Genomic DNA, 115,050 nt, shown 5'->3' with positions numbered 1-115,050 from the left:
CAACGGTTCCAGCTTCGGGCCCCGACGAGGAACTGACGCACCAGCAGCAGAAGTCACACAACTACTAACGATCAACTACTGGCGCAGGACACTAGCAGCTTTCACGATCGTTTCAGCCGAACAACTTCCATTACCCGTGTCGGTAACAGTGAAGGTGGTTCTGTGGGATTAGGCGCAGTCGCTGCCACACGCTTCCAGTCCCGCAGCCTGCGCCAGCAAGTCATCCCCGAGCCGAAGCCCAGCTCCCGGGGGAGGTACTCCTACTGGACGCCGGTGTGCACCATGTACAGGATGCCGCACAACACCTCTCGGTCCGCCAGCGGCTTGTGGCCCGGATACCGATACCGCCGTTCACGCTGTGGCAGCAGCGGCTCCAGACGCTCCCACAGCTCATCCGACACGATCCACGGCGACGTTCCCACACCCGGACGGAACGCTCAACTCCCGCCTCAGACACGGCAACCAGGACCGATTCACCTCATTGTGTTACTGACTTTTACATGGGGCCTCAGACGGCGGCCGTACGACCTACGGCCGTCGGCCACGCGGCCACGCGTTTACAGCCTCCTCAGGCTGATGCCGCTGCAGGGTGCCCGCGCATGTGAGTTCTGACCATGCCCCGGGGTGCTAGTACCCGATCAGGACGCCTCCATCGCTCCGCGCGCCGCTTCGACGAACCGCCCCAGGCACCGCAGGTAAGCCGCCTGCACCTCGTTGAAGTGAGCGTGCGCGTCCGCGTCGTCACCGCAGGTGATGCGCCACAGGCACCGGTTACCGTTCAGCGCTGCGTTCAGGACGGCCTGGGCTGCTTCGGCGGTGGCTGGCGGCCCTTCCAAGACGACGACACGGACGCTGTGCATGAGAGGGTCGTACGCCTCGCGCAGCTCCGAACGCAGTTCCTCGAAGCGCGTCAGCCGCTGGTCTCGTTCGGTGATCTGGAGGAACGCGTCCAGGACCCTCCTGTACAACTCACCGATGATGTGGGCGTGTTCCATCAGCTCCAGATAAGCGGTCCGCCGCAACTCCCGCACCCGTCCCCGATGCTGGGACTGCGCTGAGGCTTCGGCTTGGACCCGTGCGGCGCGCACGTTTCCCAGGTTGGTGACCCAGCTCGCGAACACGGCCGTACCGCCGGTGAAAGCCGCGACCCAAACCGCGCTGTCCCCCATGCCGATCAGTGTTAGCGAAGTGCCGGCCTCTGTCGAGGGCGGCTTGCGACACCCGCTTTAGGAGTTCGGTCGGGCGGCCTACGTGGAGCCTTGGCGCTCGTGTTGGTCCAGTGTTCGCGGTTGCTCAAAGCCGCCTGCGTCCGCTGTCGTTGATGTCACCTGGTGATGTCAGGTTGGATGGCGTGATGGAGCGCGTTGAGGCAGGTGGAGGCGCGCGAGCATGGCGACCTGGCCGATGCCCGGGGCTCCGCCGGCCTTCTCCTGGCGGGCCTCGACGCCCTGCTGAAGCGTTACGCGGATGCGCTGCAAGAGCACGAGATTCCGCGGCCGTACTGAGCGAATGGACACTCAGCTGGGCAGCGACGGCACTTGCGCCGCGACGGCTATTGACCTCCGCCCCCTGTCGGGGCCCGACCTTCCCCGTGCTAGGTTGCGCTCCTTGATCGTGAAGGTTAGGTGGGGGCCTTTCATGAAGCTGGCGCGATTCTCGCCGCCAACCGCCGCAGCGCTGCTCCTGGGACTGACGACTGTCATCGGTCCCGGCGCGCTCGACTCGTACGCGGCGTCGGCCGTACCGTTGCCGATCGCGCACTTCGCGCACATGGTCGTGGACGCTCCGCACGGACACCTGTTCATCAGCGGCGGCGCCGGTACCGACGGCATTCTCGTCACCGACCTCGACGGCGGGAACCCGACGATGATCAGTGGTGAGCCGGGTGCTACCGGTCTCGCCCTCTCCGACGATGGATCCGCGCTGTACGCGGCTCTCCCGGACCAGGACGCGATCGCGGCGATCAGTACGGAGAACCTGACCGAGTCGACTCGTTACGCCACGGGCGCGGGCACCCATCCGGACTCGCTGGCCGTCGCAGGGGGCACTCTCTGGTTCGGGTACGGCACGGCAGGCGCTGGCGGCATCGGAGCCGTCGACGGGTCCGGTAAGGTCACTTTGCCGCAGGATTCCGGCACTTGGGCAGCACCGCCTGCGCTGGCGACGACCCCGACGCCCTCCGGCGTACTCGCGGCGGCCGTGCAGACGGGCGACACCTCCGCCTTCGTCACGTACCAGGCCGAGGGCGATGCGCTGACCCGGCAGGCCGCGAAGACGCTGCCCGTCCCCGACCTGAGCGACTTCGCGGTCACGGCGGACGGGCTGCACCTGGCGGTCTCGTCCCCGGCGTACCCGAGGGACGATCGGTACCGCACCTCGGATCTGGCGGCGGATGGGCGATTCGCCATGCCGGTGGGCCCCGGTGCTGTCGCCGTAGCCCCGGACGGCACCGTAGCCGACGGCGAGGGCAACTACGGGTTCGAGGCATTTCCGGAAACGGGCGAGGGCTACTACAACGAGTACGACTACGGGTATCCGCTGCGCCTGGCCGCGCACGGTCTTGCCTGGGCACCGGACGGGAGCCGACTCTACGCCGTGGACGTGGACGGCTCCGGGGGAACACCGACGCTCCGGACAGCTCGTAATCCGGAAACCGCGTGGGTCCGTCTCAACGGACGATCGACCACCACTCCACTCGCCCCCGGCGAGGCTTATTCGTTCCAGGCGGGCTTCGATTCGCCTCTCAGCCTCGGTGCCGGAGAATCCATGATTCCGGGCACTGTACGGGTCACGCGCTACGACGACGCCGATCCGGACGGCGTGCTCATCCCGAACACGACAACCACCCCGGCACGCGTACCGGTCGACTTCTTCGGCTCCTATCACGTCTCCGGCACCGCTCCCCGCAGCGGTCCACTGAGCTTCCGTGTCGACTACTCCGGAAGCGGCCACTACGGCCCGGCCGGCCAGACCTTCGACGTCCCCGTCGCGAAGTACGCGCCCACTATGACGCTGACAGCTCCCTCCGCCGGCGACCGTGCCGCACCGATGACCGTCACCGGGCAACTCACCTGGCCGCATGCGCATGTGACGACCGGAGCCGTTCACGTCGTCAAGACCGATCTGGCGCACGCCTCCGGCTACTCAGTGGGTACCGTGCCCGTCGCCGCCGATGGCAGCTTCGCCTTCCACGACACCCCGCAGGTCGGCGGCGCGAACTCCTACGCCTTCACCTACGACGGTGGCACGTCCTACCTTCCGGTCACGGCGTCGGCGAAGGTGCAGGTGTCCCGGGCCACTCCGAGCCTGAGCGTGACGACCGACGCGAAGTCGTACCACTCCGGCGCGACCGTCGAGGTCACCGCACACCTGGGGACCACGTACAACTCCCGTCTCGTGACGCTGTACGACCAGCCCGCGGGCAAGCCGCGGACGCAGCTCAAGAGCGGCAAGGTCGACGCGCACGGGAACCTCGTCGCGTACTTCAAGGTCGATCGCAACACCGTCTTCAGCGCGGCCTTCGCGGGTGACTACCACTACGCGCCGCGTACGGCGACCACCAGCGCGACCCTCACGCCGACGGTCCGGACGGCGATGCAATGGCCGCTTACGACCACCCGCATCGGATCCACCACCTACCAGGTCTTCTACAAGTCCGAAGTCAACATGGGGTTCAACCTCCAGATCACCCCCCATCAGTCCGGCGGCTGCACAACGGTGTACCTCGAGCACTACTACTCGGGGGCCTGGCATCAGGTCACCTCGCAGAGTTGCGTGCCCCTGTACTCCGACGGCTGGTACGGCTACGGCCGGGATCTGAAGCTCTTCGCGAGCAACGACCACTACCGGATCCGCGGCCACTACACGCCACCGGCCCAGGGCGCACAGACCGCCAGCGTGTGGAGCCACTGGACCTACCTCACTGTCCGCCCCGGCAGGCCCTCGTGAGGCCGAAGCCCTCGGGGCCGCCCCGCACCCACAGCTGAACCGACACGAGTCGGGGCGCCACCCGGCCTCTTCAAGAACCCACAGCCCGTCGGCCGTGCGTGCGGTGTGTCATGTGCTCGCTGCACCGCGTCACCCGCATCGTCCAGTCCGCCGGCCGCCGCGGCACCGTCAAAGGCCCCGGACCATGATCGGTCCTGGGCCTTTGCCCTTGTGCCCCCGGCAGGATTCGAACCTGCGACACCCGCTTTAGGGGAGCGGCTGGGGCGTCTTGCGGGTGACCTGCAACTCTGTTGGTGGAGCTAGCGGGCACGGGCGTGCCCGTTAGGCACCCGTGTTGACCGTGGCTGGCCCCTGCATCTGGCACGGCTGTGGCACGAGGCCGCCCTCCGGACGCAGACACTCACCACCGCTGCTCCTCCTGTTGAGCCGCCTCGGTCGGCCCGGGAACGGCCCGGCGTCAGGAAGGCCGCCGGCATTACGATTCCTTGATCAGCCGCTCACCGTGGATCTTGGCAGCTCGCCTCCAATCGCAAGCCGAGCAACGTTCGAGATACGAGTAGGGGGATGCGTCCATTGCGTCGACCTCCCGCATGCGCTTGAAGTTACGGCGGTTGTGCACGCGTCCGCACGGCCGGTCTGCGGAGTGGTAGATAGTCAGTTCGGGTCCTGGGGTGATGCGCACGAGGCAGGGGAGCTTGGCGCTAGCGTCTCCTAGCGCCGCGATCTCTCTGTCGATCTTCATGAGCTCAATATCGAGACCACGCTCTAACTGCTGCGTCTTCTTGCGGTGGTCATCGAGAATCTTGAGCTTGCGGAGTCGGAGCGCTTGGACTTGGTCAGCGAAGGACACGGGCTTTGACTCTCCTACGAAGTGCTAGTCGGAATGAACACTTCTTAAGGCCTCAGCCCTTGGTCGCTGCCTCATCCCTAGCTCGTTCGTGGGTAGTTCTGCTTGTATCTGCATGCCGCCGCTGCTCGTCGCGGTAGAGGCGCGGCGAGTCGCCACATCCCCAGCTGGCGTGTGGCCCGGTCCGCAGATCCGTGGCCCGCTGGCAGAACGCACGACCCGGTGCGAGGCACCGCGAGCCTCGGAGGCTGGGCCCGTCCGTGCGGGAGGTGCTGAAGCGGCTGATTCCCTGAGCGCCCGCGTGTTCACCGGTGGTGCGACGACTTTCGCGAAACCGTGAACTTTTTGGATCTCAGCGGGGAACAGCAGGTGACACGCACTCACCGATGAGTCAGGGGAAGCATTGTGAGCGGACCACCGCCGTCTGTGGCACGGGCGGAGGACGAGGCGGAGATAGTCGCGCAGTCGTTGGAGCAGCCGGAGCTGTTCGCCCTGCTCTACGACCGTTACGCCCCCGACATCCACCGCTACGCGGCCCGTCGCCTGGGCGACAGTGCCGCAGACGACATCACCGCCGACACCTTCCTGGTGGCTTTCCGGATCCGGTCCCGTTACGACCGTACGCGCGCCAACGCGCGTCCCTGGCTGTACGGCATCGCCGGGAACCTCATCGGCAAGCAGCGCCGCGCTGAGGTGCGGGCGCTCAGGGCGTTCGCCCGCACCAGCCACGACCCGCTCGCCGCGTCCGGGGGCGAGTTCTGGCTCGAGGACACCGACAGCCGGATCGCGGCGCAGGGCCCGCTGGCCGGCGCCCTCGCAGGGCTGTCGGCGCCGGACCGGCACGTCCTGCTGCTCGTCGCCTGGGCCGAACTCACCTACCAGGAGGTCGCGGAGGCGTTGGGCATACCGGTCGGCACGGTTCGCTCGCGGCTCAACCGGGCGCGACGCAAGGTACGTACGGCGCTCGGTGCCGATCCTGCATTCGTAATCGACGCGGCGGAGGTGGCGTAGCTATGGACGAGATGACCGAAGTGCGCGAGCTGCGCGCCCACGTGCCGGTGCCTGACCGGGCCCGGCTCGCACCGGGACGGGGCCGGCTCACCGAAGCCGCGCGGGCCGGGCAGTCGCGCCGCGCGTTGTGGCAACGGCGGGAGTTCGTGATCGTCGCGGTCGTGGCGGCGGTGACCGCCGTCGCCATCACCGCCACCCTGCTGGTGGGCGGCAAGGGTACGGGACTCAAGGTGCAGCCCGCGGCCACACCGAGCGTGCGCTACAAGGGGGTGAGCGCGGCCGAGTTCCTGCGACAGGCCGCTGACGCGGTCCAGGCACAGCCGGACGGTGCCGTTCCGACGGCGAAGCAGTGGATCTATACCAAGTCGGCGCATGAGCCTTCGGACAAGTCCCGTTTTCTGGGCGTTCAGGAGAACTGGATCCGCTACGACGGCTCCGCCAGCGCCTCCCGGATGCGGGAGAACGAGCCGCTCCACATCACCAAGATGAACGTGGAGAACGGAGGCCAGGGCGACGACCGTTCGGCGCGCGAGATGTACCGGGTCCTCCTCACCCTGCCGACCGACGGCAAGGGGACGATGAAGGCGCTCCGCGAGCAGAACGCCACCGCCGATTCCAAGGAACTCTCACAAGCACGCAACGACTACTTCGAGATCCGCGTCCTGCTGTCGGCCGACGTGATGCCGGCCAAGGGCCTGGCCTCTCTCTACCGCGCCCTCGCACTCGTACCGGGCGGAAAGGTCACCGGCCACCTGGTCGACACCGCCGCCGGACGCCGGGTGATCGCCCTCAACTACAGCCGCGGGGAGAACGCCAAGACCAGTGAATCGATGGACGACCAGTGGCTGATCGACCCGCAGACCTACCGGATCGTCGGCATGCGGCTGGTATCAGGCGACGGCAAGGTACTCGCCGGCAAGTCGCTCGTCACGACGGCCGTGGTGGACAAGGCGGGCGACCGCGGCTGACCGACCACGATCGGCCCGCACCACGGGGGCGGGCCGCCCCTCTGTCGAGACCCGCCGGGCGCTCCGCAAGCCCGGCGAGGGGCATGGCGGTTGCTGCACTTCACTGCTGTACGCACGACAGAGGCCCATTCGCGATCACGCGAATGGGCCTCTGACCTGTGTCGGGGTGGCGGGATTTGAACCCACGACCTCTTCGTCCCGAAGCAACTTAGGTAGGCGCTTGACCTATGGCTCGTGCACCTTTCACCTGCTGCGACGGTCCGCAGGCGTCCGCATTCGTCCGCCGCTGTCCGTCGGCATTGTCACGCAGTTAGACACTCACCCGAGGTTGGCGGCCGGGACGGTACCGCAGCGTGGTCCGCTAGGGACCGAGAACGCCCAGCGCGCCGAGTACGAGGCACACCGTGCCGAAGAGGAAGAAGCACCCCAGGGCAATAAGGACTGCGCCGAGCCTGACTGCGCCGGCACTCCTGCCCTCTTGAACCATCAGGAAGCCTACGGCCTTCTGCCTGAAGTCGAGGTACGCAGGCAGCCGCCCAGTCCGCCGCCAACATCCGTCCCATGCTGACGAGTGCCACGCCAAAGATCAGACTGAGGAGGCTTGTCTGGAGCTGGTAGCCGGGGTCGTGCCCGCCCGTAGCTGCGATGATCACTGAACGCCCCCATGGCATGCAGGACAGCACACCTGCCCGGCGGAAAGAAACACCCCATCTTGCCCGACGGCTACCCCTGAGGGGAAAGCCGTATGGTCGGGGGTCGCTGACCTGGGGTTTCACTGTTGGGGGCTGTAGCTCGACTGTCACTGACGGTCGTCGTTGGTCGACCTTGGGGGGCGTCGGACGGCCCAGAGACGGCCCGGCCGTGAAGCTCACAGCCGACGTCAAACAGCGGAGGCAGCCCGCCACTGCGGCCTGATGCGTGCCAGCCCGTGCGGTCGCCGCCACGGTCGTACGGGCACAGGATGGAGATGATGGCTGGCAAGCGGGTTGGCCATTCGCAACGCCGGGACGCGGAAGTCGGAAGGAGGCGCGACGCCATGCCCCAGTTCATGGACGTCCACCACGGGATGAAGGACATCACGACCGACCAGCTGAGGGAGGCCTACCAGGCTAACGTCGCCATCGAAGGGGAAGAAGGCGTCCACTTCGAGAGGGCCTGGGCGGACCCGGAGTCCGGCACGGTCTACTGTCTCTCCGAGGCTCCCTCGGCCGAAGCGGTCAAACGCATTCACGAACGCACAGGTCACCTGGCCGACGAGATCCACCCTGTCCCCCTCACCGTGTGAACAAAGCCCCCACCCGCGGAGAACCGCAGTCGGGAACGTACTTCCCTAACCCACCACTCAGCCCAGCTCCCATCCCGTCGGCGGCAGGAGCGCGTGCGGTGTCCTTCCCCGCCGAGCTGGTCGACGAGATCAGGCACCACCTTGCGCAGTACTCCGGGCCGGGCCAGGAAGGGCATGTCTTCGTGGGGCCGCAGGGCGGGCAGCTTCGGCGGAGCAACTTCCGGGACGACTGGATCAAGGCAAGGAAGGCGGCGGGCGTCGCGGCCGAGCTGCACTTTCACGACCTGCGGCACACCGGCAACACACTGGCCTCCACGGCCGGGGCCAGTACGCGGGAGCTGATGACGCGGATGGGCCACAGCAGCTCAGGGGCCGCGCTGATCTATCAGCACATGACCAGCGACCGTGACCGAGCCATCGCCGACCGGCTCGGTTCCATGATCCGCGGCGGTGGGGGAGCGGCCTCGGGCTCCCCCGAGGAGGCCTCGGCGGACACGTAGGGCGCGCGTGTGGCACGGCGCCTGAAACGGCTAAGGGTCAGCCCGGGAGGAAACCCCTCCTGAGCTGGCCCTTAGTTCTGTGCCTCGGCAGGATTCGAACCTGCGACACCCGCCTTAGGAGTTCGATCAGCTGAACCTCGTGCTTGGGCACCGAGCCTGCGACAGAGCATGGTGAGTTCTCCGTGAGGCGCCCAGACCGATCCAGTCTGGTCACGTTGATGTCAGAGTCTGCCGTCACGACCTCTTCGTCCCGAACGCGATCAGTAGCCTGCTTGACCTCCCCAACCGTTTCGCTGGCCGGAGAGTTGGTCGTGGGCAGCGTCTATTGGCGTCTCGAATCTGCGGCCAGCCGCGACCACGGCTTAATCGGCACCACGGCGACGACCGCAGCCTGATGACGGTTTCGCCGCCAGGGCCAGATGTATGCCGGCGTGTCGCCGAACGGGATCCACCACGTCCAGCGGTGGCCACCGAGCTACGCAGACGATCATGAATAGGACGTGATGAAAATTACCATTCAGCTATTTGGGCTGTTGCATGGCGCCATTCCGAACCTAGCCTGTGGCAACTCCTTAACGCACCGCTGACACCGTGAGGCCGCCCCATGGCATCTGTCGACCAGCTTGCCCCACCAAGCACCGGCCAGCACCACAGCTCCCTCCGACGGAACGTCGGACTGATCGGACTGCTCTGGGCGTCCGCCGGCTCGATCATCGGATCCGGCTGGCTGTACGGCGCGAAGAACGCCGTCGTCGCCGCCGGCCCGGCGGCTCTGATTTCCTGGGGTATCGGCGCGGTCGCGATCGTGCTGCTGGCGTTCGTTCATGCCGAGCTGGGTGGAATGTTCCCCGTCGCCGGCGGTACCGCCCGTTACCCGCACTACGCCTTCGGTGGCCTGGCAGGCATGTCCTTTGGCTGGTTCGCCTGGTTGCAAGCGGCAACCGTGGCGCCGATCGAGGTCGAGGCCATGATCGGCTACGCCGGTCACTGGCACTTCGCCAAGGGCTTCCTCAATGACAACGGCACCCTGACGACGAGCGGCTTCATCGTCGCGGTGATCCTCATGGGCGTCTTCGTCGCCGTGAACTTCCTCGGTGTCACGGTGCTGGCCCGGACCAACAGCGCTGCCACCTGGCTGAAGATCTTCGTGCCGCTGCTCGCCATCTTCGCGCTCGCTGTGACCCACTTCCACAGCAGCAACTTCACCTCGCACGGCTTCGCGCCGTTCGGCTCCAAGGGCGTGCTCGCCGCGATCAGCACCAGCGGAATCGTCTTCGCCCTCCTCGGTTTCGAGCAGGCGATCCAGCTGGCGGGCGAGAGCCGCAACCCCAAGCGCGACATCCCTCGCGCGGTACTCGGCTCAGTGGCCATCGGCACGCTGATCTACGTCCTGCTGCAGGTCGTCTTCATCGGCGCACTGCCCGGCAGCAGCTTCGCCAAGGGCTGGGACAAGCTCGACTTCGTCGGTATCAGTGGCCCCTTCGCGGGTCTGGCCACCCTTGTCGGTCTGGGCTGGCTGACCGTGGTGCTGTACTTCGACGCCATCGTCTCCCCGGGCGGCACCGGTCTGATCTACACGACCTCCACGTCCCGTATCTCCTACGGTCTGAGCAAGAACGGCTACGCGCCGCGCGTCTTCGAGCGCACGGACTCACGCGGGGTCCCGGTGTACGGCCTGATCATGTCCTTCGTCACCGGCGTGGTCTGCTTCCTGCCGTTTCCGAGTTGGCAGCAGCTGGTCGGCTTCATCACCTCCGCCAGCGTGCTGATGTACGCGGGCGCTCCACTGGCCTTCGGCGCGCTGCGCCGGCGCCTGCCGAACCGTGAGCGCAGCTACCGGCTGCCATTGGGCGGTGTGCTCTCCCCGCTGGCGTTCATCGTCGCGAGCCTGATCATCTACTGGAGCGGCTGGCAGACCCTGGAGAAGCTGGGCGAAGCGATCGTCCTGGGCTACATCCTGCTCGGCGGCTACGCCCTCTACGCGACCAAGAAGGGCCTGCCGAACGCTCCGCGGATCAGTTGGAAGTCCGCCCAGTGGCTGCCGGTCTACCTGCTCGGCATCGGTGTGACTTCCTGGCAGGGCACCTTCGGTAACGGCCAGGGCAACCTGCCGATGTGGACGGACATCGCCGTCGTGGCCGTGTTCTCCCTGGCGATCTACCACTGGGCGATCCGCGTGGCCCTGCCGACCGACGCGATCGAGCAGAACATCGAGGACGTCGAGGTCGTCGACGCGGGCGGTCACTAACCCGTCCGCACTCCCTGATACCGGGGCGGTGGGGGAGCGGCCTCAGGCTCCTCCGAGGAGGCCCCTGCGGACACGTAGTGGCACGCGTGTGGCACGGCGCCGGAAACGGCGAAGGGCCAGCCCGGGAGGAAAACCCTCCTGAGCTGGCCCTTCTTGCTGTGCCCCCGGCAGGATTCGAACCTGCGACACCCGCTTTAGGAGTTCGATCCACCTGGCCTCAGGGACCTCAGACGCTCGGGGTGTGAGGCCGCCACGGGTTGCCCAAGGCTCCTGCTGTCTGTCGCCGTTGATGTCAGTTGTGGATGTCAGGAAGGGGGATCGCCGGGGTTTCAGAGATCTGTCGCGCCAACTCATCGATCACCTGCGGGACGACACGCTGAGCGTCCTCGTCTTGCAGCGCTTCGACAAGCGCCTGATGGACTGCCGCATAGGGTTGCCCGGCGTGCGAGGCTCGGGTCCGGTCGACCGCCCGCTCGATCTTCGCCATGTGGGCTGCCACGATCGGCATCGCCTTCTCGTACTCGCTGGGGTCCGTGGCCATGGATTCAGCCGATCAGGCCGGGCCGATGAGGTCAAGGCCGACGGTGCGCCATCAGCTTGGGAAACTGCGATCATTTGCGGCTGATTCAGGCGCTGACGTGGGCCAATGGCTGGACTGGCGCCTCGCCGGGCGGGCCCGCTTTCACCGTGATTCCCCCCTGTTCCCCGCTCGGTCTGGTGCGCTTGTGGTGCGGAAGCCACCTCGGACGGCACTGTCAGTTGTCGTATTGATCAATCAGGGCACGCAGCGAACCTAGGACCTCCTCCCTCTGGGAAGGGGTGAGGTTGCGCAAGTTCGCGTCCAACCGATGGACATGGGCCTTCATCTTGGCGGCGGCCCGCTCCTGATAGGGGAGTGCCGCTGCCAGCACCTCACTTTGCGCCTTCCTGACTAGATTCGTCAGCCCGGCGTCGGTGTAGTCCAGGACGTCGGGGTACGGCGGCTCGTCCCACCACCTGGGGGGACCGTAATGCCGACGCTCCAGGCTCTTCCTCCATTGCTCTGGAGCGCGGTCCCTCTTGCTCGCGTTGCAGGAGCGGCAGGCAGGGACAAGATTTGTGATGTCGTCGGCGCCTCCCTGCTCAAGAGGCACGACGTGGTCGACTACCTCGGCGCGGACTCCCATGCTCCCGCAGTAGGTGCACCATCCGCCGGCAGACGTCAGCACGGCTTCGCGTAGCCAGGAGGGGAGAGGACCGCGCGGTGTTGGGATACGTAGCAGCACTCGGCCAGGCTCGCGGAGCGCAGGTCCTCCGTACATGCGTTTGTTTGAGTGTGTCTCACGCACCACTGATGCGTGGTAGGTGATGACGAAGGGGGGACCACACCGAGGAATCGTGCCTGTCTAGACGTCGTTTCTTATGGTGCGGGTGAGGGCTGGGTGGCCTGGGGAAAGCCCAACTGGTCAAGCAGCGAGCTGAAGAGGTCTTCTGCGAAGGTGTCGTGTGAGCGAAGCAGCTCTTCGATTCTGGATCTCTGTGTCGTAACCGGGATGCCGGCGGCTGCGGCCCAAGCAATGGCACCCTCGGCATCGGTGGGAATCTCGGCATCGAGCTCCGCACGCTTATGTCTGACGGCGTCGTGGAACTCCGGCGTGTCCAGCCACAAGAGTTGGTCATCGAGGTCCTCGGGCTCTTTGACGAGGAGCCTGGCGGCGATGTCCAGGTTGAGCCATGCCTGCCAATGCTGTCCGGTGGTGTCCAGCCCGGTCACGAGAGCGAGGGAACTGTCGGAGACGTCGGCGACGCAGGCTGGTGCCCTGCTCCACTCAACCAGGGCGGGCAGGTGCGCGTCGTCCCACATCCCGTGATCGAACTGGAGCGACTGCCAGCCGCCAGGTCGTGACTCCCATGTGTGCACGGTGGCCTTGAGCTCTTCGCCGATGCTGTCGAATACGGTGGCTTCCAGCAGAGGTCGGTTGCTGCGAGCAAAGACCAGGTGACCCGAAAATCCCACGGAAGTTCCTCCTTCGAGACGTTGGGCGCACCTTATGGGCTGCCGCTGACAACGCAGGGATGGTCGGCATCTGCTCGTCGTCAGTCCGGCTCATCTACTGAGACGGCGATACCCGATCAGAGCTGCGGCGATGGCAACGAACGCGAGAAAGTGCTCGGCTTTGCGTTCATAGCGGCGGTGCAGACGTCGGCAGCCGGCCAGCCAGGACACAGTTCTCTCGACCACCCAGCGGTGGCGGCCCAGCCGCTGGGAGGATTCGCGACCCCTGCGAGCGATGCGGTGGCGGATACCGCGTTGGCGAAGCCATCGGCGCAGGTGGTCGTAGTCATAACCCTTGTCCGCGTGCAGCTTGGTGGGCCGTCGGCGCCGAGGACCGCGGCGGGACCGGATGGGCGGGATGCCGCGCACGAGTGGCTCAAGGCCCTGGCTGTCGTGCATGTTCGCGCCGGAGACGCCCAGGGATAGGGGCAGTCCGTTGCGGGTGGTGATCAGGTGTATTTTCGATCCGCTCTTGCCGCGGTCGGTCGGATTCGGTCCGGTCAGTGGCCCCCTTTTGCCGCCCGCACGCTGACCGAGTCGATGGTGCACCGCGACCAGTCCAGCTCACCGCGCGCGCCGAGTTCGTCGAGGACGACTCGGTGGAGCCTGGCCCACACCCTGGCCCGGCTCCACTGAGCGAAGCGCCGGTAAACCGTGGGCCAGGCCGGGGCGAACACCGGCGGCAGCTGCCGCCACGTGCAGCCCGAGGTTGCCACGAAAATGATCGCTGCCAGCGTCTCACGGTCACAGGCCCGTCGTCGGCCCCCGCCCTGCGGGCGCTTCACCTCTGTCGGCGGCACCACTCGCCGGAACAGCATCCATAACTCGTCCGGTACCAACCGCTCAACGAGATCCGTCATGTACTGCTCAACGAATGATCACACCAAAGGAAAGGGTGTCTTAGGCGAGGTGTGCGCAGGTGTTACCTGCGCACACGGCTCCGGAGTGATTGCGCTGTTCAAGGCCGATATAGCCTTTGACCTGCAACGGAAAGCTACCGAGGTTGTACGGTGGCCCTGGTTGTGTCGCAGGTGTGTCGCATGACGGCTGAGCGGCCCCTGGACACCCCGACCGTCGCCGAGCCCACCCTGACCGCGAGACGGCGATCCGAACGGCTTTCGCGCTCCTGGAATGGGGCTGGCCTGAAGGCCCGGAGCCCGAGACCCTTTGGCCCGCACGGCCGACCGTGGACAGCGGGTCATTGCTAGTGGCTAATGGCTGGTCATCAATCCAGAGACGGGGACGCGGGAACCCGAACGGCGGCCTGAAGGCAGTGAACGACCCGCCGATGGGTGTCCCCGACCTGGTCCGTGGCATCCACCTGGATCAGGAGCTCCTCGATCTCGGCCATGGCCCGACGGGTGAAGAGGGCGAGTATCCCTTGCTTCTGACTGGAGTTGGACAGCGGAAACGACGGCCCGAGCACGCGCAGCGAGTAGTCCTCCCCGTGCACCAGCCCCGCCTCGCCAAGTACGGAGACGGCGTCGTCCCGGGACATCCAGGCGGACGCGGCCACCCGGGCACCCTGCTGCCGGTCGCCCCGAAGGACGACCCGGTACTTCGGATCGTGAAACTGCGCCGCCGCCCCCGCCCCGTTGACCAGCCGGACCATCCAGGCGAGTGGTTCGGAGAGCTCGGACACCTCAACGACGTATCCCACCCAGCCGATCATCGGCCGTACGGCGGAAGCGTATTGGGCCCGCGCGAAGATGAGCCCGGCAGTGACGGTGGTGGCGGTGGTGGCGGACTGGACATCGAGCAGTTCGAGCTTCCAGGGCCAGGAGTCCCGAGCCGAAGCCGGCACGTTGATCCGCACGACGCTCCACACGAGCACCAACGCGGCCAGACCAAGAAGGGTGACCGGAACCTTGAAGAGAGCCGTGTTCCGAAGCACCCGCCGCTGCGGCTCATTGTCCATGCCTCTCCTGCCCCCGGGGAGATCACTGACGCGAGCGTCGATGGTAGGGGGCGGGGGGTGGGTGCGAAAGGGGGCGATTGCGGGTGGGGGAGCCCGTATGTCATGCCAAGGAACTGGTCGTCCGCGCGGACGCGCTGGCCGCGCACCGCCGCGCGCCCGCAGGGCGCGATCACGGCCTCGTAAGGGTGGCAGTCAGGTACGGGCCTGGCACTCAGGTCACTCCAGCTATGGAGGGCCCGCAGGTCACCGGCCCATCTCGACCGAGGTGAACCGGTGTTGACCGCGACTGACCGCCCTATGTGGCACGGCTATGGCACGCGCCGAGCGACCAGGCGCTTAGAAGGCGCTTTGCGGGTTGAACCCCATCATCCCCTTGACCTGCGCCTATTCCTCAACTGGGTGCTCAGGTAAGCGGTCGTCGACACGGATTCGACAGGCATGCGGTTCTGCACAGACGACCAGTCTTCTGCGATGCCTGAGCCGACAGATTTACCCGCGCAGGAGCCGCCTCGGACCTGCGGTTCGGTTAGCAACAGCGATCGCTGCCCCACGTCTGCCCCGGGCCAAAGTGCCCAGGGCCGGTGTGATCGTCTGTTCGCCCCAGGTCGGGAGCCGTTCCGACCTGGGCTGGGAGGGGAGCGGCGGTCGCGAGCGCTCGCGACCGATAGTGGATGAGACCAGAACTGGGACCAACGGCAGCAACGATCGGCGCTCGCCAGCGGGCGTACTACTCGGGGTGACCCCAGGCGCAGGGGGCACACAGCCGTGACCGCATAATGCGCGGGTGACGATGAGTTCAGTGCCGTACGCGGAGGTCCCCGCTTGCCCCTGGGTGTCCGCCGATGCCAGGCGGTGGGCGGACGCCCGGGTGCCCGCGTGGGCGCGGCCGGTGGGGCCGGCTGTGGTGCTGCTGGTGGCCGTGGTCATGGCGGTGATGTTCTCGCCCGACCCGATGTGCACGGTGGCAGCGCCCTGTGGGGCGGACTGGCTCGATGCGGCCGGATCGATGCTCTTCCTGCCGCACCTGGTGTGGCTGTTTGTGCTACCGGAACTCGCGCTCGTGTCCGCTCCGTTGCTGCTGATCTGGATGAGCAATCCCGATACTTGGCTGGGTGGGCCGGCCGAGAAGATCGCGGATGCCGTCGTTGTGGCGGCGCTGTGCTGGGGCTGGGCGGCCGTCGTGGCGCGGCTGCGGGCGCGCGGCCGCCAACGCTTGCTCGTGCTCGACGCGGCCGGCGGCATCACGGCGCCTTCCCCTGCGACGGACGACGTCCGCCCTTGGCGCCGGGGCCTGGTCCGCGGCATTGCGGGGGCGATCCTGTGCGCGGTGGCCGGTGCCCTGATCACGACCGTCGTCGTGGACGACCGGACAGACGACCGCCTGGCCCGTACGGCCACGTCGGAGAACGCCCGAGTCGTGGCCTACAACACTGACGACTACACCGTCACCGTCCGCCTCTCCGATAACACACGACACAAGTTCGACGCGCAGGGCAGCTATCGGGTCGGCAGTAGCGTGCCGGTGCTGATGCACGGCGATTGGACGCGGCTCGCCACTGAGCCCTACGGCGACCGCACCGGCCGCCAGGCGCTGGCACTCGTCCTCGCCGGGCTCGGCGTCACCGTGCTCGGCTCGGGCCTGCTCTCCCGCCGCCGGGCGGTGGCGCTGCACCGCGCCTCGGTCCCGGTACTGCGCGTCCTGACCCGTCACCATCAGGAGCGTACAGAGATATTCGCCGCCGACGACACCGCCACCCTGCGCCCGGTGCTGAGCTACGAGCCCCACACCCGCACCCGCACGGCACTGCGCCAAGCCCTGCTCTACGGTGCACCTCACGAGGGCGGTGAGTTGATTCTGGCGAGCGCAACGGAGTCCGGGCAGTGGCTCGTTGAGGGGACCGCGTCCCCGATACGGCACGGTTCTCCCGACGGCACGGGCAAGCCCGGGGTACACCGTCCCGGCACAGCACGCACGGCCGCACACCGCCGGGCCGCTGAGGCCCGCGTCCAAGACGCCCTCGCCGCGATGACCCCGGCCACCGGACCGGTCCGGTGGCAGGCAGGTCCGGTGGCGCGCTCCGTCGGAGCGGCGCTCCTCGTCGTGGCCATCATGCTGCTGGGGACGTCCTTCACGGATTCCCCTACGTGGTGGCAGCTGCCCATCTGGTCGCTAGGTGGTTTGTACTGGGTGAGCGTCTGCCTCCGGATGATGATCTGGCGGATCACCGCCGACTCCAATGGACTGCACGTTCGCGGCCTGTGGCGTACTGCCCACCTCCCGTGGACGGATGTCATCCGCGCTGTCTACACCCCCGAAGGTGAGCTGATCGTCCGTTGCCGCACCGATGTCGACGACGCCCCCGTCGGCAGTGTCGGCTTCCCGCCGCTGGAGCGACGGCTGCGCCGCCCAGGCCGTGCTGAGCGTGCCGCCGCCGAGATCACCGCGATGGTCCGCGAGCCGGGCCTGCGGCCGAAAAACGACGCCAGATGCACATGAGCCACCTCCGCTCCGCCCCTGGCACGCTCAGCAGTCCGTCATATCGGCCGCTCGCGGGCTGACGCCAAGCAACTGAAGCTCGCGTGCCGTTGCGGTGGTTGCCGTACTTCGCTGCTGTGGCGCAACGGCTCCGGAGACCGCTGTCCTGCTCAGCGCTCATCAGACCGTCGTACGGTCCGCGGTGGCTTCGGCCCGCCGTCGCATCATCTCCCGCTCCCGCGCTCGTCGCGCGGTGACATCACGGATGACCGCTCCGACGTGCGCGCCGCCGTCGGGGGCGGCCAGCAGCACCACGCTGAACTCGATGGACAGGGTGCTGCCGTCCGCCGCCAGCGCGGGAACCGTCAGGAGGTCGGCCTCCCCGTACTTGGTGGCTCCTCGGTCCATGGCCGTCCGAAAACCGTCCCAATGACGTCGCCTGTGCTTTTCGGGGATGATGACGTCCAGACTGCGCCCGGCCACATCGGCCGCCGAGAACCCGAAGATGCGCTCCGCACCCCGGTTCCAATAGCGGATCAGTCCTTCGCCGTCGATGATCACTATGCCGTCGGGTGCCTGGGCAGCCATTCCCAGCACCACCTCGGGATCCAGATCTTCCATGTCGCCTCCGAGCCGGGGCCATTGGTGGCGACAGTATACAGAATCCAGCGTTTGCACCCCTGTGGTGTGAGAGGGGACGGGCCCGTCAGCGGGCCGTGCGGACGCCGTCGAGGGCGACGGTCAGGACTCGGTCGCGCTGTGCGTCGTCGAGGAAGTTCGTCGCGGTGATGCCCGCGATCATGCGCAGCAGGTCGTCGAAGTCCATGTCCTCGCGCGCTTCGCCGGCCCGCTGGGCGCGTTCGAAGAGCGGGCCGCCCGCCTGGTACATCGAGTCCCGGCAGGCCAGGAAGATCTCCGACTCGTCGTTGAGCGCCTCGCGGACGGCCCGCTTGGTCACGGTGTAGTCCACGAACCGGCGCAGCCACGCGCTCAGCGCCTCCCACGGCTCCAGCTCGGAGACCTCCTGAGCCACCCGGCACAGGTCGTTCACCTCGCCCGCGTAGACGCTCTCGAACAGGTGGCGGCGGGTCGGGAAATTCCGGTAGAGCGTGCCGATGCCCACGCCCGCGCGACGGGCGATGTCCTCCAGAGAGGCCTCCGCGCCCTTCTCCGCGAACGCCTCGCGCGCGGCCTTCAGCAGCGCGTCGTAGTTGCGGGCGGCGTCCTTCCGGTGCGGTCGCCGGGACGCGACGATCTCGCTGACGGGGAACGGCTGAGCCGTCACTGGGGCCTCCCATGGCGGGACGAGGTTGAAGCGGAGGTACTCCTCCGCTACAGTGGAGGGGTACCTCCACTTTACCAGTGCGGGGTGCGCTCGCCGTGGATGCGTGCGGCCGCACGCATCACCGACGCGACAGCACCGCCGTATCGGACGTATCGATCACCGCGGGCCCTGCGCCGACCGCACCGCCCGTCCACCCACACCCTTCCGCGACCGCCTCCCGCGATCGTCGGCGTGCCCCGCGCTGCTCCCGCGGCGCGCCCGCGCCGTACGACCGCGGGGGATGAACTCGGCCGCACCGTGTTCGCCTGTTCGGAGAGGCTCTTCATGCCCCGCACGTCCACACGCCTCACCTTCGCGGTCCTCGCGACCGGTGCCGGCGTGTTCGCCATGCTGCAGTCGCTGATCGCGCCGGCCCTGCCGACCGTTCAGCACGCGCTGCACACCTCGCAGTCCACCGCGACCTGGGTGATGACGGCCTATCTGCTGTCCGCCTCGGTCTTCACCCCGATCCTCGGCCGGGTCGGTGACCTGATCGGCAAGAAACGCACCCTGGTCGCCGTCCTGGTGATCGTGACCATCGGCTGTCTGCTCGCCGCGCTCGCGCCGACCATCGGCGTACTGATCGTCGCCCGGGTCGTCCAGGGCATCGGCGGCGCGCTGTTCCCGCTGTCCTTCGGCATCATCCGGGACGAGTTCGCCCCGTCGGAGGTGAGCGGCAGCATCAGCAACCTGTCCGCAGTGATCGCTGCCGGCGGCGGTGTCGGCATCGTGGCGGCCGGTCCCATCGTGACCGCGCTCGACTACCGCTGGCTCTTCTGGCTCCCCGTCGGCATCGTCGCGGTCACCACACTGATCGCTCTGCGCTACGTCCCCGAGTCGCCCCGCCGGGCCGAGGGGAGTGTCAACTGGCTCGGCGCCGTCCTGCTGTCGGGCTGGCTGGTGGCTCTGCTGTTGCCGCTCAGCCAGGCGAGCCACTGGGGCTGGGGATCGGGCAGGGTGATCGCTCTGTTCGTCGCCGCCATGGCGCTGTTCGCGCTGTGGCTGTTCGTCGAGGCGCGCTCCCACAGCCCGCTGATCGATCTGCGCATCATGCGGCTGCCCGCCGTGTGGACCACGAACGCGGCCGCGCTGCTGTTCGGCGCGGGCATGTACGCGATCTGGTCCTTCCTGCCCGGATTCGTGCAGACGCCCAGCTCGGCCGGTTACGGCTTCGGCGCGAGCGTCACCGCGGCCGGACTGCTCATGCTGCCGATGCTGATCGCGATGTTCTGCTCGGGTGTGCTGAGCGGCCGTCTGGAGCCCGTCCTGGGTGCCAAGAAGCTGCTCATCGCCGGTTCCGCGCTCGGCGCGGTCGCCTGCGGCATTCTCGCCCTCTGGCACGACCAGCAGTGGCAAGTGGCCCTCGCGGCAGGCGTGTTCGGCCTCGGCATCGGACTGGCTTTCGCCTCGATGGCCAATCTGATCGTCGGCAGTGTCCCGGCCGAGCAGACCGGCGCGGCGACCGGCATGAACGCCAACATCCGTACCATCGGCGGGTCCATCGGCGCCGCGGTGACCAGCGTCCTGGTGACCGGCCGCCTCCAGCCCTCGGGCCTGCCGTACGCGTCCGGGTACACCCATGGCTTCAGCCTGCTCGCGCTGCTCTGCCTCGCAGCGGCACTGGCCGCACTGCTCGTCCCGGTCCAGCGCGCGGGTCGCATCTCCGGTACACCCCGCGCTTCCTTCGACTCGTCCCGTACGGAGCCGGAGGCCGTCACGCCCGGGGCGCGGAGCTGACGGGCGCGGCGGCTCCGGATCCGGAGTCCGGCCCCGATCAACACCCTGCGGTGAGTGCGGCGATCTCGTCCAGGAAAGCCGCGGCGTCGGTCACGCAGTCCGTGACCGGCGCCGTCGTGCTCCTTGATGGCAACGTTCCGGGTGCGCTCCGACGCGGGTGCTGTGCCCGTACAGCCGGGCGCCCTCCGCAGACAGCCTGCGCGCGGCCCACCGGGTCGGAGCGGATTCGCGCCCCGGCCCGGTGGGCCGCGCCGTCCGTCAGCTCAGGCCGGCGGAGGACAGCCACGCCTTGGCGACGTCCAGCGGGTCCTTGTTGTCGTTCTGCACCTGGCTGTTGAGCTTGACCAGGGTTTCCGTGTCGAGCTTAGCCGAGATGCCATTGAGTACGGAAACTCCGGCCGACGAGAGGCCGCTCTTGTATGCCAGCGGCGTCACGTTCTCGAAACCGAAGAGATTCTTGGGGTCCTGCAGAACCACAAACTTGTTCTTGCTGATTCCAGGGTCCGTCGTGAAAATATCCGCGGCCTGGATGTTGTTTCCCTTGAGAGCCGCAACAGTCAGCGGACCACCCGCGTCCAGCGCCTTGAAGGACTTGAATTCGAGGCCGTATACGGACTTGAGGCCCTTCAGCCCCTGCTGCCGGGTCTGGAACTCGGGCGAGCCGCCGATGACCAGGTCCTTGGCCGAGTCGGCGAGGTCCGCGATCGTCGACTTGTCCGTCAGGCTGTACTTCTTGGCCGTGGCCTCGTTGACGGCGATCGCGTCCTTGTCCTGGGCCTGGGACGGGCTCAACAGGCTGAGCTTGGCATCGAGTTTGGCCGATATGGCCTTGCTGGTCTCCTCGACGGTCGTCGGTGCCGCCTTGGCGTCGAGATAGGCGAGCAGGGCCCCGTTGTACTCGGGCAGGACCGTGATCGTACCGTTCTTGATCAGGCCGTATGTGGTCTCGCGACTGCCGATGTTCAGCTTGTAACTGACCTTGATGCCCTTGGACTTGAGGGCCTCACCATAAATGTCGGCGAGCAGGATGCTCTCGGGGAAGTTGTTCGAACCGACAACGACCGTACCGCCCTTGGCGGTGTCCCCCTTCAACGGGTCGCTCTTGCCGGAGTCGTCGGAGGAACCGCAGCCCGTCAGTGCGGCCGCGGCCACAACCAGCAGGGAAACAGCGTACGTTGCGGACGTTCTGGTGCTTCTGGCGATGGTCACGTTGGTCATCCAGACTTGGCATCGGGTGGGGCGGTGGTGGCCGGAAGGCGCGGGTGGTGACGGTCCAGACCGATCCAATCTAGCCCTGTCACGGACCGTCAAGACACGAATAGATCACCGATGGGGACCACGTGGCTGCACCCCGTATGCGCAACGCGGCCAATATGCGCGCGAATCCGGCGTCTCCGCATGTCACTTTTTGGTTGATCATGGCCGTACTCTTGCGGCAGCCGCTAATGTTGGCGCGTCGAGGGCCCTGTTCCACTTGTCGGCCTGAGCGCGCTGTCGCGATTGCTGAACCACGCAGCCCGGGCAAGGGGCTTCCACGGGGAACAACGTCGAGGAGGTTGGGTGCCCGCGCACAGAAAGGTCGCCCCGGGGCTGCCGACCACGGCTCCAGGAACAGGCCGAACGCCATCCCTCCTCGACCGTTGGCCCTTCCGCCGGAAACTCAACGTCCTGGTGATCGTGCCGCTCGTGGTCGTCTCCGTGATCCTCTCCTATATCGTCTACGGCCAGGTCGACCGCGCCCGGTCCGCAGCCGACACCGCCCAACTCGTGCGGGACAGCGCGCAGGTCACCCAACTCATCGACGGCGTACAGACCGAGCACCGGCAGGCACTCCTGGTCTCCCTGCGCCACGAGGCCGCACGCTCCGCCGACAGCCCGCCCGACACCTCCGCGTATCTCCAGGCACAGCAGAAGGTCGGCGCCCAGATCGAGGCCGTCCGGTCGGCGTACGGGGACCGGCTGCCCGAAGCCGAGGCCCAGGCGCTCAAGGAGTTGGAGGGCTTGGACAGCCTCCGCAAGTCCGTCGAACAGGGACCGATAGCCGCCGACAACATCGACCCCGCGTACGGATCGGTGATCGAGGGGCTCATCAACGGCCTCGGCCTCGGCCGGTCGGGCAGCGAGTCCTCGTCGTCCGCGGGCAATCTGCTCGATGCGCTGCTGCGTGCCGACACGGCCCACGCGTCGTTCGAGACCAGCGTCTTCGCGGCCCGCACCCGGGACCCCAACGCGCTCATCGAGTTCACCGGAGCGGTCGGCGACTACGACCAGTACACCTACCAGGCCGAGCGGTTCACCCGGTTCGCCACCCAGGAACAGGGCAGCGATCTCGCCGAGATCGAACACAGCCCGTACCAGAGCGTCATCTCCCAGCACTGGGCCTCGCTCCAGGTCGACCCCGGCGCTCTGGTCGCCGCGAGCTCGGCGCAGCTGCGTGCCGCGCTCGACGACGCGCTGACGGCCGACCCCACCTACGAGCGCCAGGCCCAGAACCGGCTGAAGATCGTCCAGGGGCTCATCGACGAGATCGCCGCCGACACCCAGGGCGCCTCGAACAGCGCCTGGTGGCAGGTGGCTTGGCTGATCGCCGGCACCCTGCTCGCCTTCGGCGCCTGGCTGCTGTTCTCGGTGCTGATGCGCCGCTCCGTGGTGCGGACCGTGCGGAGCCTCACCACGGCGGCCCAGCATGTGGCCACCGCGGCTCAGACCGAGCTGGCCCGGGTCGCCGACGACGACGCCGACGACGCGAGCCCGCCGCGCCTCGAAGCCGTGCCCGTGCCGGTGCGCGACGAGATCGGTGAACTGGCCGAAGCCTTCAACCAGGTTCAGGTCACCGCCACCGCCCTGCTGGAGCGCCAGGTCATCAGCCGCCGCAACATCGCCGAGATGTTCGGCAACGTCGGCCGCCGCGTCAGCAACCTGACGGCACGTCAACTCGCGCTGATCGACTCGGTGGAGCGCGGCGAGACCGACCCCGAGGTACTGGACCGGCTCTACCGCATCGACCACATCGCCGTACGTCTGCAGCGCAACGCCGACAGCCTGATGCTGCTCGCCGGGATCAGCGAGACGGGCCTGAACACCGAACCCATGCGGCTCAGCAACATCGTGCGCGCCGCGCTGGGCCAGATCGAGGGCTACCAGCGTGTCACTCCGCATGCCGAGGGCGATGTCACCGTCGCCCCCGACATCGTCGGCGATCTGACGTTGATGCTCGCCGAACTGCTGGAGAACGCGGTGATGTTCTCCCCTGCGACCAGCGGCGTCGAGGTGGTCCTGCGCCCCCGGCACGGATCCGGCGGTGCCCTCGTCGAGATCATCGACCACGGGCTCGGAATGAGCCCGGAGCGGCTGGCGGAGGAGAACGCCCGCCTGATCCGCCGTGAGCGGCTCGACCTGGCGCCGACGGAGGTCCTCGGCCTGTTCGTGGTCGGCGGACTGTCCCGGCGCTGGGGCATCGAAGTCGTACTGTCCCGCACCCCGGGCGGTGGCGTCACCGCCACCGTCGCCGTCCCCTCGGCGCAGCTCCTGCTCACCGATCCGGCACAGTCCGCGGCCCGGGCCCCGCACATCCTGCCGCCCGCCCGTCATTCCGCCGGGAGTGAGCCGCGCCACGCGAGGGTCGAATCCCCGCCCGGGCCCTCGGGCCTGCCCCGCAGGATTCCCGCACGCTCCCGGGGCGAGGATTCCCCCGGCCACGCACGCCGCACGGAGGCCGCGCGGGGCACCGTCGGCGAGGACGTCATGGCCCACCCGGCGGGCGGACCCGGCGGGTCCCGGCCCCGGCAGGGTGGCAACCCGGGAACTTCCGTGCCGAATACGGGCGTCGGGTCGCGTCAGGCAGCCGGGCGCGGTACGGCCCCGGGTACGGCCGACGGGTTCGGTTCGCGGTCCGGTAGCGCCACCGACCCCCGCTCCGGATCGGCTGCTCCCGCGCGACCAGGCGATGCCGGTCCACTGCGGCGCCGGGTGCGCGGCGCGACCCTGTCGGCCACGACCGCGTCGAGCCGGCAGCCCGAACGGACCGTCCCGAACAAACCGCGGCCGCCCGCCTGGCAGCCCACGGATGCGGAGGCGGCCCGATCCGAGATCGACGAATTCGAGGCCGCCGTCCGGCGGGCCCAGCGCGAGAGCGCGACCGAGGGCCGGACCACCGGGCCGACCCGACCGGGGAGCCGGCCCGGCGCCCCGACCGAATCCAGCACAGAGAACACCAGACCCTCATCCCCGGAAGGCATGAGCAAGTGACCATGTGGACAGGCGAGCCGGAGTCCGGAGCCGTGGAACAGGTGACGGACGTGAAGGCGGCCGCTGCCGACTTCAACTGGCTGCTCAATCGATTCGCCACCGAGACGGCCGGGGTCGTCGACGTCATCGGCGTCTCCTCCGACGGACTGCTCATCGCGGTGTCCCAACTGCGCGGACAGGCGGACTCGGAGCGGCTCGCGGCGATCGTCTCCGGCATCACCAGCCTTGCCATGGGTGCGTCCGGCAACTACGGCCTCGGCGCTCTGAACAAGGTCATCATCGACTTGGAGGAGGGACACGTCCTGGTGTCGGCGCTCGGCGCGGGCGCGGTGCTCGGCGTGGTCGCGTCGAAGGAGGCGAAGCTCGGCAACATCGCGTACGAGATGACCCTCTTCGCCAACCGCGCCGGTGCCGTCCTGAGCCCGCAGCTGGTCATGGAGCTCAAGAACACCGTGGGCATCGCCCCGACCGGTTGACGTCCGACGGGGCGTCACATGACCGGTGACGGTCCGCGAAGCGAAGGGGGAGGACGTCATGACGGACGGCGAGCCATCAGCCACCGACGACGCAGGGTGGGGAGTGGAGACCCCCGCGTCCGTCGTCCGGCCCTTCCTGCTGACCGCGGGGAGGATCGCCGGCGGCGACAGTCTCGTACCGCCGATCCCGATCGAGACCCAGGTGGTCACGACCGATCTGGGGCTGGCCGCGCTCGACGCCTTCGTCTTCGAACAGCACCGCGACATCATCACGATCTGCCGCCGGCCGCAGTCGCTGGCGGAGATCGCGGCGAAACTGCGGATGCACTTGAATGTGATCCGGGTGCTCGCCGACGATCTGCGTGCCGACGGTCAACTGGCCTTGTACGCACCGCAGGCCGATTCCGCCCGCGATGCCACCGTATTGCGAAGGGTTATCGATGGTCTCCGAGCTATCCCCGACTCCCGGGGCGCGATCCGTGAGGGCTGACGCCGAGGGGCCGCGGCCGCCGCTGCCGGTGAAGATGGTGATCGCCGGCGGCTTCGGCGTGGGCAAGACCACCACGGTCGGCGCCATATCCGAAATCGAGCCGCTGACCACCGAGGCGTCCATCACCTCGGTCGCGGCGGGCGTCGACGACCTCACGCACACCCCGGAGAAGATGACGACGACCGTCGCCATGGACTTCGGCTGCGTCACCCTCGATCCGACGCTGAAGCTCTATCTGTTCGGGACGCCCGGTCAGGAGCGGTTCGGGTTCATGTGGGACGACCTCGTCGAGGGCGCGCTCGGCGGGCTCGTCATCGTCGACACCCGTCGGCTCGACGACTGCTACGCGGCCGTCGACTACTTCGAGCACCGCGAGATCCCCTTCGCGGTGGCCGTCAACGCCTTCGACGGCAAGGTCGAACACGATCTGGACGACGTACGGTGGGCCCTCGACGTCGCCGACCACGTGCCCCTCACCGTGTTCGACGCGCGCGAACGCGGCTCCGTACGCGACGCACTGCTCGTCGTTCTCGAACACGCCCTGGCCACCGCCGAGCGGTGAAGCGGGGACGGGCCGGGCGCCCGTCCCCCCTCGGCATGCTCGTCAGGCCGCCCGGCGCCTGCGCACACCCGGGGACACTGTCACCCGGGCCACGGCCCAGAAGAGCACCAGGACGAGCAGCGCGAGGACAGCCGTGAGGGTGGCCCCGCCGACCACCTTCTCGTAGTTGCGCTGGTAGAGGCCGTCCACGATGTAGCGGCCGACTCCGCCGAGGCTCACATAGGCCGCGATCGTCGCCGTCGACACGATCTGGATCGCCGCCGAGCGCAGACCGCTGAGGATCAGCGGCAGCGCCGCGGGGACCTCGACCTGGAGCAGGATCTTCCCCTCGGACATGCCCATGCCGCGGGCCGCGTCGACGGGGGAGGGGTCCACATTGCGGATCGCCTCGTAGGAGGTGATGAGGACCGGGGGGATCGCCAGCACCACGAGCGGGATCATCACGGGCAGGATGCCGATGCCGAGCCAGACGAACATCAGCACCAGCAGCCCGAACGTGGGCAGGGCCCGGGCCCCCGCCGACACGAAGGCCAGCGCGTCGCCACCGCGGCCGGTGTGTCCGGTGACCAGACCGATGGGCAGGCCGATGGCCGCGGCGATCGCGAGGGCCTCGGTGGAGTACTGGAGGTGCTCCCAGACGCGCTGCGGGATGCCGTCGTAGCCGTGCCAGTGGGAGCCGTCGCTGAGGAACGACTGGATGTAGTTGAGTACGTTCACGAGACGCTCTCCGGGGTGCGGGCGGGGCCCGCGATCGTGGACGTACGGCGGCGGCCGGCCTTGCGCCCGGAGGGCGGCTGCCAGGGGGTCAGCAGCCGTCGCAGCAGCACAAGCAGGGCGTCGATCAGCACCGCGAGGACGGCGGTGGTGACCACCGAGTTCACCGCGAGGACGGGCCGGTGGTACAGCATCGCGGTGGTCAGCAGATTGCCCAGGGCTCCTTGGTTGCCGATCAGTGCGCCGACGCTGACCAGACTGATGCTGGAGGCGGTGGCCACCCGCAGCCCCGCCATGATCGCCGGTACGGCGATGGGCAGTTGGACCTGGAGGTAGCGGCGTACGTGACCGATGCCCATCGCCGCCGCGGCGGCGTTCGTCTCCTCGGGGACCGAGCGGACGCCGTCGACGACCGCCGGGACGAGGACCACCAGGCTGTACAGGCACAGCGGGATCATCACGGTGAGTCGGCTCAGCCCGGTGTAGTCGATGAGTACCACGAAGAAGGCCAGCGACGGGATCGCGTACAGCACCGTGGTGGTCCAGAGGACCGGCGGGTAGAGCCAGTTGAAGCGGACGCACAGCAGACCGATGGGCAGTGCCAGCAGCAGACCGATCAGCACCGGGATCAGCGCCTCCTGCATGTGCCAGGAGATCAGGCCGAGATAGCTGTTCTGGAGGTCGCTGGGTATGTCGAAGAAGCCGTTCATTTCGCGGCCTTCAACTGGGACGGGCCCTGGGGGGAGTCCGACGTGCCCTGCGGGGAGTCCGCGGCCCGTCGCTGCCGGGCCGCGCGGATCGCCGCGGCGACCGTCTCCTGCCCGGCGATCCCCAGCACCCGCCCCGTGCCGTCCACGGCGACCGCCTGACCGGTCGGCGCCAGCACGGCCCGGTCCAGGGCGACCCGGAGCGAGTCCCGGCCCACCTCGAAGCTCTGCCCGTAGGGTTCCAGAGCCTTGATGTCACCGCCCCACACCGCGAGATCGGCCCAGCCCAGCGGCCTGTCATCGGCGTCGGTCACAAGGACCGGCGCCCGCTCCGCGTCCCGCCCGGCGATCTCCTGCCAGTCGGAGCCGACCGGGAAGACACGGGAGCGGTCGAGTTCGAGGTCGCGGGTGGACAGGAACGAAAGACCGCGGATCCCCCGGTCGGCGCCGAGGAACTCCTCGACGAACGGGTCGGCGGGCGACGACAGCAGCTCGTCGGGGGCGGCGAACTGGGCGAGTTTGCCGCCGGTGCGCATCACGGCGATGCGGTCGCCGATCGTGATGGCCTCGTCCATGTCGTGGGTGACGAACACGATCGCCTTGCCGAGTTCGCCCTGGATGCGGAGCAACTCCTCCTGGAGACCACGGCGGACGACCGGGTCGACCGCGGAGAACGGCTCGTCCATGAGCAGGATCGGCGGGTCCGAGGCCAGTGCGCGGGCGACGCCGACACGCTGCTGCTGGCCGCCGGAGAGCTGGTACGGATAGCGGCGGGCCATGGCCGGGTCGAGGCCGACCCGTTCCATGAGCTCGGCCGCACGGGCCCGGGCCCGCTGCTTGGACCAGCCGAGCAGCCGCGGCACCGTCGCGATGTTGTCGAGAATCGTGCGGTGCTGGAACAGGCCGGCGTTCTGGATGACGTAACCCATGGAGCGGCGCAGGGCGTTGACCGGCTGGCGCAGGATGTCTTCGCCGTCGACCCGGATGGTGCCGCTGCTGGGCTCGACCATGCGGTTGATCATGCGCAGCGTGGTGGTCTTGCCGCAGCCCGAGGGTCCGACGAGAACGGTGATGGAGTGGTTCGGTATCTGCAGAGACAGGCGATCGACGGCCACCGTGCCGTCGGCGTATCGCTTGCTGACCTCTTCGATGGCTATCAAGCGTCGAAACCCTTCGGGAACGGCTTTGCTCGTACGTGGCGCGATCGCGTGCACGAGGGTGCGTAGTCTAGCCAGTTGATGTTCGATCGTGGTTGCCGCAGGTTACGGATCCGAGAGTGGCCCGGTGTCGTGATGCACACGTGAGCCACGGCAGTGGGGAGGATGCGCGGGCGCGGACGAGGACCGGTCGTTCTTGTCACCGTGACTCACGCCTTCTCCGCAAGCAGGCGCGGGAACCACGGTCTCACCGGTGGGCACGAGCGGGGCGGGCAGCGCTCGGACCCATGCGCTCGCCGTGCAGGACGCGGAGGTGCAGCGCGGCCCAGGTGCGGTAGGGCCGCCAGTTCTCGGAAACCTCGGTGAGGCCCCGGCCGGGCCCGTACCGCTCGGTGATCTCCGCCTCCAATCGGCGCTCCTGGGTCGGCAGTGTGTCGGGGTGGTTGGCGCCGCGCAGGACGACGAGCTCGGCGGAGAAGACGCCCAGCCCCTTGACCTGCTGGACCTGCCGCACCGCCGCCGCCGGGCCCAGGGCGCGCAGCCGGGCGCCGTCGAGGAGCCCGTCGAGCGCGGCGTCGGCCACGGAGTGCAGGTACTCGGTTTTGCGCCAGGGCAGTTCGAAGTCCAGGCCGAGCAGCGCCTCGGGGGAGGGGAACGCGCCGCCTGTGCCGTAGCGGGCGACGAGGTCGTCGCGCATGCGCCTGGCCGAGGTCATCCCCGTGCGCTGGGTCAGCACCGCCCAGGTGGCGGCCTCGTAGGGCGAGTGGAAACCGCACGGCCGCAGGCCCGGCCATCTGGCCTGGACGTCGGCGATGACGGGGTCGCGTTCGGCGACCGTCGGCCAGCCGCGGGCGTCGACGTCCAGGGACAGGAAGCGGCGCACCTGCTCGGCGGCGGCGTCCAGATCGCCGTCGCCGACCGCCACGACCCGGGCCGTGCTGCCGTACTGGGTGACCTCCGCGGCGACGCGGCGCCAGTCGGCGTCGGCGTGGAAGACCGTGCGCAACGCCCCGGCGGCACCCGCCGCCGAGGCCGGCGCCAGCGGCGCGAGCTCCTCCCAGAACTCCCGGCTCGTGTCCAGCGACCAAGGGCCGGCCACCTCGAATTCGACCGCGTGCTGCACCATGTCCGACCTTCCGCTCGGGACACCGGCACTCGTGGACGGGCCGAGAGACCCGGCGCCGCTGTCTGTGCACACGACCTTGGCCTCAATACCTGACAGAATCCGTCAAGTATTTTCGCGAGGTCCGCCCCGGACCCCGGATGGGTGACGCCCAGCGGCGCGGCCCCCGCGTTCTGACGGTCAGTCGCGTCGGATCGCTCCCGTCGCGGACCGGTCGTGCCACACGCGCAGGGACCGGGCGCCGTGGAAGGCGGGATGCTCGTCGAGGCGGCGCACATAGGCGCGAAGGCGGCTGTGCCGGGAGAGGGGGTCGGCCGTGTCGAGGTGGTTGAGCGCCACCCAGACGTCCACGTCGGCGGCCGTCAGATCCTCGCCCAACACATAGGCGCGCGTGGCGAGCTGATGGTCCAACAGATCCAGAGTCGCCGAGCGGGCTTCCGGCCGCGCCGTCGAGGTGACGTCGCGGTCGAGGAGTTCGCGCAGGGCGTCGATGTCCGCGGCGAGGGCCGGCGGGTGCAGCAGGGGGATGCATGCTCCGTCATGGCAGGTCAGCAGGCCCGCCAGGTCACGAAGGATGTCGGGGGTGTGATTGCTGACGATGCGTCCGCTCCAGCGGTCGCACAGCGCGGGCGCGGTCAGCGGGCCCTCGTAATGGTGCCAGGTGGCCTCGTAGGCACTGCGGAGCGAGGCGAACGCGTCGGGTGTCTCGGCGGGGTGCGCGAGGATCGTGGTGGCCACCGAGTCCTTGAGGCCGAGCAGATCGAGGGTGATCGAAAGGCGCAGCGAACGCGGACAGCCCTCGGACAGATAGAGCTGATAGCGGTGCGGCGCAGGGTAGAAGCCACCGGCGGCACCGACACCGATGCGGCTGCGGATGCCGTGCGGGCGAGGGGACACGGACGGTCCGGCGCCTGCGGGGCGAGTGCTTGGACCGGACACAACTGGGCCCGGAACGCGCGACGTCGAGGCGCGGGCGACTGCGGTGGGGGCGCACGTGCCCGCGGTTGCGGCGTGCGTGCCGGTGGTGGCTGCGCTGGTGGCGCATGTGCCTGAGGTGGCTGTGTTCGAGGCGCGCGAAACGGTCTCGGGCATGACTCTCCAGGGGAACGACGAAGCCCCGGCCGCATGTTGGGCGGCAGCGGCGGAACGGAGTGACTGCGCTTGTGCACCGGCTCGGAGCGGCCGGACTAGTACGCGCTGGAGACCCGCTGCAAATCGATGTGCAGCCGTCTCGTCAGGTCGCTCCTGGGCATTCCCACCGGTCCCGCCTTCAGGGCCCGCGAGCCGCGAGACCACGCTTGTCCCGCCGCACCGGCGGGACCCGGTCGTCACCCGGGGCACCCCGTCGCGGTGGAAGGGTTGCCTGTCAGCGGGCCGGGGCCGATCACCGCATCGCGCAGGCAAGCCCACGTGACGAGGCGCTGACAATCGTGACCGTCCTCGTCAGTGTCAGTGCGCTCCGTGACGCCGTCAAGAAGGCGTGGACCCGGTCTCACCACGTGGTCATTCGGGCGGGTGGACGTTGACATCGGTTTCCGAGCGTGCCTAACTTACGCCGCAGATCGGTCATGAGTGTCAGCGAAAAGCCCTGGCTCGCTGGCCGGCAACCCTCGCGTCGCGGTGGGGTGCCCCAGGTGACGACCGGACCGGAAGACTTTCGGTAAGCGCGAGCCGCCCACGGGCGGAACAGTGACGGAGACAACGATGAACGCAGCGTCGAAGGTGGCCGCAGAGCGGCCCCGCGGCTGCGTACTGCTGTGCGCGAACCGCTGCGTCGATCTGCTCCGCGTCAACAGTGCCCTGTGTACCGCTTCGGGCTGTGCCCGCTGTCAAGGCTGACGGCGTCCTGAATCTCTGACGCGTACCGCTGCCGCGGTGCGCCCTCTGCCCGCCCAGCCCCCGGTACCGGCGTCTTCCCGTTCTTCGTCCTCCGCAGCCGTCCCCGTTGTGCTGCGGTGCCGTTGCGTATGCCGCGCCCGGGGTGTCCGACTCCGCTGGAGCCCCCTCATGAGTGAACCCCCTGGCGTCGCTGTGTTTCTTGCCGAGGCACCGCCCGCCGACTCCCCGGCGAAGCCGCTCACGGCCCAGCGCGTGCTGCCGCTGCGCCGGCCGGGCCGCTGGATTGCCACAGCCGTCGTCCTGGTCCTGGTCGCCCAGATCATCCACGGCCTGGCCACCAACCCCTTCTACCAGTGGGATCGCTTCCGCTACTGGTTCCTGCGTCCCACGATTCTCGACGGCCTGGTCATCACCCTCGAAGTGGCCGCGCTCAGCGCGGTGTTGGGGCTGCTGGGCGGAGTCCTGCTCGCCCTCGCCAGGCTCTCCGGGAGCCCGGTGCTGCGTGCGGTGAGCTGGGTGTACACGTGGCTGTTCCGCTCCGTACCGCTGATCGTCGTCCTGATCTTCCTCTACAACTTCAGCGCCCTGTACAAGACGTTGAGCCTCGGTGTGCCGTTCGGGCCGGCCTTCGTCACCTTCGACGAGTCCCGGCTCGCCACCGACATGACGGTCGCCGTGATCGGCCTCAGCCTCAACGAGGCGGCGTACGCGGCCGAGGTCGTCCGCGGCGGCATCCTCTCCGTCGACCAGGGCCAGCACGAGGCGGCTGCCGCGCTCGGCCTGCCGAAGACGTACCAGTTCACCCGGATCGTCTTCCCGCAGGCCCTCAGGTCCATCACCCCGAACTACGTCAACCAGCTGATCGGCCTGATCAAGGGCACGTCCCTGGTCTTCTACGTGTCGCTGCTCGACCTGTTCGGCTCGGTGCAGACGATGGGCAGCACCTATCCCGGCGACATCGTGCCGCTGCTGCTGGTCGCCACCGTCTGGTACCTGATCCTCACGAGTGCCGTGTCTATCGCCCAGTTCTACGTCGAGCGGTACTTCGCCCGGGGCGCGACACGCACCCTGCCGCCGACCCCGCTGCAGAAGGCGCGGACCGGCCTGACCGATCTGCTGGCCCGGCTGCGCAAGGAGGCCGCCGTATGACCACCGCCCAGACCCCCGACGCGCGACCCGCCGCGCTTGAAGTCCACGACGTGCACAAGTGGTACGGCGCCCACCGGGTACTCGACGGAGTCGACCTGACAGTGCGGCCCGGCGAGGTCACCGTCATCCTCGGCCCGTCCGGCTCCGGCAAGTCGACGCTGTTGCGGGTGATCAACCACCTGGAGAAGCCGGAAGTCGGATACGTCAGTGTCAACGGCGAGTTGATCGGCGTCAGGCGGCAGGGCGAGAGGCTGAAGGAACTCAGCGAGCGGGCCATCCTGAGCCAGCGCAGCCGGATCGGCTTCGTCTTCCAGAACTTCAACCTCTTCCCGCATCTGACCGTCCTGGACAACGTGGCCGCCGCGCCCGTGGCCACCGGGAGGCTGACCAAGCCCGAGGCCCAGGAGCTGGCACGCGAACTGCTCGGCCGCGTGGGCCTGGGCGAGAAGACCGGCGCCTACCCGCGCCAGTTGTCCGGCGGTCAGCAGCAGCGTGTGGCCATCGCCCGCGCCCTCGCCCTGCGCCCGGGAATCATCCTGTTCGACGAGCCCACCTCGGCACTCGACCCCGAACTCGTCGGCGAGGTCCTGGCCGTCATCAAGGACCTGGCGACCAGCGGCACCACCCTCGTCATCGTCACGCACGAGATCGGCTTCGCCCGCGAGGTCGCCGACCGGATCGTCTTCATCGACGGCGGCCGCATCGTCGAACAGGGCCCGCCCTCAGAGGTGTTGGACCACCCGCGGCACGAACGGACCCGGGACTTCCTCAGCAAGGTGCTCTGACCGGCGCCTCCCTTCTGCCACATCACCGCAGTCACACCCTCACCCAGCGACAAGGACAGCCATGCCTACGCACTTCTCTCGACGCAGCCTGATACGCGGTATCACCGCGGCGACCGCCGTTGCTTCACTGGCCGCCGGGCTCGCGGCCTGCGGAGGCGACAGCGACGCCGCCACCACGACCGACGCCGCGGGCACGGTGACCGTGGGACAGCTGTCCAACGGGGCCGCCCGGCAGACCAGGTTGAAGGTCTCCGAGGTGAAGTCGATCAGCGCCGAGCTGCCCGCGTCGGTGCGCAGGAGCGGCAAGCTGGAGATCGGCGTCGGCGCCCTGCCCGACGGCTTCCCGCCCCTGGCGTACGTCGGCTCCGACCAGAAGACCCTCACCGGCGCGGAACCCGACTTCGGCCGCCTGGTCGCCGCCGTACTCGGCCTGAAGCCGGAGCTGAAGAACTCCACCTGGGAGAACATGTTCGTCGGCATCGACAGTGGCAAGGTCGACGTGGCCTTCGCCAACATCACCGACACCGAGGAGCGCAAGAAGAAGTACGACTTCGCCTCCTACCGGAAGGACAACGTCGGCTTCGAGGTGCTCAAGAAGAGCACGTGGAACTTCGACGACGACTACGAGAACCTCGCCGGCAAGACCGTCGCCGTCGACAACGGCACCAACCAGGAGAAGATCCTCCTCGAGTGGCAGACGAAGCTCGAGAAGGAGGGCAAGCAGCTCACCGTCAAGCACTTCGCGAGCAAGAACAGCACCTACCTGGCGCTGACCGGCGGAAAGATCGACGCGTATTTCGCCGCCAACCCCGGTGTCGCCTACCACGTCACACAGACCGCCAAGTCGCCCAACCCGACGCGCAGCGCGGGTACGTTCTCCGGCGCCGGCGCGTCGCTGCAGGGCTTGATCGCGGCTACCACGAAGAAGGACAGCGGCCTGGCCAAGCCGATCGCCGACGCGGTCAACCATCTGATCAAGAACGGCCAGTACACCAAGTGGCTGTCCGCCTGGAACCTCTCCAACGAGGCCGTCGACACCGCCCAGGTCAACCCGCCCGGGCTGCCGCTCGACAACTCCTGAGCCCTCACATCGTCCTGTTGGATGCTCAGATACGGCCGTCGGCTACGCACGGAGTCGACGGCCGTGAGCCCCCGGCAGTCGCCCCTCCCGGCTACGGAGATCCGACACCCCCATGTCCACCATCACTCGACCCACTTCGCCGCAGAGCCCGGCGACACCGCACATCCTGGACAACGCGGCCTGGGCCGCGCTGACCGGTCCGCATGCCGGGTTCGCCGAGCGCGTCGGAGACGCCGCCCGCTACCGCACGGATGTCTCCCCGTTCACCGCCCTGGCCGACCCCGCCGACCCTCACGCCTGGCAGGACCTGGCCGAACTCGTCGGCCCGGGAACCGTCACCCCGGTGTCCGGGGTCAAGGACGCTCCCGAGGGCTGGGAGACCGTACAGCGCGGCCGGGGCGTACAACTGGTCGGCACCGCGCTGCGCGCCGAGCCCGCCCCGGAGGCGGTGCGGCTCGGGCTCGACGACGTACCCGAGATCCTGGACCTCATCGCCTTGACCGAGCCGGGCCCTTTCCTGCCCCGCACGATCGAAGTCGGCACCTACCTGGGCATCCGGCACCGAGGACGGCTGATCGCCATGGCCGGCGAACGGCTGCGCCCACCGGGCTGGACGGAGATCAGCGCCGTCTGCACTCGCCCGGACCACCGCGGCCGGGGCCTGGCCACCCGGCTGGTACGCGCGGTCGCGGCGGGCATCAGGGAGCGCGGGGACACTCCCTTCCTGCACGCCTCCGCGAGCAACACCGGAGCGATCCGGCTCTACGAGTCGATCGGCTTCACCCTGCGACGCCGCTCGAACTTCCTGCGCGTGCGAACTCCGGGCACGACGCCGGAACAGAAGGCATAGCTGTGCTGTTGTGCTGTGTTGAAGACCTTGACGATGCGCCGGGGCGGCCGCGAACCCGCCCTGCCGGAAGGGCGGAGGTGACGGACGTGGCAGGTGTGTCCGGCCTCCCTGTCATGGACATCGCCCCGCGCCGCCGTGTGCACCTCTACTCGCGGCCGCACATCGACCTGCGGCGCGTCGCCGGCGCGCTCTGTCGCCCCTGACTGTCACCCCCGCCGCCGGATCCTCCCACCGAGGGTCCGGTGATCTCGTACGGTCGATCAGGAAGGCACCCCACCCGTGTCCTCATCATCTTCGTTGCCCTCTTCTCCCTCTTCTCACTCTGCGGCGCTGCACCTCGCCGTCGCGCTCGACGGCGCCGGCTGGCATCCGGCCGCGTGGCGCGAGCCCTTGGCCCGCCCCCGGGAGCTGCTTACCGCCGCCTACTGGAGCGACCTGGTCACCGAGGCCGAGCGCGGGTTGCTCGACTTCGTGACCATCGAGGACGCGCTCGGGCTCCAGTCCTCGCACTTCACCGAACCCGACGGGCGGACGGACCAGGTACGCGGACGCCTCGACGCCGTCCTCATCGCGGCCCGCGTCGCACCCTTGACCAGCCACATAGGGCTGGTGCCGACGGTGGTGGCCACTCACACGGAGCCTTTCCATATCTCCAAGGCGATCGCCACCCTCGACTATGTGAGCACCGGCCGCGCGGGCGTCAGGGTGCAGGTGTCGGCGCGCGCGAACGAGGCCGCGCACTTCGGCCGACGTACCTTCCCTTCGTTCCGTTTCGAGGAACTCGAGAGCCCGGCCATCAGGGAGTTGAGCGTCGAGCTCTTCGACGAGGCGGCCGACTACGTCGAAGTGGTGCGCCGGCTGTGGGACAGCTGGGAGGACGACGCGGAGATCCGGGATGTGGCCACCGGCCGCTTCATCGACCGCGGCAAGCTGCACTACATCGACTTCGAGGGCAGGCACTTCAGCGTCAAGGGCCCCTCGATCACCCCCCGTCCGCCGCAGGGCCAGCCCCTGGTCACCGCGCTGGCCCACGAGACCGGGACGGGTGCGCCGTTCCGGCTGGTGGGGCGTTCCGCCGATCTCGGATACGTCACTCCGCACGACGCCGAGCAGGCACGCGCCGTCGTCGCCGCGGTCCGCGCCGCACAGGACGCGGCCGGGCGCGCCGCGGAGCCGCTGCACCTCTTCGGCGACCTCGTGGTGTTCCTGGACGATGACCCCGCCACCGCGGTGGCACGCCGGGAGCGTCTCGACTCCCTCGCGGGTCACCCGTACACCAGCGACGCGCGGATCTTCACCGGAACGCCCGTCGAACTGGCGGATCTGCTCCAGGACTTGGGGAAGGCAGGGCTGTCCGGCTTCCGGCTGCGCCCCGCCGTCATCGGCCACGACCTCCCGGCCATCACCCGGGGCCTGGTTCCCGAGCTCCAGCGCCGCGGCGCCTTCCGGGAGACGTACGAAGCCGACACCCTGCGCGGGCTGCTGGGACTCGCGCGTCCCGCCAACCGCTATGCCGCCACCACTGTCTGAGCCGGAGGGACCGTACGACCATGAGCAAGCCGCTGAAGCAGATCCATCTGGCCGCCCATTTCCCCGGCGTGAACAACACCACCGTGTGGAGCGACCCGGAGGCCGGCAGCCACATCGAGTTCAGCTCCTTCGCGCACTTCGCGCGGACCGCCGAACGCGCCAAGTTCGACTTCCTGTTCCTCGCCGAGGGACTGCGGCTGCGTGAACAGGGCGGCAGGATCTACGACTTGGACGTCGTGGGACGACCCGACACCTTCACGATCCTCACCGCGCTCGCCGCCGTCACCGAACATCTCGGTCTCACCGGCACCATCAACTCCACGTTCAACGAGCCGTACGAGGTGGCCCGCCAGTTCGCCAGCCTCGACCACCTCTCCGGCGGGCGCGCCGCGTGGAACGTCGTCACTTCCTGGGACGCCTTCACAGGCGAGAACTTCCGCCGCGGGGGCTTCCTCCCGCAGGAGGAGCGGTACTCCCGGGCCAAGGAGTTCCTCACCACCGCGCATGAGCTCTTCGACTCGTGGCACGGCGACGAGATCGCCGCCGACCAGGAGAGTGGCACCTTTCTGCGCGACGCGAAGGCCGGAGCCTTCGTGCACAAGGGACAGCACTTCGACATCGAGGGGCAGTTCAACGTCCCGCGCAGCCCGCAGGGCCGGCCGGTGGTCTTCCAGGCGGGTGACTCCGACGAGGGCCGCGAGTTCGCCGCCTCCCACGCCGATGCGATCTTCAGCCGGTACAGCACGCTCAAGGAAGGCCAGGCGTTCTACACGGACGTCAAGGGCCGCCTGGCCCGCCACGGCCGCAGCCGCGACCAGCTGCTGATCCTGCCCGCCGCGACCTTCGTCCTCGCGGACACCGACGCCGAGGCGCAGGAGCGCGCCCGCGAGGTGCGCCGACAGCAGGTCAGCGGTGCCACGGCCATCAAGCACCTGGAATTCGTCTGGAACCGCGACCTGTCCGGGTACGACCCGGACGGCCCGCTCCCCGACATCGATCCCGACCTCGGCGAGCACACCATCGCGCGCGGCCGCGCCCAGGTGCGCATGTACCGCGACCCGCTGGCCACCGCCCGGGAGTGGCGGGAGCGGGCGGCGGCCAACAACTGGTCGATCCGCGACCTGGTCATCGAGACCGGCAACCGGCAGTCCTTCATCGGCTCCCCGGCCACCGTCGCCGAGACCATCAACTCCTTCGTCCAGGCCGACGCCTCGGACGGTTTCATCCTCGTCCCGCACATCACTCCGGGGGGTCTCGACGCCTTCGCCGACACCGTGGTCCCGCTGCTCCAGGAGCGCGGGGTCTTCCGCACGGAGTACGAGGGCACTACTCTGCGCGATCACCTCGGCCTGACTCATCCCGACGCGAGCGCGCCGGGCGAACGGGTCGCGTCGTGAACCGGCCATGCGGGGCTTCTTGCGAGGGAGGGCGGCATGAGGCGATCGGCCCGGGCTGCCGTGGTGCTCCTCTGTGCCGGGCTGCCGGTGCTGGGAGCCTGCGATGACGGCGGCGACGACACCGGTACCAAGGGGACGAAGACGGCCACGACAAAGGCCACGGCCAACGACTTCGGATGTCTGGCGGGCCAACAGCTCAAGCACTCGGTGACCTTCAAGGACACCGAGGGCAGCGACGTCGACGGCTACGAGACGGGCACCGGCGCCACCGGAATCGTCCTGTCCCACCAGTCGAACAACGACGTCTGCTCCTGGATCCCGTCCGCCGACGAACTCGCTGCGGCCGGTTACCGGGTGCTCGCCGTCAACAGCAACTCCTCCGAAGTCCCGGAGATCGAAGGCGCCGCCGCCCGGCTGCGGAGCCAAGGAGCGCAGAAGATCCTTCTGATGGGTGCCTCGAAGGGAGGCACCGCCTCCCTCGTTGCCGCCTCGAAGATCGAGCCGGCCGTCGCGGCGGTGGTGTCTCTCTCGGGTCCGGGCCTCTACAGTGACATGGACGCCACGAAGGCGGTCCCGGACCTGACCATGCCCGTCTACTTCCTCGCGGCGGCGGGCGACGAGCGGTTCGCCCAGGACGCCAAGGACCTCGACAAACTGGCGAAGAAGTCCCACGGCGAACGGTTGGAGACGGTCTCGGGCGCCGCCCATGGAAGCGACATCCTGCTGCAACAGCCGTCCGTCTGGGACGAGGTCAAGGCCTTCCTCAAGAAGCACGCCTGACCTCGGCCGTGGTGGTCCGGCTCGGCGTCAACAGCAACGGCACGATCTTCGCGCGGGACTTCTTCAGCCCCAGCAATGCCCCGAACCTCGACCAGAACGACACCGCACGGGCGCACGTTCCACCGCTACGACCTCGAGAGCACAGGGACCGTCGGCAGTGTCGGCCCCCGCACGGACACCCACAAGCCGCTGCTCGATCCGCCCGGCGCCGAACCGCGGCTGCCGCCGGGCATCGCGGGCGCGCTCGGCGCCGTCACACGGCCCGAGGGCGGCGCCCAGGTGACGTACGACGGCGCCCCGTTGTACCGGTCCACCACGGACCACATGCCGTCCGAAACCGAAGGAGCCGACCTGCACCGGCACGTGATCAACCCTCGGAACGCGCCGGTACCGGCAGGGACGACGGGCTGACGTAGTCCGCGGGCCTCCGGTCGCCCCGGCTCCACAGCCATGTGATGTCGCGGCCGAACGACCAGACGAGCAGCGTGAGGGCCAGCAGCACGGCCCCGACGGTCACCGCGTGCGGCAGGATCCCGGCGCCCGCGACCAGCAGCACGATGCCCTGCAGGGCCGCCACCGTCTTGCGCGCCATGCTCGGCGGCAGCGCGGCGTTCAGCCAGGGCAGCACGCGCGCGGCGGCCACGAAGGCGTACCGCATCGTGCCGATCAGCAGCACCCACGGGCCGAGCGACATCGCGACGTACACGCTCAGCACCAGGATCAGGAACGCGTCGACCTCCATGTCGAAGCGGGCACCCAGCGCCGAGGACGTTCCGGTGCGGCGGGCGACCTTGCCGTCGACGCCGTCGAGGATCAGGGCGACCGCCGTCAGACCGACCAGCAGGGTGACCGGGGGCGAACTCTGGAAGGAGTCCGCGACCAGGGCGGTGACGCCGCCGACCAGGATCGCCCGGCCCAGCGTCACCCGATTGGCGGGACCGAACGAGCGGGGCTGCGATCGGCGCAGGGCGCGGGTCAGGACCGCCCAGGTGGCGATCGCGAAGGCCAGGCCGGTCAGCCAGCCCGCGGGCCCCATCCCGATCGCCGTGCCCAGCAGAGCCAGCAACAGGAGCTGCACACCCGCTCCCACCGTGGTCTCCTGCGCCAGGAGCCTCGCGTCGTAAGTGTTGTTCAGGGCCACCGCACATCCTCCGGCCATATGACAGAGTCGATCAACGCCGCGTACAGTGCGCGGCTTGTCACCGCTCCGTACGTGAAGATCTGCTGAATCGTTCAGGGGGACGCTCATGGAACTCACAGCTCGCGCCTTCTGGCTCCGGTCGCCCGGGCACGGCGAGATACGGGAAGTCGCCCTTCCGGCACCCGCCGAGGGGGAGGTGCTGGTGCGCACGCTCTGCTCCGGGGTGAGCCGGGGCACCGAGACACTCGTCTTCCGCGGGGGTGTTCCGGAAAGTCAGCATGCTTTGATGCGTGCACCGTTCCAGGACGGGGACTTCCCCGCACCGGTCAAATACGGCTATTTGAGCGTCGGCCGCGTGGAGGAAGGACCCGTGTCGCTGCGCGGGCGGACCGTCTTCTGCCTGTATCCGCACCAGACGCGGTACGTCGTCCCGGCGAGCGCCGTCACGGTCGTACCGGACTCGGTCCCCGCCTCGCGCGCCGTGCTCGCCGGGACCGTCGAGACCGCGGTGAACGCCCTGTGGGACGCCGCCCCGCTGATCGGCGACCGGATCGCCGTGGTGGGCGGCGGCATGGTCGGCTGCTCCGTCGCCGCGCTCCTCGCCCGCTTCCCGGGCGTCCGTGTCCAGCTGGTCGACGCCGACCCGGCACGCGGCGACATCGCCCGGGCCCTCGGCGTCGACTTCGCGCTCCCCGAGGACGCCGCCGGCGAGTGCGACCTCGTCGTGCACGCGAGCGCCACCGAGGCCGGCCTCACCCGGTCGCTGGAACTCCTCCGCCCGGAGGGGACCGTGCTCGAACTGAGCTGGTACGGCGACCGGCGCGTCAGTCTGCCGCTGGGGGAGGCCTTCCACTCCCGGCGCCTTGTCGTGCGCAGCAGCCAGGTGGGTTCCGTTTCCCCGGCACGCCGGGACAGCAGGACGTATGCCGACCGGCTCGCGCTCGCCCTCGAACTCCTCGCCGAACCTGCCTTCGATGCGCTGATCACCGGCGAGTGCGGCTTCGAGGAACTGCCGGACGTGATGGCGAAGCTCGCCTCCGGATCGATACCCGGGTTGTGCCACCGCGTGGTCTACGACGACGTTTGAGCACGGAACAGCCAGCCTGACCTCCAACAACTTCGAAGAAAGGGGAACAGGCGGCTGAACAAGGAGAACGGGGCAGCCGTACTACACGGCGTGCCCCGGCAGGGGATCAGACGCGCCGCACCTGGAGGGTCGTCCGTTGTTCAGCATCACCGTCCGCGATCACCTGATGATCGCCCACAGCTTCCGTGGCGAGGTCTTCGGCCCCGCGCAGCGCCTGCACGGGGCGACGTTCCTGGTGGACGCCACCTTCCGGCGCACCGAGCTGGACGACGACAACATCGTCGTCGACATCGGTCTGGCCACCCAGGAACTCGGCGCCGTCGTGAGCGAGTTGAACTACCGCAATCTCGACAACGAGTCGGACTTCAAGGACACCAACACCTCGACCGAGTTCCTGGCCAAGGTCATCGCCGACCGACTCGCCGACCGTGTCCACGCCGGGGCACTCGGTGAAGGCGCCCACGGCCTGTCCGGCATCACGGTCACGCTGCACGAGTCGCACATCGCCTGGGCGAGTTACGAGCGTGCGCTGTGACCGACACGACCCTGGACCAGGCGTCCCTGAACAGGGGCCACCCCTCCCTGAATTACGTGCCCGTACAGAACGAGGCCCTCAAGAACGCCGAGATCATCCCCATGTCCCTGCGCTCCGTGCACTTCGTGATGCCGGGCGGCGTCGACGACCCGGCCGCGCCGAGCGGCGGCAACGCCTACGACCGGCGACTCTGCCTGGACCTGCCCGGCTTCGGCTGGCAGGTCCACCGGCACGCCGTCGCGGGCAGCTGGCCCAGCCCCGGATCCGCCGCCCGTACGGAACTGGCCCGTACGCTCCGTGACTTGCCGGACGGCACCGTCGTCCTGCTCGACGGACTCGTCGCCTGCGGCGTCCCCGAGATCATCGTCCCCGAGGCCGAACGGCTGTGCCTCGCCGTCCTGGTACATCTGCCGCTCGGCGACGAGACGGGACTCGCACCCACCGTGGCCGCCGACCTGGACGCCCGTGAACGTACGACGCTGCGGGCCGTGTCGGCCATCGTCGCCACCAGCGACTGGGCGGTCCGCCGGCTCGTCGCCCACCACGGGCTCGCCCCCGACCGCGTCCATGTCGCCGCGCCCGGCGCCGACATCGCGCCGCTCGCCTCCGGCACCGACGGCGTCTCGCGACTGCTGTGCGTCGCCGCGGTCACCCCACGCAAGGGACAGCACCGGCTGGTCGAGGCCCTCGCGACCGTCACCGACCTCCCCTGGAGCTGCGTCTGCGTCGGCGGACTCGGCCAGGATCCGGCGTACGTCGCCGGGCTGCGCGCCCTGATCGAGAAGCACGGCCTCGGCGACCGTCTGCACCTCGCCGGACCGCAGGCCGGCGCCGAACTCGACGCGAGCTACGCCGCGGCGGACCTCATGGTCCTCACTTCCTACGCCGAGACGTACGGCATGGCCGTCACCGAGGCCCTCGCGCGCGGGATCCCCGTCCTGGCGACGGACGTCGGCGGCCTTCCCGAGGCGGTCGGGCGGGCACCCGACGGCGGGGTGCCCGGCATCCTCGTACCACCGGAGGATCCGGCGGCCCTGGCCGCGGAGCTGCGCGGCTGGTTCGGCGAGGCCGATGTACGCCGCCGCCTCAAGGCGGCGGCGCGGGGCCGCCGCGCCGCACTGGACGGCTGGGCCACGACGGCCCGCAGCCTGGCCGGCGTGCTGGGCCGACTGCCCCGGGAACCTCGGAGGGCGGCGTGAGTACGGCTACGACTCCTGCGGGGGTACCCGGACACGGTCCGGCGGTGCCCGGCGGCTCCGGGAAGATTGCGAGGACTGGTGTGCCTGGTCAGCGAGTCGGTGCGGCCGAGGCCGACGACGTGCCTCGCTACGCCCCCCAGTGGCTCCAGTTGCGGGAGGGCGCCGACGCCGACGCGCGGGCGCCCGAACTGCTCGACCCGTTGCGCATCCGGCTGACGAACCGGCCGCGGCGCGGCGGCGACCTGGTGATTCACGATCTCGGCTGCGGAACCGGCTCCATGGGCCGCTGGCTCGCGCCTCGTCTGGACGGTGCCCAGCACTGGATCCTGCACGACCGGGACCCGTATCTGCTGCACTTCGCGACGGTGGGGGCGCCCCGGGCGGCCGCCGACGGCAGCCCTGTCACGGTCACCACGCAGCGCGGCGACATCGGCCGGCTGACCGCCGACGCCCTGGCCGGGGCCTCGCTGGTGACCGCCTCCGCGCTGCTCGACGTGCTCACCGGCGAGGAGATCGACCGGCTCGCGGCGGCCTGCGCCGGCGCCGGGGTCCCGGCGCTGCTGACGCTGTCCGTCGTGGGGCGGATCGAACTCGCGCCGGCCGACCCGCTCGACGCCGAGTTCGCCGAGGCGTTCAACGCCCACCAGCGGCGCGGCGAGCTGCTCGGCCCCGACGCCATCACGGTGGCCTGCGAGGCCTTCGGCCGATACGGCGCGACCGTACGGGTGCATCCGAGCCCCTGGCGGCTCGGCCCCGACGACGCCGCGCTCATCGAGGAGTGGCTGCGCGGCTGGGTCGGCGCGGCCTGCGAGCACCGGCCCGACCTCGCAGCGCGTGCGGAGACGTATCTGCGCTCCCGTCTGACGGCGTGCGCCGCGGGCGAGTTGCGGGCGGTGGTCCACCACAGCGATCTGCTGGCGCTGCCCGGGGCGACAGGTGATGCCGCGTGAGCGCGGGGGCGGAAGCGGTGGAGGTGGACGCGAGCGCCGTCCGTACACGCACGAAGGACGCGAGCGCGGTCCCGGCCCGCGGGAACGGTGCCCGGCCGGGCGTGATCCACACCCTCGGCCAGGCGGCCGCCGTCAGGAACCGCGGCGAAGCCGAACTGACCCCGGCACGCTGCACGGTGGGCCAGGATGCCGCGCGCGGTGCGGCGGAGCCGGTCCGGGCCGAGGGCGGGGCGGAGTCGGCCGCCAGCCTCAGCGGAGTGGGTTCGACCCCTGTCCGGGGCGCGGCAGACCAGGCTCCCACTCGCGGTGCGGCGGCCCAGCTCCGGGCCCGGAGCACGGCGGCCGCGATGGGCGTCGGCGACAGCGAGGCGGCCCCGGCCCGAACTCGGACCGCCGCAGGCCTGCGGGCTCGGCTCGGCTCGCGCAAGATCCGTACGCACCTCGGCACCGCCGCCGGTGTCGTCATCCTCGGGGTGCTGCTCTGGCGGCTCGGCACCGGGGTCTTTCTGGACGGGCTGCGGCGGATCGACGGTGTGACGCTGCTGGCGGCGCTCGGGCTCGGGCTGCTCACCACGGTGCTGAGCGCGTGGCGGTGGAGCCTGGTGGCCCGTGGGCTGCACATCCGGCTGCCGTTGGGGTCGGCCGTCGCGGACTACTACCGGGCGCTGTTCCTGAACGCGGCGCTGCCCGGCGGGGTGCTCGGCGATGTGCACCGCGCCGTACGGCACGGACAGAGCGCCGGGGACATGGGGCGTGGAGTGCGCGCGGTGGTGCTCGAACGGACCGCGGGGCAGGCCGTGTTGGTGGCCGTCGGCGCGACCGTGCTGCTCACGCAGCCGTCGCCGGTGCTCGCCGACACCCGGCAGCTCGCGGTGATCCTGGCGAGCGTTTCGGTGTGCGGAGTCGTGACCGTGGGCGCCGTGCGCAGGGGCCGGTCGCCCGGCCGCTCCCAGCGGTACGGAGCCGTGCGCGCCGCGCTCACCGAGGCGCGGGGCGCGCTGCTCGCCCGTGGCAGCTGGCCCGGCGTGCTGCTCTCGTCGGCGCTGGTGCTGGCCGGCCACCTGGCCATGTTCGTGCTCGCCGCCCGGGTCGCCGGATCCACCGCGTCCGCCGCCCAGTTGATGCCGCTGGCGCTGCTGGCCCTGCTCGCCATGGGGCTGCCGCTGAACGTCGGCGGCTGGGGCCCCAGGGAGGGCGTCACCGCCTGGGCGTTCGGCGCCGCGGGGCTCGGCGCGAGCATGGGCCTGACCGTCGCCGTGGTCTACGGAGTGCTCAGCTTCGCGGCGAGCCTGCCCGGCGCCGTTGTCCTGGTCGTCCGGTGGTGCGCGGCGCTCCGGCGCCCTCGCGAGGAGAGCGCAGGAGGGCACGATCAATGCCGACGATCAACGACCGGCGAGGTTCCCGCATCCGAGGCTTGCGAAGGCAGCGTCTCGGCCGTCACCAGGGAGAAATACGCCCCGAAGGAATCGGTCAGCGCCGCCAGCAGCTCCTTCCCCTTCTCGGCGGCAGCCATCGAGGGACGGCCGATGACACCGGACTCGGTATAGCCGGACATGCCGAGGGTGAGCAGATGCCGCCGGTCGTCGGCAAGGAAATCGGAGGTCTCGTAACCGGCTTTGACCAATTCCGGATGGGCATGCAGAAGAATGGAGGTCTCGATTTCTCCCGCATGCATGTCACTGAGCAACGAGGTCTGTACACCGGCTCGTTCACGCGCCGCTTCCCAGTCCTCCATGGCCGGGAAAAGCGCCATACGGGTACCGCTGCCGACGGATTCCTGAACCACATTGCCCAGTACGTAATTTCCGCCGTGCCCGTTGACCAGCACCAGGGTGTCGACGCCCGAGGCGCGCAACGAGTCGGCGATGTCCCGTACCACCGCGTGAAGCGTGACGGCGGAAATGCTGACCGTCCCCGGCCAGCCCGCGTGCTCGTGCGAGCAGGAGATCGTCACCGGAGGAAGGAGATGGACCGGATAGGCGGCGGCAACCTCCCGCGCGATGGCGCACGCGACGAGCGTGTCGGTCGCCAAAGGCAGGAACGGACCGTGCTGTTCGAAGCTGCCGACGGGAAGGACGGCGACCTGACGGGCGACATCGGCCCCCCGCTCCCGTACATCCTCCGTGGTGTCCAACGGCAACAGACCGGATACCGTCGAGCGCGTTCCCGAACTACTCATGTTTTCACGGCCCTTTCGACTCTGCTTAGGAACCAGATCATGACAGATAACTTTGGCGTACTCGGCGGGAATGCCCACCACACAGGTGTCGAACGAGTCGTGATTGCCCCCCTGCCCACCAAGTACGGCAATTTCCACGCCGTCGGCTACCTCGACCACGATCGGGGCGAGGAACAAGTGGCCCTGGTGTACGGGGACTTGGACGCCATTGCGGAAGGCGACGTGCTCACCCGGCTCCATTCGGAATGCCTGACCGGAGACGCCTTCGGGTCCACGCACTGCGAGTGCGGCCCCCAACTCGCCGCCGCACTGCGCGCCATCGTCGCCGAGGGCCGAGGCATCCTCGTCTACCTTCGGGGCCACGAGGGCCGGGGCATCGGCCTGCTCGCCAAGCTGCGCGCGATGAAGCTCCAGGCGGAAGGCCTGGACACCGTCGAAGCGAACCTGGCCCAGGGCCTCCCGGTGGACGCCCGTGACTACGGAGTGGCGGCGGAGATTCTGCACGACCTCGGCGTACGGTCCGTACGGCTGCTGTCGAACAACCCGCGCAAGCGGGAGTCGCTGCTGCGCAACGGCATCAAGGTCGCCGAGCAGGTGCCGCTGCTGATCCCGCCGTGCGAGGAGAACCTCAGCTATCTGCTGACCAAGCGGGAGCGCCTGGACCACTACCTGCCCCACCTGGACGGCGGCGATTGGGCGCAGGCGATCTTTTGCGGATCGTCGAAGACGGTTATCACTGAGGAGTGACCGAAGACTACGTATGCGAGGGACCCGGCGAAGACGCCGTCGGCCCGCTGTACCTCTCGGGTGAGCAGGTCGGGGAGCTGCTGGACACCGACGCGGCGATCGCCTCGCAGCGGGCGGCCTTCACCGCGCTCGGTGACGGCACCGCGGAGCTCCCGGGGAAGATCATGCACCCCAGCCGCTTCGACGACAGCGTCGTCTTCGCGTATCTGGCGCGGCTGTCCGCGGACACCGGGGCGGTCGCCAAGATCGGCAGCGTCAATCCGGGCAACGCGGCGGCCGGGCGGCCCACCATTCACGCGGTGATCAACGCGCTGGACCCGGTCACCGGGCAGCTCGCCGCCGTCATGGACGGCACCGCGGTGACGACCCTGCGCACGGCCGCGGCGAGCGCCGTCGCCTTCGACGCGCTGGCCACCGCCGACAGCACCGAACTCGGTCTCCTCGGCTCCGGCACCCAGGCCCTCGCCCACGCGCGGGCGGTGGCCCGTGTCCGGGAACTGAGATCCGTACGGGTGTGGAGCCCGAACCCGGGACGACGGGCGCACGCGGCGCAGCGCCTCGCCGCCGAACTCGGCGTCGCCGCCAAGGCCGTCGACACGGCCGAGGAAGCCGTGGTCGGCCTTCCGATGGTCGCGGCCTGCACCCTCAGCCCCACGCCCGTGGTGCGTGGCGAGTGGCTGGCGGCGGGCTGCACGGTCGTCAGCGTCGGCTCCTTCGAGCCCACGCGCAGCGAGGTCGACGGGGAGGTGGTACGGCGGGCCGCCGTGGTGGTCGTCGACGATCCGAAGACCGCGGCGGAGCACGCCGGGCCGGTGGTCGACGCCCTGCGAGACGGGCGGCTCGCCCGAGAGGACCTGATCCCGCTCGGCGGCGTGCTCACCGGCCGGCACACGGCTCGTACGCGCCCCGACGACATCGTCTTCTACAACAGCGTCGGTCTCGGGATCCAGGACGCCGCCGCGGCCTGGGCCGTGATCGACGCGGCCCGGGCGCGAGGGGCACACCGATGAACCCGAGCCGGACGGACGCGCCGGTGGACAGGACCGCGCGGGTCGTCGTCATCGGCGGCGGCGTGATGGGCACGAGCATCGCCTACCACCTGGCCCGCGCCGGGGTGCGCGACGTGGTGCTCGTGGAGCGCGACGAACTCGCCTCCGGGTCGACCTCGCGAGCGGCGGGCGGGGTCCGGGCGCAGTTCTCCGACGAGCTCAACATCCAGCTCGGCGCCCGCAGTCTGGAGGCGTTCGCCCGATTCGGCGAGGAACCGGGCCAGGACATCGGGCTGCACCGGGTCGGCTACCTGTTCCTGCTCTCCACGCCCGAGGAGGTCGCCGCGTTCGAGGCCGGGGTGCGGCTGCAGAACGCGCTCGGGGTACCCAGCCGCATGATCGACCCGGCCGAGGCGCGCCGACTGTCACCGCTGATCATCACCGACGGGCTGCTGGCCGCGGCCTTCTCGCCGGACGACGGACACTGCACGCCCGAGTCCGTGGTCCAGGGCTACGCGGCCGGGGCGCGGCGTCATGGCGCGACGGTGCTGCGGCACTGCGAGGTCACCGGCATCGAGACACACGGCGACACCATCACGGCCGTGGTCACCGACCGGGGCCGGATCGCCACCGACACGGTCGTCTGTGCGGCGGGCGCCTGGTCGAGGGCCGTCGGCGCGATGGCCGGCGTGGACCTCCCGGTGCAGCCGCTGCGCCGCCAGGTCGCCGTCACCGAACCCGTCCAGGGAATGCCGCCCGACCTCCCCATGACCATCGACTTCACGACCAGTCTCTACTTCCACCGCGAGGGACCCGGTCTCCTCCTCGGTATGTCCGACCCCGACGAGACCCCGGGCTTCTCCACGCAGACGCACGACCGCTGGATCCCGCACCTCTCCGCGGCGATGGAGCGGCGCGCTCCCGCCCTGCTCGACCTGCGCAGGACGGGCGGCTGGGCGGGCCTGTACGAGATCACCCCGGACCACAACGCGCTGATCGGCGAGGCGAGTTCGTGCTCGCGCTTCCTGTACGCGACCGGTTTCTCGGGCCACGGGTTCCTACAGGGTCCCGCCGTCGGCGAGGTCGTCCGCGATCTGTACCTGGGCCGCGCCCCCTTCGTCGACATCGGCCCCCTGAGCGCGGACCGCTTCGCCGCCGACGCCCCGCGCCCTGAGGTCAACCTTGTGTGACCCGCCGGGTCAGTCGAACACCGCCTCGTGCACGAGCCGCTTGAGTTCGGGAAAGAGCGAGTTGGATGTCGTCGGGCGGACCTGGGTGAAGAACTGCACGGTCAGGTCGCGGCGCGGGTCCACCCAGAACGTCGTACTGGCCACTCCGCTCCAGCCGAACGCGCCCTCGCCGGCGGGGGACCGGGTGATGCCCGGGTCCACCACGACCGAGACGCCGAGGCCGAAGCCGAGGCCCGCGTTGCCGGGTTCCTGGTGGACGGGGGTGCCGAAGGTGCGGCGGTCGGCGTTGCCCGGGAGGTGGTTGGAGACCATCGTGTCGACGGTCTCGGGGGTCAGCAGGCGGGTTCCGTCGAGTTCGCCGCGGCGGCGGAGCATGTCCGTGAAGCGGTGGTAGTCGTGGGCGGTGGCCACCATGCCGCCGCTGCCGGACAGGAAGCGGGGGCGGCCGTGCAGTGGGAGCCCGGCGATCGGGGTGATCCCGCCCTTGTCGTCCTCCCCGTACAGCTCGGCGAGCCGGCCGGCCTGCTCGTCGGTGACACAGAACCCGGCGTCCGCCATCCCCAGCGGGGCGAAGATCCGCTCGCGGAGGAAGTCGTCGAGATCCCGGCCGGACACCACCTCGATGACACGACCGAGGACATTGGTGGCGACCGAATAGTTCCACCGGCTGCCCGGCTCGAACTGGAGCGGTAGGGAGGCGTACACGTCGATGGCCTCGGCCAGGTTCGCGCCCGGCGGCACCGACGACTCCATACCGGCGTCCCGGTAGAGCGCGTCGACGGGGTGGGAGTGGTAGAAGCCGAAGGTCAGGCCCGCGGTGTGCGTCAACAAGTGGCGGAGCAGGATCGGTTGTCCGGCCGGGCGGGTCGTCGGATCGGGGCCGGATCCGCTGACGTAGACCCGCGGGTCGGCGAAGGCGGGAAGGAAGTCGGCCACGGGGTCGTCGAGTCGGAGGCGCCCCTCTTCGAGGAGCATCAGCGCGGCGACCGAGGTGACCGGCTTGGTCATGGAGTAGATGCGCCACAAGGTGTCGCTCTCCACGGGGAGCCGGGCCGCGCGGTCACGGCAGCCGTATGTGGTGAGGTGCGCGACACGGCCGTGCCGGGCCACGGACACGAGGTAGCCGGGCAGCCGGCCGTCGTCCACCAAGTGGGCGAAGTGCTGGTCGAGGCGGGCCAGCGCCTTCGGATCGAGGCCGGCCTCGCGCGGCTCGACCTCCTGTCGCAGGTCTCCCATGAGTCTCCTTCGGGCTGCGGCGCTCCTATCCTCATGGTCTCGTACGGAGGGGTGAAGCGTCCCCCGGGAGACCTTGATCGGCGGTCACGACACCCGCGCGCCCGGGAAGTCTGAGGGCGAGCGGCACACCGATCGCGGACACCGCCGCGAGCGCCGTCAGCGGGGGACCCATCGCGACACCGCTCGTGAGCGTCATCAGCGTCGCCGCCGTCGCGACGCCCAGCGTGGGCCCGACGTTCATCGCCGTCTGCTGGAGTCCGCCCGCCACGCCCGCCACGCCCGCCGACTCCGCCGAGGCGTGCCGTACGACGACCGCCGTCGCGGTGACCATCACCGTGGCGAAGCCGGCGCCCAGCAGCAGGAAGCCGGTGCCGATCGGCACCGCGGTCGACGCCTCGTCGATCCGGGACAACACAATGACGCCCAGCGTGAGGACGCCCACGCCCGCCACGGTCGTCCGGCGCGCGCCGAACCTGCGCAGGAGTACGGCGGAGAGGGGAGCGCCGAGCACCATCATCACGGCCGCGGGCAGTGCCCGCAGGCTGGTCTGCAACGGGTCCAGGCCCAGGGTCTCCTGGAGGAAGTAGCTGCCGACGAACAGTGCGCCCAGCATCGACGCCGACGCGGCCACCAGAATGCCCAGAGCCGCGCCGATGGCTGCCGAGCCGAGGACATCGGACGGGACCAGCGGGCTCGCGGTGCGGCGTTCATGGCGTACGAACGCGGCTCCCGCGGCGGCGACGACGACCAGCCCGAGCACGGTTGCCGCGGTCCAGCCCGCCTCCGGTATCTCGACCAGCGTCTGCACCAGGCCGACCAGGGCCACCGCGAGCAGGCAGGCGCCGGGCAGGTCGAGCCTGCCGGCCGCCGGGGCCCTGTCCCGGGCCGGACCACGGACGGCGAGCGCCAGTGCCCCCATCACGAGTGCGGGCACCACGTTGAGGAAGAAGACCGCCCGCCACCCGAGATGGGTGACCAGCGCGCCGACGACCAGCGGACCGGCCGCGGCCGCGAGACCGATGGCGCTCGTGCGCAGTGCGATGGGCATCCCGAGCCGATCGGGAGGGTACGCGGCGCGCAGCATCCCGAGCGTGGCCGGTTGCAGCAGTGCGCCGAACACGCCCTGCGCGACGCGCAGCGCGATCACCCAGCCGATGCCGGGCGCGAGACCGATCCCCGCCGATGTGGCGCCGAAGCCCAGAATGCCCACGGCGAAGACCACTTGATGGCCGTACCGGTCCCCGAGCCGGCCCGCGAACACCAACAGGCCGGCCACCGCGATGAGATAGCCGGTGCTCGTCCACTGGACCTCTGCGAACGAGGCGTGCAGATCGCGTTGCAGCGTGGGCTGCGCGACGATGAGCACGGTTCCGTCCAGTGCCACGATCACGGCACCGAGCACGCTGCTCGCCAGGGTGAGCCGGCGATGGACCGCCGAGCCGGGTGACTTCACCGCTTCTCCGTCCCGAGATGCGCGTCCAGTGCGGCCAGCAACAGGGGTGTGAAGTCGTCGGCTCCCGTGGCCAGTTGGAGGCTGCCCCAGCCCCAGAGCTGGGCGATGCCGTGCAGGTTCGCCCAGAGTGCGCCCGCGACGACCGGGGCATCGGCCTCGGGCCGCGCCCGGCCGACCAGATCCACGAGGACACCGAACAGCGGAAGGCTCGTCTCGCGCAGCCCCAGTTGTCCGCTCTCCAGCAGATCGTGACGGAACATCAGCTCGTACATTCCGCGCTGGGTGAGCGCGAAGTCCAGGTAGACCCTCCCCAGCGTGACGAGCTGGTCGCGAGGGTCTGCCTCGCCGTCGCCGATGGCCGTCGCGGCGCGGGCGCCCAGGTCGGCGAAGCCACGGCGTGCGATGGCCGACAGCAGGTCCAGGTGGGTCGGGAAATAGCGGCGCGGTGCTCCGTGCGAGACACCGGCGCGCCGGGCGATCTCCCGCAGGGTCAGGACCTGTGCGCCCTCCCTGGTCACCAGGTCGACACCGACCTCGACCAGCCGGTCCCGCAGCCCCTTCTCCGATTCGCTCATAGACACTGTCTACCATCCGCTCGTAGACAGTGTCTACGCGGGAATGGCGGCTGCCTTGCGGAGGTTGGTCGATACATGACTCAGGACGCGACGCAGGACGCACTGCTCAAGCTGCTCTCCGAGTACAAGGGCGGGGTGCTCGTCACCCTCAAGAAGGACGGGCGGCCCCAGTTGTCGAACGTCAGCCACGCCTACGACCCCGACGAGCGGATCGTCCGGGTCTCGCTCACCGATGACCGCGCCAAGACCCGCAATCTGCGCCGGGACCCGCGGGCCTCGTACCACGTGACCAGCGAGGACCGCTGGGCGTACACGGTCGCCGAGGGCACGGCCGAGCTGACACCCGTGGCCGAGGACCCGCACGACGAGACGGTCGAGGAGCTGATCCGGCTCTACCGTGACGTCCTGGGCGAGCACCCCGACTGGGACGACTACCGGGCCACCATGGTCCGCGACCGCCGGCTCGTCCTACGGCTGCACGTGGACCGGGCGTACGGCATTCCCCGGGGACGCTGAGTCGGTGTCGGTGTCGGTGTCGGTGTCGGTGTCGGTGTCGGTGTCGGTGCCGGTGCCGGTGTCCGTGCGCGCCTCGATGGCATGGAGGACCGCGACCATGTCGACCCCGCCGTGTCCCAGCGTCACGGTCTCCGTGAAGAGGGCGTGACAGACGTCCAGCAGGGGTGAGGCCAGGCCGGCCCGCCGGGCGGCCTCGGCGATCAACTCGTTGTTCATCAGGACGTTCTGGGCCGCGGCCTGCACGGCGAAGTCGCGGTCCCGCAGCTTCGGGCTCTTCATCCGGGAGACGGGGCTGGCCATCGGACCGGCGTCCAGGACCTCGAGGAACAGCCGGCGGTCCAGGCCCTGCCGGTCGGCGAAGTGGAACGCCTCGGTGAGGCCGGTCACCAGTGTGATCAGGAACAGATTCACCGAGAGCTTCATCATCAGGGCGTTCGGCACCGGTCCGCAGCCGAACGTCTCCCGGCACATGGGTCCGAGCAGCGGGCGCACTTCCCCGACGGTCGCGGGGTCCCCGGCGAGCATCGCCACGAGGTGTCCCGCTTCCGCCGGAACCCGCGAACCGGAGACGGGGGCCTCGGCGTACCGTCCGCCCGCCGCACGGATGTCGGCCTCCAGCTCGCGCGAGTACTCCGGAGACGTCGTGCCCATGTGGACGACGGTGTGCCCGGCGACATACGCGGCGAAGTCCGCCGTGCCGCGTCCGAGAGCGGCGTCGATCGCGGGCCCGTCGGCCAGCATCAGGAAGACGACGCGGGCGCGCTCGAAGACCTCGGCGGGACGCGTCGCCACCTCGGCGCCGGCGGCGCGCAGGGGCTCGGTCTTCGTGGCGGTGCGGTTCCAGACGACGAGCGAGATGCCGGCCCGGGCGAGGTTGAGCGCCATGGGCCCGCCCATGACTCCGAGACCGATGAAACCCACGAACACGATGCACCGCCGTCTCTGGCCGCTGTCCACCCGGGGGGCCGGTGTGTCCGCCGGGCCACCGCCGTTGCCGTCTATGACCGTCGTCATAGTAGCCAGGTCTATGACGACGGTCATAGTGGGTAGTGTGCGTACGTCAGTCCGGGTGGGAGGTCGATGATGACGGTTTCCGAGCGGGGGCCGCGCGAGCGGATGGTGTTCAGCGCGGCACAGCTCATCCGGCGCGACGGGGTCACTGCGACGGGGATGCGTGAGGTCGCCGAGCACGCGCGGGCGCCGCGCGGCTCGCTCCAGCACTACTTCCCGGGCGGCAAGGAGCAGTTGGTCAACGAGGCCGTGGACTGGGCAGGCCGCTACGCCGGCAAGCGCGTCGCCCGCTTCCTCGCCGAGATGCCGGAGCCGACGCCGAGCGGTCTTTTCGCGGCGATGGTGCGGCAGTGGACCGAGGAGTTCCGGACGGTCGGATTCGCCTCGGGCTGCCCCGTCGCGGCGGCGACCGTGGACTGCGCGGAGACCACCGAGTCCACCCGGGCCGCGGCCGCCGCCGCGTTCGCCCGCTGGAACCGACCGGTCGCCGAGGCGCTGACGGACATGGGCGTACCGGCCGAGCGCGCCCAGCCGCTCGCCACGCTCATGATCAGCGCTCTGGAGGGGGCGCTCCTCATCGCCAGAACAGAGCGGGACGTACGCGCCCTGACGACCGTCGCGCAGGAGCTCGGCCCTCTGCTGGACGGCGCGCGGGCGGCGAACAGGTCTTAGGCCGCGCTGCCGCGCCGCTTCGGAAAGCCGTGCGCGCGGGCCGCGATCACCACAGCCGGTACCGGCAGCAGGAGACCGAGGACGGCCCACGGAAGAGACGCCGGACCGAAGAGGTCCAGCAGTACTCCACCCGTGACGCCTCCGCCCGCCATCGCCGCGTTCCACAAGGCGACGAGCATGGCCTGCGCGGCGTCGGCCGCGCCGCCGCCCGCGTCGGCGGCAGCCGTCTGCAACAGGGTGGGCACGCCGCCCCAGCCCAGTCCCCACAGCGCCACCGCGACGAACACGAGCGCGGAACTGTCCGCGAGGAGCGCCAGAACGGTGGCCGCCACCGCGACCAGCAGCGTGCTCGCGACGGTGAGAGCGCGCAACTGCCGGTCGGTGCGGGTTCCCACGATCCAGATGCTCACCATCGACGCGCCGCCGAAGACCAGCAGTACGAGGTCGGTCGAGCCGCCCATGCCGAGGTGTCCGAGGAACGTGGCGATATACGTGTACAGGATCGTGTGGGCCAGCACGAAGACCAGCGTCACGAACAGGACCGGGACGACGCCCGGTACGCGCAGCGCCCGGAGCATCGGGGGTCGTCCTTCATGGCGCTGCCCCGGCTGCTCCGGAACGATCGTCGCGATCCATCCGATCAGCGCGACGGAGAGCGCGGTCATCAGGGAGAACGTCACCCGCCAGCCCAGCAGATCCCCGAGGAACGTCCCCGCGGGCACCCCCAGTGACAGCGCCACCGGGATGCCGGTCATGACGATCGCGATCGCCTTGCCCTGCAAGTGAGATGGCGCCAGACGGCGTGCGTACCCGGCCAGCAGCGCCCAGGCCAGACCCGCGGCCACCCCGGCGACGAACCGGGCCACCATGGTCAGGGGGTACGCCGTCGAGGCCGCCGTGACCGTGTTGGCCGCGGCGAACCCCGCCATCGCCGTGATCAGCAGCCGCCCCCGCTTCCAGCCTGCCGTGGCCGCCGACAGGGGAATCGCCGTGAGCGCGGTCCCGACCGCGTAGATCGTGACCGACTGTCCCATGGCCGACTCCCCGACACCGAGGTCGGCGCTCATCGCGGGCAGCACTCCCGCGGGCAGGGTCTCGGTCAGGCTGGTGATGAACACGGCGGTGGCCAGCGCGAGGAGGGCCCCGAGGGGGAGCTTGGCGTCGTCAACTCGACTGTACGGAAGGGCCGATTGTGTCGTCGTTTCGCTTCGCATGCCGCGTATGGTCAAGCCTGACACTGGTGTCAGGTGCAAGCCGCCGTGCGTGCGCAAGCGCCGGAAGCGGGGAGTGCGGGGGCATGCTGGATGCCGTCCGGTCGGCGGCCATCACGGGCCGCACTCATGTGTCGGGGCAACGACGGTCGAACGGTCGGTGGATGTCCCGGGCGGCGGATGCCGTCAGGTCGGGTGTCGGGAGAACCGCCGGGCTGGGCCGGCGGGCGAGGCAGTGCGGTGGAGGACGTCAGGTCGGGTGTCGGGAGAACCGCCGGGCTGGGCCGGCGGGCCGAGGCGCGTCGCGCTTGCCTCCGGGTTCCGGTCCCACTAGCCTCCGCGCGTGATCAATGGGGCACATGTGGTGATCTACACCCGTGACGCGGAGGCCGACCGCGTCTTCTTCCGGGACGTCCTGGGTCTTGCCCACGTGGACGCGGGGCACGGCTGGCTCATCTTCAAGGCTCCGCCGGCCGAGTTCGCCTTCCATCCGGCCGAGGGCGAGCCGTCGCACGAGCTGATGCTGATGTGCGACGACGTCGAGACGACGACGGCCGAACTCAAGGAGAAGGGGGTCGAGTTCACCCGGCCCCTCACGGACGCCCGATGGGGGCGCGTGACGGGCTTCCGGCTGCCCGGTGGCGGCGAGATCGGTCTCTACGAGCCGCGCCATCCCCGGGCGCACGACCTCTAGCCCGGCGTCTCCCGGTCACCAGTGGCCTGCTGCGGCATGCCCAAGTCCCCGAACAGCCCTGTGCAGTCGGGGACTTGGGCGGTCATGAGGTGGGCCGATGTCAGGCCGTCACGGCCTCACGCTGCGCGGCTTCCCCCGGCACACGCTCACCGAGCAGCTCGGTCGGCACCTTGTGCGTCTCGCGGGCGGTGAGTGCGGCGAGCACCGGCGGGAGGCACAGGGCCGAGGTGAACAGGGCCACGGACGACCAGTCGTCGCCGCCCGGGCCGGCGATCTGCGCGGCGAAGGTCACGGCGAACCCGGCGACGGCGAAGCCGATCTGGGTGCCGATCGCCATGCCGGAGAGCCGGACGCGGGTGGAGAACATCTCGCCGTAGAAGGACGGCCAGACACCGTTCGCGGCGCTGTAGACGACACCGAAGGCGAGGATGCCGAAGAGCAGGACCAGAGGGTAGGAGCCCGTGGAGATCGCCCACAGGTAGGCGAACATCAGGACCGCGCTGCCCGCGGCGCCGATCAGATAGACCGGGCGGCGCCCGATGCGGTCGGAGAGTGTGGCCCACGCGGGGATCGCGCCGAGCGCGACGAGGTTGGCCAGCGCGCCCACCCATAGCATCTGCGAGCGGGACAGGCCGACCGAGTCGCTGGTCCCGTACGCCAGCGCCCAGACCGTGAAGATCGTGCTCACCGAGGCGATCAGGGCACCGGCGACCACCCGCAGGACGTCCGCCCAGTGCTCGCGGAACAGCACGGCGAGGGGCAGCTTGGCGACGCCCTCGGTCGCGGCCTGCCGAGTGAAGGCCGGGGTCTCCTGGAGCGTGCGGCGGATGACGTAACCGACGACGGCGACCGCGACGCTCAGCCAGAACGGGACGCGCCAGCCCCAGGAGAGCAGCTGGTCCTCGGGCAGTGCGGCGATCGGGAGGAAGACCAGCGTGGCGAGGAGCTGACCACCCTGGGTACCGCTGAGCGTGAAGCTGGTGAAGAAGCCGCGGCGGTTCGGGGGCGCGTGCTCCAGCGTCATCGAGTTGGCGCTCGCCTGCTCCCCGGCCGCGGAGATGCCCTGCAGGACGCGGCAGAGGACGAGCAGGACCGGGGCGAGGCCGCCGACCTGGGCGCGGGTGGGCAGACAGCCGATGAGGAACGTCGACAGACCCATCAGGATCAGCGTGAAGACCATGATCTTCTTCCGGCCGAGGCGGTCGCCGAAGTGGCCGAGGAACAGCGCGCCGATCGGACGGGCGGCATAGGCGACGCCGAAGGTGGCCAGCGACAGCAGGGTCGCGGTGGCGGGGTCCGACTCGTCGAAGAAGACCTTCGGGAAGATCAGGGCGGCGGCGCTGCCGTAGATGAAGAAGTCGTAGTACTCCAGCGCGCTGCCGATCCAGGCGGCCATGGCGGCCTTCCGGGGCTGGCCGGGAGGCGCGTCGAGCGGGGCGGCGGGGACGGACACGGCGTGCTCCTTCGAGGGAACTCCGAGAACGGAGGGGACTCCGGGGACGGGAGTGGCGGAGGGGGAGGGGTGCCGGGGCCCTGGGGGTGTACGGGTCGGCTGCGCCGGGATGTGGGCTGCTTGACTGCCGCGCTCCCGGTTAATTAACCCACTGGATAGTTAATAGCGGATGGCTACGGATGTTGCGCCGACGTTTCCCGGGTGTCAAGAGTTTGCGCCGAAGGATCTTCGCGTTCCTGGTCCGCGGAGTGGTCCCTGGCGGGCGTTCTCAGTCCGTCGCGCGGTCCGCGGTCAGGTAGGCGATGACCATGTCGCCGAGCATGGTGCGGTAGTGCTCCCGCTGGTCGGGAGCGACCAGGTCCCGGCCGAAGAGGGCGCCGAAGGTGTGCCGGTTGGCGACCCGGAAGAAGCAGAACGCGCTGATCATCGCGTGCAGGTCCACGGCGTCGACGTCGGCCGTGAACAGGCCCGACTTCCGGCCGGTCTCCAGGATCCGGCGGATCACGTCGAGCGCCGGCGAGCCGATCCTGCCGAGCTCCTCGGACGCGGCGATGTGCTCCGCTTCGTGGATGTTCTCGATGCTCACCAGGCGGATGAAGTCGGGATGCGCCTCATGGTGGTCGAAGGTCAGTTCGGCGAGCCGGCGGATGGCCGCGACCGGGTCCAGGTGCTCGACGTCCAGCTCCTGTTCGGCCTGGCGGATCACGGAGTACGCGCGCTCCAGCACGGCCGTGAACAGCTGCTCCTTGCCGCCGAAGTAGTAGTAGATCATCCGCTTGGTGGTGCGGGTGCGGGCGGCGATCTCGTCGACCCGGGCACCGGTGTAACCGGCGCGTGCGAACTCCTGGGTCGCCACGTCGAGAATCTCGGCCTTGGTGCGGGCGGCGTCACGAATGCGCCCGTTGGGTCGTGCCGGTTCTTCGACGCTGGTCATCGGGTTCCTTCGAGCGAGAGGGTCTGGTGGTGGGCCGGTGCCCGTGATTGTAGAAGCAGGGCCCCGCCGCGAGCTTTCCTGTCCGGGTCTTCCCGAAGGCGCGACATCCTGGTATCACTTACTAACGAACCAGTTCGTACATTAGTCAGCCCGGAGGCCCGTCGTGCCCCAGAACTCGTACCTCGTCGGCCTCATCGGATCCGGCATCGGACCCTCGCTCAGCCCCGCGCTGCACGAGCGGGAGGCCGACCGGCAGGGCCTGCGCTGTCTGTACCGGCTGATCGACATCGACACGCTCGGCGTCGGCCCGGAGGCGGTGGGCGATCTCGTAAGCGCCGCACGCGACCTCGGCTTCAACGGGCTGAACATCACGCACCCGTGCAAGCAGCTGGTCATCGGCCACCTCGACGAGCTCTCCGTGGGGGCGGAAGCGCTCGGCGCGGTCAACACCGTCGTCTTCGAGGGCGGCCGCGCGATCGGGCACAACACGGACGTCACCGGGTTCGCGGCCTCCTTCGCGCGCGGCCTGCCCGACGTCTCCCTGGAGCGCGTCGTCCAACTGGGCGCGGGCGGCGCGGGCGCGGCCGTCGCGCACGCCGTGCTCACGCTGGGCGCCGGGCACATCACCGTCGTCGACGCGATGCCCGAGCGGGCCGCCGACCTCGCCGCCGCGCTGAACCGCCACTTCGGCGAGGGCCGTGCCGACGCCGCGACACCCGATGCGCTCGGCTCCCTCCTCGCCCACGCCGACGGCATCGTCCACGCCACGCCCACCGGGATGGCCGCTCACCCCGGGCTGCCGTTCCCGGCCGAGCTGCTGCACCCCGGACTGTGGGTCGCCGAGGTCGTCTACCGGCCCCTGGAGACCGAGTTGCTGCGCACCGCCCGTGCCCTCGGCTGCGCGACGCTCGACGGGGGTGGCATGGCTGTCTTTCAGGCCGCGGACGCGTTTCGGCTGTTCACGGGGCGGGAGCCGGACAGTGCGCGGATGCTGGCGGACATCGCCGAGCTGGCGGGCGCGAGCGCCGCGGTCGTCCGCGGCTGAGCGCGCCTCGCGCGCGGGGCGGCCGGGGTGATGGGGCGGCAGCGGGCCCGTGGGGGTTGCTCGCGCAGTGCCCCGCGCCCCCTGCGGGGGCTTGCCCCGAGCCCGCGCATTCCCGAGCCGTCCATGGCAGGGCAGCACTACCGAAGGAGCATCAACGTGCGTACGTCCATCGCCACCGTCTCGCTCGGTGGATCGCTGACCGAGAAGCTCACGGCCGCGGCCCGGGCCGGCTTCGACGGCGTCGAGATCTTCGAGAACGACCTGCTCGCGAGCCCCCTCACGCCCGAGGAGATCCGTGCCCGCACCGCCGACCTCGGCCTGAGCATCGACCTGTACCAGCCGATGCGTGACATGGAGGCCGTGCCCGAGGACGAGTTCGCGCGCAATCTGCGCCGGGCGCGGCACAAGTTCGAGCTCATGCGCCGCCTGGGGGCCGACACCGTCCTGGTGTGCTCCAGCGTCTCCCCGCTCGCCGTCGACGACGACGCGCTCGCCGCCGGACAGCTGCGCCGACTGGCCGATCTGGCCCAGGACTTCGGCATCCGCGTGGCCTATGAGGCGTTGGCTTGGGGCCGCCAGGTGAGTACGTACGACCATGCCTGGCGCATCGTCGAAGCCGCGGACCACCCCTGCCTCGGCACCTGCCTGGACAGCTTCCACATTCTCGCCCGCGGCTCCGACCCCAAGGGTATCGAGGACATCCCCGGCGAGAAGATCTTCTTCCTGCAGCTGGCCGACGCCCCGCTGATCGCGATGGACGTGCTCCAGTGGAGCCGCCACTACCGCTGCTTCCCGGGCCAGGGCGGCTTCGACATCGCGGGGCTGCTGGGGCATGTGATGCGCGCCGGTTACGAGGGGCCGCTCTCCCTCGAAGTCTTCAACGACGTTTTCCGGCAGGCCGAGGCCGGACCGACCGCCGTCGACGCCCGGCGCTCCCTCCTCGTCCTGCAAGAGGCGACCGGACCCCTGCTCCAGGAGCCGACCGGCCTCGCGAGCCCGCCCGCCCCCGTGGTGCCGACCGGTGTCGCCTTCGCCGAACTCGTCACCCCCGACGTCGCCCCCGTCACCGCGGTACTCGGGGCCCTCGGCTTCACGCGTACGGCCCGCCATCGCAGCAAGCCGGTGGACCTCTGGCAGCAGGGCGAGGCGCGCGTCCTCGTCAACACGGGACCGGGCGCACGCCGTGACGGCACCGCACTCGCCGCCGTCGGCCTGGAGTCACCGGACCCCGCCGCCGCGGCCCGGCGCGCCGAAGCCCTGCTCGCCCCCGTGCTGCCGCGCCGGCGTGCCCTCGAGGACGCGCCCCTCGACGCGGTGGCCGCCCCCGACGGCACCGAACTGTTCTTCTGCGCGACCGACCGAGCCGGACTCCCGAGCTGGACCAGCGATTTCCGGCAGGTCGAACACGCCCGGGACCCGCGGCGGGTGACCCGCATCGACCACCTGGCGCTCACCCAGCCCTGGCACCAGTTCGACGAGGCCGCCCTCTTCCACCACAGCGTGCTCGGGCTGAGCGCACAGGAGAGCGTGGACGTCGCCGACCCGTACGGGCTGCACCGCAGCCGTGCCGTCACCAACGCCGACGGCAGCGTCCGTATCGCCCTCGGCGTCGGCCCCGCCCCCACCGACGAGGGCGGCCGCGCCCAGCACATCGCCCTCGCCACGCAGGACGTCGTCACCGCGGCGCGCCGCTTCCGTGAGGCGGGTGGCCGCCTGCTGCCGATGCCCGCGAACTACTACGACGACCTGGCCGCACGGTATGAGTTCGCCGACGGCGAGCTGGAGACGTACCGCGAATTCGGCATCCTCTACGACCGCGACCAGGACGGCGAGTTCCGCCACTGCTACACCGAGACGATCGGCCGCGTCTTCTTCGAACTCGTCCAACGCGACGGCGGCTACCGCGGCTACGGCGCGCAGAACGCCCCGGTGCGCCTCGCCGCGCAGCACGCGGTGCGACCGGGGCGTTGAGCGCGGGATTACCTCGTGAGCCGCAGGGAGAACGCGCGGTCCAGCGACAGGGTGGGAGTCCCGACCGTCGTCATCCCGGTGACCCTGTCGTACGACCAGGCGTCCCGCGGCAGCGGTCGCCCGTCGAGGAGCACCTGGCGCGGCGCGGACTCGCCGTGCACCGTGAAGCGGTATGAGCGGGCTGCCGGTTTGTCCTGGTAACTGCCCACGCTCGCACCGACATTGACCTCAGTGGTCAGCGAGGAGGAGTTCACCGTCACGCGCTGCGTCGCCGACGCACCCGTTGTGAACCCACGTGTCACGCCGTCGTCCTCGTACAGCGTGTAACTGCTGTTCCCCTTCGGGTAGAGGTCCCAGTCCAGTTCGTGCCGGTCGCGGGTCTGCCAACTCGTCGTGCCCTTGGGCCACATGGGGACGATCGCGCCCTCCTTCACGAACAGCGGAAGGGTGTCGAGCGGCGCGTGGTAACCGTCGACCGTCGTGGGGCCCCGGTAGGTGCGGCCCGTCCAGTAGTCGGTCCAGGTGCCCTTGGGGAGGTAGATGCCGTCGCGGGTCTCGGAGTCCTTGTAGACGGGCGCGACCAGGAAGTCGGAGCCCGCGAGGAACTCGTACTTGGCGTCCGCGCCCAGGGTGTTCGGGTCGTCCGGGTACTCCAGCCACAGCGGACGGACCGCGCCCACGCCCGTCTTCGACGCCTCGGCGGAGAGCGTGTACATGTAGGGGAGCAGGCGCTCCTTCAGCTGGAGGTACTTGCGGTTGATGGAGGTGTACGGCTCGCCGTCCAGCCAGGGCTGCTGGTCGGCGGGCTTGCCGGTGGCGATGTCGGAGGCCCAGCCGTCCATAGTCATGATGGCGGGCAGGAACGCCTTCCACTGGAGGTCGCGGGCGTACATCTTGGCGTCGTGGCGGTAGATCGAGCCCACGTCACCGGTGTTGTACGCGATGCCGGACATGGTGGCCCCGGCATACGTCGGGATCTGCCAGCGGATGTAGTCCCACGACAGCTTCTGGTCGCCGCTCCACAGGACGCCGCAGCGCTGGGCGCCCGCCCAGGACACCGGGAGCCAGACGAAGCCGCGCGCGTCGCTGTTCTCCTCGATGCCCGCCTTGGCCTTGTCGCAGGCGTCGAGTGCGAAACCGTAGCCGTTGCCGACCCAGGCCACGTCCAGCTTGGCCACGCGCTGGCCCGCCTTCACCTGGTCGGCGAGCTTGTCGATGCCGTCCTGGGTCCACAGGCCGAGCTGAGCCTGGTGGTCCTGGAGCCCCTTGGCCGTCTCGGCGAGGTTCTCGTAACCGCAGCCGTAGCCGTCGTTGACGAGCATCCAGCCGAGCGGCATGTCGTGCGAGGTGTAGCCGTCGGCGATCTTCAGCGCGTCGAGGGTGTGCCGTTCGCCGCGGTTGGCGTTGTGCAGGTAGCAGTCGGAGTCGCCCGGTTCGAGCCCGTACACCGGCGGCATGAACGGTTTGCCCACCAGCGCGGTGTACTTGCCGATCACCTTCTTCGCATCACCGAGGAAGTAGTAGGCGTCCAGGCGCCGTTCCTGCTGTCCGGTCCGCACCGGTGAGCCGAAGTCGTAGACGCCCGGCGCGAAGGTGTTGCGGAAGACGCCGTAGCCCGCGCTGGAGAGGTAGAAGGGCTGCGAGTTGTTGTAACCGCCCTCGTTCCAGTCGAAGCTGTTGGCCACGTACATCGTCCGGTCCCGGTGCGCGAAGCTGCCGTTCTGCTCGCCGCCACCGAAGAACTGCTCGTCCGCGCCGCGTGCCAGGCTCTGCCGCATCCCGCTCGTCGACCAGCGAAGGGGTTTGTCCTCCTGCCAGACGGGGGTGCGGTTGTCGGCCTTGTAGAGGCCGAAGCGCAGCGGCTTCTTGTAGACCCGCAGGACCGCGTCGGGGGAGCGGATGCCGTAGTACGCGCCCGCGTCGAAGGACGTCGTGTGCTTCTGCGCGGCGGGCTGCTTGCGGACGATGGCCGTGCCCGCCGGGTCGGAGAGTGATCCGGACGGGTCCGCCTGGAGGCGCAGTTGGCCATCGGCCAGGAAGTCGGCCTGCGCCCTGAGCTGCCCGGCCTCGATGGTGTATCTGCCGTCGCGGCCGCTGAAGGATGTGAGATCTCCCGCGTCCGTCGTCTCGGGCAGATACGCCTTGCCAATGAAGGAGTTGTCGTGCACGTCGTACGGCACCACCAGCACGTGGTAGGTCCCCGACGCGTTCGGGATCACCGTGGCCTCGGGGTCGGCGGTGCCCGCGCTGGAGGCGACCTGCTTGCCCGCATCGTCGTAGATGTACAGGTCGAAGTCGTCGGTGGGGTGCTGCCACTCGATCGAGATCGGTACGCCCCCCTCGGGGTTGTCGGCCCAATACCCCTCGGGTACCGAGACGTTCACATCGAAGCGGTCGCAGACCTTGTTGTCCGGGTCGTCGGCGGCGGACGGGCAGCTCTCGGCGCCGCCCGACGTGCCCTTGGCGTAGACGGGGCTCTGCCAGCTGACGCTCCGGTGGGTGTCGTCGAGAACGGCGCTCGGTCCGGTCGCCGCGAGCGCGGGCCGAGCCGGGGCGCTCAGCGCGGTGACGGCCAGGGCGGTGGCGAGCCCCGCCATGGCCCAGGAACGGTGTCGGAGTCTTCGCACGGTACGCATCTCCACTCAAACCAACGGTGTTGTGTTTGCAGGTGCTTGAAATCGCGTCGGATCGTGCATGTTCAAGCATGAAGAGTGGCCGCGCGTGCAGGTTCATGTCAATGGATCTCACCTGAGGTGTCGCCGCGGTCGGCGCCGTGGGCGGCCGCAAATTACCGGCCAGTTGAGATTGAAAGGCGAACCGCCACCGCTATCATCACCTCACCTGCGGAGCGACCCTCTGCCCGATGACGGCGGTTGTACGGCATCGACCTTCACACCCCCCACTGAACACATGGCGTTGTCGGGCGTGCCCGCCCGCGCGCCGTGCAGGACGGAAAGCAGCGCGAGCATGAGCAACAACAGGGGCAGAGGGCTTCAGGCCAATGCCCTCGGTACGTTCGACACGGTTGTGATGGCGGTCGCGGGCAGCGCCCCCGCATACTCGCTGGCCGCGACCACCGCGGTCCTCGTCGGCGCGGTGGGCCTCGCCAGTCCCGCGGCACTCCTGTACTGCGCGATACCCATGCTGGGCATCGCGCTGGCCTTCAGCTACCTCGGCCGGATCGACGTCAACGCGGGCGCCAGCTACTCCTGGGTCGGCCGCACGCTCCACCCCTTCCTCGGCTTCATCAGCGGCTGGGCCCTCGTCATCTCCGCGACGATCTTCATGGTCGCCGGTTCGCTGCCCGCGGGCGCGATGACGCTCTCCCTCTTCGACGAAGGGCTCGCGGACAACACCGCGTTGGCCACGGCGGTCGGCGCGGCCTGGTTCCTGGTCATGCTGGTGGTGGTGCTCGGCGGCGCCCGGCTCACCGTGCGCGCGCAGCTCGTCATGTCCGGTGTGGAGCTCGCCATTCTGGCCGTCTTCGCGGTCGGCGCCCTGCTGCACAGCGGCAACGCCCGTTCCTTCGAGTGGTCCTGGCTCGGCTTCGGCCACTTCGACGGGGTGAGCGGCTTCGCGTCCGGCGCGCTGATCGCCGCCTTCTACTACTGGGGCTGGGACGTCACCAGCAACCTCAGCGAGGAGACCCGCGACAGCCGCCGCACCACGGGACTCGCGGGCCTGATCGGCGTCGGCATCGTCTTCCTGCTCTTCGAGGTGTTCACCATCGCGGTGAACGTCATCCTCACCGACCAGCAGATCCAGGACAACGACGCCAACGTCCTGGGCGTGCTGGGCGAGGAGATCTGGCCGGGCTGGGGCGGCAAGCTGCTGATCGTCGCCGTGATGCTGTCCACCATCGCCACCCTGGAGACCACGCTCATCCAGGTCACCCGTTCACTGTTCGCGATGGGCCGCGACCGTACGATGCCGACCGCGCTGGGCCGCGTGCACCGCAAGTGGAACACCCCGTGGGTCGCCATCGTCGTCGTCGGCGCCGTCGCCCTGGTGATGTTCGTGACTTCCAACGCCCTCGGTTCGGTCGGTGACATCCTCTCCGACGCCATCGCCGCGATCGGCCTGCAGATCGCCGTCTACTACGGCCTCGCCGGCATCGCCGTGGTCGTCGCCTACCGCAAGATGCTGCTGAAGTCCCCGGCCAACTTCTTCTTCGGCGGGCTGTGGCCGTTGCTCGGCGCCCTGTTCATGTTCTGGATCTTCGTCGAGTCGCTGGGCGACCTGAGCAGCGCGTCGATCGCGATCGGCATCGGCGGCATCGCCGTCGGCCTGATCCCCATGCTCTGGTACTGGAAGCAGGGCAGCGACTACTACCGGCCCGCCAAGCTCGACGCCACCCAGGTCGTCGAGACCGACTACATCCCCGACGGCTACGCCACCGCGGCGGCGACCGAACGGTCCCGCGTCCACGAGGGTCTCCCCACCGACTTCTGAGAGGGACCCGATGGCGGGAGACCGCTTCACCCCCGACTTCGACCCCGACTGCGGGGACAGACCCCTCACCTCGGCCCGTCAGGACATCGTCATCGGCCGCTGGCAGGGCCTGCGCGAGCTGCTGCGGGCGGACAGTGCCGACTGGTCCGTGCGCAGCCACCGGATCCGGTTGCTCGCACCGGCCTGCGCTGGCAATTCCACGGTCGAGTCCTGGCTGGCGGCCGAACCCCGCAGCGCCGACGCGCTGGTGCTGCGGGCCGCGACCGACGTGGCCCGGGCCTTCAACCTGGCCATCGCCGCGGGCCGGGGCGTGCCCATCGACCAGAACCGCATCGACCGGGCGGTGATCGCCTGCCTCCAGGCCGCCGAGTCCCACCCGGAGGACCCCACGCCCTGGATCTCCCTGATCTCCGTCGCCCGGCTCTATCCCACCGGTGTACGCCGCCAGGAACTCGGCCGCTGGTGGGACGAACTGCACGGCCGCGACCCGTACAGCATGGAGGGCCATCTCCAGATCCTGCACTACTACTCGTCGCGCTGGCACGGCACGCACGGACTCATGTACGACTTCGCCCGCGACGCGGCCGGTGTGGCGCCGCCGGGCTGCGCGCTGCCCGTCCTGGTGCAGTTCGCCCGCGTCGAGGAGTACCGCTACATCCTCGACGGGGCGAAGGGCCAGCGGGAAGCCGTCGTCGGGCTCGGCCAGCACTGGAACCACGACGCTGCCGTCAGCGACGTACGGCGCACCTGGCAGCGCTGGATCACGGCGCGCCCGGACGGCCCCGTGGAGCCCTGGGAGGTGCGCGGCCTCAACTATCTGACGCACGCCGCCTGTTACGCCGGTACGGCGGACATCGCCACCGCGCTGTTCGGGATGATCGGGCGGCGGGCCGGCCGGACGCCGTGGTCGTACACCGGTGACCCGGAGAAGGAGTTCGTGAAATGGCGCAAACGGCCCTCGCGTGGGGTGTGAACCGCGGTCGTCGGGTGTCCCGGAGCCGGACGTGCCTGCGGTGCTCCGGGGCGCCGCAGGTCGGTCGGCTCTGAGTGGTCGCTGACGGCGACCCATGACCTGAGTGACCGTCAGGCGACGCCGGTCATCGGTCGTTTGCTTCATACGGATGCGTACGAACTGGGCGTCGGTGTCGCCGAGTCCCTCCGGCGGTCGCTGCGCCCGCCGCTGGGCGCGCGGGCCGACGGCCGGAGCGAGAACACCGAACCGGGCCTGCACCATCCGCAGATGGACAGCCTCGCGGGCCTCGCCGTGGTGGCGCCCCTCGCCTTCTTCGCCACCAGGCTCGCGCCGACCCGCACCATCCCGTTCAAGTATTCCTTCGACGACCACGACCACGACCACGACCGCTACGTCAACGCGCTCGCCCCGCCCGGGGTGTTGAGCGAGTTCAGAGACGTGTTGTAGCCGGGGCCGCGTCAAGCAGAGATGTCGCTGCGGAAGGAGTGTCACAGGTCGAACTCGTGCGGCGGCAGGTCGAGCACGCCTCCCGCACGACGGCCTGCTCGGTCTTGTCGACGTCGGCATCGTCGGGCTTCTTCTTCGCCACCAGCTGGGTCTGCATCGTCGACGCGGACTCCTTGATGCGGTCCCACAGGGCGAGGAGAACGCCATACGTCGTCGAAGGCCCGGTCCGCCCGAGCGGGCGGACCGGAACCTCTTCGGTTTCTACAGCACCGTGGAAACTAGCGGACGGCGGCAGAAGTCCCGGTGGTATTCCACTCGGCGATCACGGGACGCCCGTGCTCGGTGGAGAGCCGGCTGGCCGTGCCCGTGGCGAGTTGGAACAGCCGCCCGTCCGCCGGGGGAAGTCCCAGCCGGCGGGCCGTGAGCACCCGCAGGAAGTGGGCGTGCGCGACCAGGATCACGTCACCGCCGCCGAGCGCGCTCTCGATCCGGGACAGCACGCGGTCGGCGCGCTGCCCCACCTCGGCCGGTGACTCGCCCGGGTGACCGGCCGGACCGGGCGGCACCCCGTCGTCCCACAGGTACCAGTCGGGCCGGGTGCGGTGTATCTGGACGGTGGTGATGCCTTCGTACGCGCCGTAGTCCCACTCGTGCAGATCGGGATCGGGTACGGCCCCGTAGATGCCCGCGAGTTCCGCGGTGCGGACCGCGCGGCCGAGCGGGCTGGTGAGCGCGAGGGCGAAGCTCCGTCCGGCGAGCAGCGGGGCGAGGGACTTGGCCTGTTCCTCGCCGTGCTGAGTGAGGGGCAGGTCGGTCCAGCTGGTGTGCCGACCCGACACGCTCCACTCGGTCTCGCCGTGGCGGACCAGCAGGAGGTCACCCATGGCCGCTACTTCGCGGACTCGACGGCGTGGCCGCCGAACTGGTTGCGCAGCGCCGCGATCATCTTCATCTGCGGGGAGTCGTCCTGACGGGAGGCGAACCGGGCGAAGAGGGAGGCGGTGATGGCGGGTAGCGGGACGGAGTTGTCGATGGCCGCCTCGACGGTCCAGCGGCCCTCGCCGGAGTCCTCGGCGTAGCCGCGCAGCTTGTCCAGGTGCTCGTCGTCGTCCAGCGCGTTGACGGCGAGGTCGAGCAGCCAGGAGCGGATGACCGTGCCCTCCTGCCAGGAGCGGAAGACCTCCCGGACGTCGGTGACGGAGTCGACCTTCTCCAGGAGCTCCCAGCCCTCGGCGTAGGCCTGCATCATGGCGTACTCGATGCCGTTGTGGACCATCTTGGAGAAGTGGCCCGCGCCCACCTTGCCCGCGTGGACGAAACCGAAGTCGCCCTCGGGCTTGAGCGCGTCGAAGATCGGCTGGACCTTCGCGATGTTCTCGGCGTCGCCGCCGACCATGAGGGCATAACCGTTCTGCAGGCCCCACACGCCACCCGAGACACCCGCGTCGACGAAGCCGATGCCCTTGGCCGCGAGCTCCTCGGCGTGCTTCTCGTCGTCGGTCCAGCGGGAGTTGCCGCCGTCGACCACGGTGTCGCCGGGCTCCAGGAGGTCGCCGAGTTCGTCGACGACGGACTGGGTGGGGGCGCCGGCCGGCACCATCACCCAGACCACGCGCGGGCCTTCGAGCTTGCCGACGAGTTCGGCGAGGCTGCTCACGTCGGCGAGGTCCGGGTTGCGGTCGTATCCGATGACGGTGTGGCCCGCGCGGCGTATCCGCTCGCGCATGTTGCCGCCCATCTTGCCGAGGCCGATGAGTCCGAGCTGCATGTCAGTTCACTTCTTCCGGAGAGTGCGGTAAGCGGCCACGAGGGCGGCGGTGGAGGGGTCGAGGCCGGGGACGTCCGCGCCTTCGGTGAGGGCGGGCTCGACGCGCTTGGCGAGGACCTTGCCGAGCTCGACGCCCCACTGGTCGAAGGAGTCGATGTTCCAGATCGCGCCCTGGACGAACACCTTGTGCTCGTACAGCGCGATCAGCTGGCCGAGGACGGAGGGCGTCAGCTCGCGCGCGAGGATGGTGGTCGTCGGGTGGTTGCCCTTGAACGTCTTGTGCGGGACCAGTTCCTCGGCCACGCCCTCGGCGCGCACCTCGTCCGGCGTCTTGCCGAAGGCCAGCGCCTGGGTCTGCGCGAAGAAGTTCGCCATCAGCAGGTCGTGCTGGTCCTTGAGTTCGCCGCTCAGCTCGTCGACCGGGTTGACGAAGCCGATGAAGTCGGCCGGGATCAACTTGGTGCCCTGGTGGATGAGTTGGTAGTACGCGTGCTGCCCATTGGTGCCCGGCGTGCCCCACACCACAGGGCCCGTCTGCCACTCCACGGGGTGGCCGTCGCGGTCCACCGACTTGCCGTTGGACTCCATGTCCAGCTGCTGCAGGTAGGCGGTGAACTTGGACAGGTAGTGCGAGTAAGGGAGTACGGCGTGCGACTGGGCGTCGAAGAAATTGCCGTACCAGACGCCCAGCAGGCCGAGCAGCAAAGGCGCGTTGGCCTCGGCGGGAGCGCTCTTGAAGTGCTCGTCGACGAGATGGAACCCGTCGAGCATCTCCCGGAAGCGGTCCGGACCGATGGCGATCATCAGCGACAGACCGATCGCCGAGTCGAAGGAGTAGCGCCCGCCGACCCAGTCCCAGAACTCGAACATGTTGGCCGTGTCGATGCCGAAGTCCGACACCTTCCCGGCGTTGGTCGACAGCGCCACGAAGTGCTTGGCGACCGCCTTGTCCTCGCCGTCCAGGCCGGCGAGCAGCCACGAGCGCGCCGAGGTCGCGTTGGTGATGGTCTCGATCGTCGTGAACGTCTTGGACGCGATGATGAACAGGGTCTCGGCCGGGTCCAGGTCGCGCGTGGCCTCGTGCAGGTCCGCCCCGTCCACGTTGGACACGAACCGCACGGTCAGCGACCGGTCCGTGAACGCCCGCAGTGCCTCGTACGCCATCGCCGGGCCGAGGTCGGAGCCGCCGATGCCGATGTTCACCACGTTCTTGATGCGCTTGCCGGTGTGTCCGGTCCACGCACCCGAACGGACGCGCTCGGCGAAGTCGGCCATCTTGTCCAGCACCGCGTGCACCGCGGGGACGACGTTCTCGCCGTCGACCTCGATGACCGCGTCGCGCGGGGCGCGCAGCGCGGTGTGCAGTACCGCGCGGTCCTCGGTGACATTGATCCTCTCGCCTCGGAACATGGCGTCCCGCAGCCCGAACACGTCGGTGGCGGTGGCCAGTTCCTGGAGCAGGGCGAGGGTCTCGTCCGTGATCAGGTGCTTGGAGTAGTCGATCCGCAGGTCGCCGACCCGCACGACATAGCGCTCGGCGCGCGCGGGGTCGGCGGCGAACAGCTCACGCAGCCGCGGGTGGAGCAGGCCGACCGCGCGGTGGTCCTCCAGGGCCACCCACTCCGGACGCCGCGTGAGCTTGGGGGAGTCAGACATGACGGGGGGTCTCCTTGGTGCCCTCGCCCCGCAGGGCGACGGCGTACATCTCGTCCGCGTCGAGGCGACGCAGCTCCTCGGAGATCAGCTCGGAGGTGGAGCGCACCTTCAGCGCGAGGGTGCGGGAGGGCTGCCCGGGAAGGGACAGCGTGGCCAACGGGCCCTCGGGGCGGTCGATCACGATCTCGCCGTTCGCGGTGCCGAGCCGTACGGCGGTCACGACGGGCCCCGCGGTGACGATCCGCTCGACCGGGACCCGCAGTCTGGCCTCCAGCCAGCGGGCCAGCAGCTCGGCGCTCGGGTTCTCGGCCTCGCTCTCGACGGCGGCCGAGGTCACCTGCGTACGGGCCTGGTCGAGCGCGGCGGCCAGCATCGAGCGCCACGGCGTCAGTCGCGTCCACGCGAGGTCGGTGTCGCCGGGCGCGTACGACGCGGCGCGGGCCTCCAGGGCCAGGAGCGGCGCCTCGACGGCGTACATGTCGGTGATCCGGCGCTGTGCGAGGGCGCCCAGCGGGTCCTTGACCGGGACGTCGGGCGAGTCCACCGGCCACCAGACGACGACCGGGGCGTCGGGCAGCAGCAGCGGCAGGACCACGGAGTCGGCGTGGTCGGACACCTCGCCGTAGGTCCGCAGCACGACCGTCTCACCGGTGCCCGCGTCCGTGCCGACGCGCACCTCCGCGTCCAGGCGGGAGTGGGTGCGGTCGCGCGGGGTGCGGGCGACGCGCTTGATGACGACCAGGGTGCGCGAGGGATGCTCGCGCGAGGCCTCCTCGGCCGCCTTGATCGAGTCGTACGCGTTCTCCTCGTCGGTGACGATGACCATCGTCAGGACCATGCCCACGGCGGGGGTGCCGATGGCCCGGCGCCCCTGCACGAGCGCCTTGTTGATCTTGCTTGCCGTGGTGTCGGTCAGGTCGATCTTCATGGCCTGCGCCAGCTCCGTCCGTCTCGTGCGAGCATCTCATCGGCTTCCTTCGGGCCCCAGCTGCCCGAGGGGTACTGCGCGGGCTTGCCGTGCGTCTCCCAGTACCCCTCGATCGGGTCGAGGATCTTCCAGGACTCTTCCACCTCTTGATGACGGGGAAAGAGATTGGCGTCGCCGAGCAGGACATCCAGGATCAGCCGTTCGTACGCCTCCGGGCTGGACTCGGTGAACGACTCGCCGTAGGCGAAGTCCATCGTGACGTCCCGGATCTCCATCGACGTACCCGGCACCTTGGACCCGAAGCGCACCGTCATGCCCTCGTCGGGCTGGACGCGGATGACGATCGCGTTCGCGCCGAGCTCCTCGGTGGCCGTCGAGTCGAAGGGCGAGTGGGGCGCGCGCTGGAAGACCACCGCGATCTCCGTCACCCGTCGGCCCAGGCGCTTGCCGGTGCGCAGATAGAAGGGGACGCCCGCCCAACGGCGGTTGTCGACCTCCAGCTTGACGGCGGCATAGGTGTCGGTCGTCGACTCGCGGTCGATGCCGTCCTCCTGCAGGTAGCCGCGCACCTTCTCGCCGCCCTGCCAGCTCGCCGCGTACTGTCCGCGCACGGTGTGCTCGCCGAGGTTCTCCGGCAGCTTTACGGCCTTGAGCACCTTGAGCTTCTCGGTGAGCAGCGACTCGGCGTCGAAGGCGGCCGGCTCCTCCATGGCGGTCAGGGCCATCAGCTGGAGGAGGTGATTCTGGATCACATCCCGGGCGGAGCCGATGCCGTCGTAGTAGCCCGCCCGGCCGCCGATGCCGATGTCCTCGGCCATGGTGATCTGGACGTGGTCGACGTACGACCGGTTCCAGATGGGCTCGTACATCTGGTTGGCGAAACGGAGTGCCAGGATGTTCTGGACGGTCTCCTTGCCGAGGTAGTGGTCGATACGGAACACCTGGTCCGGGTCGAACACCTCGTGCACGATCTTGTTGAGCTCACGCGCGCTCGCCAGATCATGTCCGAACGGCTTCTCGATGACCGCGCGCCGCCACGAGCCCTCCGGCGCGTCCGCGAGACCGTGCTTCTTGAGCTGCTGGACAACCTTCGGGAAGAACTTCGGCGGGACCGAGAGGTAGAAGGCGTAGTTGCCGCTGGTACCGCGCGAGGCGTCCAACTCATCGACCGCGGAGCGCAGTTGCTTGAACGCCGTGTCGTCGTCGAAGTCGCCCGGGATGAACCGCATGCCCTCGACGAGCTGCTGCCAGACCTCCTCGCGGAACTCCGTACGGGAGTGCTCGCGCACCGAGTCGTGGACGACCTGCGCGAAGTCCTGGTCCTCCCACTCGCGGCGGGCGAAGCCGAGGAGCGAGAAGCCGGGCGGGAGCAGACCGCGGTTGGCGAGGTCGTAGACGGCCGGCATCAGCTTCTTGCGGGACAGGTCGCCGGTGACGCCGAAGATGACCAGGCCGGAGGGGCCCGCGATGCGGGGGAGGCGGCGGTCGCGCGGGTCGCGCAGGGGGTTGTCCCAGTCGGACACCGGCAGGCCGAGCGCCTCGGCGAGGGTCTGCGGCGTCATGTCGGCCCACTCGGCGTTCGCGTGCCCGGGTACCCATGCCGCGTCGGCCGTTTCCGAGCCGGCCTGACCGGGGCCCGGTACGTCGGCCGTCGCCGCGCTCGCGTCGCCGGATCCCGCGTGTTCCGTGCGCGCCGCGTCGGATCCCGCCGTCACCGCAGCCGGTTCCACGGCCGTGTCACCCAATCCCTTCGCCGCGGCGGCCGCATTCTGCGCCGCGCTGTCGGGAAGCGCTTCATTCTTGGTCATTCCCCCTCGACTCCCTTACCACTGAGCGAGGTCGCGACGGCCTCCAGCAGCTCCAGCCAGGCCGCCTCGAACTTCGCGACGCCCTCGTCCTCCAGCTGCTTCACGACCTCGTCGTACGAGATCCCGAACGCCTCGACGGCAGCCAGGTCGGCGCGGGCCCCGGCGTAGCCGCCGGTCACCGCGTCGCCGTGGATGTCACCGTGGTCGGCGGTGGCGTTCAGCGTCGCCTCCGGCATGGTGTTGACCGTGCCCGGCGCGACCAGCTCGTCGACGTACAGCGTGTCCTTGTACGCGGGGTCCTTGACGCCCGTCGAGGCCCACAGAGGGCGCTGCTTGTGGGCGCCGGACGCAGCGAGGGCGGTCCAGCCGGCACCGCGCTGTGCCGCATTGTCGGCAGAGCCGAACACGTCCTCGTAGGCCTCGTACGCGAGCCGGGCATTGGCGAGCGCGGCCTTGCCCTTGAGGGCGAGCGCCTCGTCCGTGCCGACCTTCGCCAGCCGCTTGTCGATCTCGCTGTCGACGCGGGAGACGAAGAAGGAGGCGACCGAGTGGATGGTGGACAGGTCGATCCCGGCCGCCTGCGCCTTCTCCAGGCCCGCCAAGTAGGCGTCCATGACCTCGCGGTAGCGCTCCAGCGAGAAGATCAGCGTGACGTTGACGCTGATGCCGAGGCCGATGACCTCGGTGATCGCCGGGAGACCGGCTCGCGTCGCCGGGATCTTGATCATCACGTTCGGGCGGTCGACCAGCCAGGCGAGTTGCTTGGCCTCGGCGACGGTCGCCTGGGTGCGGTGGGCGAGGCGCGGGTCGACCTCGATGGAGACCCGGCCGTCACGGCCGCCGGTCGCGTCGTACACCGGGCGCAGGATGTCGGCCGCGGCGCGCACGTCCGCGGTCGTCATCATGCGGACGGCCTCGCCGACCGTCACGCCGCGCACCGCGAGATCGGCCAGCTGCTCCTCGTACCCCTCTCCGGAGCCGATGGCGGCCTGGAAGATCGAGGGGTTGGTGGTGACGCCCACCACGTGCTTGGTCTCGATGAGTTCGGCGAGGTTGCCGGACGCGATCCGCTTGCGGGAGAGGTCGTCGAGCCAGATGGAGACGCCTTCCTCGGAGAGGCGCTTCAGGGTTACCGCGGTCGCGGTTGCTTCGGTCACAGTGATCATCTTCCTTTGTGCGATCGGATCAACCGCGGACTGCGGTAAGAGATTCCCGCGCGGCGGCGGCGACGTTCTCGGCGGTGAAGCCGAACTCGGCGAACAGGGTCTTGGCGTCGGCGGAGGCGCCGAAGTGCTCCAGAGAAACGATGCGTCCGTGGTCACCGACGTACCGGTACCAGGTCAGACCGATGCCCGCCTCGACCGCCACGCGGGCCTTCACGGACGGCGGAAGGACGCTCTCGCGGTACTCCGCGGACTGCTCCTCGAACCACTCCACGGACGGCATCGACACGACACGCGTCCCCACGCCCTCGGCCTCCAGCCGCTCGCGCGCGGCGACGGCGAGCTGCACCTCGGAGCCGGTGGCGATGAGAACGACGTCCGGCGTCCGGGTGGAGGAGTCGCGCAGGACGTAACCGCCCTTCGCCGCCTCGGGGTTGGCCTCGTAGGTGGGCACGCCCTGACGGGTGAGCGCGAGGCCGTGCGGGGCCGGGTTGAGAGCGTGCCGCTTGAGGATCTCGGCCCAGACGATCGCCGTCTCGTTGGCGTCGGCCGGGCGGACGATGTTGAGGCCGGGAATGGCGCGCAGCGAGGCGAGGTGCTCGACCGGCTGGTGCGTCGGACCGTCCTCGCCGAGGCCGATGGAGTCGTGCGTCCACACGTACGTCACCGGGAGCTGCATCAGCGCGGACAGGCGCACGGCGTTGCGCATGTAGTCGGAGAACACCAGGAAGGTGCCGCCGTAGATGCGGGTGTTGCCGTGCAGCGCGATGCCGTTCATCTCCGCGGCCATCGAGTGCTCGCGGATGCCGAAGTGGACGGTGCGGCCGTAGGGGTCGGCCTCCGGCAGCGGGTTGCCCTTCGGCAGGAAGGAGGAGGTCTTGTCGATGGTGGTGTTGTTCGAGCCGGCCAGGTCGGCGGAGCCGCCCCACAGCTCGGGGAGCACACCGCCGAGTGCCTGCAGGACCTTGCCGGAGGCGGCGCGGGTCGCCACGGACGGGCCCGCCTCGAAGACCGGCAGCGCGGATTCCCAGCCCTCGGGCAGTTGACCGGCGACGACACGGTCGAAGAGCTTGGCGTGCTCGGCCTGCGTGGTACGCCACTCGGCGATCTGCTTGTCCCAGGCGGCGTGCGCCTCGGCGCCCCGGTCGAGGGCGGTCCGGGCGTGGTCCAGGACCTCGGCGTCCACCTGGAAGGTCCGCTCGGGGTCGAAGCCCAGAATCCGCTTGGTGGCCGCGATCTCCTCGGCGCCGAGCGCGGAGCCGTGGGAGGCCTCGGTGTTCTGCGCGTTCGGCGCGGGCCAGGCGATGATCGTGCGCATCGCGATGATGGAGGGGCGCTCGGTCTCGGCCTGTGCCGTCTTGAGAGCCGTGTACAGCGCGTGGACGTCGATGTCGCCGCCCAGCGCGGGCTCGATCCGCTGCACGTGCCAGCCGTACGCCTCGTAGCGCTTCAGCACGTCCTCGGAGAAGGCCGTCGCCGTGTCGCCCTCGATGGAGATGTGGTTGTCGTCGTAGACGAAGACGAGGTTGCCGAGCTTCTGGTGGCCGGCGAGGGACGAGGCCTCGGCGGAGATGCCCTCCTCCAGGTCGCCGTCCGAGACGATCGCCCAGATGGTGTGGTCGAACGGGGACTCGCCCTCGGGGGCCTCGGGGTCGAAGAGGCCGCGCTCGTAGCGGGCGGCCATCGCCATGCCCACCGCGTTGGCGACACCCTGGCCGAGCGGGCCGGTCGTCGTCTCGACGCCCGCCGTGTGCCCGTACTCCGGGTGACCCGGCGTCTTCGACCCGTGCGTACGGAACGCCTTCAGGTCGTCGAGCCCGAGCTCGTAGCCCGACAGGAAGAGCTGGGTGTACAGGGTCAGCGAGGTGTGGCCGGGGGAGAGGACGAAGCGGTCGCGGCCGGTCCACTCCGGGTCGGCGGGGTCGTGACGCATCACCTTCTGAAAGAGCGTGTACGCGGCCGGGGCCAGGCTCATCGCGGTGCCCGGGTGGCCGTTTCCGACCTGCTGTACGGCATCGGCCGCCAGGAGGCGGGCGGTGTCGACGGCACGCCGGTCCAGCTCGGACCACTCGAATCCGTCGGAGAAGCTGTCGGGTGTCTGCGTGCTCATCTTCAAGAAGTCCTCGATGGGAGCGGGGTAGGTGCTCGGACGTGTTCAAAACTAAAAGTCTGACTTTTGCCGGGGAAGGTGCCCGTGTGTCAGCCTTCGGTGAAAGTGGGACACGGAGCGCCGTACCGAGCCGACGCGAGAGGGACATGGCAGACAGAACCATCCAAGACGGTGACGGGATCAGAACGTTTCCCTTCCCCATCGACCTGAGCGTGAGCGGCGTCGGCATGCAGGTCCGGCCGATGGAGCCCGACCGCGCCTGGGCCGAGGAGGCACCGCTGGACCGTGTGCACCGCATCGACTTCCACGTGGTGATGCTGTTCCGCGGGGGTCCGGTGACGCACATGGTCGACTTCACCGAGTACGAGGTCACGGCCGGCGATCTGCTGTGGATCCGGCCGGGTCAGGTCCACCGTTTCTCCAGGGGAGGCGAGTACGGGGGGACCGCCCTGATCATGCAGCCCGGCTTCCTGCCCCGCGCCACGGTCGAGGCGACCGGCCTCTACCGCTACGACCAGCCCCCGCTGCTGCACCCCGACGCGGCCCAGCTCGCCGCCCTGGAGGACTCCCTCGCCCAGCTGGAGCGCGAGTACAACGACACGACCACGCTGCCGCTCAGTCTGCACACCGCGGTACTGCGGCACTCCCTGACCGCGTTCCTGCTGCGCCTCGCCCATCTCGCGGCGAGCTCCGCCGAGGCGGCGCGCGAGCGGACCGACACCACCTTCACCCGCTTCCGGGACGCGGTCGAGAAGGGCTTCGCCACCAACCACAGCGTCAGCGCGTACGCCGACGCCCTCGGTTACTCCCGCCGCACCCTCGTCCGCGCGGTGCGCGCGGCCACCGGCGAGACCCCGAAGGGCTTCATCGACAAGCGGGTGATCCTGGAGGCCAAACGGCTCCTGGCCCACACGGAGATGCCCATCGGCCGCATCGGCGTCGCCGTAGGCTTCCCCGACTCGGCCAACTTCTCCAAGTTCTTCCATCAGCACACGGACACGACCCCGGCGGCATTCCGGGCGGAGCTGCGCTGAGGGGGCGGGCGTTGCCGCGCCGAAAGGGGGCGGGCCGTCGGGCCCGCCCCCTCTTTACTTCTTCACCGAGTGTGGATCACCAGCCGATGCCGAGCGTCAGCCCGGTCGGCGGGTCCGCGTTGCCCAGGATCTGCACCGACGACTGGTCGTTGATGTCGTCGTAGGGGAAGGCATAGGCACGCTTGTCGAGACCAACGGTGTGCAGGAACGCGGCGTAGTCGTTCTTGATGCCTCCGGTGTAGTAGGCGGACGGGGTGTACCAGGCCGAGGTGTCGAGGGGCACGCCCCGGTTGAACGCGGCGCAGAACTCCGCGCCGAGTTGCTTCTCCGGGTCACTGCCCGAGGCCAGCCTGCCCGCGCAGGCCACGACGTCCGGGGAGGACGGCTTCTGGAGCGTGTAGGGACCGGCGCCGTTCTTGGTGAAGGTGAGGGTGTTCCCGGAGACCTGTCCCGAGAAGGTCTCACCGAGCCGGGTCAGCTTGAAGGGATGGGTGGAGTAGTACGACCAGGTCTGATCGACGTACGACTGGAGGTAGTTCGCCTGGGAGCCTCCCGCGAGGAAGAGGTTGGAGGAGCGCGGGGCGATGATCCGGTACGTGTTCTGCAGCGGCTTGAAGGCCGCGCCCACCGAGGCGGCGTACTGGGACATGACCTGGGCGCGGGTCAGCGTGATGCCCCGCGTGGTGTCGTAGCCGCTCGACGTCTGCGTCAGCCGTGAGGTCATCGGGAAGCCGAACTGGTCGACCTGCGTGGTGTTGCCGCCGAAGGCCACCTGCCCGAAGACATACGTGTACTCGTACCAGTCGTAGTAGACGTCGGTGTTGGGGTCGTTCGGGTTGCGCAGGTCGGGGCCGCCCCAGCCCTGGTCGTCCGGGGAGACCGGGATGTACAGGGGCGAGCCGAGGGAGACGTAGATCCGGCCGCCCCGGATCGACGTGGGGGAGGGGACCGAGCCGCCCGACTGGGCGAGCGTGAACGACATGTTGGGGTAGTTCACGCCGTTCTTGGTCAGGTGTCCGGGCGCGTTCGCGTCCAGGTGGTTGATGCGGGTCATGGTCCCGTCGGACTTCATGTACGACCACTGACCGGGCGTCACCTGACCGAGCACGGTGACGTAGATCTGTGAATTCGCGTACGTCCCACGGGTGTTGTTCTGGAAGGTGATCGGGAAGCTGCCGGTGCCGCCCCCGCCACCGCCCCCACCGCCGCTGCCGACGGTGTAGGTGAAATGCGGGGTGTCGTAGAGCGGTCCGCCCTTCTCGTACGTGAACCAGTACTCCAGGGTGAAGCCGCTCGACAGGCCGCCGACGTTCTGCTGCCAGATCCCCGCGTTGTTGGCCATCCGGAAGTTCTGCTGACCGGCACTGGGGGACAGGTAGTGCACATCGACCAGGGACGCTGGGGTGGTCGGCTTGAACCAGATCTGGACCGAACCGGAGCCGGTCGAGGTGACGCCCTGGGTGAAGTCGGCGGCGGCGCTGGCAGGCACCGCCCCGGCCAGGCCGAGCGCCAGCACCGTGAGGAGGGCGGTCAGGACGGCCGTCACCAGCCGCCTGACCTCGGGGCGTGGCACTCTGGACCTGGCCGGGGAGTATGTGATCATTCGTCAACTCCCGTGTCAGTGGCCGAAGTCGAACCAGTTGACGTTCACGAAGTCCGCCGGCTGACCGCTGGTGAAGGTCAGATAGACGTCGTGGGTTCCGGTGACGGAGCTGATGTTCGCGGGCACCGTTCGCCAGGCCTGCCAGCCACCGGTGTTGGCCACCGCGAAGCTGCCGATCGGCGCGCTCGTACGGCTGTCGAGACGCACCTCGACGAGTCCGCTGACGCCGCCCGCCGCGCCGCTCGCGACCCGGCCGTAGAACTGCTTGGCCGCCGTGGAACCGAAGTTGACCCCCTTGTAGAGCGCGTAGTCGCCGTTCGCGAGCGTGCTGATGTTCTGGCCGCCACCCGTGTCCGTGGTGGTCTCGGTGCCGACGCCTGCCTGCCCGTCGTACGACTCGGCCTGGATCGCGCTGTAGGCGTCACGGTTGCCGGAGGGCGGCGGGGTAGTGGGCGGCGGGGTCGTGCCGCCACCGCCGGTCGACTGGAGGACCTGGACGTAGTCGACCACGAGCGGGTGGCCGGGGTCCGTGCCGCCGTCGGGGCCGCCGCCGAAGGCCGCCGGGAACTCGCCGCCCATCGCGACGTTCAGGATGATGAAGTAGCCGTGGTTGGTGGCATTGGCCCAGGTCGTCGCGTCGACCTGATTCTGCCTGACCGTATGGAAGTTGACCCCGTCGAGGTAGAAGCGCATCTCCTCGGGGCTGGTCGACTTGTCCCACTCCACGGCGTAGGTGTGGAAGCCGCCCTGGCAGGTCGTGCCCTCACAGACCTTCTGGCCGCCGATGCCGGACTTCTCGTTGCAGGGGCCGCCCGGGCTGGTGCCGCAGTGCATCGTGGCCCACTCGTTGTTGATGCCCTGGACGTTCTCCATGATGTCCAGCTCGCCGACACCGGGCCAGTTCCACCAGTTGCCGCGGTACGGGGCGCCCAGCATCCAGAAGGCGGGCCAGTAGCCCTTGGCGGCGGCGCCGGTCACGTTCGGCATCTGGAGCCGGGCCTCGACGCGGAGTTTGCCGCCTGCGGGCGGCTGGAAGTCGGAGCGGTTCGTCTCGATGCGGCCCGACGTCCAGTTGCCCGCGGCGTCACGCCGTGGGGTGATCCGGAGGTTTCCTGCGCCGTCGAGCGAGACGTTGTTGGTGCTGGAGGTCATGGTCTCGACCTCGCCGGTACCGAAGCCGGCGGGCCCGCCGGGGTAGCTCGTGCCCGTCGTGTACTGCCAGTTGGCGGTGTTGACGCCGGATCCGGCGGCCCCGTTGAAGTCGTCGAGGAAGACCTGGGACCAGCCGGACGGGGGTGTGGGGGCGGAGGCGTTGGCGGGGAGGGTGGCGGCCGTGGCGGCGGCGGCCGCCAGGCCGAGGGTGCTGAACACGGCGATGAGTACGCGCCGCAGAGGGCGGCGTCTGCCGGATGCGCCGGGTGTGCCGGAAGTTTCACTCATGGGTGCCTCTTCGGTACGGAGTGGGGTGCGCGGGTGAAGTGGGGAGCGCTCCCACGCGATTTGAGAGCGCTCTCAAAGCAGCTGCGCGGACAATGTGCTCTCTGTCACTCCGGCCGTCAAGAGGTGAAGCCGAGAAAGTCTTTTGGGCGCATGGGAGTTCACGCCGTGAAAGAAGGGCGGTGCATGCGAAGGGGGCGGGTCACGGCGATCCGCCGCTCCCCGCCCCTCGGTGAAACCGTTACAGAGCGCTCCCCGCCTTCCAGTCCGCCCAGGACAGGTTCCACCCATTGAGGCCGTTGGCGGGGTCCACGGTCTTCTCGCCCGAGTTCTTGACGATCACCACGTCGCCGAGCATCGAGCTGTTGTAGAACGTGGAGCCCGGCACGGAGGTGTCGTTCGCGCCCTTGGCGTCGTGCAGGCCGATGCAGCCGTGGCTGGTGTTGCTGGTGCCGAAGACCGACGTCGGGGCCCAGTAGTTGCCGTGGATGAAGGTGCCGGAGGTGGTCAACCGCTGGGCGTGCGGGACGTCGGAGATGTCGTACTCGTCGCCGAGACCGACCGTCGAGGACTCCATGCGGGTCTGCCGGAACCGCTCGCTGATCACCATGATCCCGGACCAGGTGGTGTGCTCGGCGTCGCCGCCGGTCACCGGGTAGCTGGCGAGCGTCGATCCGTCCCGCTCGACCGTCATCGTCTTCTTCGTCAGGTCGACCGTGCTGATCTGGCGGCGGCCGATGTGGAAGGTGACGTTCTTGGACTGGACGCCGTAGACATCGTTCGCTCCCTCGACGTCCTTGAGCCGCAGGCTCAGCGTGATCTTCGTGCCCGCGGCCCAGTACGCCTCGGGCCGGAAGTCGAGCCGGGTGTCGCTGAACCAGTGGCCGACCACCTCGACCGCGGGCTCGGCCGTCACCGTGATCGCCTTTTCGACGGCGGCGCGGTCCTTGACGGCCTGGGTGAAGTTGATCGACACGGGCATGCCGACACCGGAGGTCGCATTCGCCTCGGGAGTGAAATAGCCCACGAAGGTCTCGCCGGGGGACTTCGTGACGAAGGTCGCGGTGTGCGCGTCGGCGCCCTGTGGTGTCGCTGTGACCGTGTATTTCGTGCCCGAGTACGGATTCCTGGTGGAGGTCCATTTCGTACGGGCGTCGTTGAAGGAACCGGCCAGAGTGGAGCCGTCGTTGCCGGTGACCCCGACGCTCGCAAGGGTGCCGTTCGCCACGGCGACCTCGACCGGGCTCGTGAAATCGGCCTTCTTCGTGCCGTCGGCGGGGGTGACGGTGACGGTGGGTTCCTTGACCTTGGCCTGGGCCTGGGTCTTTGCGCCCGCGGCCGCCGTCGCGCCCGTCCCCTCCGAGGCGTCCGCGGAGCCGCTGCAGCCCGTCAGCGCGACTGCCGGGACGGCGCCGAGCACGGTGAGGATTCCGCGCCGTGACCAGGCCGGCCGCTCGGACCCGCTCCGCGCCGGCTCGGACCGGTTCGCTGTCTGCCCGGACCGGTTCGATATCTGAGGGACGCCCACGGCACGCCTTTCCTGGGTTCTTCGATCACCACCACTGCGGGTGCATCCTGCGCCCCTTCCATGGGTTGAATCTTTGAATCCGAGGGGCTCAACCTGAGATTCCTGTGAAGACGCCCTGAGGGACGGCCTGAAACCACGGTTGTCGGGCCGCGGTGGATTGTGAACAGAGTATGAAGCAGCCGACCGGCGCTCTGAGTTTCCGGTGAGATCGCGCCCGGGGGACCGTTCCCCACCTCTCCGGTCGGAATAGTGAAGAAGGAGTTCCGCTTACCGGTCCCGCAGCACACCCCCGCCGGAGGTATCCGTGATTCCAGCCCCCAAGCGGCACACCGTGGCCATCATCGGAGCGGGCGCGGCCGGCACGCTGACCGCCGTCCAGCTGTGCGAGACGGCGGCGCGTCGCCGGGCACCCCTCGACCTCGTCCTGGTCGACCCGGCCCCGGAGGCCGGACGCGGCACGGCGTACGCCACCCCCGACCCACGGCATCGGCTCAACGTGCCCGCGAGCGGTATGAGTTGCTATCCCGACGACCCCGGCCACTTCACCCGCTGGCTGTGCCGACACGGCGAACCCGCCGTCAGGGGCGCCGACTTCGCCACCCGGTACCGGTACGGCGCCTATCTGGCCGACGCACTGGCCCAGGCGATCGTCCGCGCCCACGGCACGGTCGCCGTACGTCGGCTGCGGACCCGCGCGGAGAGCTGTACCCGCGCCTCCGACGGCGGGGTGGAGCTTCAACTCGCCAGTGGGGAACGCCTGATGGCCGACAGTGCGGTACTCGCCACCGGGCCGGCCGCCGCGCGCGACGACTGGGCCCCGCCCCGACTGCGTACGTCCGAGCGCTTCGTACGGTCCCCTTGGGCGCCGGGCGCCCTCGACGGTCCGCTCGCCGAACCGGCCGACGTCCTGCTGGTCGGGACAGGACTCACCGCCGTGGACCTGGCCCTGAGCCTCGACCGGCCCGGGCGCACCGTGCACGCCGTCTCCCGGCGCGGCCTGCTGCCCCAGCCGCACGCGATCGGCCCCGCCGCGACGATGGCCGCCCCCGACGGACTCGAGGTGCCGTCGCTCTCCGCGTTGCGCAGGACGGTCTACCGGCACATCGGCCGGGCCGTCCGTACCCACGGCGACTGGCGCCCGGCGCTCGACAGCCTGCGGCCGCACACCGCCCGGCTGTGGCGCAGCCTCACCCCCGAGGAGCGGGTCGCGTTCCTGGAGCGCGAGGGCGCGCTGTGGAACACGCATCGCCATCGAATGGCGCCCGCGACGGCCGAGTCGGTGTCCCGTGCCCGTACGGCCCGGCGACTGCGGGTGCACGCCGCAACGGTCACCGACGCCGCCGTCCTGGACGATGGGTCGGTGCTGGTCACCCTCTCCGACGGCCAGAACATACGCACGGGTTGGGTCATCGACTGCACCGGTCCCGGCCCGCGTCTCGAAGACCCCTTGTGGCGTTCGCTGTTCGACTCCGGTGCCGCGGTGCGCGGCCCGCTGGGCATGGGCGCCGCGACCCGGGACGGCCGTCTCCTCGACGCCGAAGGCCGCGGCGAGAGCCGGCTGTTCACGCTCGGTGCTCCCCGCCGCGGCGAGCTCTGGGAGACCACCGCCGTCCCGGAGATCCGTGTCCAGGCCGCCGCCCTGGCCCAGGAGTTGCTCGCGCCGCTGTCGACACCCCGGCGAACCGTGCGCCGGCGGCCCGTCGACGGGCACGGGCTCGGGCTGTCCACCCACGCCGAGGCGGCCGCCGCCTACCGCACCGGGCTCGACCGGGTCCTCAAGGTCAGGGCCGGCGCCGAGGTCGCCTTCGGCCGCGCGGTCGCCCTCGACCCCGGATTCGCGCTCGCGCACGCGGCCCTCGCCCTGCTCGGTCACGAGTGCGGCGCCGACGTCGACGTACCCAGGGCCCTCGCCGACGCGCAGCGCTCCGCACGCGAACGGGCCGACGAGCGGGAGCGTTCCTTCGTGGACGTCGTGACGCGGCGCGTCCACGACGACTCCTCGGACGGGGGTGCCCTAGCCCTGCTCGGGCATCTCGGCAGGCACCCCGCCGACGCGCTGGCGCTCGCCGCCGCCGTGCCGACCATCGCCTTCTCCGGTATCAACGACCTCGACGACGCCTACGCGCTGCGCCTGGTGGAGCGCACCTCGCCGGCGTCCGACGGGCACTGGTTCCACACCTCGCTGCTGGCGTTCCTGCGCCAGGAACAGGGCCGCTTCCACGAGGCCGCCGAGCTGGCGCACCGCGCCCTGGCCATCGAACCCGCCTCCGGGCACGCCGTGCACGCGCTGGCCCACGTCCACTACGAGTCCGGGGCGCACGAGGTGGGCCGCGACTGGCTCGACGCCTGGGTGTCCGGGCAGGGCCGGGGCGCCGTCCACCGGGCGCACTTCTCCTGGCACATCGCGCTGCACGAACTCGCCCTGGACGACCGTGCCGCCGTACGCAAGCGGTGGTTCGCGCAGCTCGCGCCGGGGCGGGTGACCGGGGTGCGGGCGCTGGTCGACTCCGGGTCGCTGCTGTGGCGGGCCCGGCTGAGCGACAGCTGGCGTGGGCAGGTGCCCGCGGCGGACGTTCTCGGCACCGTCGCGCGCGAGGTGGTCGAGCGGCCCGCGACCGCCTTCACCGCGCTGCACGCGGCGGTCGCTCTCGCCGCCGCCGGGGACGTGGCGGCCCTGCGCCGCCTGCGGGACCACGCCGCGGGGGCCGACCCCGTCCAGCGGGAGGTCATCGTGCCGCTCTGCCAGGCCTTCACCGCCCTGGTCGAGGAACGCTTCCACGAGGCCGCCCGCGGCCTCGACGCGCTCCTGCCGGTGCTCCGCAAGGTGGGCGGCAGCGCGGCCCAGCGTGAGGTCGTCGAGGAGACCCTGCTGTACGCCCTTGTCTCGGCGGGCCGTTGTGACGCGGCCCGGCGCCTGCTGGACACCCGCCTCGACCGCGGGGCGGCCCCACGGGACCGACGGCTGCTCGCCGCGCTGCCCGGCTGAGCGGGCCGTTTCGTACCGGGTCTCGTTCGGCCACGTGACGGACACGGGCCCCGTCGCCGGGCGGCGACGGGGCCCGAGTGCTTCGGCCGGCCCCTGTCGTCAACCTCCCGTCATGAGCCCGCTGGCAAGAGGGAGGTTGACGACAGGGCAGGCCCTCAGACGCCGGTCAGCTGAGGCTGAGACGGCGCTTCCTCGCTCACCCCGAACCGGTCGTGCGCCCGTCGCATGGCGCCCGGCGCCCACCACACGCGTCGCCCGAGCAGTGCCATCGTCGCCGGTACGAGGAGCATCCGTACGACGGTCGCGTCGATCAGGACGGCAAGGGTGAGCCCGAGGCCGATCTGCAGGATGGGGGAGAAGCCGCCGGTCATGAACGCCCCGAAGACGATCGCGAGGAGCAGTGCGGCACAGCTGACCACGCGTCCGGAGCGGCGCAGACCGGTCACCACGGCCTCCTGGGCGTCGCCGGTCCGCAGCCAGGTCTCGCGCATCCGGGCGAGGATGAAGAGCTCGTAGTCCATGGCGAGCCCGAAGGCGATCGCGATGATCAGCGGCGGAGCCGTCAGGCTGAGTGAGCCCAGCCCTTCGGCGCCCAGCGCCCCGGCCAGATGCCCGTCCTGGAAGACCCAGACCACCGCGCCGAGCGCGGCGCCCAGGCTGAGCAGTGTGGTCGCGATGGTCCGCAGCGGAATCAGGACCGAGCCGGTGAAGGCGAAGAGCAGCGCGAAGATACCGAGCAGCACGGTGGCCGCCGCCCAGGGCGCCCGCTCGGCGAGCATCTCGCGAAAGTCGACCAGCCGGGCCGCGACGCCGGTGACCTCGACGGGCTCACTCCCGCGCACCTGCCGTACCCGCTCGACCAGATCGGTCGCCGCCTTGCCGTCGACGCTGCCGGTCGGCTGGAGGTGCACCAGCGTGGCGCCGCCCGGCAGGGCGCGGGAGTCGGTCGTGTCGGAGAGAGCACGGATCCGGGCCACCATGTCCGGGGCCGCTCCAGGGCGCACCACCACGGTCACCGGCGAGACCCCGGTGCCGGGCGGGAAGTGGGCGTCCACGGTGTCGTACAGCTGCCGTGCCTCGGTGTTGGTGGGCAGTTGCTTCGCGTCCCCGATGCTGATCTTCATTCCGGCGACGGGCAGCGCGAGGACCAGCAGGGCCGGGACGAGGGTGGCCAGGATGACGAGGGGACGGCGCGCGGCGAACCGGGCGAGGCGGGCGAAGACGCGGCCTTCGTTGTCGGGGTCGGCGCCGGACTTGAGGCCGAACCTGGAACCGGACTTGGAGCCGGCGTCCTCATGAGGGGCGCGAGCCGGTGCGATGCGGGCGCCGGTGGGGGTCCCCCCGCGCGAGCGCAGCCGAGCGTGGGGGAGGGCCAGCAGCGCCGGCAGCAGGGTGACCGCGGCGAGCATGTCGACGACGACCACGGCGGCCACGGCCAGACCCATGCTGCGCAGGAACGGGCTGGGGAACACCAGCAGCCCGGTGAGGCTGACGGCCACCGTGAGCCCGGAGAACAGGACGGTGCGCCCGGCGCCGGCGACGGTACGGTGCACGGCTTCGATGACATCGTCGGTGTGCCGTCGCTCCTCGCGGAAGCGAACCACCATCAACAGCGCGTAGTCCACGGCGAGTCCGAGACCCAGCATGGTGGTCACCTGGATCGCGTACACCGAGATGTCGGTGAACTGACTGAAGACGAAGAGCGCCAGGAACGCGCCCGCGACTCCGCTGATCGCGATCAGCAGGGGCAGCCCGGCCGCCCGCAGCCCTCCGAAGACGACGAGCAGCAGCGCCAGGACGACCGGCAGGGAGATCAACTCGGCCCGCTGTACGTCTCCTTGGGCGCGCCCGCTCATCTGCTGGCCGAGCAACAGGCCGCCGCTGACGTGGACTTCGGGCGCGTTGATCTGCCGGATGCGCTCGGCCGCGGTGTCCACGGCCTTCTTCTTGTCCTTGAACTTCAGGTCGCCCTTGAGCGTCACCGGGATGACGAGGGCCTTGCCGTCCTCGGAGGTGAGGCCGTGGGTGCGGTACGGGTCGGGCACGTCGGCGATTCCCGAGACCGTACGCAGATCGGCGACCGCACGTCCGACCTGGGACCGCAGACCGGGGTCGGAGACCGAGGTGCCCGCGACGACGGCGGTGATCGACTCACCGCTCTTGTCGACGCGGTCGAGGTAGGCGGCGGCCCGGTCCGACTCGGTGCCCGGGACATCGGGCACCGAGTCGACGAGCCGGCTGAACACGCCCGTGCCGAGGCCGAAGCCGATCAGCAGCATGAGCAGCCAGACGAGGATCACGGTGAGCGGGCGGCGGGTCGCCGCCCGGGAGATCGTGGCGAGCACGGTACGCCTCCCGGCGGTGGGTGCGGTCGGTGACATCGCCACTCAGCGTCGCGCCGGACAGGGGGTCACCGTATCGCCGGGGGGAGCGGTTTCGGGAACTCCCCCTCGCGACGGATACCGGGTCCTGCCTCACTCCTGCGAGGGAGCCGGTCCTGCCCGCCGAACAGGACCTAGGAGGCGCCGGGTGTCACCAGACCCGTCTCGTAGGCGCAGATCACCGCCTGCACCCGGTCCCGCAGTCCCAGCTTGCCCAGCATGTTGCTGACATGGGTCTTGACGGTGTGTTCACTCACGAAGAGCGTCGTCGCGATCTCCGCGTTGGACAGGCCGCGGGCGAGCAGCCGCAGGGTCTCCTCCTCGCGGGCGGTGAGGGTTTCCAGTCGGCCCGGCGCGGGTTCCGTGGCCGCCTCGGCGTGGCGGCGCCGGATGATGTCGGCGACCAGACGGCGGGTCACCGAAGGCGCGAGGAGCGAGTCGCCCGCCGCGACGACACGCACCGCGTGCACCAGGTCGTCACGCCGAACGTCCTTGAGCAGAAAGCCACTCGCGCCCGCGTACAGCGCCTCGTACACGTACTCGTCGAGGTCGAACGTGGTCAGCATGACGACCTTGCAGCCGGACTCCGCGCACACCAGACGGGCCGCCTCCAGACCGTCCATGTGCGGCATACGGATGTCGAGCAGCAACACGTCGGGCGCGTGCTCCCGTACCGCCGCCACGGCTTCCACGCCGTCCCCGGCCTCCGCCACCACCTCGATGTCCGGCTGCGCCTCCAGGATCATGCTGAAGCCGCTGCGCACCAGCTCCTGGTCGTCGGCGACCACCACGCGGATGCTCACCCCAGGGCCGCCTGCCGGCCGGCGGTGGCGGGCAGGCGTACCGCGACACGGAAGCCGCCGTCGGGACCGCGCCCCGAGTCCGCGCTGCCACCGCAGGCGGTGGCCCGCTCCCGGATGCCGATCAGCCCGTGACCGCCGGGTGGTGTGGTGGGCCCACGTGTACCCGGCCCCCGCCCGTCGTCCGTCACCGTGAGCGTCAACGCGTCCTCCGTCCAGTCGAGTTCGACCCGTGCCGTGGAAGCGTACGCATGCTTCACGGTGTTGGTGAGGGCCTCCTGCACCACCCGGTAGGCGGCGACCTCGGTGTCCGCGGGCAGCGGGCGGGGCGCGCCGGTCGTGCTCAAGTCCACCCGCAGGCCGGTGGACTCCGCGACCTGGCCGACCAGTTCGGCCAGGGCCGCGATGCCGGGCTGCGGCAACCGGGCCGATGCCCCGTTCACCTGCTCCTCCTTGAGCACGCCGAGGATGCGCCGCAGCTGTCGCATCGCGTCGCGCCCGCTCGTCGCGATCGCGTCGAAGGCCGCCTCGGCGCGTTCCGGATCGCTGCGCACGACCACCGGGCCGGCCTCGGCCTGGACCACCATCAGGCTCACCGCGTGGGCCAGGATGTCGTGCATGTCCCGGGCGATCCGGGCGCGTTCCTGCGCCGTCGCCCGCGCCGTGTCGGCGGCGCGCTCCCGCTCCAGACGGCGGGCCCTGTCCTCCAGCTCCGCGGTGTACGCGCGCTGGACGCGGGTGAGGATCCCGAGCGCGTACGCGCTGAGGAAGCTCGTCAGATGGAAGGCGTACTCGAAGGGCTGGGCGTGTTCCTTGGCCATCATCGTCAGTGAGGCGCCGACCAGCCAGGTCACCAGCATGAACCGGCGCTGTGCGGGCGGGCAGAGTGTGGCCACGGTGTAGAGGACGACCAGTCCGCCGTAGGCGACGTTCGGTGGCGGTGCGTGATACAGCGCCATGGCGGGCGTGCAGATCGACACCGCGCAGGCCGACAGGAAGGGCGCCCGTCGCCGCCACACCAGCGGCACCGCGGTGCCGACCGCCAGCAGGAACCCCTGCCAGGACAGCCGGTCGTCTCCCTCGTCGGGGAACATCCACTGCAGCGAGGCGGCGAACAGCACCAGCGCGGCGAGCGCGGTGTCGAGAACGTAGGGATGCGTCGTGCGCAACCGCGCGAAGACCGACCGCCATCGGAGTGCGGTGGGTGAGAACACCGCCCTCCATCGGGAGACGGCGGGCGCGAACCAGGACTGAGCGGACATACACGGCTCCTCAAGGCAAGGGCCGTCCCAGTATCCCGACCGCCGGGCGGCGAAGTCCTCACCGATGAGAGGGATATCCGGCGTCCTACGCGTCGCGCGCCGCCCGCGTTTCGGGCTGCCATCCGAGCGCCCGTGAGATCCCGCGCGCCGCCAGCCGTACCGCCGGGATCAACGCCGGTACCTGTGCGTCGGACTCGGGCACGACCACCGAGACGGCCGCGACGACCGTCCCGCCCGTGCCGCGTACCGGAGCGGCCACCGACAGGGCGTCGTCGGTGACCTGACGGCTGCTCACCGCGACCCCCGTGCGCCGCACTTCGGCCAGCAGGCGGCGCAGCCGAGCCGGGTCCGTGATGGTGTGCGGGGTGAACGAGGCGAGCGGACGGTCGCAGTACGCCTCCTGGAGCGCCGCCTCGGTGTGGGCGAGGAGCGCGAGCCCCACACCCGTGGCGTGCAGCGGCCAGCGGGCGCCCACCTGGATGCGGACGCCGACCGCGGAGCGCCCGGAGATCCACTCGATGTAGACGACCTCGGAGCCGTCACGGACCGCCAACTGCACGTTCTCGTGCGTGGCTTCGTACAGGTCCTCCAGGTAGGGCAGCGCGATCTGCCGCAGCGCCAGGCCCCGTGGGGCGAGCGCCGCGATCTCCCACAGTCGCAGGCCCACGTGGTAGACGCCGTCCTCGTCCCGTTCCAGGGCGCCCCATTCGGTGAGCGCGCCGACCAGCCGGTGGGCCGTGGTGAGGGTGAGCCCGGCCCGGCGGCTGATGTCGGACAGGCACAGGGCCGGGTGCTCGTGGTCGAAGGCGGCGAGCACGGCGAGCAGGCGGTCGGGCGCGGACAGGGTGGTCATGAGTTGAGTTCGGTCTCCGCGACCCGTTGCAGGAGGGCGTGCAGGGTGGCTCGCTCGGCGGGGGCGAGGGGCTGGAGCAGATCGTTCGTGACGCGCAGGCCGGCTTCGTCGGTGTCGCGCAGGAAGGCCCGGCCGTCCTCGGTCAGCACGACGATCCGGCTGCGACGGTCGTCCGGTGAAGGGCGGCGCTCGGCGAAACCGAGCTTCTCCAGATCGTCGACGAGCCCGACGATCGCGCTCGGGTCGTAGCCGAGCCGCGAGCTCAGTTCCCGCTGCAGCGCGCCTTCGGAGGTGGCGAGGAAGCGGAGCAGCGCGTAGTGGCGCAGGCGGAGGCCCGACTCCTGCAGGAACGTGTTGAACAGCTGCCCCGAGCGCAGCCCCAGCCGGTACAGGAGGTAGCCGGTGTCCGCGTGCAGTCCGCGCATCCACGGTTCCTGGGCATCGATGGGGGCAGGGCCTCCGGCAATTTCTGTCGCGCGCTGCTGACCTGCGATGACGGGCTCCCTGGGCCGGGCCCCGAGCGGGGCGGTTCGGATGTACTTCTGTACGGCGTGAGGCCGTACCGCGCTCACGACGGCGCCGTACCGCGCACAGCTACCACGCCGTACTACGCACAGCATGACGCACGGATGAGTCGGCAACAACTATTGACGTCAACAATTATTGTCCTTAGCTTCGATCTCGTAGCCGCAGCTCGGCATCCCAGGCCGCGCTTGCTGATCCGTAGCTTCGAAGGGACCCCTCGTGCCCAGCATCGATCTCACCGGCAAGGTCGCCGTCGTCACCGGCAGCGGCCGTGGCCTCGGCCTGGCCTACGCACACGCCCTCGCGGCCGTCGGCGCCTGCGTGGTCGTCAACGACGTCGACGAGGCCGTGGCCGAGCAGGCCGTCAAGTCCATCACCGAGGCCGGCGGCAGGGCCGTCGCCGAGGTGGTCGCGGTCGGCACCTCCGAGGCCGCCGACCGGCTCGTCGCCCGCGCGGTGGAGGAGTTCGGACGGCTCGACATCCTGGTGACCAACGCGGGCATCCTGCGCGACAAGGTCCTGTGGAAGATGACCGACGAGGACTTCGACGCGGTGATCACCACCCACCTCAAGGGCACCTTCACCTGCGCCCGCGCCGCCGCCGTGCGGATGCGCGAGCAGGGTGAGGGCGGCAGCATGATCCTGGTCGGCTCGCCGGCCGGGCAGCGCGGGAACTTCGGTCAGACGAACTACGCCGCGGCGAAGGCGGGCATCGCCGCCATGGCCCGCACCTGGTCGATGGAGCTGGGCCGCGCGGGCATCACCGTCAACGCGATCGTGCCCGTCGCCGCGACCGCGATGACCGAGACCATCCCGGCTTTCGCGCCCTACATCGAGGCCATGAAGCAGGGCGAGCCGCTGCCCGACTTCCTCCGCAAGGGCGAGGGCTTCGGCACCCCCGAGGACTGCGCGGCCCTCGTCCCGTTCCTCGCCTCCGAGGCCGCCCGCGGGGTCACCGGGCAGGCCATCGGCATCGGCGGCGACAAGGTGGCACTCTGGTCGCATCCGCAGGAGATCAAGGCGGCGTACGCGGACGGCGGCTGGACCCCGGACACCCTGGCCGACGTCTGGGCCGGCTCGGTCGGTGCCGAACCGCAGACCGTCGGGATCCCCGCGCCGAAGCTGCCGGAGGCGTGATGGCCCTCACCATGGACCTCAGCGAACTCGTCGCGATCGACGTCCACACCCACGCCGAGGTGTCGTCGAAGGGCCACTCCTCGCTCGGCGAGGACCTGCACGACGCCTCCAGCGCCTACTTCAAGGTCGAGGGAAAGCGCAAGCCGACCCTGGAGGAGACCGCCGCGCACTACCGCGAGCGGAAGATGGCCGCCGTGATCTTCACGGTCGACGCCGAGTCCGCCACCGGCACCGAGCCCGTCCCGAACGAGGAGGTCGCCGAGGCCGCGGCCGCCAACCCGGACGTGCTGATCCCGTTCGCCTCCATCGACCCCTTCCGTGGCAAGGCGGGGGTCAGACAGGCCCGCCGGCTGGTCGAGGAGTACGGGGTGAAGGGCTTCAAGTTCCACCCCAGCATCCAGGGCTTCTTCCCCAACGACCGCTCGGTGGCGTACGACCTGTACGAGGTGATCGAGGAGACCGGAACGATCGCCCTCTTCCACACGGGACAGACGGGGATCGGCGCCGGCGTGCCCGGCGGGGGCGGGATCCGGCTCAAGTACTCGAACCCGCTGCACGTGGACGACGTGGCCGCCGACTTCCCGCATCTGAAGATCATCCTGGCGCACCCCTCCTTCCCCTGGCAGGACGAGGCGCTCGCGGTGGCCACGCACAAACCGGGCGTGCACATCGACCTGTCCGGCTGGTCGCCGAAGTACTTCCCGCCCCAGCTGGTGCAGTACGCCAACACGCTGCTGAAGGACAAGGTCCTCTTCGGCTCCGACTATCCCGTCCTCACCCCCGACCGCTGGCTCGCCGACTTCGCGAAGCTGCCGATCAAGGACGAGGTCAAGCCGAAGATCCTCAAGGAGAACGCCGCCCGCCTGCTCGGGCTCACGCCGTAAGGGGCCACCCCATGTGCCATCCCATGTGCGACGACGGACAGGGGCAGACAGATGCGCAATGAGGGACTGGGGTCATGGCCCGCACGCCGGGCCCGCAAGACCCCGCACCGCACCGCCCTGATCCACGGCGACCGCAGCGTCGACTACGCCGAGCTGTACTCCCGCACGACCCGGCTCGCCCACGCCCTGCGCGCCCTGGGCCTGCGCCGCGGCGACCGGATCGCCTATCTCGGCCCCAACCACCCGGCGTACCTCGAAACGCTCTTCGCGGCGGGTGTCCTGGGCGCGGTCTTCGTGCCGCTCAACCCCCGTCTCGCCGGACCCGAGATCGCCTACCAGCTGGGCGATTCGGGCGCCAAGGCCCTGCTCTACGCACCGTCGCTGGCGGGGCTCGTCGCGGGTCTGCCGGGCAGCACCGATGTGCGGACGTTCGTCGAAGTCGGCGACCGCTACGAGGAGTTGATCGCCGGGGCCGACGACGAGGCGATGGACCAGCCCGTCACCGCCAACGACACCTGCATCATCATGTACACCTCGGGCACGACGGGCCGCCCCAAGGGTGCGATGCTCACCCACGGCAATCTGACCTGGAACGCGGTCAACGTCCTCGTCGACCACGACCTGATCACCGACGAACGCGCCCTGGTCTCGGCCCCGTTGTTCCATACGGCCGGGCTGAACATGCTCACCCTGCCGGTGCTCCTCAAGGGCGGCACCTGCGTCCTGGTCGAGTCCTTCGACCCGGCGGCCACCTTCGACCTGATCGAGCGGCACCGGATCACCTTCATGTTCGGTGTGCCGACCATGTTCGACCAGGTGGCCCGGCATCCGCGCTGGGCCGACGCCGACCTGTCCTCGCTGCGCATCCTCACCTGCGGCGGCTCGCCGGTGCCGACTCCGCTGATCGCCGCCTACCAGGAGCGCAGCCTCACCTTCCTCCAGGGCTACGGCATGACCGAGGCCGCGCCCGGCACCCTCTTCCTGGACGCGGAACACGCGGTCGGCAAGGCGGGTTCGGCGGGGGTGCCGCATTTCTTCAGCGATGTGCGGGTCGTACGGCCCGACTTCACGCCGGTCGACGTCGGGGAGACGGGTGAAGTGGTCGTCCGCGGCCCGCACGTCATGCCCGGGTACTGGGGCCTGCCCGACGAGACCGCCGCCGTCTTCGCCGACGGCTGGTTCCGCAGCGGGGATGCCGCCCGGATCGACGAGGACGGCTATGTCTTCATCGTCGACCGCATCAAGGACATGATCATCTCTGGCGGCGAGAACATCTACCCCGCCGAGATCGAGGACCTGCTCCTCGCCCACCCCGACATCGTCGAGTGCGCGGTCATCGGCGTCGCCGACGACAAGTGGGGCGAGGTGCCGCGCGCGGTCGTCGTCGCCCGCGAGGGGGTCGAACTGGACCCGGACGCCGTCCTCGCGTCGCTCACCGGACGCCTCGCCAAGTACAAGATCCCGAAGTCGGTCGTCATCGCGGACGAACTCCCGCGCACCGCCTCAGGGAAGCTCCTCAAGTCCCGTGTCCGTACGCGGTACGGCACCACCAACTCATCAGCAGGGAAGCGCATATGAGCATCACCGTGAACGGCCTCGACGAACTCAAGAAGCTCGCGGGCAGCGACCTCGGCACCAGCGACTGGATCCAGATCACCCAGGAACGCATCAACACCTTCGCCGACGCCACCGGCGACCACCAGTGGATCCACGTGGACCCGCAGAAGGCCGCGGAGGGCCCCTTCGGCGCACCCATCGCGCACGGCTATCTGACCCTCTCCCTCTTCATCCCGCTCTTCACCGGGCTGCTGGAGGTCGAGGGCGTGTCGACGAAGGTCAACTACGGCCTGAACAAGGTGCGTTTCCCCTCGCCGGTGAAGGTCGGTGCGCGGATCCGTCTGGTCGCGAGGCTCGCCTCGGTCGAGGACGTGCCGGGCGGGGTGCAGATCGCCGTCGACGGCACGATAGAGATCGACGGCGGCGGGAAGCCCGCCGCCGTCCTGCAGAGCCTGTCGCGTTTCTACGCCTGACCTCTAGCCCTGGCGGTACGCGTACACGGTCGTCGCCACCGCGCACGCTCCGGGCGAGACCACCTCGGCCCGGAGCGTGCCGCGTACGGTGTCGTAGTCCACGCCCTCCGCCTCGTAGGTCCCGCTCGTGCACAGGCTGCGTTGCGGCAGCGCGAAGAGGCTGGTGATATGGCCCGTGACCGGCTGACCGTCCAGGTTCCGGTCCAGGTCGACCTGGAGCAGCGGCCGGTCCTCGGGGAAGAGCGTGCGCGAGCCGTCGTCCGAGGCGCACAGCAATCGGGTGGAGTTCACGAAGTCGCAGCCCTGGATGTCACGGACCGGCTTGTCGAGGGTGATCTGCCAGACCTCCGGCAGGGCACCGCCGGTACGCGGGGTCGACGCATTGAGCAGGGGAGCGGGAAAGACCTGGAGCCGGTTCTGGTCGCCCCACTCGCCCGACACCAGCCACTGCCCGTCGGGCGACACGGTGGCGAAGGAGTTGTTCAGCTTCTCGCCCGGGTCGAGCTGATGGACGTACTCGTAGCGCTTCCCGGCGGGTGTGGTGACGGCGAACATCTTCGAGGTCGCCGTGTCCGGTCCCTGATAGGCGTCGAACACATAGCCCTGTGCGATGTCCGGGTCGCCCACGTGGTTCCAGCCCTTGATCCGCAGGTCCAGGGGGATGGAGGCGAGCCCGCGGTACAGCAGTGAGCCGTTCGCGCGGCTCGCCAGCCCCTGACCTCCGCTCAGCGAGTCGACGTACGCCGTGCCGGACTCGGTCCAGCGGGGCTCGCCGGCGACGGCGGACGACGTACTCATGCCGACCGTGAAGACACCTAACAGGGAGGCCAGAGCGAGGAACTGACGAATCATTACACACCTGCCACATCGACGAAGACCGGGTTGGCATAGAACCACGTATCGACCCACGGGTCACCGTTGCCGGGCACGTGCGGAATCGGGCCGTGCGGGTCGATCGAGGCGCCGAGATATCCGGCACCATTGCGGTTGCCGTCGCTGCCGCGCAGCCGGACGTAGAAGGACTCGTCGCCGGCGACCAGCGGGATGCGCAGGGTGTAGGTCCCCTTCCGGCCGCTCACGTCCCGCGTGTGGACGACCCTGGTGTCGGGCGCCCGCCAGTCGTCGCGGTCGGCCACCGGGCCGCGCACCGTGCCGCGGATCACGTCGACGTGCGCCAACTCTGGCAGGATTCCCTGGGGGTTGGGGCGCGTGGCGGTCGTCACGGTGACGCTCAGCGTGAGCTTCTCGCCCTTGCGGACGCGCAGCCGGCCGCCCATGGTCACCCCGGGGCCGTGGTCGCGGTCCCGCTTCAGCCGGACGTCCAGCCCGTCGAGCAGATGGCCGTGGTCCAGCCAGACCCGGCCCGCGCGCAGGCCCGCCATCACCGCACGGTAGCCGTAGCGGGTCACGCCCACATGCGTGCGGCTGAACTGGCCGGGCCAGAAGTCGCCGCCCGGCTGCTGCGTGTCGGTGTTCACCGGGTCGGGGAGGTGCCCGGTGTTGTCGAAGTTCTGCCCGGGCGCCCAGTCGCCGTTCTTCCAGGTGTCGAAGACGACGCGGTGCACATCGGAGTTGGTGGTGATCGTGAAGAGCCGCCCCTCGGCGAGCATCGCGTCCCACATGCCGCCGACGGTCGCCGTCATCCAGTCGAAGCCGCCGTACAGAACGTACGCGTCCTGCGGGTACCCGGCGAAGGAGTTCTCGGACGGCTTGTTGACGTACTCGCCGCGCTGCTGGCCGGAGCCGACCCAGCCGGGGATGCCGCCGCCCTGGGCGCCGGGCGCGCCCTCCATGCCGATCACGATCTCGGGGGCCGCGTCGCGCCAGTTGCGCATCTCGTGCGGGGAGTCGATGCCCAGGCGCAGCGGGTGGTTGGCGAGAACGAGGACGTCGTCGACGTACCCGGTGCGGCGCTGTGCGGCCAGCCACTCGATGGCCTTGACCGCGTGCGCCTCGTTGCGCGCCGTGTCCGGGTGGGTCGGGGAGCCCGCCGTGTAGCCCAGCAGCTTGCCGTCGTAGGCGAGTTCGAACTGGGTAAGGAGGTCCACCTCGTGCGGGCCGGGAGCGGCGAAGACGGTGGCGTGCTCGGCGGCCGGGATGTACCACTCCAGGCCCTGGAAGATCAGCTGGCGCGGGTTCTGGGCGCGCGCCTTGAGGATCTCCTGGTGTTCCAGCTTCGCGCCGTAGTCGGCGTGCCCGAAGTTGGAGTGCTCGTTGAAGACCATCCAGTCGAGCCCGTACCGGGCGCCGGCCCGGGCGAGTTGGGAGAACGTGTACTTCGCGTCGTGGCTGTAGACGGAGTGGATGTGGTGGTCGCCCACGAGGTAGGCGAGGCGCGGATCGTTGCCGCCGTAGCGTCCGGCGGAGGCGGCCGCGGGAGTCGCGAGCGAGCCCACCGCGAAGGCCGCCCCGAACAGGCCCGCGCGACGCAGCAGCCCGCGCCGCGACATGCCTTGCGGGTCCAGCGCGGCGGGGGAGACGGACGGATCGGCCCAGTCGGGCAGTTGCTGCTCGGTCATGATCGTGTGAGTCCCTCGGGTCTTGGGGTCAGTGGTTCATGAACGACGTGACGGGAAGGGCGCGCTCGACGATCCGGACGTCGCCGAGCCGGCCGTGCAGAATCTGGTCGATCTTCCCCGCGTACTCGTAGCCGCCGAGCAGCCACGGCAGACCGAGGGAGGTGAGTCCGACGGCGGAGGCGTGCGGATTGCGGGCGACCGGGCAGCCCTGGACGTACATCGTGGTGTGGGAGCCGTCGTTGACGACGGCGACGTGCCACCACTGCTCCCGGGCCGTCTCGTCCCCCCAGTTGGTGGTGATGCCCTGCTGGTTGAGCGGCCGGACCGCCCACTGCGGGCCGGGCCCGTCGGACAGGGAGAGCGTGGCGAGCGGCTCGTCCGGGTCGTCCGCGGTCTTGCCCGCGCCGCCGCCGGTGCCGGTGCGGCTGATCAGCGAGGCCCAGGCGTTGTGCGAGGCGTCCCAGTCGTCGGGCAGCTGGTAGAAGGCCTCGATGGTGTAACCGCGCGGGAAGGTCGCCGAGTTGAGCGGGGCGCCGTCGACCGTGCGCAAGTACGCGCCCTTCAGAGGAGGCTTGCCGCCCTGGAAGGTGAGGCTGCCGTGGCCCGGCTGGTCCGGGTGGTGGGCCGACGACCAGCTGAGGGCGCCGTCGGCGACCTTCACGACGGTCAGGTCGTTCCCGTGCCCGGACAGATCGCGGACCGTGCCCTCGACCGCCGTACCGTCGTCGTGTCCGTCGAAGCGCCAGTACGCGACGGTGTCCCGGACGAGCATCTGCGAGGCGGGCCGCGAGGGTCGGGCGGGCACCGGCGCGAAGCCCGCGAAGCGCTCCTCGAAGTCGAGGGCGACGGAGAACCGGTCGGCGTCGCCGCTGAGTTCGATCTCCTGCCGCTCCAGCTCGTTGAGGCCCTTGGCGGCCCGGCCCAGGATCCACGGCGAGATCGTCTCGACGTCGATGGTGTTCCGGTCGAGGTCGAAGCGGTAGAGGCGGATCATCGCCGCGCCGCCGTAGTAGCGATTCTGATAGTTCGTCAGGTGTAGATGTACGTCGTTCCCGGCCGCGTTCTTGCGGGTGGCGCGGGCGGCGGGCCAGTAGTGACCGTTGAGGGTCAGGAAGATCTGGTCGTGATCGTCGACCAGTTCGTCCCACAGGCGCTGTCCGTACGAGGAGAGGGTGTCGTCCTCGACGACCAGCTCGTGCGTGGTGAGGATGACGGGCGTCTTGGGGTGCGCCGCGATGACGTCCTTCGCCCACGCGTAGCCCTTCGCCGACAGCCGCCAGTCCAGCGCGAGGACGAGCCACTGCCGACCGGCGGCGGTGAAGAGGTGGAAGGTGTTGTAGCCGTCCGGCGAGGCACCGCCGAAGGTGCGGTGGTGCGCGAAGCGCTGCGGCCCGAAGACGTCGAGGTACGGCGTCGCCCCCCGCTGGTCGTCCGTGGACGACCTGATGTCATGGTTGCCCGCGAGCACGCTGTAGCCCACGCCGCGCCGGTCGAGCAGCTCGAACGCCTTGCCCGCCGCGTCGAATTCGGCCTGTGCGCCGTTCTCCGTGAGGTCGCCCAGATGCGAGAGGAAGACGATGTTCTCGTCCTTGCCGTGCTCCAGGAGGTAGCGGAGCGAGGCCTCGATCGGCGCGGGGTTGATGCTCGGGCCGTCGAAGAGGTACTGGGTGTCGGGCATGACGGCGAGGGTGAAGCGGCGGCTCTCGGGGTCGGGCCGCCGGCTCGCCTCACGGGCTGCCGCCTGGGCGGCCGGGGGCAGCGCGACGGTCGTGGCGGCCGCGCCGATCAGCGCCGTGGCCCGCAGGAAGTTACGTCTTCCCGCATCGGCCTGGCCGGCTTGGGCGTCGGCCTGACCGGCCTGCGTCCGGGCATGCGAAGTACACACGTCTGCTCCATCAAGGGGCGTCGAAGAGGTGGGTGCGCGAGGAGGCGTCGAAGAGGTGGATGCGAGCGGGGTCAGAGCACGCGCAGCGTCCAGGACCAGCGGTGCGTACCGGTGTCGATGAGGTACTCGGGCGAGGTGTCGGGCCCGCACGAGGCGGTGCCCAGGCCCCGGTGCGCGGCGTCGATGTGCACGACGCAGCCGGGCCGCGGTACCAGTTCGTCGTGGTGGGTGGCGGTGGCCAGGTCCGCGGCGCGGTACCGCGTCACGGACACCTGGCGCGGTTCGTCCAGTGCGACCGAGAGGCCGGTGGCGTCGGGCGCCGACAGCGTGAACTGTCGTACGCCGTGCCGTCCGCCGCTCTCCTGCGGACGCAGATAGGGAGTGAACAGCTCGTCCACGGGCAGGCAGTGGTGGCCGACGGGCGCGCCGGCGCAGCGGTCCGGATACGACTCCCAGGGACCCGGCCCGTACCACTCCAGGACATCGAGCCCGGGGACGGTCTCGAAGACCGAGCCCACCCGCGCCACGTCGTCGAGGCCGTCCGGCAGCTCGGCCGATTCCTCGACGAGGACACCACCCTCGACGCGCGTGAACACCTGCTCATGGCGCACAGTGCCCGCCCGGGTGTCGTACTCGGCGAGCACGGTGACGCTCCCTCGGCCTTCGGCCCCGGGGATCCCCATCTCGCTTCGCTCGCCGTCACGGTGGACGGCGACGACCTTGCGGACGAGCGTGTGGAGTCCCCAGGCGCGCCAGCGCGCCGCGGCGCCGCCCAGCTCGTCGTTGTCGGTGGGGGTCCGCCACAGCGAGAGCACGGGCGCGGCGGTGAGCAGCGGGTGAAGGAGGAGTCCGTCCTCGTCGATGTCGACGGGCTCGCCTGCCGCGGGGACGTCCCGCGAGACGTCCTTGTCCTCGAAGTGGTCCCCGCTGTCGTCCCCCCTGTCGGGCGCGGCCCACAGTCGCACCTGTGGCAGGCACACCACTGTGCCGCGCGACGCCCATGGCTCGTCGTCCGCCGTCGTCACGCGCAGCGTCAGCCACGCCTCGCCCGCGTCTTCGGGCAGCGCGAAGGGCAGCGGAACCGTGGCCGACTCGCCGGGGCCCACGTCGGGCAGCTCGGCCGCAGCCGTCAGCGTGCCGCCGTCCGCGAGCGACAGCTCCCACTCGGCGGCCAGCCATTCCAGCCCCCGGAAGTGCTGGCGGTTGGCGATGGCCGGCCCCTCGTGGTGGAAGTTCGTCAGCGTCACCGGCGCCGCGATCTCCCGGTGCTCGTACATCACCGGCTTCGGGGTCCGGTCGGGGAAGACGACCCCGTCGGCGATGAAAGCGCCGTCGTGGATCGCCTCGCCGAAGTCGCCGCCGTACGCCCAGCGGTGGCCCGGTGCCGCGACACCGTTGTCATACAGCCCGGCGCCACCGCGCCCGGCCGGTCTTCCGTCGTTCACGCGTTGGAGAATGCCGTGGTCCCAGAACTCCCAGATGAAACCGCCCTGAAGCCCCGGGGTTGACTCGATGGCGGCCCAGTGGTCGGCGAGCGTGCCGTTGCTGTTGCCCATGGCGTGTGAGTACTCGCACTGGATGAGCGGCTTGGTCTGCGTCCCGGAGAGGGCGTGGGCGACACAGTCCTCGATGGGCGCGTACATGGGGCAGGCGATGTCGGACGCGACGCTCGGGTCGGCCCAGTCGAGCTTGGCCGCGCCCTCGTACTGCAGCGGCCTGGTCGGGTCGTGGCGGCGCAGCCAGCCCGCGGCGGCGTCGTGGTTGGCGCCGTAGTCGGACTCGTTGCCGAGAGACCAGATGATGACGGAAGGATGGTTCTTGTCGCGGAGCGCCATCCGCGCGACACGGTCCACGAAGGCACTGGTGTAGCGCGGGTCGTCGGCGATCTCGTGCGCGTGGTCGTGCGCCTCGATGTTCGCCTCGTCCACGACGTAGAAGCCGAGCTCGTCGGCGAGGTCGAGGAGGGTCGGGTCGTTCGGGTAGTGGGCCGTGCGGATCGCGTTGAACCCGAAGCGCTTCAGCAGCTCCAGGTCCGCGCGCATGTCCTCGTACGACACCGTCCGTCCCGTCAGCGGATCGAAGTCGTGCCGGTTGATGCCCCGGATGTAGATCCGCCTGCCGTTGAGGAGCAGGTCCCGGCCGCGGATCTCCACCTCGCGGAAGCCGACGCGGTGGTACGAGGTGTCGGCGACCGAACCGTCGGCGCGGTGCAGCCGTACGGTCAGGCCGTAGAGCGCGGGCGTCTCCGCGGTCCACGGGCGGACGTCGCGGACGACCGTGGCGAGGCGTGCCTCGCCGAGGAAGTCGGAAACCCGGCCGTCCTCGGTGTTGAAACGGTCGAACTCCGCGTCCTGCGCAAGGTGTTGACCGTCCAGCTCCCCGCTGACGTACCAGCCCTCGGGCAGCGCGCCCGAACTGCTCCGCATCTGACAGTCCACCCGCAGCTCCCCGTCGAGCCGCGTCCGCACCGTCACGTCGGCCAGATACAGCGGATCGGTGGCGTACAGCAGGACTGAGCGGGTGATCCCGCCGTGCCACCACTGGTCCTGGTCCTCGATGTGCGAGGCGTCGGACCACTTCACGACGGTGAGTCGTACGGTGGCGCGCCGCCCGGGACGGACGATCTCCGAGAGATCGAACTCCGCCGCGAGGTGCGAGTCCTTGGAGATGCCGACCGGCCGCCCGTCGACATGGACCAGCAGAACACTCTCGGCGGCTCCGACCTGGAGCACGATCCGGCGACCGGACCACTCGGCGGGGACGTCCACGTCACGCTCGTACACGCCCGTCGGGTTGGCGGCGGGCGACGCGGGCGGGAACTCGCCCCACGGCATCCGGAAGTTGGTGTACCGGGGGAGGTCGTCGGTGCCCTGCATGGTCCAGGCGCCGGGGACCTCGATCCGGGCCCAGTCACCGAGCGAGCCGTCGGGCGCCGGCAGCAGCTGGAACCGCCAGTCACCGTCCAGCGACAGCGCGCCCGGCCGTCGGTCGACGGTGTTCATCGGCAACCGCCCCCAGGAGGTCACCTCAGGTGCCTCCCAGGGGCGCAGGGCGATCAGGGGATCGGCGGGCAGTGGTCCGCGGATCGACGGATCGGTCATCAGCGGATGGCCCCCTTGCCGAGGTCGCCGATGATCTGCTTGGCGCCGATCGCGAAGACGATCAGCAGCGGGATGAGGGCCAGCAGCGCGCCCGTCATGACCATCCCGTAGTCGGTGGTGCCGTGGACGCCGTTGAGCTGGGACAGGGCTACCTGGAGGGTCACGTTGTCCGGGTTGGTGAGGGCGATCAGCGGCCAGGCGTAGTCGTTCCACTGGCCCATGAAGGTGAAGATGCCGAGGAAGGCGAGGCCGGGCCGGACGACCGGGAGCGCCACGTGCCAGTACTGGCGCAGGAATCCGGCGCCGTCGAGCTTGGAGGCGTCGAGGAGTTCGTCGTGGATGGCGCTCTTCATGTACTGGCGCATCCAGAAGATGCCGAACGCGTTGGCCGCCGCCGGGACGACCAGCGCGGTCATCGAACCGATCCAGCCCAGCTTCGCCATGATCACGAACTGCGGGATGGCCTGGAGCTGCGCCGGCACCATGAAGATCGCCATCATCAGCGCGAAGAGCACCCGGCGCCCGGGGAACTGGAACTTGGCGAAGACGAAGGCCGCGAGGGAGTCGAAGAAGAGGACCAGGACCGTGACCGAGCCGGCCACGAGCAGGGAGTTGAACATCGACCCGAAGAAGTCGACGTTGTCGAAGAGGTGGCGGAGGTTCTCCAGGAAGTGCGAGCCGGGCAGCAGCTTCGGCGGGTAGGAGAAGATCTCGGTCGACGAGTGCGTCGACATGATCACGGCCCAGTAGAACGGGAAGACCGAGAGCAGCAGGCCGACGATCAGGACCAGGTGGAGGGCTGTGCCCCGCTGCCGCGAACCCTTGATGGATGCCATGGTGGCGGTCTCCTAGTCTTCGCCCCGGCGCTGCACCAGCCGCCAGTTGATGATCGAGAAGAGGATGACGACCAGGAAGATGCCCCAGGCGACGGCGGCGCCGTATCCGAAGTCGTTGTTGTCGAAGGTCTGCTGGAAGAAGTAGAGGACCATCGTCTGGCCCGCGTGTCCCGGACCGCCCGCGAACGACGAGTTGTTGTCCGTGGTCTGCAGCAGCACCTGCGGTTCGGAGAAGCTCTGCAGTCCGGTGACGGTCGAGATGACCAGCACGAAGAGCAGCACCGGACGCAGCAGCGGCAGCGTGATGCGGAAGAAGGTCTGCACGGGCCCGGCGCCGTCCATCCGCGCCGCCTCGTACAGCTCGCTCGGGATGGTCTGGAGCCCGGCGAGGAAGATGATCGCGTTGTAGCCGGTCCACTGCCAGGTCATCAGCGTCGCGATGGCGACCTTGATGCCCCAGGGACTGTTCAGCCACGCCACCTGGTCCAGGCCGAGCGCCTGCAACACGGCGTTCATCAGGCCGAAGTTGGTGGAGAAGACCGAGCCGAAGATGATCGCGACGGCCACGATCGAGGTGACGTTCGGCAGGAAGAACGCGAAGCGGTAGACGTTCTTGAAGCGGACCGCCGAGTTCAGCAGCACGGCCGTGACCATCGCCAGGAAGATCATGGGGAAGGTGGCCAGCGCCCAGATGATGATCGTGTTGCCGATCGCCGTCCAGAACTGGCTGTCCCCCAGCAGATAGCGGTACTGCGACAGGCCCGCGAACTCCATTGAGCCGAGCCCGTCCCAGCGATGGAAGGACAGGTAGAGCGAGAAGCCGACCGGGATCAGGCCGAAGGCGAGGAACAGGAGATAGAAGGGGGAGATCGCGGCGTACAGCCGCCAGTAGCTCAGGATGCCCTTCTTCTGATGGACGACGGGGGCGCTGGCCACGACCGCCGGCGGTGTCTCGACCACGGGTGCGGTAGCCATCAGTAACTCACCCCCAGGTGGTCCGCGATGCGCCGGCACTTGCTCATGGCGTCCTTCCAGGCCTGCTTCTCGTCCTTGCCGAGGACGGAGAAGTTCCGCAGCTCGTCGTCGATCGGGGTCTTGAGCGCGATGTCGTACGGGCTGTTGTAGGCGACCGGGATCTTCTCCGCCGCCGGTCCGAAGACGTCCATGGTGATCTGGTTGCCGAAGAACGCGTCGGGTTCGCGGAGCTTCTTCAGGCCGTACGACGCCGGGGTCGAGGGGAAGAGCACCGAGTCGACGAAGCCCTGGGCCTGGTTGTCCGCGTCGAGCATCCAGGTGATCATCTCGAAGGCCTGCTCCGGCTCCCGGCACGCGGTGGTGATGGCAAGGAACGAACCGCCGATGTTCGACGGCCCGCCCGGACAGGCCGCCACCCGCCACTTGCCCTTGGTCTTCGGCGTGTTGAGCTTGATGTCGCCGGCCGCCCAGGAGGCGTTCAGCTGGCTGGGCAGCAGGCCTCGCTCGGTGGCCGATATGTTGTCCGGCGTGCCGTTGACGATCTTCGAGACCAGGCCGCGGCGGGTGGCCTCGACCGCGCGGTCCCAGGCGGTGCGCACATGCTCCTGGTCGCCGATGAAGTGCCGGTCCTTGTCGACGAACCGCTTGGTCGTCTGGTTGATCGAGATGCCGTAGATGCTGAGGGCGTCGGTGAGGATGAACGTGCCCGGGATGCGCTTCTTGAGCTGCTGACCGGCCGCGAGGAACTTCTCCCAGGTGTCCAGCTCCTTGGACACGTCGGTCGGCTCGTAGGGCAGCCCGGCCTTCTCGAAGACGGCCGGCTGGTAGTAGTGCGCGACCGGACCGCAGTCGATCGGGAAGCCCACCATCGAGCCGTCCTCGGCGATGCCCTCGTTCCACTTCCAGGGCAGGTACTGGTCCTTCAGCTTGTCGGCGCCGAGGGTGCGCAGGTCCACGAACTGGTCGGAGTTCGGCAGGTACGAGGCCATGTCCTCGCCCTTGAGTCCGGCGATGTCCGGGATGTGGGCGCGTCCGGTCATGGTGGTCATCAGCTTCGAGCGGTAGTAGCCGCCGATCTGGATGGCCTGCAGGTTCACCGAACTGTCGTAGCGGGTCTTGGCGTCCTGGACGACCTTCGGGCTCAGCCCGCCGCTCCAGTACCACATGACCATGTTCCGGCCGGTGGAACCGGTCGGAACGGCACAGCCGGTCGCCAGGCCGCCGAGCGCCGTGGCGGCCGTACCGGCCAGGCCCGCGCGCAGCAGGCTTCTTCGTGAGAGCCGCACAGCTCCCACCGCCTTTCGGTTCTTTGACGTTCTTCGACGTCTTCGACGTTCTTCGGCGTTCCGCGAAAGCGAGAGGTACCGATCGGGGGTTCAGCGGGGGGTGACGGGCGCGTACTGGACGGGCGGGCCAGGGTCGGCCGGGATCCGGTCGGCCAGGAAGCCGTACGCACGCCGTAGTTCGGGGTCGCCGAGGGAGTGCCACCAGCGGTGCACGCCGTACCAGCCGGGCGCGGCAAGCGCACCGCCGTGCCGCCGCACGGACAGGCCGGCGGCCAGCACCGCGAAGCGCAGGCGTTCCTCGAGTGGCCAGCCGCCGAGCGAGGCCGCGACGAAGCTCGCGCCGAAGACGTCCCCGGCGCCCGTCGGGTCCAGGACATCGATGTCCAGGGCGGGTACGTCGGCGTACTCGCCCGTCGTCTGGTCCACGGCCACCGCGCCGTCGCCGCCTCGCGTGACCACGGCAACCGGCACCAGTTCGGAGAGGGCGCCGAGCGCCGCCACCGCACTGTCGGTACGCGTGTACGCCATCGCCTCGGCCTCGTTGGGGAGGAAGGCATGGCACAGGGAGAGCTGGTCGAGCAGGTCGGTGGACCACTGCTGGGTGGGGTCCCAGCCGACGTCGGCGTAGATCTGCGTGCCGTTCGCGGCCGCCTTGGCGAGCCAGGCGCGCGGCTCGGCCTCGATGTGCACCAGCGCGGTGCGCGCCTCGGGCGGGTCGCCCATCAGCACGTCCTGCGAGTACGGGGGTTCCTGGCCGTGGGTGACCAGGGCACGGTCGTGGACGGGGGTTCCCCCTGCTCGAGCGGGGCCGAGCGCTCCGGGGAGAGCGAGCGAGACGGTGACCGGGGTGTGCCAGCCGTCCGCGGTGCGGGAGAGCGCCAGGTCGATGCCCTCCTGGTCGGCGAGGACTTCACGGCAGTACGCGCCGTAGCGGTCGTCGCCGAAGACCGTGGCCAGGGAGGTGCGCAGGCCGAAACGGGAGGCCGCCACCGCCAGGTTGGCGATGCCGCCGGGGCTCACGCCCATGCCCTCGGTCCAGATCTCCTCACCCGGCGTCGGCGGCTTGCCCAGTCCGGTGAGGACGAGGTCGTAGAAGAGCAGCCCGGTCAGCAGGACATCGGGCCCTTCGTCGCCCACGGGCGCATCCTCTCGTCAAAAGTCTGCAAGCGGTGCACAGGATCGTGCGCGCCTCCCGAGGATTTGGCAAGAGTCGAGCAGAACTGAGCATAGAAATGATTGGGAATGACGAGTACTGTTCACGGCGTGCTGGCAGAGCGACGACATCAACTCATCCTGCGGGCCCTGCGTTCCGGCGGTCCCGCCGCCGTGACCGATCTCTCCGAACAGCTGGGCGTGAGCCCGGCCACGGTCCGCCGTGACCTGTTGAAGCTGGAGGAGGAGGGTCTGCTGACGCGGGTGCACGGCGGCGCGGTCGTGGACGAGGGCGACCAGCCCTTCGCCGAGGTCGCCGAGGTGCGGGTGCCCGAGAAGGACGCCATAGCCGCGAAGGCCGCTTCCCTCGTCGAGGACGGTCAGTCCGTCCTCCTGGACATCGGCACCACCGCGTACCGGCTGGCCCGGCAGTTGCACGGCCGCAGGATCACCGTGATCACCAGCAACCTGGTGGTCTACGAGGAACTCGTGGACGACGAGGGCATAGAGCTGGTGCTGCTCGGCGGGATGGTCCGCCGCGAGTACCGCTCCCTGGTCGGCTTCCTCACCGAGGACAACCTGCGCCAACTGCACGCGGACTGGCTCTTCCTCGGCACCAGCGGGGTCCGGCCGGGCGGGCAGGTGATGGACACGACCGTCGTCGAGGTGCCGGTCAAGCGCGCCATGATCAAGGCCGGGGAGCGGGTGGTGCTGCTCGCCGACCGGGCCAAGTTCCCGGGGACGGGGATGGCGAAGGTCTGCGGCCCTGAGGATCTGGACGTGCTGGTGACGAACGCGCCGGTGGACGCGGCGACGCGGTCCTCCTTGGAGGAAGCAGGCGTACAAGTGGTCGTGGCGTGAGCCCCGGCCGCCCGTCCTGCGTCAATGCACGAACTGCAAAGGTGGTAATTGCGTGAGGCTGACCATTTTGGGCGGCGGCGGATTCCGCGTCCCGCTCGTGTACGGTGCGCTCCTCGGGGACCGCGCCGAGGGCCGCGTCACCCAGGTCGTGCTGCACGACCTCGACGCCGGACGGCTGTCCGCCGTGGCCCGCGTCCTCGCCGAGCAGGCGGCCGGCGTGCCCGACGCGCCCGCGGTGACCGTCACCACCGACCTCGACGAGGCCCTGCGTGGCGCCGACTTCGTCTTCTCCGCGATCCGGGTCGGTGGCCTCGAGGGGCGCGCGGCGGACGAGCGGGTCGCCCTGGACCAGGGTGTCCTCGGTCAGGAGACGGTCGGCGCGGGCGGTATCGCGTACGGGCTGCGCACGGTGCCCGTGGCCGTCGACATCGCACAGCGGGTGGCCCGCCTCGCCCCCGACGCCTGGGTCATCAACTTCACCAACCCCGCGGGTCTGGTCACCGAGGCCATGTCTCGCCACCTCGGGGACCGTGTGATCGGCATCTGTGACTCGCCGGTCGGCCTCGGCCGCCGTATCGCCAAGATTCTCGGCGCCGATCCGCGCGAGGCCTGGATCGACTACGTCGGCCTCAATCACCTCGGCTGGGTGCGGGGGCTGCGTGTCGCGGGCCGCGACGAACTCCCGCGGCTGCTCGCGGACCCGGAGCTGCTCGGCTCCTTCGAGGAGGGCAAGCTCTTCGGCCCCGAGTGGCTCCAGTCCCTGGGTGCCGTCCCGAACGAATACCTGCATTACTACTACTTCAACCGCGAAGCCGTCCGCGCCTACCAGGAGGCGGAGAAGACCCGCGGCGCCTTCCTGCGCGACCAGCAGGCCCGGTTCTACGACGAGATGAAGCGCCCGGACGCCGCCGCGCTGACCGCCTGGGACCGGACCCGCGCCGAGCGCGAGGCCACGTACATGTCCGAGAACCGGGAGACGGCCGGCGCGGGCGAACGCGACGCGGACGACCTCTCCGGCGGTTACGAGAAGGTCGCCCTCGCCCTGATGCGGGCCATCGCCCGTGACGAGCGCACCACCCTCATCCTCAACGTCCGCAATCGCGGCACCCTCTCCGTCCTCGACACGGAGGCCGTCATCGAGGTGCCGTGCCTCGTCGACGCCAACGGCGCGCATCCCGTCGCGGTGGACCCGCTGCCGGACCACGCGACCGGGCTGGTGTGCGCGGTCAAGGCGGTGGAGCGCGAAGTGCTGTCCGCGGCCGAGTCGGGCTCGCGCACCAACGCGGTGAAGGCCTTCGCCCTGCATCCGCTCGTGGACTCCGTGAACGTGGCACGCAACCTCGTCGACGGATACACCTCGGTCCACCCTGGCCTGGCGTACCTTAAGTAAGCGCTTTCCACCTCCCTGGAGACTTCTTATGCACGACGAACGCCGCCGGATCGAGGAGCGCGTAGAGCGCATCCATGACCAGCGCATCAAGCCCGCGATATACGCCGCGTCCGTACCCTTCGAGGTCGAGGCCTGGCAGGCCCCCGGCGAGCCCGTCCCGTTCGAGGAGGCGGCGGCCGCCTCCTACAAGCCCTTCGCGATGGACACCCCGTGGGGTCCGCCGTGGGGTACGACCTGGTTCAGGATGCGCGGCCGGGTCCCGGCCGAGTGGGCGGGGAAGCGTGTCGAGGCAGTCATCGACCTGGGCTTCGTCGGCGACTGGCCGGGCAACCAGGCCGAGGCCCTCGTCCACCGCACGGACGGCACGCCGCTGAAGGCGGTCAACCCGCTCAACCAGTACGTGCCGATCGGCAACCCGGTGGTGGGAGGGGAATCGGTCGACTACCTCGTCGAGGCGGCTTCGAACCCCGACATCCTCGCAGGCGACTTCGCGCGCCCGACCCCGCTCGGCGACGTCCTGACCGCCGGCGACAAGCCGCTGTACGTCTTCAAGCGGGCCGACGTCGCGATCCTCGACGAGGAGGTCTGGCACCTCGACCTGGACGTCCAGGTGCTGCGCGAGCTGATGCTCGAACTCGGCGAGCGCGACCCGCGCCGCCACGAGATCATGCACACCCTGGACCGCGCCCTCGATGCCCTGGACCTGGACGACATCTCCGGCAGTGCGGCGGCTGTCCGCGAGGTCCTGGCCCCGGCTCTTGCCAAGCCCGCGCATGCCAGCGCCCACCGCATCTCCGGCGTGGGCCACGCCCACATCGACTCCGCCTGGCTGTGGCCGATCCGCGAGACCAAGCGCAAGACGTCCCGCACGTTCTCCAACGTCACCTCGCTCGCCGACGAGTACGAGGAGTTCGTCTTCGCCTGCTCGCAGGCCCAGCAGTACGCGTGGGTGCGCGACAACTACCCGCAGGTGTGGGCCCGCATCCAGGAGTCCGTGAAGAAGGGGCAGTGGGCGCCGGTCGGCGGCATGTGGGTCGAGGCCGACGGCAACCTGCCCGGCGGCGAGGCGATCGCCCGCCAGCTCATCCACGGCAAGCGGTTCTTCATCGAGCACTTCGGGATCGAGACCAAGGGCGTCTGGCTGCCCGACTCCTTCGGTTACAACGCGGCCTACCCGCAGCTCGCCAAGCTCGCCGGCAACGACTGGTTCCTGACGCAGAAGATCTCCTGGAACCAGACCAACAAGTTCCCGCACCACACCTTCTGGTGGGAGGGCATCGACGGCACGCGTATCTTCACCCACTTCCCGCCGGTCGACACCTACAACGCCCGCTTCAGCGGCGAGGAGATGGCCCGCGCGACGCGCAACTACCAGGAGAAGGGCGCCGCCACGAGATCCCTGGCCCCCTTCGGCTGGGGCGACGGCGGTGGCGGCCCGACCCGCGAGATCATGGAACGGGCGCGCAGGCTGGCCGACCTGGAGGGCTCGCCCAAGGTGGTGGTCGAGCACCCCGACGCGTTCTTCGCGAAGGCCCGGGAAGAGTACCCGGACGCCCCCGTCTGGGTCGGTGAGCTCTACCTGGAGCTGCACCGCGCCACGTACACCTCCCAGGCCCGCACCAAGCAGGGCAACCGGCGCAGCGAACACAAGCTCCGCGAGGCCGAGTTGTGGGCGACGACCGCCGCGCTGCACGCGCCGGACTACACCTACCCGTACGAGAAGCTCGACCGGCTCTGGAAGACGGTCCTGCTCCACCAGTTCCACGACATCCTGCCGGGGTCGTCGATCGCGTGGGTGCACCGGGAGGCGGAGGCGGAGTACGCCCGGGTGGCGCAGGAGCTGGAGGCGCTCACCCGGGAGGCAGTGACCGCGTTCGCAGCCACCGCCGGTAGCGGCGCCTTTGTCTTCAACACCAGCCCCTGTCGACGCGCAGAGGTCGTCCGCGCCCCGGACGGCACCCTGGCCTACACCGAGGTCCCCGCCAACGGCAGCGCCCCCCTCGGCACGGGACAGCCCCCGCACCCCGTGAAGGTCGCGGGCCGCACCCTCGAAAACGGACTGGTCCGCGTCGAGTTGGCCGAAGACGGAACCTTCGCCTCGGTCCGCGACCTCACGGCGAACCGCGAAGTCCTGGCCGACAAGGGCAACCTGCTGCGTCTGCACACCGACCTGCCCAACTACTGGGACGCCTGGGACGTCGACAAGCACTACAAGAACCGCTACACGGACCTCCTGGACGCCGATTCGATCACGGTCGTCGACCAGGACCCGCTGCTCGGTGCGATCCGCGTGGAGCGGTCGTTCGGCAAGGGCTCGAAGATCGTCCAGACGATCACCGTCCGGGCCGGCAGCCCCCGTATCGACGTCGAGACGGAGATCGACTGGCACGAGGCCGAGAAGTTCCTCAAGGCCGCCTTCCCGGTGGACATCAGGGCTCCGCACTCCTCCGCCGAGATCCAGTTCGGCCACGTCCAGCGCCCCACCCACACCAACACGAGCTGGGAGGCGGCCCGCTTCGAGGTGTACGGCCACCGCTGGGTGCACATCGGCGAACCCGGCTACGGCGTGGCGGTCATCAACGACTCGACGTACGGCCACGACGTCTCCCGCACGGTCCGCGAGGACGGCGGTACGACGACGACCGTACGGTTGTCGCTCGTGCGCGCCCCGCGCGTGCCCGACCCGGGGGCGGACCAGGGCAAGCACCGCTTCACGTACGCACTCCTCCCCGGAGCGAGTGTCGAGGACGCGGTCGCGGAGGGCTACGCGCTCAACCTGCCGCTGCGGGTGGCCGATTCCGCCGGTCCCGCCGAGCCGGTGGTCTCCGTCGACGGCGAGGGCGTGACGATCGAGGCGGTCAAGCTCGCCGACGACGCCTCGGGCGATCTCGTCGTGCGCCTCTACGAGTCCCGGGGCGGCCGTGCCACCGGCACCCTGCGCACCGGCTTCCCGCTCGCCGGGGCCCGGGTGACCGACCTCCTGGAGCGCCCGCTCTCGGAGGTGGACACCGACGGGAACGCGGTCCCGGTCACGCTGCGGCCCTTCGAAGTGCAGACACTGCGCCTGGCCGTGGAGAAGAAGTGACCGTGCTGCCATGAACGTGACCGCTGTTCCCACGAAGAATTAAGGAAGCGGTAAGAGGCCTGGTCACGGTGGGTGCGCCACCCGCCGTGACCACGGCACGTTTCCTGCGCGACACCTGGAGTTCTCCCTTCCCCCCTGTGATGCGGGGGAGACGCGAGAGAAGAGAGGTGCCACCGTGCAGGACCCGCGTATGGCCGCGATCGGCAGGGGACTGAGGCGCAGGGGGAGGCTGATGGCCGAGGCGGTGCGCCCGCCGCGGCGGATCCTGGACGGCGTCCCGTCGCCCCGGAGTTCCGGGACCCCCGACGAGCGGTCGTACGTCGCCCCGCGCGCCCCGCGTCTGGTGGACTCGCCCGTCTTCGTGCTCTCCTCCGTGCGCTCCGGCTCGACGCTGCTGCGGGTTCTGCTCAACAGCCACAGCCAGATCCGGGCCCCGCACGAGATGCATCTGCGCACCGTCCACGTCCACTTGTCCCGTGACTTCACCGCGGATGCCATGAAGGCGCTCGAACTCGACAAGGACGAGCTGGAACACGCCCTGTGGGACCGGCTGCTGCATCTCGAACTCACCCGCAGCGGCAAGCGGATCATCGTCGACAAGACCCCTCCGAACACCCTCGTCTGGCCCCGCCTGCACCGATGTTGGCCCAACGCCCGCTACATCGTCCTGCTCCGCCACCCGGGCGCGGTCATCACCTCGTTGACCAACCGCCGCTCGGACCCGGACCATGAGGCCATCACCGCGGAGGTCCTCGACTACAGCGAGAAGCTGGAAGAGGCCCGCCAGAACCTCGACGCCCACGTGATCACGTACGAACGGCTCACAGCCGACCCCGAGCCGACCACCCGCGGCGTCTGCGACTATCTCGGCGTCTCGTGGGAGAGCGGCATGCTCGACTACGGCACCCACGACCACGGCACTTTCCGCCCCCAGCTCGGCGACTGGAGCGACACCATCAGGTCGGGCCGCGTGCAGCCCGCCCGCGGCGCCGATCCCGAGGTTGAACTGCCGCCCCGGCTGGAGGAATTGGCGCGCGCCTGGGGATATCCGGCGGGCTGACCGGTCACTCGCCGAGCAGGGCGGCCTCCGCTCGCGCGAGCGTCGTGGGGTGGCCGAAGAGTCCGGGCAGACCACCGGTGTGCAGGAAGACGGTGCGTTGCCCCGCGGTGATGTCGCCGTCCTCGACGGCAGCGACCAGCCCCGCCATCGCGCGTCCGGTGTAGATCGGGTCGAGGACGATGCCCTCGGTGCGCGCGGCCAGGGTCAGGGCGCTCATGACCGGTTCGGTGAGCGTGCCGTACCCGTCTCCGACCTGGTCGAGCCGGATCCGCAGCGCCTGTGGCGCGCAGGGCCTGCCGGTCAGCGCGGCGGTCAGGTCCGACACCGTCCGGGCGGGGTCGGCGACAGCGCCGCAGTGCACGCCGAGCACACGTCCGCCGCCGAGCTCGGCGACGAGCCCGGCCATGGTGCCGCCCGAGCCGAGCGCGACGACGACGTTGGCCACGTCGGGTGCCTGGCCCAGGAGTTCGCGCGCACACTCGACGTAGCCCCGGGCGCCGAGCGCGCTGGACCCTCCGAAGGGGATCAGCGCGGGGACCTCGCCCCGCCGCCGCAGCTCCTCGACCACCTGCCGCGCCCGGGACTCCGGTGGCTCACCGTCGCCCGCCCAGACGACGGTGGCGCCGAAGAGCCCGTCGAGCGCGAGGTTGCCGGAGGCCGACGATCCCGCCGCTCTGGCGAGCACGAGGACGACACGGAGTCCCAGCCGGGCGCCCGCGGCCGCGGTCAGCCGTGCGTGGTTGCTCTGTGGCGCGCCGGTGGTCACCAGGGTGGTGGCGCCCTCCGCCAGGGCGGCCCCGCACGTCCACTCCAGCTTGCGGATCTTGTTGCCGCCGCCGCCCAGTCCGGTGAGGTCGTCGCGCTTGACCCACAGGTCGCCCGCGCCCAGACCGAGCGCGCGGGCCAGTCGGGGAGCGGGTTCGAGCGGGGTGGGCCAGCTGCCCAGCCGGGCGCGCGGCGGGGTGCTCTCATCGGAAGGCGTCGTCGTCACCTCGTGAGTATGACCGCCGCGGTCCTTGGGGTGGACCGGGTGGTGGGGGGGGGGGGGGGGGGGGGGGGGGGGGGCGGCCCCGCCCCCCCGGGGGGGGGGGGGGCGGCGCGCGCGGCCCCCCCCCCCCCCGGGCGGCCCGGCCGCCGCGCGGGCGCGGGGGGCATAAGGAGG

Annotated in this window: 98 protein-coding genes, 2 pseudogenes and 2 riboswitches; of the genes and pseudogenes, 48 read left to right on the top strand and 52 right to left on the bottom strand. The window is 69.9% G+C overall.

Annotated features, from left to right (window positions below; all coding sequences use genetic code 11):
• Positions 1–191: 191 nt before the first annotated feature.
• Both ACIBK0_RS39185 and ACIBK0_RS39180 read right to left on the bottom strand, forming a co-directional pair.
• Positions 192–462, bottom strand: a pseudogene (locus tag ACIBK0_RS39185) (transposase); the annotation flags it as partial.
• Between the two features lie 176 nt (positions 463–638).
• Positions 639–1,169, bottom strand: a complete 531-nt coding sequence (locus ACIBK0_RS39180; protein ID WP_399090901.1) for a hypothetical protein — start codon at positions 1,167–1,169, stop codon at positions 639–641.
• 204 nt (positions 1,170–1,373) lie between these two features.
• On the opposite strand from ACIBK0_RS39180, the gene ACIBK0_RS39175 reads away from it, so the two are divergent.
• Together ACIBK0_RS39175 and ACIBK0_RS39170 are read left to right on the top strand one after the other, a co-directional pair.
• A complete protein-coding gene (locus ACIBK0_RS39175) occupies positions 1,374–1,505 on the top strand; it encodes a DUF6959 family protein (protein ID WP_399090934.1) in 132 nt (43 codons plus the stop codon).
• A gap of 133 nt (positions 1,506–1,638) precedes the next feature.
• Positions 1,639–3,948 carry a hypothetical protein gene (locus tag ACIBK0_RS39170; RefSeq protein WP_399090898.1) on the top strand — a complete coding sequence of 770 codons (2,310 nt, stop codon included), beginning with the start codon at positions 1,639–1,641 and terminating at the stop codon, positions 3,946–3,948.
• Between the two features lie 475 nt (positions 3,949–4,423).
• On the opposite strand, the gene ACIBK0_RS39165 is transcribed toward ACIBK0_RS39170, so the two are convergent.
• Positions 4,424–4,798 (bottom strand): hypothetical protein, encoded by a 375-nt coding sequence (locus ACIBK0_RS39165; protein WP_399090895.1) that lies wholly within the window; start codon positions 4,796–4,798, stop codon positions 4,424–4,426.
• A gap of 402 nt (positions 4,799–5,200) precedes the next feature.
• Here ACIBK0_RS39165 and ACIBK0_RS39160 point away from each other — a divergent pair, with 402 nt between their 5' ends.
• From ACIBK0_RS39160 to ACIBK0_RS39140, 5 genes are all read left to right on the top strand, one after another.
• On the top strand, positions 5,201–5,806 hold the full coding sequence (locus ACIBK0_RS39160; RefSeq protein ID WP_399090892.1) for an RNA polymerase sigma factor: 606 nt from the start codon (positions 5,201–5,203) through the stop codon (positions 5,804–5,806).
• A 2-nt stretch (positions 5,807–5,808) separates the two neighbouring features.
• Positions 5,809–6,774, top strand: a complete 966-nt coding sequence (locus ACIBK0_RS39155; RefSeq protein ID WP_399090889.1) for a CU044_5270 family protein — start codon at positions 5,809–5,811, stop codon at positions 6,772–6,774.
• Between the two features lie 1,036 nt (positions 6,775–7,810).
• On the top strand, positions 7,811–8,059 hold the full coding sequence (locus ACIBK0_RS39150) for an SCO4226 family nickel-binding protein (protein ID WP_399090886.1): 249 nt from the start codon (positions 7,811–7,813) through the stop codon (positions 8,057–8,059).
• Positions 8,060–8,157: 98 nt separating this feature from the next.
• The gene (locus ACIBK0_RS39145) at positions 8,158–8,559 is read left to right on the top strand and encodes a tyrosine-type recombinase/integrase (protein ID WP_399090883.1); all 402 of its coding nucleotides are present in this window, start codon (positions 8,158–8,160) and stop codon (positions 8,557–8,559) included.
• A gap of 604 nt (positions 8,560–9,163) precedes the next feature.
• Positions 9,164–10,807, top strand: coding sequence for an APC family permease (locus ACIBK0_RS39140; RefSeq protein ID WP_399090880.1), 1,644 nt, complete (start codon positions 9,164–9,166; stop codon positions 10,805–10,807).
• Between the two features lie 292 nt (positions 10,808–11,099).
• Here ACIBK0_RS39140 and ACIBK0_RS39135 read toward each other — a convergent pair whose 3' ends face one another.
• The 5 genes from ACIBK0_RS39135 to ACIBK0_RS39115 all read right to left on the bottom strand — a co-directional run bounded on the left by ACIBK0_RS39135 (position 11,100) and on the right by ACIBK0_RS39115 (position 14,760).
• Positions 11,100–11,348, bottom strand: coding sequence for a hypothetical protein (locus ACIBK0_RS39135; protein ID WP_399090878.1), 249 nt, complete (start codon positions 11,346–11,348; stop codon positions 11,100–11,102).
• Between the two features lie 214 nt (positions 11,349–11,562).
• A complete protein-coding gene (locus ACIBK0_RS39130; protein WP_399090931.1) occupies positions 11,563–12,108 on the bottom strand; it encodes an HNH endonuclease in 546 nt (181 codons plus the stop codon).
• A 98-nt stretch (positions 12,109–12,206) separates the two neighbouring features.
• A complete protein-coding gene (locus ACIBK0_RS39125) occupies positions 12,207–12,803 on the bottom strand; it encodes a hypothetical protein (protein WP_399090875.1) in 597 nt (198 codons plus the stop codon).
• Between the two features lie 90 nt (positions 12,804–12,893).
• A protein-coding gene (locus ACIBK0_RS39120; RefSeq protein ID WP_399090872.1) for an IS5 family transposase occupies positions 12,894–13,702 on the bottom strand; the annotation gives its coding sequence in 2 pieces (ribosomal slippage) (positions 12,894–13,352 and positions 13,355–13,702; 807 coding nt in all).
• Between the two features lie 365 nt (positions 13,703–14,067).
• Positions 14,068–14,760 (bottom strand): hypothetical protein, encoded by a 693-nt coding sequence (locus ACIBK0_RS39115; protein WP_399090869.1) that lies wholly within the window; start codon positions 14,758–14,760, stop codon positions 14,068–14,070.
• A 784-nt stretch (positions 14,761–15,544) separates the two neighbouring features.
• Here ACIBK0_RS39115 and ACIBK0_RS39110 point away from each other — a divergent pair.
• Positions 15,545–17,257 carry a hypothetical protein gene (locus ACIBK0_RS39110; RefSeq protein ID WP_399090866.1) on the top strand — a complete coding sequence of 571 codons (1,713 nt, stop codon included), beginning with the start codon at positions 15,545–15,547 and terminating at the stop codon, positions 17,255–17,257.
• Positions 17,258–17,416: 159 nt separating this feature from the next.
• Here ACIBK0_RS39110 and ACIBK0_RS39105 read toward each other — a convergent pair whose 3' ends face one another.
• Positions 17,417–17,857 carry a PAS domain S-box protein gene (locus tag ACIBK0_RS39105; RefSeq protein ID WP_399090863.1) on the bottom strand — a complete coding sequence of 147 codons (441 nt, stop codon included), beginning with the start codon at positions 17,855–17,857 and terminating at the stop codon, positions 17,417–17,419.
• Between the two features lie 85 nt (positions 17,858–17,942).
• The gene (locus ACIBK0_RS39100; protein WP_399090860.1) at positions 17,943–18,521 is read right to left on the bottom strand and encodes a TetR/AcrR family transcriptional regulator; all 579 of its coding nucleotides are present in this window, start codon (positions 18,519–18,521) and stop codon (positions 17,943–17,945) included.
• Between the two features lie 324 nt (positions 18,522–18,845).
• On the opposite strand from ACIBK0_RS39100, the gene ACIBK0_RS39095 reads away from it, so the two are divergent.
• Positions 18,846–20,297, top strand: coding sequence for an MFS transporter (locus ACIBK0_RS39095; RefSeq protein ID WP_399090857.1), 1,452 nt, complete (start codon positions 18,846–18,848; stop codon positions 20,295–20,297).
• Between the two features lie 258 nt (positions 20,298–20,555).
• Here ACIBK0_RS39095 and ACIBK0_RS39090 read toward each other — a convergent pair whose 3' ends face one another.
• Complete coding sequence (locus ACIBK0_RS39090) at positions 20,556–21,515, bottom strand: ABC transporter substrate-binding protein (protein WP_399090854.1); 960 nt, start codon at positions 21,513–21,515, stop codon at positions 20,556–20,558.
• A gap of 342 nt (positions 21,516–21,857) precedes the next feature.
• Here ACIBK0_RS39090 and ACIBK0_RS39085 point away from each other — a divergent pair, with 342 nt between their 5' ends.
• The 4 genes from ACIBK0_RS39085 to ACIBK0_RS39070 are packed head-to-tail and all read left to right on the top strand — an operon-like array spanning position 21,858 to position 26,073.
• Positions 21,858–24,545, top strand: coding sequence for an ATP-binding protein (locus tag ACIBK0_RS39085; RefSeq protein ID WP_399090851.1), 2,688 nt, complete (start codon positions 21,858–21,860; stop codon positions 24,543–24,545).
• Between the two features lie 2 nt (positions 24,546–24,547).
• On the top strand, positions 24,548–25,021 hold the full coding sequence (locus ACIBK0_RS39080; protein WP_399090928.1) for a roadblock/LC7 domain-containing protein: 474 nt from the start codon (positions 24,548–24,550) through the stop codon (positions 25,019–25,021).
• Positions 25,022–25,079: 58 nt separating this feature from the next.
• A complete protein-coding gene (locus tag ACIBK0_RS39075) occupies positions 25,080–25,511 on the top strand; it encodes a DUF742 domain-containing protein (RefSeq protein ID WP_399090848.1) in 432 nt (143 codons plus the stop codon).
• Positions 25,462–26,073, top strand: a complete 612-nt coding sequence (locus ACIBK0_RS39070; protein WP_399090845.1) for a GTP-binding protein — start codon at positions 25,462–25,464, stop codon at positions 26,071–26,073. The genes ACIBK0_RS39075 and ACIBK0_RS39070 overlap by 50 nt, the downstream gene beginning before the upstream one ends.
• A gap of 42 nt (positions 26,074–26,115) precedes the next feature.
• On the opposite strand, the gene ACIBK0_RS39065 is transcribed toward ACIBK0_RS39070, so the two are convergent.
• From ACIBK0_RS39065 to ACIBK0_RS39040, 6 genes are all read right to left on the bottom strand, one after another.
• Complete coding sequence (locus tag ACIBK0_RS39065; RefSeq protein ID WP_399090842.1) at positions 26,116–26,790, bottom strand: ABC transporter permease; 675 nt, start codon at positions 26,788–26,790, stop codon at positions 26,116–26,118.
• Complete coding sequence (locus ACIBK0_RS39060; protein ID WP_399090839.1) at positions 26,787–27,497, bottom strand: ABC transporter permease; 711 nt, start codon at positions 27,495–27,497, stop codon at positions 26,787–26,789. Before ACIBK0_RS39060 ends, ACIBK0_RS39065 begins: the two co-directional genes overlap by 4 nt.
• A complete protein-coding gene (locus ACIBK0_RS39055; RefSeq protein WP_399090836.1) occupies positions 27,494–28,654 on the bottom strand; it encodes an ABC transporter ATP-binding protein in 1,161 nt (386 codons plus the stop codon). Before ACIBK0_RS39055 ends, ACIBK0_RS39060 begins: the two co-directional genes overlap by 4 nt.
• Positions 28,655–28,898: 244 nt before the next feature.
• Positions 28,899–29,777, bottom strand: a complete 879-nt coding sequence (locus ACIBK0_RS39050) for a DNA-3-methyladenine glycosylase family protein (RefSeq protein WP_399090833.1) — start codon at positions 29,775–29,777, stop codon at positions 28,899–28,901.
• 177 nt (positions 29,778–29,954) lie between these two features.
• Positions 29,955–30,671, bottom strand: a complete 717-nt coding sequence (locus tag ACIBK0_RS39045; RefSeq protein WP_399090830.1) for a glutathione S-transferase C-terminal domain-containing protein — start codon at positions 30,669–30,671, stop codon at positions 29,955–29,957.
• 290 nt (positions 30,672–30,961) lie between these two features.
• The gene (locus ACIBK0_RS39040; RefSeq protein WP_399090925.1) at positions 30,962–31,027 is read right to left on the bottom strand and encodes a putative leader peptide; all 66 of its coding nucleotides are present in this window, start codon (positions 31,025–31,027) and stop codon (positions 30,962–30,964) included.
• A gap of 36 nt (positions 31,028–31,063) precedes the next feature.
• Positions 31,064–31,210, bottom strand: a riboswitch (SAM riboswitch).
• Positions 31,211–31,338: 128 nt separating this feature from the next.
• A riboswitch (SAM riboswitch) is annotated at positions 31,339–31,447 on the top strand.
• 334 nt (positions 31,448–31,781) lie between these two features.
• Here ACIBK0_RS39040 and ACIBK0_RS39035 point away from each other — a divergent pair.
• The 9 genes from ACIBK0_RS39035 (at position 31,782) to ACIBK0_RS38995 (ending at position 39,596) form a co-directional block, all read left to right on the top strand.
• Positions 31,782–32,762, top strand: a complete 981-nt coding sequence (locus ACIBK0_RS39035; protein WP_399090827.1) for an amino acid ABC transporter permease — start codon at positions 31,782–31,784, stop codon at positions 32,760–32,762.
• Positions 32,759–33,547, top strand: a complete 789-nt coding sequence (locus ACIBK0_RS39030) for an amino acid ABC transporter ATP-binding protein (protein ID WP_399090824.1) — start codon at positions 32,759–32,761, stop codon at positions 33,545–33,547. Before ACIBK0_RS39035 ends, ACIBK0_RS39030 begins: the two co-directional genes overlap by 4 nt.
• A gap of 61 nt (positions 33,548–33,608) precedes the next feature.
• Positions 33,609–34,628 (top strand): ABC transporter substrate-binding protein, encoded by a 1,020-nt coding sequence (locus ACIBK0_RS39025; protein WP_399090821.1) that lies wholly within the window; start codon positions 33,609–33,611, stop codon positions 34,626–34,628.
• A 112-nt stretch (positions 34,629–34,740) separates the two neighbouring features.
• The gene (locus ACIBK0_RS39020; RefSeq protein ID WP_399090818.1) at positions 34,741–35,478 is read left to right on the top strand and encodes a GNAT family N-acetyltransferase; all 738 of its coding nucleotides are present in this window, start codon (positions 34,741–34,743) and stop codon (positions 35,476–35,478) included.
• 86 nt (positions 35,479–35,564) lie between these two features.
• Entirely contained in the window at positions 35,565–35,681 is a 117-nt protein-coding gene (locus ACIBK0_RS39015) for a putative leader peptide (protein ID WP_399090815.1), read from the top strand.
• Positions 35,682–35,757: 76 nt separating this feature from the next.
• Positions 35,758–37,008, top strand: a complete 1,251-nt coding sequence (locus ACIBK0_RS39010) for an LLM class flavin-dependent oxidoreductase (protein WP_399090812.1) — start codon at positions 35,758–35,760, stop codon at positions 37,006–37,008.
• 20 nt (positions 37,009–37,028) lie between these two features.
• Positions 37,029–38,405 (top strand): NtaA/DmoA family FMN-dependent monooxygenase, encoded by a 1,377-nt coding sequence (locus tag ACIBK0_RS39005; RefSeq protein WP_399090809.1) that lies wholly within the window; start codon positions 37,029–37,031, stop codon positions 38,403–38,405.
• A 36-nt stretch (positions 38,406–38,441) separates the two neighbouring features.
• Positions 38,442–39,185: an alpha/beta hydrolase family protein gene (locus ACIBK0_RS39000; protein WP_399090806.1), complete on the top strand. Its 744-nt coding sequence runs from the start codon at positions 38,442–38,444 to the stop codon at positions 39,183–39,185.
• 75 nt (positions 39,186–39,260) lie between these two features.
• Entirely contained in the window at positions 39,261–39,596 is a 336-nt protein-coding gene (locus tag ACIBK0_RS38995; RefSeq protein ID WP_399090803.1) for a hypothetical protein, read from the top strand.
• Here ACIBK0_RS38995 and ACIBK0_RS38990 read toward each other — a convergent pair.
• On the bottom strand, positions 39,553–40,326 hold the full coding sequence (locus ACIBK0_RS38990; RefSeq protein ID WP_399090800.1) for a CDP-alcohol phosphatidyltransferase family protein: 774 nt from the start codon (positions 40,324–40,326) through the stop codon (positions 39,553–39,555). The genes ACIBK0_RS38995 and ACIBK0_RS38990 overlap by 44 nt on opposite strands.
• Positions 40,327–40,432: 106 nt before the next feature.
• Between ACIBK0_RS38990 and ACIBK0_RS38985 the strand changes: the two genes are divergently transcribed.
• The 5 genes and pseudogenes from ACIBK0_RS38985 to ACIBK0_RS38965 form a co-directional block, all read left to right on the top strand.
• The gene (locus ACIBK0_RS38985; protein WP_399090797.1) at positions 40,433–41,413 is read left to right on the top strand and encodes a zinc-binding alcohol dehydrogenase; all 981 of its coding nucleotides are present in this window, start codon (positions 40,433–40,435) and stop codon (positions 41,411–41,413) included.
• A 136-nt stretch (positions 41,414–41,549) separates the two neighbouring features.
• Positions 41,550–41,948, top strand: coding sequence for a 6-pyruvoyl trahydropterin synthase family protein (locus tag ACIBK0_RS38980; RefSeq protein ID WP_399090794.1), 399 nt, complete (start codon positions 41,550–41,552; stop codon positions 41,946–41,948).
• Positions 41,945–43,147: a glycosyltransferase family 4 protein gene (locus ACIBK0_RS38975; protein WP_399090791.1), complete on the top strand. Its 1,203-nt coding sequence runs from the start codon at positions 41,945–41,947 to the stop codon at positions 43,145–43,147. The genes ACIBK0_RS38980 and ACIBK0_RS38975 overlap by 4 nt, the downstream gene beginning before the upstream one ends.
• Entirely contained in the window at positions 43,144–44,097 is a 954-nt protein-coding gene (locus ACIBK0_RS38970) for a class I SAM-dependent methyltransferase (protein WP_399090788.1), read from the top strand. Before ACIBK0_RS38975 ends, ACIBK0_RS38970 begins: the two co-directional genes overlap by 4 nt.
• A gap of 347 nt (positions 44,098–44,444) precedes the next feature.
• Positions 44,445–45,329, top strand: a pseudogene (locus ACIBK0_RS38965) (lysylphosphatidylglycerol synthase transmembrane domain-containing protein); the annotation flags it as partial.
• A 137-nt stretch (positions 45,330–45,466) separates the two neighbouring features.
• Here the strand turns inward: ACIBK0_RS38965 and ACIBK0_RS38960 are convergent.
• On the bottom strand, positions 45,467–46,276 hold the full coding sequence (locus ACIBK0_RS38960) for a creatininase family protein (protein WP_399090922.1): 810 nt from the start codon (positions 46,274–46,276) through the stop codon (positions 45,467–45,469).
• A 39-nt stretch (positions 46,277–46,315) separates the two neighbouring features.
• On the opposite strand from ACIBK0_RS38960, the gene ribA reads away from it, so the two are divergent.
• Genes ribA through ACIBK0_RS38945 form a run of 3 tightly spaced genes read left to right on the top strand, consistent with a single transcriptional unit; the run spans position 46,316 to position 49,202 of the window.
• Positions 46,316–47,023 (top strand): GTP cyclohydrolase II, encoded by a 708-nt coding sequence (gene ribA, locus ACIBK0_RS38955; protein ID WP_399090785.1) that lies wholly within the window; start codon positions 46,316–46,318, stop codon positions 47,021–47,023.
• Positions 47,020–48,033 carry an ornithine cyclodeaminase family protein gene (locus ACIBK0_RS38950; protein WP_399090782.1) on the top strand — a complete coding sequence of 338 codons (1,014 nt, stop codon included), beginning with the start codon at positions 47,020–47,022 and terminating at the stop codon, positions 48,031–48,033. The genes ribA and ACIBK0_RS38950 overlap by 4 nt, the downstream gene beginning before the upstream one ends.
• Positions 48,030–49,202 carry an NAD(P)/FAD-dependent oxidoreductase gene (locus ACIBK0_RS38945; RefSeq protein WP_399090779.1) on the top strand — a complete coding sequence of 391 codons (1,173 nt, stop codon included), beginning with the start codon at positions 48,030–48,032 and terminating at the stop codon, positions 49,200–49,202. Before ACIBK0_RS38950 ends, ACIBK0_RS38945 begins: the two co-directional genes overlap by 4 nt.
• A gap of 9 nt (positions 49,203–49,211) precedes the next feature.
• Here ACIBK0_RS38945 and ACIBK0_RS38940 read toward each other — a convergent pair whose 3' ends face one another.
• Genes ACIBK0_RS38940 through ACIBK0_RS38930 form a run of 3 tightly spaced genes read right to left on the bottom strand, consistent with a single transcriptional unit; the run spans position 49,212 to position 52,466 of the window.
• Entirely contained in the window at positions 49,212–50,438 is a 1,227-nt protein-coding gene (locus tag ACIBK0_RS38940; protein WP_399090776.1) for a serine hydrolase domain-containing protein, read from the bottom strand.
• Between the two features lie 31 nt (positions 50,439–50,469).
• A complete protein-coding gene (locus tag ACIBK0_RS38935; protein ID WP_399090773.1) occupies positions 50,470–51,891 on the bottom strand; it encodes an MFS transporter in 1,422 nt (473 codons plus the stop codon).
• Complete coding sequence (locus tag ACIBK0_RS38930; RefSeq protein WP_399090770.1) at positions 51,888–52,466, bottom strand: TetR/AcrR family transcriptional regulator; 579 nt, start codon at positions 52,464–52,466, stop codon at positions 51,888–51,890. Before ACIBK0_RS38930 ends, ACIBK0_RS38935 begins: the two co-directional genes overlap by 4 nt.
• 75 nt (positions 52,467–52,541) lie before the next feature.
• Here ACIBK0_RS38930 and ACIBK0_RS38925 point away from each other — a divergent pair, with 75 nt between their 5' ends.
• Positions 52,542–52,982, top strand: a complete 441-nt coding sequence (locus tag ACIBK0_RS38925; RefSeq protein ID WP_399090767.1) for a PPOX class F420-dependent oxidoreductase — start codon at positions 52,542–52,544, stop codon at positions 52,980–52,982.
• On the opposite strand, the gene ACIBK0_RS38920 is transcribed toward ACIBK0_RS38925, so the two are convergent.
• Positions 52,935–53,879, bottom strand: a complete 945-nt coding sequence (locus ACIBK0_RS38920) for an NAD(P)-dependent oxidoreductase (protein WP_399090919.1) — start codon at positions 53,877–53,879, stop codon at positions 52,935–52,937. The two genes, ACIBK0_RS38925 and ACIBK0_RS38920, sit on opposite strands and share 48 nt — an antisense overlap.
• A 186-nt stretch (positions 53,880–54,065) precedes the next feature.
• Between ACIBK0_RS38920 and ACIBK0_RS38915 the strand changes: the two genes are divergently transcribed.
• A complete protein-coding gene (locus ACIBK0_RS38915; protein ID WP_399090916.1) occupies positions 54,066–54,665 on the top strand; it encodes a TetR/AcrR family transcriptional regulator in 600 nt (199 codons plus the stop codon).
• Here the strand turns inward: ACIBK0_RS38915 and ACIBK0_RS38910 are convergent.
• On the bottom strand, positions 54,662–55,879 hold the full coding sequence (locus ACIBK0_RS38910; protein WP_399090764.1) for an MFS transporter: 1,218 nt from the start codon (positions 55,877–55,879) through the stop codon (positions 54,662–54,664). The genes ACIBK0_RS38915 and ACIBK0_RS38910 overlap by 4 nt on opposite strands.
• A 340-nt stretch (positions 55,880–56,219) precedes the next feature.
• Here ACIBK0_RS38910 and ACIBK0_RS38905 point away from each other — a divergent pair, with 340 nt between their 5' ends.
• Positions 56,220–56,570, top strand: coding sequence for a VOC family protein (locus tag ACIBK0_RS38905; protein ID WP_399090761.1), 351 nt, complete (start codon positions 56,220–56,222; stop codon positions 56,568–56,570).
• Positions 56,571–56,670: 100 nt separating this feature from the next.
• Here ACIBK0_RS38905 and ACIBK0_RS38900 read toward each other — a convergent pair whose 3' ends face one another.
• A complete protein-coding gene (locus tag ACIBK0_RS38900) occupies positions 56,671–58,023 on the bottom strand; it encodes an MFS transporter (RefSeq protein WP_399090758.1) in 1,353 nt (450 codons plus the stop codon).
• Between the two features lie 268 nt (positions 58,024–58,291).
• Complete coding sequence (locus ACIBK0_RS38895; RefSeq protein WP_399090755.1) at positions 58,292–58,957, bottom strand: TetR/AcrR family transcriptional regulator; 666 nt, start codon at positions 58,955–58,957, stop codon at positions 58,292–58,294.
• Between the two features lie 163 nt (positions 58,958–59,120).
• Here ACIBK0_RS38895 and ACIBK0_RS38890 point away from each other — a divergent pair, with 163 nt between their 5' ends.
• Positions 59,121–60,002 carry a shikimate dehydrogenase gene (locus ACIBK0_RS38890; protein WP_399090752.1) on the top strand — a complete coding sequence of 294 codons (882 nt, stop codon included), beginning with the start codon at positions 59,121–59,123 and terminating at the stop codon, positions 60,000–60,002.
• 156 nt (positions 60,003–60,158) lie between these two features.
• Positions 60,159–61,973 carry a bifunctional sugar phosphate isomerase/epimerase/4-hydroxyphenylpyruvate dioxygenase family protein gene (locus tag ACIBK0_RS38885; protein WP_399090749.1) on the top strand — a complete coding sequence of 605 codons (1,815 nt, stop codon included), beginning with the start codon at positions 60,159–60,161 and terminating at the stop codon, positions 61,971–61,973.
• A gap of 8 nt (positions 61,974–61,981) precedes the next feature.
• On the opposite strand, the gene ACIBK0_RS38880 is transcribed toward ACIBK0_RS38885, so the two are convergent.
• Positions 61,982–64,600 (bottom strand): TIM-barrel domain-containing protein, encoded by a 2,619-nt coding sequence (locus ACIBK0_RS38880; protein ID WP_399090746.1) that lies wholly within the window; start codon positions 64,598–64,600, stop codon positions 61,982–61,984.
• Positions 64,601–64,940: 340 nt separating this feature from the next.
• Here ACIBK0_RS38880 and ACIBK0_RS38875 point away from each other — a divergent pair, with 340 nt between their 5' ends.
• The 3 genes from ACIBK0_RS38875 to ACIBK0_RS38865 all read left to right on the top strand — a co-directional run bounded on the left by ACIBK0_RS38875 (position 64,941) and on the right by ACIBK0_RS38865 (position 67,845).
• Entirely contained in the window at positions 64,941–66,425 is a 1,485-nt protein-coding gene (locus ACIBK0_RS38875) for an APC family permease (protein WP_399090743.1), read from the top strand.
• Positions 66,426–66,435: 10 nt separating this feature from the next.
• Entirely contained in the window at positions 66,436–67,398 is a 963-nt protein-coding gene (locus ACIBK0_RS38870; RefSeq protein WP_399090740.1) for a hypothetical protein, read from the top strand.
• A gap of 135 nt (positions 67,399–67,533) precedes the next feature.
• Positions 67,534–67,845 carry a hypothetical protein gene (locus ACIBK0_RS38865; protein ID WP_399090737.1) on the top strand — a complete coding sequence of 104 codons (312 nt, stop codon included), beginning with the start codon at positions 67,534–67,536 and terminating at the stop codon, positions 67,843–67,845.
• On the opposite strand, the gene ACIBK0_RS38860 is transcribed toward ACIBK0_RS38865, so the two are convergent.
• From ACIBK0_RS38860 to tkt, 8 genes are all read right to left on the bottom strand, one after another.
• Positions 67,829–68,002, bottom strand: coding sequence for a hypothetical protein (locus ACIBK0_RS38860; protein WP_399090734.1), 174 nt, complete (start codon positions 68,000–68,002; stop codon positions 67,829–67,831). The genes ACIBK0_RS38865 and ACIBK0_RS38860 overlap by 17 nt on opposite strands.
• Before the next feature lie 121 nt (positions 68,003–68,123).
• On the bottom strand, positions 68,124–68,729 hold the full coding sequence (locus ACIBK0_RS38855; RefSeq protein WP_399090731.1) for a histidine phosphatase family protein: 606 nt from the start codon (positions 68,727–68,729) through the stop codon (positions 68,124–68,126).
• A 5-nt stretch (positions 68,730–68,734) separates the two neighbouring features.
• Positions 68,735–69,613 carry a phosphogluconate dehydrogenase (NAD(+)-dependent, decarboxylating) gene (gene gnd, locus ACIBK0_RS38850; protein ID WP_399090728.1) on the bottom strand — a complete coding sequence of 293 codons (879 nt, stop codon included), beginning with the start codon at positions 69,611–69,613 and terminating at the stop codon, positions 68,735–68,737.
• A gap of 6 nt (positions 69,614–69,619) precedes the next feature.
• A complete protein-coding gene (pgi, locus tag ACIBK0_RS38845) occupies positions 69,620–71,269 on the bottom strand; it encodes a glucose-6-phosphate isomerase (RefSeq protein WP_399090725.1) in 1,650 nt (549 codons plus the stop codon).
• Positions 71,262–72,197: a glucose-6-phosphate dehydrogenase assembly protein OpcA gene (gene opcA / locus ACIBK0_RS38840; RefSeq protein ID WP_399090722.1), complete on the bottom strand. Its 936-nt coding sequence runs from the start codon at positions 72,195–72,197 to the stop codon at positions 71,262–71,264. The genes pgi and opcA overlap by 8 nt, the downstream gene beginning before the upstream one ends.
• Positions 72,194–73,759, bottom strand: coding sequence for a glucose-6-phosphate dehydrogenase (gene zwf, locus ACIBK0_RS38835; RefSeq protein ID WP_399090913.1), 1,566 nt, complete (start codon positions 73,757–73,759; stop codon positions 72,194–72,196). Before zwf ends, opcA begins: the two co-directional genes overlap by 4 nt.
• A gap of 242 nt (positions 73,760–74,001) precedes the next feature.
• Positions 74,002–75,171, bottom strand: a complete 1,170-nt coding sequence (gene tal, locus ACIBK0_RS38830; protein ID WP_399090719.1) for a transaldolase — start codon at positions 75,169–75,171, stop codon at positions 74,002–74,004.
• Positions 75,172–75,190: 19 nt separating this feature from the next.
• Positions 75,191–77,278, bottom strand: coding sequence for a transketolase (tkt, locus tag ACIBK0_RS38825; protein ID WP_399090716.1), 2,088 nt, complete (start codon positions 77,276–77,278; stop codon positions 75,191–75,193).
• Positions 77,279–77,424: 146 nt separating this feature from the next.
• Here tkt and ACIBK0_RS38820 point away from each other — a divergent pair, with 146 nt between their 5' ends.
• Positions 77,425–78,312, top strand: coding sequence for an AraC family transcriptional regulator (locus tag ACIBK0_RS38820; protein WP_399090713.1), 888 nt, complete (start codon positions 77,425–77,427; stop codon positions 78,310–78,312).
• A 76-nt stretch (positions 78,313–78,388) separates the two neighbouring features.
• Here ACIBK0_RS38820 and ACIBK0_RS38815 read toward each other — a convergent pair whose 3' ends face one another.
• The 3 genes from ACIBK0_RS38815 to ACIBK0_RS38805 all read right to left on the bottom strand — a co-directional run bounded on the left by ACIBK0_RS38815 (position 78,389) and on the right by ACIBK0_RS38805 (position 82,880).
• Positions 78,389–79,915 (bottom strand): glycoside hydrolase family 64 protein, encoded by a 1,527-nt coding sequence (locus ACIBK0_RS38815; RefSeq protein ID WP_399090710.1) that lies wholly within the window; start codon positions 79,913–79,915, stop codon positions 78,389–78,391.
• A gap of 15 nt (positions 79,916–79,930) precedes the next feature.
• Complete coding sequence (locus tag ACIBK0_RS38810) at positions 79,931–81,355, bottom strand: glycoside hydrolase family 16 protein (protein WP_399090707.1); 1,425 nt, start codon at positions 81,353–81,355, stop codon at positions 79,931–79,933.
• A gap of 238 nt (positions 81,356–81,593) precedes the next feature.
• Positions 81,594–82,880, bottom strand: coding sequence for an Ig-like domain-containing protein (locus ACIBK0_RS38805; RefSeq protein WP_399090704.1), 1,287 nt, complete (start codon positions 82,878–82,880; stop codon positions 81,594–81,596).
• 304 nt (positions 82,881–83,184) lie between these two features.
• On the opposite strand from ACIBK0_RS38805, the gene ACIBK0_RS38800 reads away from it, so the two are divergent.
• Complete coding sequence (locus ACIBK0_RS38800; RefSeq protein ID WP_399090701.1) at positions 83,185–85,866, top strand: FAD/NAD(P)-binding protein; 2,682 nt, start codon at positions 83,185–83,187, stop codon at positions 85,864–85,866.
• 155 nt (positions 85,867–86,021) lie between these two features.
• On the opposite strand, the gene ACIBK0_RS38795 is transcribed toward ACIBK0_RS38800, so the two are convergent.
• The 5 genes from ACIBK0_RS38795 to ACIBK0_RS38775 all read right to left on the bottom strand — a co-directional run bounded on the left by ACIBK0_RS38795 (position 86,022) and on the right by ACIBK0_RS38775 (position 91,587).
• On the bottom strand, positions 86,022–88,211 hold the full coding sequence (locus ACIBK0_RS38795) for an MMPL family transporter (RefSeq protein ID WP_399090698.1): 2,190 nt from the start codon (positions 88,209–88,211) through the stop codon (positions 86,022–86,024).
• A 170-nt stretch (positions 88,212–88,381) separates the two neighbouring features.
• Positions 88,382–89,050 (bottom strand): response regulator, encoded by a 669-nt coding sequence (locus ACIBK0_RS38790; protein ID WP_399090695.1) that lies wholly within the window; start codon positions 89,048–89,050, stop codon positions 88,382–88,384.
• Positions 89,047–90,309, bottom strand: coding sequence for a sensor histidine kinase (locus ACIBK0_RS38785; RefSeq protein ID WP_399090692.1), 1,263 nt, complete (start codon positions 90,307–90,309; stop codon positions 89,047–89,049). The genes ACIBK0_RS38790 and ACIBK0_RS38785 overlap by 4 nt, the downstream gene beginning before the upstream one ends.
• Before the next feature lie 85 nt (positions 90,310–90,394).
• On the bottom strand, positions 90,395–91,162 hold the full coding sequence (locus ACIBK0_RS38780; protein WP_399090689.1) for an IclR family transcriptional regulator: 768 nt from the start codon (positions 91,160–91,162) through the stop codon (positions 90,395–90,397).
• A complete protein-coding gene (locus ACIBK0_RS38775) occupies positions 91,159–91,587 on the bottom strand; it encodes a MarR family winged helix-turn-helix transcriptional regulator (protein WP_399090686.1) in 429 nt (142 codons plus the stop codon). Before ACIBK0_RS38775 ends, ACIBK0_RS38780 begins: the two co-directional genes overlap by 4 nt.
• A 319-nt stretch (positions 91,588–91,906) precedes the next feature.
• Here ACIBK0_RS38775 and ACIBK0_RS38770 point away from each other — a divergent pair, with 319 nt between their 5' ends.
• The 4 genes from ACIBK0_RS38770 to ACIBK0_RS38755 are packed head-to-tail and all read left to right on the top strand — an operon-like array spanning position 91,907 to position 95,738.
• Positions 91,907–92,824, top strand: coding sequence for an SDR family NAD(P)-dependent oxidoreductase (locus ACIBK0_RS38770; protein ID WP_399090683.1), 918 nt, complete (start codon positions 91,907–91,909; stop codon positions 92,822–92,824).
• An 11-nt stretch (positions 92,825–92,835) separates the two neighbouring features.
• Entirely contained in the window at positions 92,836–93,708 is an 873-nt protein-coding gene (locus ACIBK0_RS38765; RefSeq protein WP_399090910.1) for an amidohydrolase family protein, read from the top strand.
• Positions 93,709–93,759: 51 nt separating this feature from the next.
• Positions 93,760–95,286 carry a long-chain fatty acid--CoA ligase gene (locus ACIBK0_RS38760; protein ID WP_399090680.1) on the top strand — a complete coding sequence of 509 codons (1,527 nt, stop codon included), beginning with the start codon at positions 93,760–93,762 and terminating at the stop codon, positions 95,284–95,286.
• Positions 95,283–95,738, top strand: a complete 456-nt coding sequence (locus tag ACIBK0_RS38755) for a MaoC family dehydratase (protein WP_399090677.1) — start codon at positions 95,283–95,285, stop codon at positions 95,736–95,738. The genes ACIBK0_RS38760 and ACIBK0_RS38755 overlap by 4 nt, the downstream gene beginning before the upstream one ends.
• Before the next feature lie 3 nt (positions 95,739–95,741).
• On the opposite strand, the gene ACIBK0_RS38750 is transcribed toward ACIBK0_RS38755, so the two are convergent.
• From ACIBK0_RS38750 to ACIBK0_RS38715, 8 genes are all read right to left on the bottom strand, one after another.
• Positions 95,742–96,590 (bottom strand): hypothetical protein, encoded by an 849-nt coding sequence (locus tag ACIBK0_RS38750; RefSeq protein ID WP_399090674.1) that lies wholly within the window; start codon positions 96,588–96,590, stop codon positions 95,742–95,744.
• Positions 96,590–98,257, bottom strand: a complete 1,668-nt coding sequence (locus tag ACIBK0_RS38745) for a histidinol-phosphatase (RefSeq protein ID WP_399090671.1) — start codon at positions 98,255–98,257, stop codon at positions 96,590–96,592. Before ACIBK0_RS38745 ends, ACIBK0_RS38750 begins: the two co-directional genes overlap by 1 nt.
• A 28-nt stretch (positions 98,258–98,285) precedes the next feature.
• The gene (locus ACIBK0_RS38740) at positions 98,286–100,142 is read right to left on the bottom strand and encodes a LamG-like jellyroll fold domain-containing protein (RefSeq protein ID WP_399090668.1); all 1,857 of its coding nucleotides are present in this window, start codon (positions 100,140–100,142) and stop codon (positions 98,286–98,288) included.
• A 71-nt stretch (positions 100,143–100,213) separates the two neighbouring features.
• Positions 100,214–103,243: a glycoside hydrolase family 2 TIM barrel-domain containing protein gene (locus ACIBK0_RS38735; RefSeq protein WP_399090665.1), complete on the bottom strand. Its 3,030-nt coding sequence runs from the start codon at positions 103,241–103,243 to the stop codon at positions 100,214–100,216.
• Positions 103,243–104,079, bottom strand: coding sequence for a carbohydrate ABC transporter permease (locus ACIBK0_RS38730; RefSeq protein ID WP_399090662.1), 837 nt, complete (start codon positions 104,077–104,079; stop codon positions 103,243–103,245). The genes ACIBK0_RS38735 and ACIBK0_RS38730 overlap by 1 nt, the downstream gene beginning before the upstream one ends.
• Before the next feature lie 12 nt (positions 104,080–104,091).
• A complete protein-coding gene (locus tag ACIBK0_RS38725) occupies positions 104,092–105,054 on the bottom strand; it encodes a carbohydrate ABC transporter permease (protein ID WP_399090659.1) in 963 nt (320 codons plus the stop codon).
• Entirely contained in the window at positions 105,054–106,340 is a 1,287-nt protein-coding gene (locus tag ACIBK0_RS38720) for an ABC transporter substrate-binding protein (protein ID WP_399090655.1), read from the bottom strand. Before ACIBK0_RS38720 ends, ACIBK0_RS38725 begins: the two co-directional genes overlap by 1 nt.
• 90 nt (positions 106,341–106,430) lie before the next feature.
• Entirely contained in the window at positions 106,431–107,477 is a 1,047-nt protein-coding gene (locus ACIBK0_RS38715) for a carbohydrate kinase family protein (protein WP_399090652.1), read from the bottom strand.
• A gap of 126 nt (positions 107,478–107,603) precedes the next feature.
• Here ACIBK0_RS38715 and ACIBK0_RS38710 point away from each other — a divergent pair, with 126 nt between their 5' ends.
• The 4 genes from ACIBK0_RS38710 to ACIBK0_RS38695 all read left to right on the top strand — a co-directional run bounded on the left by ACIBK0_RS38710 (position 107,604) and on the right by ACIBK0_RS38695 (position 113,888).
• Positions 107,604–108,353, top strand: a complete 750-nt coding sequence (locus ACIBK0_RS38710) for a DeoR/GlpR family DNA-binding transcription regulator (protein WP_399090907.1) — start codon at positions 107,604–107,606, stop codon at positions 108,351–108,353.
• A 52-nt stretch (positions 108,354–108,405) separates the two neighbouring features.
• Entirely contained in the window at positions 108,406–109,743 is a 1,338-nt protein-coding gene (locus ACIBK0_RS38705; protein ID WP_399090649.1) for a 6-phospho-beta-glucosidase, read from the top strand.
• A gap of 28 nt (positions 109,744–109,771) precedes the next feature.
• Positions 109,772–112,828 (top strand): alpha-mannosidase, encoded by a 3,057-nt coding sequence (locus tag ACIBK0_RS38700; protein ID WP_399090646.1) that lies wholly within the window; start codon positions 109,772–109,774, stop codon positions 112,826–112,828.
• Between the two features lie 190 nt (positions 112,829–113,018).
• The gene (locus ACIBK0_RS38695; RefSeq protein WP_399090904.1) at positions 113,019–113,888 is read left to right on the top strand and encodes a sulfotransferase family protein; all 870 of its coding nucleotides are present in this window, start codon (positions 113,019–113,021) and stop codon (positions 113,886–113,888) included.
• 4 nt (positions 113,889–113,892) lie between these two features.
• Here the strand turns inward: ACIBK0_RS38695 and ACIBK0_RS38690 are convergent, their stop codons facing one another.
• Complete coding sequence (locus tag ACIBK0_RS38690) at positions 113,893–114,879, bottom strand: D-cysteine desulfhydrase family protein (RefSeq protein WP_399090643.1); 987 nt, start codon at positions 114,877–114,879, stop codon at positions 113,893–113,895.
• Between the last annotated feature and the right edge of the window lie 171 nt (positions 114,880–115,050).

This window comes from Streptomyces sp. NPDC050564 (assembly GCF_044457265.1).
In the GTDB taxonomy this organism is placed as follows: Bacteria; Actinomycetota; Actinomycetes; order Streptomycetales; family Streptomycetaceae; genus Streptomyces.
This window is presented reverse-complemented; position numbering and strand designations above follow the sequence as displayed.

What these genes read in the sequence shown, in the direction of transcription:
- ACIBK0_RS39070 (WP_399090845.1), top strand. Translation starts at nt 25,462, where the DNA reads ATGGTCTCCGAGCTATCCCCGACTCCCGGGGCGCGATCCGTGAGGGCT.
- ACIBK0_RS38730 (WP_399090662.1), bottom strand. Translation starts at nt 104,079, where the DNA reads ATGGCATCCATCAAGGGTTCGCGGCAGCGGGGCACAGCCCTCCACCTG.
- ACIBK0_RS38780 (WP_399090689.1), bottom strand. Translation starts at nt 91,162, where the DNA reads ATGACCACCCTGTCCGCGCCCGACCGCCTGCTCGCCGTGCTCGCCGCC.
- ACIBK0_RS38815 (WP_399090710.1), bottom strand. Translation starts at nt 79,915, where the DNA reads ATGATCACATACTCCCCGGCCAGGTCCAGAGTGCCACGCCCCGAGGTC.
- ACIBK0_RS38930 (WP_399090770.1), bottom strand. Translation starts at nt 52,466, where the DNA reads ATGAGCGAATCGGAGAAGGGGCTGCGGGACCGGCTGGTCGAGGTCGGT.
- ACIBK0_RS38700 (WP_399090646.1), top strand. Translation starts at nt 109,772, where the DNA reads ATGCACGACGAACGCCGCCGGATCGAGGAGCGCGTAGAGCGCATCCAT.
- tkt (WP_399090716.1), bottom strand. Translation starts at nt 77,278, where the DNA reads ATGAGCACGCAGACACCCGACAGCTTCTCCGACGGATTCGAGTGGTCC.
- ACIBK0_RS38910 (WP_399090764.1), bottom strand. Translation starts at nt 55,879, where the DNA reads ATGCGAAGCGAAACGACGACACAATCGGCCCTTCCGTACAGTCGAGTT.
- ribA (WP_399090785.1), top strand. Translation starts at nt 46,316, where the DNA reads ATGACAGATAACTTTGGCGTACTCGGCGGGAATGCCCACCACACAGGT.
- ACIBK0_RS38985 (WP_399090797.1), top strand. Translation starts at nt 40,433, where the DNA reads ATGGAACTCACAGCTCGCGCCTTCTGGCTCCGGTCGCCCGGGCACGGC.
- ACIBK0_RS38695 (WP_399090904.1), top strand. Translation starts at nt 113,019, where the DNA reads ATGGCCGCGATCGGCAGGGGACTGAGGCGCAGGGGGAGGCTGATGGCC.
- ACIBK0_RS39060 (WP_399090839.1), bottom strand. Translation starts at nt 27,497, where the DNA reads ATGAACGGCTTCTTCGACATACCCAGCGACCTCCAGAACAGCTATCTC.
- ACIBK0_RS38920 (WP_399090919.1), bottom strand. Translation starts at nt 53,879, where the DNA reads ATGGGCGGGCCCATGGCGCTCAACCTCGCCCGGGCCGGCATCTCGCTC.
- ACIBK0_RS38765 (WP_399090910.1), top strand. Translation starts at nt 92,836, where the DNA reads ATGGACCTCAGCGAACTCGTCGCGATCGACGTCCACACCCACGCCGAG.
- ACIBK0_RS39095 (WP_399090857.1), top strand. Translation starts at nt 18,846, where the DNA reads ATGCCCCGCACGTCCACACGCCTCACCTTCGCGGTCCTCGCGACCGGT.
- ACIBK0_RS38925 (WP_399090767.1), top strand. Translation starts at nt 52,542, where the DNA reads ATGACTCAGGACGCGACGCAGGACGCACTGCTCAAGCTGCTCTCCGAG.
- ACIBK0_RS39000 (WP_399090806.1), top strand. Translation starts at nt 38,442, where the DNA reads ATGAGGCGATCGGCCCGGGCTGCCGTGGTGCTCCTCTGTGCCGGGCTG.
- ACIBK0_RS38760 (WP_399090680.1), top strand. Translation starts at nt 93,760, where the DNA reads ATGCGCAATGAGGGACTGGGGTCATGGCCCGCACGCCGGGCCCGCAAG.
- ACIBK0_RS38755 (WP_399090677.1), top strand. Translation starts at nt 95,283, where the DNA reads ATGAGCATCACCGTGAACGGCCTCGACGAACTCAAGAAGCTCGCGGGC.
- ACIBK0_RS38725 (WP_399090659.1), bottom strand. Translation starts at nt 105,054, where the DNA reads ATGGCTACCGCACCCGTGGTCGAGACACCGCCGGCGGTCGTGGCCAGC.
- ACIBK0_RS39155 (WP_399090889.1), top strand. Translation starts at nt 5,809, where the DNA reads ATGGACGAGATGACCGAAGTGCGCGAGCTGCGCGCCCACGTGCCGGTG.
- ACIBK0_RS39035 (WP_399090827.1), top strand. Translation starts at nt 31,782, where the DNA reads ATGAGTGAACCCCCTGGCGTCGCTGTGTTTCTTGCCGAGGCACCGCCC.
- ACIBK0_RS38735 (WP_399090665.1), bottom strand. Translation starts at nt 103,243, where the DNA reads ATGACCGATCCGTCGATCCGCGGACCACTGCCCGCCGATCCCCTGATC.
- ACIBK0_RS38945 (WP_399090779.1), top strand. Translation starts at nt 48,030, where the DNA reads ATGAACCCGAGCCGGACGGACGCGCCGGTGGACAGGACCGCGCGGGTC.
- tal (WP_399090719.1), bottom strand. Translation starts at nt 75,171, where the DNA reads ATGATCACTGTGACCGAAGCAACCGCGACCGCGGTAACCCTGAAGCGC.
- ACIBK0_RS39130 (WP_399090931.1), bottom strand. Translation starts at nt 12,108, where the DNA reads ATGTACGGAGGACCTGCGCTCCGCGAGCCTGGCCGAGTGCTGCTACGT.
- opcA (WP_399090722.1), bottom strand. Translation starts at nt 72,197, where the DNA reads ATGAAGATCGACCTGACCGACACCACGGCAAGCAAGATCAACAAGGCG.
- ACIBK0_RS38860 (WP_399090734.1), bottom strand. Translation starts at nt 68,002, where the DNA reads ATGCAGACCCAGCTGGTGGCGAAGAAGAAGCCCGACGATGCCGACGTC.
- ACIBK0_RS39170 (WP_399090898.1), top strand. Translation starts at nt 1,639, where the DNA reads ATGAAGCTGGCGCGATTCTCGCCGCCAACCGCCGCAGCGCTGCTCCTG.
- ACIBK0_RS39115 (WP_399090869.1), bottom strand. Translation starts at nt 14,760, where the DNA reads ATGGACAATGAGCCGCAGCGGCGGGTGCTTCGGAACACGGCTCTCTTC.
- ACIBK0_RS39075 (WP_399090848.1), top strand. Translation starts at nt 25,080, where the DNA reads ATGACGGACGGCGAGCCATCAGCCACCGACGACGCAGGGTGGGGAGTG.
- ACIBK0_RS38940 (WP_399090776.1), bottom strand. Translation starts at nt 50,438, where the DNA reads ATGGGAGACCTGCGACAGGAGGTCGAGCCGCGCGAGGCCGGCCTCGAT.
- ACIBK0_RS39005 (WP_399090809.1), top strand. Translation starts at nt 37,029, where the DNA reads ATGAGCAAGCCGCTGAAGCAGATCCATCTGGCCGCCCATTTCCCCGGC.
- ACIBK0_RS38775 (WP_399090686.1), bottom strand. Translation starts at nt 91,587, where the DNA reads ATGCGCGGACTGCACGCGGACACCGGCTACCTCCTGTACCGGCTGGGG.
- ACIBK0_RS39135 (WP_399090878.1), bottom strand. Translation starts at nt 11,348, where the DNA reads ATGGCCACGGACCCCAGCGAGTACGAGAAGGCGATGCCGATCGTGGCA.
- ACIBK0_RS38820 (WP_399090713.1), top strand. Translation starts at nt 77,425, where the DNA reads ATGGCAGACAGAACCATCCAAGACGGTGACGGGATCAGAACGTTTCCC.
- ACIBK0_RS38750 (WP_399090674.1), bottom strand. Translation starts at nt 96,590, where the DNA reads ATGATTCGTCAGTTCCTCGCTCTGGCCTCCCTGTTAGGTGTCTTCACG.
- ACIBK0_RS38810 (WP_399090707.1), bottom strand. Translation starts at nt 81,355, where the DNA reads ATGAGTGAAACTTCCGGCACACCCGGCGCATCCGGCAGACGCCGCCCT.
- ACIBK0_RS39080 (WP_399090928.1), top strand. Translation starts at nt 24,548, where the DNA reads ATGTGGACAGGCGAGCCGGAGTCCGGAGCCGTGGAACAGGTGACGGAC.
- ACIBK0_RS39180 (WP_399090901.1), bottom strand. Translation starts at nt 1,169, where the DNA reads ATGGGGGACAGCGCGGTTTGGGTCGCGGCTTTCACCGGCGGTACGGCC.
- ACIBK0_RS39090 (WP_399090854.1), bottom strand. Translation starts at nt 21,515, where the DNA reads ATGACCAACGTGACCATCGCCAGAAGCACCAGAACGTCCGCAACGTAC.
- ACIBK0_RS38960 (WP_399090922.1), bottom strand. Translation starts at nt 46,276, where the DNA reads ATGAGTAGTTCGGGAACGCGCTCGACGGTATCCGGTCTGTTGCCGTTG.
- ACIBK0_RS38995 (WP_399090803.1), top strand. Translation starts at nt 39,261, where the DNA reads ATGCCCCGAACCTCGACCAGAACGACACCGCACGGGCGCACGTTCCAC.
- pgi (WP_399090725.1), bottom strand. Translation starts at nt 71,269, where the DNA reads ATGTCTGACTCCCCCAAGCTCACGCGGCGTCCGGAGTGGGTGGCCCTG.
- zwf (WP_399090913.1), bottom strand. Translation starts at nt 73,759, where the DNA reads ATGACGCCGCAGACCCTCGCCGAGGCGCTCGGCCTGCCGGTGTCCGAC.
- ACIBK0_RS39050 (WP_399090833.1), bottom strand. Translation starts at nt 29,777, where the DNA reads ATGGTGCAGCACGCGGTCGAATTCGAGGTGGCCGGCCCTTGGTCGCTG.
- ACIBK0_RS38855 (WP_399090731.1), bottom strand. Translation starts at nt 68,729, where the DNA reads ATGGGTGACCTCCTGCTGGTCCGCCACGGCGAGACCGAGTGGAGCGTG.
- ACIBK0_RS39150 (WP_399090886.1), top strand. Translation starts at nt 7,811, where the DNA reads ATGCCCCAGTTCATGGACGTCCACCACGGGATGAAGGACATCACGACC.
- gnd (WP_399090728.1), bottom strand. Translation starts at nt 69,613, where the DNA reads ATGCAGCTCGGACTCATCGGCCTCGGCAAGATGGGCGGCAACATGCGC.
- ACIBK0_RS38915 (WP_399090916.1), top strand. Translation starts at nt 54,066, where the DNA reads ATGACGGTTTCCGAGCGGGGGCCGCGCGAGCGGATGGTGTTCAGCGCG.
- ACIBK0_RS38785 (WP_399090692.1), bottom strand. Translation starts at nt 90,309, where the DNA reads ATGTCCGCTCAGTCCTGGTTCGCGCCCGCCGTCTCCCGATGGAGGGCG.
- ACIBK0_RS39025 (WP_399090821.1), top strand. Translation starts at nt 33,609, where the DNA reads ATGCCTACGCACTTCTCTCGACGCAGCCTGATACGCGGTATCACCGCG.
- ACIBK0_RS38875 (WP_399090743.1), top strand. Translation starts at nt 64,941, where the DNA reads ATGAGCAACAACAGGGGCAGAGGGCTTCAGGCCAATGCCCTCGGTACG.
- ACIBK0_RS39020 (WP_399090818.1), top strand. Translation starts at nt 34,741, where the DNA reads ATGTCCACCATCACTCGACCCACTTCGCCGCAGAGCCCGGCGACACCG.
- ACIBK0_RS38745 (WP_399090671.1), bottom strand. Translation starts at nt 98,257, where the DNA reads ATGACCGAGCAGCAACTGCCCGACTGGGCCGATCCGTCCGTCTCCCCC.
- ACIBK0_RS39140 (WP_399090880.1), top strand. Translation starts at nt 9,164, where the DNA reads ATGGCATCTGTCGACCAGCTTGCCCCACCAAGCACCGGCCAGCACCAC.
- ACIBK0_RS39105 (WP_399090863.1), bottom strand. Translation starts at nt 17,857, where the DNA reads ATGGAAGATCTGGATCCCGAGGTGGTGCTGGGAATGGCTGCCCAGGCA.
- ACIBK0_RS38895 (WP_399090755.1), bottom strand. Translation starts at nt 58,957, where the DNA reads ATGACCAGCGTCGAAGAACCGGCACGACCCAACGGGCGCATTCGTGAC.
- ACIBK0_RS39030 (WP_399090824.1), top strand. Translation starts at nt 32,759, where the DNA reads ATGACCACCGCCCAGACCCCCGACGCGCGACCCGCCGCGCTTGAAGTC.
- ACIBK0_RS38870 (WP_399090740.1), top strand. Translation starts at nt 66,436, where the DNA reads ATGGCGGGAGACCGCTTCACCCCCGACTTCGACCCCGACTGCGGGGAC.